The organism is Paenibacillus sp. J31P13 (assembly GCF_056269295.1).
In genome coordinates this window covers 1-115,343 of record NZ_JBWDNR010000003.1, presented here as the reverse complement: position 1 = coordinate 115,343, position 115,343 = coordinate 1, and the positions used below count along the sequence as shown (strand labels likewise).

The window sequence follows — 115,343 nt, the reverse complement described above, 5'->3', positions numbered from 1 at the left end:
GACGTGATAAATATTCGACGATTGTTTCCCCTACTTCTTTCTTGAAAAGCTGGCATAAATAATTGGGACTCAGAAAAAACTTATCTGCCAAACCTTGAATGGAAATCTCCTGATTGAAATTGTTTTGGATATAGAGAACGATCTCCTTCAATTTCTTATGAGATATCCCTGATAAATGGGGTTCGATTTCCTCAGAAAAGGATTCCAGTGTCAGCTCGATTAAATGATCAATCATAGCGTTAACGTGGCCGTAATGAGAATTAAGCTGCTCATATCCCTCAAAAAAACGACTATTTGTTTTTGACCGCTCAAGCGTAAATAGATAAAGCACTGATGTATATATCAAATAAGCATCCTTCATTGAAAAGGTTTCATCTTGAAATAGGGATCTTGTCGATTCTAAGATTGCAACGAATTGAGCTCGATTTTTATGATGCAGTGCATTAGAAATTTCCTTCAATTTCTCATCAATAGGAGAGCTGCCTGAAAGAGAAGCGTGGTACACACCCGGTTTCCCGGTGGTAAATAGGCCATATGCAGCTTGGGATGCTGCCTCAAGTGAAGCCTCTAAATGGGATAAATCTGTTATCGGAAAGCCGATACCTGTACTCATTTCATTATTTTTATTATCCCGCTTCAAGCCTCGCAGAAAATGGTCCTTCGAATGTGAGAGGACGAGGTAGCCATTTCGGCGACGACTCATAGGAAAACTCAAATGCTTCAGGTCTTGTCCAACAGGGTACAGCTCTTTTCCTTGCACAACTATAGGTGTGATCGTCGTTCCTTCATTTATGAGCATGTCGTTTTGTCCCAAGAGTCGATTCAAATAATCAACATCACCAGAACAGATTGCCTCGTAAAGCTCGAACGAATAGGATTCGACGGCTGTTTTCTTTTTAGATTCCAAAAAGGCAGAGAGACGCTTTAGCATCCCATGAATTTCATCAATTTCAAACGGCTTTAAACAATAACCAAACGTCCCGTAGTTTAATGCTTTCTGTGCATAAGCAAATTCCGCATGACCGCTAAGTACGACGAACAAGGTATCAGGTGAAACGGCTTTTCCCCTCTGGATAAGCTCTAGACCATTAAGGATCGGCATCTTAATATCTGTAAAGACGATATCTGGATGAAGCTGCTCAATAAGCTGAAGCGCATCTTGACCGTTTTCGGCGTCTCCAATCACTTCGAACCCGTACTCCTGCCAATCTACACCCACCTTGATTCCCTCAACAATCCATTTCTCATCATCAACCACAATTGTTTTGTACATGCCGTTCCCCTCCCTCCGTTTAAAATCGTTTTACTCTCTATTTCTAATCGTACCGAGCCAGAACCGTAATGAGTATGGACGATTCTATGATCAATATGTCTAAAATTAGGACACTCATATATTGTAAGCATTTTCATAAGGAAATCCACATTGTAGAAATAGATCCTCTATACTCGTGATTCATCTTGCTCTTTATAATTTACCATATCGACATATTAGGTCCTACATTTTTTAAACCTATATTATAAAGAGAGGCGGCGAATCCGATTGGCCAATATACTTGCTAACCCATCTCCCAAGAAGAGATTATGGAAAACACTGTTGGAGTATAAATACTTTTACCTCATGGTTCTTCCCATCGTAGTCTGGTATGTGCTTTTCAGCTATGGACCTATGTATGGAACCATACTGGCCTTCAAAACATTTGACTATAGCGGAGGTATCCTAGGCAGTCCTTGGGTAGGGCTGGACAATTTTAAAATATTATTCACCGATCTGGAGTTCCGAAGCGCGTTTTACAATACCATTATAATTAGTTTGGTAAAGCTAGTTATTCATTTTCCAATGCCAATTATTCTAGCAATCGTTTTATATGAATTTTCACGAAATAAAGCGAGACGTTTCTTCCAAACCATTCTAACCTTCCCTCATTTCATTTCATGGGTCGTGCTCGCAGGCATTATTACCAACATCTTAAGCAGGGACGGCGTATTTAATCAAATTATCGCTCTATTTGGCGGTAACCCCGTATCTCCTCTGCAAGAAGAAAGCTTATTCCGACCTGTATTATACATTAGCCACATTTGGAGAGAAGTAGGTTGGGATTCTATTATTTATCTTGCTGCGCTAGCGGGAATTAATCCAGAAGTATCCGAAGCAGCTGAAATAGATGGCGCAAACCGATTTCAAAAGCTCCTTAATGTTGCTTGGCCAGGCATTAAGAGTACGGTAGCAATTCTATTAATACTGCATGTAGGTCAACTGCTTAGCGCTGGCGCAAGCTTTGAACAAATCTTTAATTTATACAGCTCACCCGTATACTCTGTTGCAGACACCATTGATACCTATATCTATCGAACCTCCTTTTTAGTTGGCGGAGACTTTGGATATACGACAGCGGTTGGCATAGTCAAATCGGTCATTAGCTTGGTACTGCTTACCCTTGCCAATACAATTGTGAAAAAATCAGGAGAGCAAGGATTATACTAACGACTGCAAAGGAGAAACAGATATGGAAGCTGTACGAATAAAAAAGCGAAAAAAATGGAGCGCGTTTGACATTAGTGCCTTTGTCATCTTAGCAATCATATCCATCATAACCTTCTTTCCTTTTTATAATGTGTTACTCATCTCATTTGCTAGATTTGATGTAATCAGTGAGAGCAACTTTTACATCCTGCCTCTTTCTTTCGATTTATCAGCTTATAAACTCATTTTATACGATATGAAGTTTTGGACTTCCTTTACAAACTCTATAATCGTAACCGTCGTTGGCGTCATATTCAGCATGGTCATTTCTGTTGCAGGAGCTTATGCTCTCTCCAAAAAGGGGATGCCTGGAAGAAACCTCATGTTGACACTCATTCTGTTCACTATGTTTTTTAACGGTGGATTGATCCCGTTCTATTTAATTGTAAAGGATCTTCATCTCGTCAATAACCTTCTCGTCATGATTATACCGGCAGGAATTAATACCTTTTATCTGATTATTATGAAAAACTATTTCCATACTGTTCCGGAAAGTCTTGAAGAATCGGCGAAGCTCGATGGTGCAAACGACCTCTATATTTTATGGAAAATTATTTTGCCGATCTCTGCTCCTTTCATTGCGACATTCGGTCTCTTCTATGCAGTCGAAAGATGGAATGAATGGTGGTATGCACTCATCTTTATCAGCGATTCCTCCAAGGCTCCCTTGCAAATTTACTTGCGGGAAACCTTAATTACATCAAACTCGTTATTGGGCTTGATGGCTCAAACGATGGCTGAACAAGAAAAGACGGCAAAGGTATATACGCCTGCCCTACAAATGGCCGCAATCGTCATTACCTGTATCCCGATCATCTCTATTTATCCATTCCTGCAAAAGCACTTTAACAAAGGTATTCTTGTAGGCTCCATTAAAGGATAAGAAATTTTTTATATAAAATTTTTATTCCTAACGCATTTATTTTAAGATATAAAATGGGAGGGTTTAAAGAAGATGCTGAAAAAATTAACGACCATCGCAGTAAGCTTGACCTTGTTTGCAAGCTTATTAGTTGCATGCAGTGGAAACACTGGGAGCAGTAACCAAGCAACACCGGAACCGCTGAAAGACCAAGGTTCAACACAAACGGATTCCGACAATCCATACAAGGATCCAATGGAAATATCCGTTGCCTTTTGGGATGCTGATGCTGAAATAGCCAATATTGCAAAAGATCCTATTGTTCAAGATCTATTGAAGAAATTTAATATTACATTTAAGCCGGTTAACACGACATGGGATGACTATGGACAGAAGATTCAAACGTGGGCTGCATCCGATCAGCTTCCTGACATCTTTGCCATTGATGCAGTTGGAACCCAATATCAAAGAAAATGGATTAAACAAGGTGTTGTAAGCGCATTACCCGATCTAAGCAAATATCCGAACCTTGCTTCCTATTTTGATGCTCCAGATATTAAAGGATTGGCGGTAGACGGCAAACAGTATACCGTTCCAAGAAGACAGTTCCCTACCGTGGATTGGAGTGCATTAGACAGAGTTGTCCTTTACAGATGGGATCTCGCTCAAGAAGCAGGAATCACGAAAGAGCCTGAAACGTGGGATGAGTTCGAAGCTATGCTAGAAGCTATTGCTAAGAAAAACCCTTCTATTACCGGTTTAACGACAAGCCAAGTTAAAATGCTTGGCGGACTGTTCTGGCTGTACGGCAACCCGCTTGCGACTAGCGATGGAAGTGGCGGCGATTTCAAATGGATTAAAGAAGACGGTAAATTCGTTCCTGCAGCTTTCTCCAAGAAAGCACTGCCTGCTCTTCAAAATATGAGAGAGATGTTTGATAAAAAACTCATTGATCCCGACATTGCGCTTACAAAGCCTGATGTAGCTTACGATAAATTTGCTTCTGGTAAAGCAGCTGCATTACTTGCAGGCGGCGGTTTTATAAATTACAATCAACAAATTTACGAAAAAAGATGGAAGACTGCTAACCCAGATAAAGATATTACAGAAAGCATTAAAGTTTTGAAGCCACTGAGTGGACCAGACGGCGAGCGTTCTCACGCTATCTTTAAAACGTATTGGTCAGAAAGCTATTTCAGCGGCAAAATTGATCCTAAGAAATTAGACAGAATTATGGCTCTATATGATTATGTCCTTTCCCCTGAAGGTAAAGACCTATTGATCTATGGCATTAAAGATGTAGATTATAAGGTTGAAGGCGATAAAAAGATCATGATCGAAAAAGGCTCACTCAACGAGAAGTACCCTGCAAGATCGTTTATTAGGAACCTTGTCGCTTATGAAACATCTGATAATTACGACATGAATAACCCTACGATTTCTAACGAGAGTATTAGGCAGGAAGCTGTTGATTATGTAGATTGGTTATTGCAGAATACAAAAGTACCTGATTATGATATCCGTCTGACATACATGTCTACTCCAACAAAAGACAAATTCAGCGTTCTGGATCATGATGATCTTCTTAAAGTCATGCTTTCCAAAGATCCAGTTGAAAAGGTCTGGGGAGATATCGTGAAGGGCTATCAATCTAAAGGTCTCGACAAGATGATTGAAGAAGTGAATGCTACAGCAAAAGAGCAAGGAATTGAGTAATTAAAAACGATTATTAAACAGCTTCCAGACCGTATTTGCTATCCGTCTGGAAGTTGTTTTTTAATAAAGATGCAATTAAGAAAGGGATGATTAGCTGATGAAATCAAGTAAATGGTTATTCGTATTGGCTTTCTTATTTTCTTGTGTCGTTTTTACTCATACCGCTCACGCTAATAGTCAAACGTATTATGTCGATGCGACATCCGGCAATGATTCCAATGACGGACTTGCCCCTCAGACCGCTTGGAAATCATTAACGAAAGTGAACGCTGTTATTTTTGAGCCCGGCGATCATATTTTGCTGAAAGCAGGAGAACGTTGGATAGGCTCGCTCAAACCAAAGGGGTCTGGGTCATTCGGCAACCCTATCGTATTGGATAAGTACGGTGCAGGCTCTAAGCCGCTCATTGAGGGTCAAGGCGCAAGGAATGTAATTGAGCTCTATAATCAAGAACATTGGAGTATCGGCAACCTTGAAATTACAAATAAAACGGCAGTACAAGGCACACAGGTTAGAAGCGGCATTGAAGTGATAGGTGAAGATTATCTAGCAGGTTCAACAACTGATATTAACAACGTATCCATCCTTCACAATATTCATCTCCATGATTTATACATTCACGATATTAATGGACTTCATAACAAGTCCACTAACGGCAGTGCGGGAATCAATGTCGTTGTAAAGGTAAAAAAGGATGGCTCACCTAATCGAGCTACTAAATTCGATCAGGTCCTTATTGAAAACAACAAAATCGAAAATGTTAGACGAACAGGCATTATGGTTAATTCAGAGTGGTACAATCGCCCTCAACAAGGAGGGGTAGTGAATCTCAATCTCCCTTGGACACCTGCAACCAATGTGGTCATTCGCGGCAATGAGGTTCTTCATGTGAGCGGTGACGGTATCGTACCCCATGTGACAACAGGCGCGCTTGTAGAACATAACCGAGTACATGGATATAATGAGGCTGCAATGGATTATAACGCTGGCATGTGGACGTATAATGGCGACTATACGTTATATCAATACAATGAAGTTTCAGGCGGCAAGACCACTTTAGACGGAATGGCCTTCGATTTTGACAACGGAACAAAAGGGATTATTTTTCAATACAATTACAGTCATGATAATGAAGGTGGAACCGTTCTGGTTTGTCAGAATGAAACCAATGGCTCTGTAACGGACGGGATTTTCCGATATAACATTAGTCAAAACGATCAATATCAAATGATTACGGTTTGCAGCGGCAGCAATTACAGCAATATGCAGTTTTATAATAATGTGTTCTATGTCGGTCCTGGAATTAACAATAAGATGCTCGTGAACCAAGGCGGCAATGGACAGGCTAGCTTTACGAATAATATTTTCTATCATCTTGGAACAGGCGCTTATACAAAAAAAGCGAGCTGGACCTATGACAGCAATATATTTTACGGCAATAACATACCCACTACGACTATTATTCCGGATAATCACATGAATACAACGAATCCTATGTTTGTTAATCCAGGCAATGCAACGGGTATTAATAATCTAGCTGGATATCAATTGCAGAATAGTTCTCCAGCGCTAAACAGCGGTGCTATTATTGCAAACAATGGCGGGATTGATTTCTGGGGGAATCCGCTCTATTATCAAGCACCGGATAGAGGAGCCTATGAGCACCAGTCCAGCTCAAGCAATCCAACCAATGTTGCACTAGGGAAAACATTTACCTCCGGCAGCTTTATTAATAACGCAGCACGCTTGACTGACGGGCTAGCAAGCAACAAGGAGCAATACGCCGGTTTAGATCAGGGATTACAATGGATAAACGTTGATCTAGGCGCAAGCTATAGCGTAAGCCGTATTAAAATGTGGCGGTATTTCGATGGACGACTGTACAAGGATGTTATCGTGCAGCTTTCGAATACTGCAGATTTCTCAAGCGGCGTGACTACCGTATTCAATAATGACGCTAACAATAGCGCAGGACAGGGAACGGGTGCAGACGCTGAATATGCTGAAATCTCAGCTGGCAAGGAAATTTCATTTACACCTGTTCAAGCGCGATACGTACGTTTTTGGTCTAATGGCAGCAGCGTAAATGTATGGAATCACTACGTAGAAGCAGAGGTATACGGCATAAGCTTGCCATAAATGGCACTTATCTGTATAGGCATCTGCCATTCATTAATTCATAAAAAGGATGGTCCAGCACATGAGAATTTTATACCTTGATTTAGACTCCCTCCGTCCCGATCATTTAGGATGTTACGGTTATCATCGGAATACATCTCCGAATATTGACCAGATTGCTAAAGACGGCTTAACCTTCACCAATTATTATTGCTCTGATGCGCCTTGCCTGCCCTCACGGTCCGCTCTTATGTCAGGGCGATTCGGTATTCATAACGGCATTGTCGGACATGGAGGTACGGCTGCAGATATGCGGCGAGAAGGAAAAAATCGTGGTTTTAATGACCGATTAGTATATGAAAGCCTTCCCGGCATGCTGCGTCAAGCTGCTATGAAGACAGCTTCAATTAGTACTTTTTCGGAGAGACATTCGGCATGGACCTTTAATGCAGGCTTCAACGAGGTGTTTAATATTGGCGCCAAAGGGGGAGAGTCTGCGGAGCAGGTTCTGCCCGTAGCTTTAAAGTGGTTAGAGGATAATGCTGGGAATGACAATTGGTTTTTACATTTGAATTTCTGGGATCCCCATACCCCCTACAGAATACCAGACCAATACGGAAACCCGTTCCAGTGCGAGCCTATGCCTGAATGGTTGAATGAAGAGGTATTTGCGCTTCATAAGCAGAAAAAAGGGCAGCATAGTATCGATCATATGAATGCTCTTGCTAAATCTCATTATTTTAGACATGCAAGACATGGCAAACCGATTGAGCAATTCAATGATCTTAGAGAAATCATAGACAATTATGATAGCGCCATTCGTTATATGGATGAGCATGTCGGTCAAGTTATACGCACCTTGGAGAGCTTAGGGGTATTGGAAGATACGGCAATTATGATTAGCGCGGATCATGGCGAGAGCATGGGTGAGCTTGGTATTTACTCTGAGCACGGAACAGCTGATCAAGCTACATGCCGTATTCCGATGATTATTCGCTGGCCTGAGGGAGTAAAGGGTGCCGTCGATGACGGCTTGCATTATCATCTTGATTTGGCGCCTACACTGGCAAATCTTCTTGGCGTTAAAGATGCTCCTTCATGGGATGGCAAGAGCTATGCGGATAGTATTCGAAATGGCTCCAATACGGGCAGAGAGTTCCTCGTTCTCTCTCAATGTGCACATGTTTGCCAGAGAAGCGTGCGATTCCAAGACTGGCTATATATTCGTACTTACCATGATGGTCACCACGGTTTCCCTCGGGAAATGCTGTTCGATTTAAAAAATGATCCTTATGAGCAGCATGATCTAGCAAGGGAGAGACGTGATATTTGTAAAGAAGCCGTGTATTTGCTTAACGAGTGGCATGATGAAATGATGCTGACGATGGATGCGGATACAGATCCTCTATGGACGGTTATGCGTGAAGGCGGCCCTCTTCATGCGAGAGAATTTTTGGAATAACAGCTGTTAGGTCTGCCCTAGCAGACATGTCCGTATGAGTAAAAGCCGACTCCGTAGGAGTCGGCTTTTTCTATTGATGTGCATTGCAGCAGTACTGCAACATTAATCCGTTCATGAAGTATATCAAGGTATTTTCTCTTATTGACTCAGCATGGGAAACAACTGCTTCAGCTCCGAATCGCTCGGCCTTCTGCCATAATCCGCAATCTCGAATGGCTCTGCATACTTTGTCATTACTGACTTCCCTTCTTCGTATAGTCGATCCAGCGCTGGAAGCATCTCCGATGATACCTCAATAAAGCTGCTCCAATATTGCAAAATATAGTCCTTCCTTGCCTCCCATGTCTGTGGAACCTGATCTAGCAGATTACGCTGCCAAGGCGCAAACTCATAGAATTGGGAAGCATGTGCATCACAACCAAGCAGCTTTTTCTCCATAACTGAACCGATATCGATGACCAGATCGGGGGAGTAAGCACTCCGTTTTCCGTAGTCCGGCATAAGCAGGAAAAGAGGGGATTGCTCTAAATATGGCGCATCTGGCACAGAATTCGGTACTTTCGCTATAAAATCAGCAGCATCTCTCACAATTCTTCCGGCATTGCGATTATCTACATGCCCTGCACCGTCAGGATGGAAGGTAATGACGATATCAGCCTTCCAATTGCGAATTTGGCGGATAACCTCTTCTCTCACTTCAAAGGTATTTGTCAGGCGGCCGTCTGATATATTCAATATGCTATAGTCAAGAACACCTAATCGTCTAGCAGCCTCATAAGCCTCCTGCGTTCTTCTGTCCACGAGCTCTTGCCCGCTAATCGAGTAGTGTCCGCAATCTCCATTGGTCAAAGAAACGAATTTCACTCGATGTCCCATTTCTGCGAATAAAGCAGAGGTTCCTCCAGCATAAATTTCCGCTTCATCCGGATGTGCAGCAATGACAATTATATTTTTTTGTTTTTGTGTAGACATCTTTTCTCTCTCCTCCTGTATGGTAACCCAAAACCATTATCCCTTCACTGCACCTGCAGTCAGCCCTTTAATAACCGTTTCTTGTGAGAACATATACAAAACAAGCAGTGGTACAATTGAAATCGTGATGGCTGCCATCATAGCTCCATAATCTGTACCATACGCATTCGACACGAGCGACAAGAGGACAGATATAGGCTGCATCTCTCTTATTGGTAAGTAGACGAGTGGTAACAAAAGCTCGTTGTATGACCAAAGAAAGACCATAATAGACACCGTCGCAAAAATAGGGAAGCAAAGCGGCAGCGTTATTTTATAATATATTTTCCAGATTGTTGCCCCATCCATGACCGCCGCTTCCTCTAGCTCTCCAGGCAAAGAAGCCATGAAGCCCGTTATCATCAGAATAGCAAAGCTCAAATTGCCTGCTACTTGCGGGAGAATAACGGATAAATAGGTTCCATTCAAACCCAGCTTCTCGATGATAACGAAATTCGGAATAATAACGGCGAACTGCGGCAGCAGCATACAAATAACAAATATAGACGTGAAATATCCTTTAAATGAAAACTGAAATCTCGCTAGTACAAAAGAAGCCAACCCGCCAAAAAGGGAAACACCCAGTACAACGGATCCCGAAATAATCATACTATTTATAAAGCCTTTAACGACATTTATGTTGCCGTATTCATTCAGCTTCAGAAAGTTAAAAAAAGAATAGCTTTGTGGAAGCGCGAATGATTGCGTTAAAATTTCTTCGGACGTTTTGAAGCTATTGAGCAGCACCCATAATAGCGGGACGATTGTTGTGCATGCCCATAAAATCAGGAGTGCATATACGCCGAACTTGACCGCACCCGGCTTTACTAGTCTGTTAACCATCTAAAATATCACCTTCTCAATTGGGCTGTTTATTGTCTATCATCAGTAGCTGACAGCCTCTTTTTTAACTAATTTATTTAACACAACTGTTATGACGATACCGAGTATCATCATCGCAATGACGATTGTGCTGGCGTAGCCTGCATTTTGCCCATTGAATGCCTTCGTGTACATGTAAGTACTAAGCAGCTCACTGGAATTCAATGGACCACCCTTGGTCACGATATATACGACATCAAATACCTTCAATGCTCCAGCTGTGGCGAGCGTAAGACAAGAAGCAATAACATCTCGCAATAACGGAAGGGTAATATAGATGGATTTTCTAATTCCTGTAATACCGTCCAGCATAGCTGATTCATAAATATCCTCTGGAATCTTCGACATCCCAGTTAGGAATATAACAAAATAAAATCCAACATACTGCCATAGAATCGGTATGAGCACCAAATAAATAGCGCTATTCTCCGTCAGCCATATTTGCTCAGACAGACCGAGTCCTCTCATAATCGCATTCATGAGTCCATAGTCGTAGTTGTAAATGAGCGAGAACATGAGACCAATAGCCGTACCTGAGATAACAATCGGAAAGAAAAAGACCGTTCTAAAAAACTTAAATCCTCGTTTGATGCTATCGGTTAGCAGCGCAAGGACCAAACCTCCCCCTGCCTGCAGGAATACGGCACCGATCACCAATATAAACGTGTTTTTCAGCGCTATCCAAACAACGGGGTCATGAATGAGCTGGTTGTAATTGCCGAAGCCTATGAACTTCTTCGTGTTTGAGAAGTTATACCATTCGGTAAAGCTATAATAAACGGATTGTATGAGTGGATATAAAAGAAAGGTGAATAATAACAGCATCGTTGGCGCCAGGAAAAGCACAATGTATCTCTTGTCCCTGAATATCACAACTGAACGCCTCCTCTTCATGAGCAATAGCTTGGATTACATTCTGTCATTTGCCCGGGACCCGGCAATCCGATATCCCGGGGCTCGTTGAAAGAACTACTTGTTTCTGTTGTTTAATTTTGTGGCTTCATCTAGAATTTCCTCGGCTGTTTTTCTTCCTGCTGACACATAAGCAATACCTTTTAAGAACTCGGTATACGATTCCCTAGATACGTAAGAATCGATTGGCATAACGAAATCCTTTGCCTCACTCACCATCTTGTTACCATCAATCAGAAGCTGCGCGGTGCTGCTGGATTGTTGTGTATCAACTGCATAAGTTCCGCCTATTGCTGCAAATTTGCCAGCCGTTTCAGGAGATGTCATGAATTTCACAAAAGCTAGAGCTGCATCATATTTGGCTTGATCGGTATTTTTCTTCATATACCAACCAGAACCAAATCCAGATACAATCATATTCTCGCCCTTACCACCCGGTACGAGCGGGAATGGTGTAATTTGAAAAGCAGGATTTGTACTCAGACCAGCCGCTGTCCATGAACCGTTAAACATCATTCCCGCTTTTCCGCTTGCGAATAAAGATTGTGCTTTTTCATCATCCAGCGTAAGTGCATCTTTAGGGAACGCCTTCTTATCATTCAACTCTTTGAAGATCGTAAGAGCTGGCGCCCATGATGGATCATAAGCCTTTTGTTGTCCCTCTGGCCCAACCTGTGAAAGAACCAATGCTTCTTGCAGATAAGGAGTTGTGAGCGATGTAGCAAATGGTACAATATTATTAGCTGCAAACGTATCAATCGCTTTTATAAAAGCATCATAGGTTGTTGGAGCTTCGAGCTGATACTGGTCGAATAGCTCTTTATTCCAGAACAATCCTTCATAGAAACCGATATATGGAAGAGAATAGAGTTTGCCTTCATACTTCACCTTCTCCGTGATTCCGCTATTGAATTGTTTCGCCCATTCTGGATCTTTAGCAAATTCATCTTCCCAGGAAACGATTTCTTTCGATTCGGTTAGAATAGCGGTCTCGCTGCCATTGAAATAAAACATCACATCGGCTAGATTGCCAGTTGCTGCATCCGCTTTCACTTTCGTACGCAATGCCTCTTGATTGACCGGCGTTGACTCATCCGTAATTTTGATGCCCTTGTTTTCCTCTTGGAACTGTTTAATCGCTTCCGTCCAAGCTGGAACCCATGGATCAGATCCAGCGAATGATGTCGCTACCCGAAGCGTTATCTCTTTTGTTTTACTCTCGGATGCTCCATTCTCTTCTTGTTTGGTTCCCCCGCATGCTGCCATCAGTGCTGCAAATACTACGAAGATAAGTACTAATGCTGTTGCCTTGCTTGCCACCTTTTTCTTCATTACTCAACTCTCCTTTTAAAATGAATTCATATATTGAAACTTGAACGCGTGCATTTAAAACGTCCAAGGAACAATCTTATTTTATTACTTAATTAACTTAATTAATTAATTAAAGGGATGAGAGGCTTTAAGCCTCCTGCTCCTCCAGCAGCTCGCTGAACATCGTTTCTAATCCAATTGCAATCCCGCCAATCAAAACAGCTTTTGTCTTGAGCGCGGTATCCACGATAGCCGTATTTCCTAGCCCTAATCGCTTAACTTCATCCCGTATTGTATCGGTGTAAGCCGAACCGAGGGTGACGAACCCGCCTCCCAATATAACGGTATCCAAATCAAGTAAAAATAGCATGTTTGCTATAAAGGCAGCCATAATCTTTGCACAGCGCTTCACATGCTTAACGCTAAGGGCATCACCTTCTATAGTCGCCTTTATAATGTCATTAAAATCGACTTTAACAATGTCACCATTCACAGCTTTAAGCAGACTGCTCTCGCTCCCAGCCTCCAGCTCGGCTCTAACCGATCTGACTAAAGCTTCTATTGTTACAAAATCCCGCAACCGAGAGCTTCCAAATAACCCATCCGGTCGTTCCGTATTCTCTTCCTCTGCGTTCACGATGTAACTCTCTATTTCACCTGCAAGATGAAATTTCCCTGGATACAACGATCCTCCAAGCACGATACCAAGACCTACACCCACGTCAGCGCTTACAAACACAGCATTTTCATGCCCCTGTGCAGCTCCAAATTTCATCTCACCTAGAACAGCAGAATTGATATCCTTTTGCACAAGTACTCGAACACCGAATTTATTTTGAAGCGGTTCTCTGAAATTCACAGTACCGAGTCTCTCCAGATACGATCCGCACTTTACGATACCTAAATCATTATCCACTTGACCCGGTATAGAGATAGATATAGCAAGCAATTGATTGACTAATACACCGCTCTTAACAAGAAGTTCATCAATCTTGCTTATTATTAGCTCCATTAATTGGTTGATATCATATTGTTCAATATCGAATTTCACTTCTTGAATAATGATTGGATTTAGATTTGAAATGCCCACCGTAATACAAGGATTGCTTAGATCAACGGAGATGATATAGCCAAAATGGTCATTCAACCGCAAACGGCTTGCTTTTCTTCCCACGCCTGAGGAGCCATCCTCTGTTTCCCTTAGAATGCCTAACTTGACCAATTGATCTGCGTTCGTGCATACGCTAGGTACACTCAGCTTCAACAGCTTCGAAAGCTCACTTCTTGTAGCGCTTTCATCTCTTCTAATCGCATCTATGATTAAATTTTGATTCATGATTCTTACATGTTTCTGCTTTGCTGATACTTTGGACAAACGACAACCTCTCTTCTTAAATCAATTAAATAATAAACTTAATTAAATAATATGATTTGCCATTATGATTGTCAATAACTATTATCTACATATTCACAACCACGATGGCGAGCAAGCCAATGCCTATTCCAATGACGCCGCCACGAGACATTCTCTCTTTAAACAAAACAGCGGAGAGGATCGTTAAAAGCACAATCATACTGCCATTGACGAGCGGAAACAAATGAAGACCTGACATTCGTCCTGACAAATACGTTATTATCGCATTTCCAATACCGGTTGATCCTGCTATGGCTACAATGTACAGTGTCAAAATACGAAGCTGTCGCACCGCAGGAATTGGCTTGCTTTGTCTTTGGAATCCCCCAGTGAAAAGAATACCGCTAAGCGAAAATAAGAACGACGAGCCAAATCCTACACTCATAAAGGGAATCAGCTCATGCCCCTCAAGTAACGTCTGCTGCCACTTCATGATGATTGGCAAGGTACCATTTAAAATAAAGGCAAGAAGACAATAAACTAACCATTTCATTCCTGCTGTTCCTTGCCCTTTGCTTCCATACACATTGATGAAATAGAAGGATATGATAAAAAGAGAAATACCCATAAATTTCATGACGGTCATCGGGTCATTCCAAAGTATAACACTTGCAACAACAGGCAGAAGCAGGCTTGCTGAGAAATAAAAAGCAGAGTACGATAACGGTCCCGTATTCATAGCGCGGGAATAGAACAAAACGGTAAGTACGAAAACAAGCCCATAAAACACGCCAAGCACAAGCGTAGCGGTATGGATGCCAGTTGAATCTGACATGAGCCATGATACAAAAAAGCCAATAGCCATTATTGCCGTATAAGCCGAACTCCGTTTAAAAAAGGAGGATAATCCCTCATTTTTATTCGTGCCTCTCATTTGTTTCAAAGCTAGCGTCTGAATAATAAACATCAGAACAGCGCAAAAGGCCAACAATATATTCAATAGAGCCCATCCTTTTCTATCTACAATGACTAAAACAAACAATTCCAATTCGAATAAGCTTCTAAGAACGGAAAGAGATCTGCCCCTCCCGCTCTATATGCTTCATTACTGCCGGAATCAAAAAGCCAAAACTATTGCGTGAAAAAATTAGGCAAATATTTTTTATTGGCTTCCAGCATTTCTTCCAGCAGTTTCTTGGCAACCTCAATACTATGAACAAGCGGATGGTGAACTAAGGCTTGCAAGGCAATTCCTCTATCTCCTGTTACTGCTGCTTCAATCGTCAGTTCTTCATACGTTTTAACAGCATGGAGCAGACCCTTCACTTGCGATGGAATAATCTGCGGCGGCAATGGAATGGGACCTTGAGCCGTAACGACACAGTTCACCTCTATGCTTGCATCCTCTGGAAGGAAGTCGAAAATACCGCCATTTCGAACATTTAATGCTTGAATATCCCGTTTGTCCGTATACAGAGAATGAATCAAATTAACCGCTGCTTCGGAATAGTACGCCCCACCGCGCTGCTCCAGCTGCTTAGGTTTCTCTGTCAGATTTACGTCTTTGTACAACTTAAACAATTCTTCCTCGACACGGCTAACTACATCTGCGCGTGTACCGTTTTTCTCCATAGAATCCTTCATTTCTGCCAGCATCTTATCTTCCATGTAGAAGTAACGAAGGTAATAGGTTGGAATGGCGCCCAATGAGGTCAGAAAATCTGCATCCCAATCGAATGCCGTTACATTAGTCGCTGAATAATCTTTACCCTCATTAATCATTTTTTGCAGCTTATCGTCGCCATTCACATAAGCAGCGGTAACCCAGTGCAAGTGATTAATCCCTACGAATTCCGGCAGAACCTCGCGTTCGCTAACACCATACTGTTTAGCGACATACTTTTGGAAGTTAATCGGTGAATTGCACAGGCCTACGGTTTTGACTTTACTGTATTTCTGAACTGCTTCTGTTACGATTCCGGCTGGATTCGTGAAATTGAGCATCCATGCGTTAGGCGCAAGCTCTTCAATATCTTTGCAGATGTCCAGAATGACCGGGATGGTACGCAAAGCCTTCATCATACCGCCTGGGCCTGTCGTTTCCTGACCAATTACGCCGTGAGAAATTGGAATATGTTCATCTCGGCGTCTTGCTTCAAGCAAGCCGACACGTATCTGCGTCGTAATAAAGTCCGCACCCGCAATAGCATCACGTCGGTTGAGGGTCAGATGAACATCGATAGCCAAACCTGATTTTTTGACCATTCTTTTGGCCAATTCACCAACAATCTCCAGCTTATGGCGGCCTTCTTCAATATCAACTAGCCACAGCTCCCGAATGGGCATTTCATCATACTTATTAATAAAACCCTCAACAATCTCAGGAGTGTATGAGGAACCGCCTCCAATAACCGCTATTTTCAATCCTTTTTTCTGCTCCGTCATGGTTTGGACCTCCTTAATTTTTGAATTAATAAAACATATACATCATTAATCTATATCTGAAGTTTTGTGATTAGTTAAAACGAATTCTTCTCAAGGCTGCATCAGTATGGGCATTAATTATTAATCCACTGTTGTCCATAGCGCTCATGACGGCGCCTATTACAGGATCTATCGTCAGCTTGGTAACACGAGCATTAGACGCTACCGCTGCCACGCCTTCTTTTATGGCATTAACCATATGAGGTGAGCTTCCTTTGGCTAAAACGCTGCCCGTCAAGACGACATCGAAGCTATCCCGCTCCATGCCAAGTCGCTTAATAAGCGCATTAACGGCGTTCGCGTGCTCAAGCCCTGCCTCCACAAGAATACGAATCGCTACGGCATCTCCTTGCTCCGCTGCTGTAAACATCATTTTAGAAAGTGTGATTGGCGGGCGCTTATTGGTATCCAACATATCGTCATACATTTCTTGCATGGAGCTATAGCCAAGCTCCTGTGGAACAAGCTCAGTCAACAGGCTTGGAAGCTCGCGGCCTTCCCAGCTGCGAATAGCACTGCGGAAAGCATGAATGGACAGACAAGTCCCTGATCCTTGACCATCACCGTATTGATAGCCAAATCCGCCGTATTGAAGCTCTTCCCCTTGTGAATTACGAGCAGCACTATTGAACCCGGTACCGCTAATAATAACGGCCCCATAGGACTGATTCGTGCCTGCGCGCATGCCGATCATCGTATCACACGCAATCGCATGCCTATCATAGCCAAGAGATGCAATCATCGGCCGAAGGATTTTGAAATCAGGCTCCCGATCTGCACCTGCCAGTCCAAAATAGGCAAATGTCACCTCATCCTTCGTAACGCCACCCTCCTGCAGTGCTTGCGAGCAAGCATTGTCGATGCTGATTTTTGCTTTATCAGACGCCGTTTGATGGTTGCCGTTTCCTCCGTATCCTCTACCGAGCACACGCCCTGTCTCATCTGTAAGCAAAGCATGTGTTTTGCTCCCCCCGGCATCAATTCCAAGAAAAATGATGTGGTTCACACTCCTATTCAAATCGAAAAGTAAATGACAAACGTATGATCTCAAATCCGCTTAACCTTACTTCTATTGTAAAATAAAAAAAATCGTTCTTCTTATGATAAAGAACGATTTTATAATACTATCTTACTGTTTATTTAATTCGTAAATCAGATGGCATTTTACCGATGTGCTGCTTAAATAACCGATTAAAGTTGGATAAATTGCGAAAACCGCATTCAGAGGATACATCAATAATTTTCTTGTCGGTTGATTCCAGCAGGTTAACGGCATGAGATAGTCGAAGTTGGATTAAATAGTCCATGGGGGAGGTTCCAACCGTTTGGACAAACAATGCGCTAAATCGAGATGGACTAAGATGGGCTGCCGCTGCCAGCTCCCGCAGCGTCCACGGATAGCTGATATTTTCCTCGATCTGATGAAGAACATTCCTTATTTTATCCATGCCTCTAGAGTAAATGGAGCCACTGTCACTATTTTTAGAAAAATAACGATTAACAAAAGCAAGCAGCTGAATTAAATGCGCTCTTACAACAGCTTCAAAATGAAACTCTTTCGCTATAAATTCAGCCTCCATCGCCTTGATCGTAGTCGTTAAACGAGCCAACATCGGATGATTTCGATCGAGCACATTATCAAATCGAGAACCCATTTCTCGAAAAGGAACGAGCAGCCCTGTATCATAACGCTGTTCAATCGCTAAATAAGAAGGATCAAACATGATGATCAGCATAACAAGACCCGTATCTTCCATTTCAAAAGCACGGTGGAGATCATTGGAGTTAATCAGAATGATATCTCCCTCCTGAAAGGAATACCGATTGCCGTTAATTAAATAATGCCCGCTTCCCTTGTATATATAGTTTATTTCAAGAGCGGTATGCCAGTGCAGTCTTTGAAAGGATTGACTGACACCCTCCGTTTGAGAAATTAGAATGGGAAACATTTGAGGAAGTTTAATATAGTCCCGGCTTATAGTATTATTCAAATTCGATGGCGAGCTCATACATTAATTCCTCCTATGTTTCCCCTGTTTTTCTCTCAATGATTTGACTCGTATACGATCTAATAAAACAAAGGTTCTGCAATCACACCTTGCTATTCACTTGCTACGGGCTCAGCAAATAAATGCTGATATCTTTCATAATCGGATTTTTTGCACTCCATCGAAAGCTTTGTTCCATTTGGCTCATAAGAGGTAGCCTGAACATGCGCATTGGCATTGAAATAAGCAACTAAACGGCCTTCTTCAAAGGGAATAATAACTTCGCACTGTATATAGCCCTGAAAGATCCGATTCTTAACAAGTGTAATCAGCTCATCTATCCCCGCACCTTGCTTAACGGAAAGATATACGTTCTCTCCATTTACCAGCGGATACTGCTTCTCGGTTAAATCGGTCTTATTGTACGCATAGACCATCGGAATATGATCCGCTCCTAGCTCCTTAAGCGTCGTATTCGTCACTTCGATGAGCCGCTCATACTCATCATTAGAGTAATCAACGACCTGTATCAACAGATCGGCCTCGGTAACCTCTTCAAGCGTTGAACGGAATGCCTTGACCAAATAATGCGGAAGCTGGCTGACGAATCCGACTGTATCGGTGAGCAGAAAGGACTTATTATCCGGCAGCTCAATACTGCGTACAGAAGTCTCCAGCGTAGCGAAAAGCATATCTTTTGCCAACACCTGCTTATTCAGATCAGGCATATACCGACTCAAAATCGCGTTCATTAGACTGGATTTACCCGCATTTGTGTAGCCCACTAGACAGACAACGGGCACACCCGTCTTCTGGCGCTGCTTGCGCTGCACTTGACGCTGTGCAACGAGCTTCTCCAGCTCATTCTGCAAGGCGGAGATTCTATCCTCAATGCGACGGCGATCCAGCTCCAGCTTGGTTTCACCCGTCCCTTTGTTCTTCATGCCGGAGCCACCGCCTTGACGACCGAGCGATTCACGCAGTCCAACAAGCCGCGGGAGCATATATTGCAGCTGTGCTACTTCTACCTGCAGCTGCGCCTCTCGCGTACGGGCACGTTCTCCAAAAATATCTAAAATGAGAATGGTTCGATCAATAACTTTCTTCTGCAACGCGCCTTCCAGATTACGAATTTGCGAGGGAGAGAGCTCATCATTGAAAATAACGGTGGACGCATCAAGTTCTTCTACAATCGCCGACAGCTCCTCGACCTTGCCGCTGCCCAGATAATTGGAGCCATTAACTCTTGCTGCCTTCTGCGTCAGTTCCCCGACTACCTCAATGTGGCATGCATCTGCAAGATTTCGCAGCTCCTCCATGGAGTAAGCAAAATCAGGCCGATTCTGTAAATTAACGCCGACGATAACGGCTTTGTTATTTGGTTGTTCCATATAAAATTTCCTCCTTATGAAAAACGATCTATTGAAAGACAAAAAAACACACTGGCGCTCTGGCCTGTGTGTTCGATATACGAATAGAGGAGGTTGGATCTTGCCTTAAGGGTAGCCGAAGCTTACCCATACAAGGCAAGGGGTCAATTCCGTCAGCATCAAGAAAGAGACTCACCGTGATGGAGAGTAACCCTTATATGCTTACGAACGTTTTATTCCTTAAAGGCAACATGAGACTTACATCCGATTCATCTCTTGTTAAAGTAAATTGCTTAGGGGTTACCTTTAAGACAGACCTATCCTGAGTCCTCTGCACACAGGCAGAGTATTGGCGCTATTCAATTAGCCGCGCAAAGTTCTAACTCGGATAAAGTCTATCACACGTAACCCTCCGTTCCATTTTAAGTAAGCCCATTCTAACATACGGTTAAGCAAAAATCCACAACCTCAAGAAGGTTGTGGATTTAAATGTATGACTGTTAATTGATGACAGGATATCGATATTCTAAGCTGTGTTCACGTTCCATCAATAGAATTAGCCTAAATCAGGCTGTTCCAAAAAGGTTACAGCATGATCAGAAGTACCATGCAATTCAAAGATGACAATTTCATTATCGCCCTGCTTCAATAAAGGCGCAGGTACATACAATCTTTTCTGCGGCCCAATATTCCAATAGCGTCCCAGGTTGAAACCGTTGATAAACACAACGCCTTTAGTCCACCCTTCCAAGCTGATGAATGTATCACATGGCTCATCTACAACTAGTGTCCCTTTGAAGAAGCTTGGCTCCGATTGTTCAGACAGCCCCTCAAATGCAAGACCGGATAAATCCTTTAACGGCAACGTATAGGTCGTCCAATCTGACAGGAACTGTCGTCCATACCGAACACCCTCAGTAATCCCTTTGCGGTCTTTCATATAAGGTCCATAATTAACACGGCCTAAATTCTCAACTAGTAGAGTTACTTCTACTCCCTCAGCGGGAACTTCAAACTCTATTTTGGCATCTCCATCCACACGATCAAGGATACCCACTAGTTTCCCATCAAGGAATACCTGTGCACGATCATGCAGCTCTTGAATGAATAACTCATCTTTCGGGCGAGGTCCGCTAATAAAGGTACGATAATGAATATATCCGTAATCCTGACCCAATTTCTCCATCGTTTCCGGATATGCCGTATAAATGGGTGTCGAAATACGCTCCAAATTTGCCGTCAAGACAGCCTGTTCGGTCATCGCGACCCGTCCATAAGCCTTCTTCGCGATAGGCGCTGGCAATTGGCAGGGTTCTAAATCCACATATTTTGAAATGACTTCACGCACAGCATAATATTTATCCGTTGGTTCACCGGATTCATTCAGCAGAGCATCATAATCATAGCTTGTAACCGTCGGCTCATAGCTGTCCTTCGTATGACCATTCGCTCCGTTATAGAAGCCAAAGTTAGTTCCACCATGGAACATGTAGAAATTAACAGACCCGTTCAGGCTAAGGATATCATCCAATACGTTAGCGACATCCGCAGCAGGCCGAGTATGATGCTCTTCACGCCAGTGATCGAACCAGCCGTTCCAATATTCCATACACATGAATGGCGCATCCGGTTGGTATTCTTTCAGCTTATCAAATGCTTCCCTTGCTCGGGAGCCAAAGTTCACTGTTGCTAATAGACCATCAATCATACCACCCTGGAGCATCGCATCCTCAGGCCCGTCAGAAGTAAACAACAGCACGTCCATCCCGCGAGCGATCATGCTTTCTTTCTGATGAGTCAAATACCGTTTGTCATTGCTATAGCTTCCATATTCATTCTCGACCTGCATCGCAATAATAGGTCCGCCATTGGTGCACAAGAGCGGCTTCAATTTCGGAAGCAGCACATCATAGTAAGCATCAACATGATCCAGAAACGGCTTATGATAGCAGCGAAGTCGCATATCCGAATCTTCCAGCAGCCAAGAAGGCAGTCCGCCAAATTCCCATTCTGCACAAATATAAGGCGCAGGACGAACAATGACATGCAGTCCCAATTCACCAGCAAGCTCAATAAATTTAACGAGATCCGCCATGCCCTCAAAATGAAATTGACCCTTCTTCGGCTCATGAATATTCCACGCCACATACGTTTCAACGGTGTTGAATCCGCAAGCTTTTAATTTTAGAAGACGATCTTGCCAATACTCAGGTACGGTTCGAAAATAATGAATAGCTCCTGAAAGAAGTCTTATGGGCTGATCATTATAATAGAAGGAAGATCCTGAATAATTAAATGTAGCCATTTGTTCTCCACCTCGTCAAAAATTCGAAATCCTATGCGAAATAGCCCGCTAAAGCATTATTAATCCGCTCTCTTGTCGCTAACAACCATTCTCCACTGCCGCTGCCTTTTGGATAAACGGAGAACGTCAATGGCTCTGTTAATCCCTCTTCCAATAGCTTAACTGTCTCATCTTTGCCAATCTTCTGCTCAAGCAGCTCTAATGCGCGTATATCTTGCATCGCCTCATAGAGCACTTCCAATCGAATGGATTCAATTGGACCCTCTTCACCCGGATATACCAAGTAGGAATCTCCTGAAGGAAATCCAAGTTTAGCATCCGTTGAACGATATGGATCCAGCTTTTGATCAATGGAATACTGGGAATACCAGAAGTTAAAGCCCCAATGCAGAAACCCTTTTAATCCATACTTATACAACTGTAATCCAATAACCCGATTTCTGGCAGACGGCATGTTAAAAAAGCGGTTTGATACTTCTTGATGCTGCGCGCAGCAATAATAGGTCCACAAATCTGGCACACCGCGCTCCAAGAATGGATCGATATGATTGTTGCCCGGAATCGGTCTTTGTACCAGACCCCGCTCATACATATCCAAATCAGACAGCGCATCCATAATCGGATAATGGGATAAATGCTTGCGTACGATCTCACTTGCAGCTTGATAGGTTTCCAATTGATGAGGTTCCGGTTCATCTGAAATATGGAACCAGCTTTGGTCATCCAATTTATTCTCTTTCAGGTACCGGTCAAGACTAGGCAGGAATTGATCCAAGAAGCTGCGATAGGCCTCAGAGGATGCATCTGTCTCCCATCCGAATAGTTTTTTCTCTTCTCCATTAACCGTTCCAATAATTTTCGGAGCACACTTTGCTCCCCATTGCGTAAATAAGTGAGAGAACTCAAAATACTTGACGTCCAGTTTCTGACACATTTTTACCCAACGCGTAAGCTTATCGAAGCCAAACGTGTACGTATCTCCTTCAACAGCTACTTGAACCAGTTGAACAGTAGGACGTTCTCCTCCAACGAGAGTATCCAGAGGCGGTGTAAACAACGGCGTTAATACCATGTTCATGCCATGCTTCACCATCGACTCTACATAGCGTTCCAGAAGTGTCCAATGCGCTTCACTAAAGACTTCAACACCGTACTGCGTTGCAATACAATCGACATGGAACCATTCTGTATGAATTAATTGTTGTGGAGGCAATGCAGCAGGGATAACCGTCAACTCGAATGCATCGGATACCGCTAATACCTCTCCTTCAGATGATTGGAATGACACTTGAATGGAATGAAGCCCTGCTGGTACAGATTCATCCAGCTCAATGCTTACCCATATGGAACGCCATTGCTGGGGAACCGTAGTTATGGCTTGCTGATCTATCTCGTATAAGGGATCGGGATATAGTCCAGGCGTCGTACGCAAGACGTCTGCATCAGGGTTTTTGAAACAAGGCATCTCTGAAGGAACCAGACCCACAGACCGAATAGAAATGCGGTCAGCAAGGGATGAATTAACTTGTAGTTCTATATTTTTCAAAAGAGAATCTGACGTATATGCGATCTGAAAGGAATAGGTTTCGCCCAAAAGTGCGGATGCGCTTTTGAAGGGCTGTTCAGTAAGCGCCTCATCTGCAAATACTTTTGTCAAAGAGCTTAGTAACACCGTTTCAAATTGGACTGGATCATTCATTACTCTTCCACCTCATTATCGTAGAATGCTTTGTGCAAATTCTTTCAGATTGACACTGTTTCCATCCATTCTTGATTGCTCTGCCGCAAATGCCATTAAATGACTTTGAATCGATTGATTTGCAGAAGTAAGTCCTTGAACCTTACCATCTTCTCTTACTAGCTTTAAGAAATCCTTGAGCAGACCCATATCACCGCCGCCATGACCAACGTGACCTCCCATATCTTCAAAGGAGATTCGCTCAACCTTGCCGCTGCCGAAATGAATCACTTCAATTTCATTCTTCTCCATGGCACCGCGAATTTCACCTTTAGTTCCCATGAGCTTGATTGTACGACTGACATCTCTAGTAAATGCGCTCATCGTGAATGCTACTGTCACGGAATTCGCGAACTCCATATTTACAACCTGATGATCAACAACGTCGTTGTCACAATGATAGACGCATCTGCCGTAAGGGCCTTCCTCTAGCGCTTTATAACGCGCACTATAACTCAAATCATTACTAATTGCCGAAGTAGGCCAATTCGTATCCTCTGTTAAATAGTGCTTAGGCGCATAGTAGAGACAATCATCTGCCACTGGACACCCATCCAAGCAACGCAGCGGAGCCCCCGCCGGCGCTTGATCGGATGTAAAGTGGGAAAGTGATCCGAATGAAGATACACGAACACATTCCGAGCCTGCCAACCAGAGCAGAATATCCAAATCATGACAAGACTTTGCTAGAATCATCGGGCTGGAGTCCTCTTTCCGGCTCCAATTTCCTCTCACAAAGCTATGTGCTTGATGCCAAAATCCTACATTTTCATTATGCGTGATTGACATCAATTTGCCAATTGTTTCATTATCTAGCAACCCTTTTATGGTAGAAAAGAAATTCGTATAGCGAAGAACATGACAAATCGAGAATACACGATTTAATTGAGCCGCTTTCTCTCCCATAAGCAAACACTCTTTGGCATCCGGAGACATTGGTTTCTCAAGAAGCACATGATAGCCCGCCTCAAGTGCTTTCATTGTCGGGTCAAAATGCTGCTTATCTTGTGTACAGATAAGTACAGCATCTGCGAGTTTTGGCATTGCGAAAAAGTCATCCCAGTTCTCAAAACACCTATCATCTGGAATGCTATGTCTAGCTTGGAAGCTCTCCCTGCGTTCAACAACCGGTTCAGCAACGGCTACAACTTGCAGCTCATTAGGATGCTGAAGAGCATACTCCAAATAGTTGACTCCCCGTAATCCCGCTCCAATTATTGCAACAGTAACTTTTTTCATGAATGATCTCTCCTCGTTGGTGGTTGTCTCTCTATTCTTTAACGCTTCCTACTGTCATCCCTTTAACGAAATACTTTTGCAAGAACGGATATACGAGCATAATAGGCAACGCGCCCATAAAAATTTGTGCATTTCGGAGTGTCTTCTCACTCAGGTTTTCCATCACTTTCAGCTGCTCAATGGACATGGAAGACATTTGAGCATTAATCGACATAATTAATGTAGATAGATAGGTTTGCAGTGGATATTTCTCTGGTGAATTCAAGTATAGAATACCGTCAAACCAGGAATTCCAATGACCAACAATGGTGAACAAGCCGATCGTTGCGATCGATGGAAGCGATACAGGCAAATAAATTTGCCAAAGTACTCTCCAGTGTCCCGCACCATCAATCGTAGCCGCCTCATCCAATTCTCTTGGAATGGATCGGAAAAAGTTCAACATGAGCACCATATTCCATACATTCAATGCACCTGGCAAAACGAGTGCCCAAATCGAATCGATGATGCCTGTATTTTTTACAATGATATAAGTTGGAATTAGTCCGCCGCCGAAAAACATCGTAACCGCAAAGAACCATACATACGGGGTTCTAAATTTGAATTGATTATTCGATTTGGCGAGTGGAAAAGCCGTAATAAATACAAGCAGCATATTTACAGCCGTTCCAAGCACGACCCGTTGTACTGACATCCATAATGAACGGAAGAATTCAACCTTCTCGCCCAAGTATTGATAAGCATCCAGATTGAATCCAACAGGCCAAAGCTTTACTTCACCCGCCATCGCCGCTGTATTCGAACTCAGTGAAATAGAGAGTAAATGAATAAACGGGATAATACCGAGCAACGTGATAGAAGCTAACAACAACGTATTGAACACGACAAAAAGCTTTCTGCTGATTGATTGTTTGTGTATCACAGTATTACCTCCGTCCTAGAATATTCTGTAATTGTTATATTTGAAAGCCGCATAGTAGGTCATAGAAACCAATCCTAATGAAATGACAGATTTAAAGAGTCCGATTGCCGCCGCAGGTCCGAATTGTTGACTGAACATCCCCAAGCGATAAACGAATGTATCAATAATATCTGCTCCTTCATATACGGTCGGGTTATACATAATTAGAATTTGCTCGAAACCAGCATTAAGAATACCGCCTAGGCTCAATACGCCTAGCAAAATGAGAATTGGGGCAATACCCGGAAGGGTAATGTGCATAACCTGCTTCCATCTTCCTGCTCCGTCTACCTCTGCTGCTTCATAAAGCGTTGCATTGATTCCTACAATGGCTGCAAGCATGACAATCATGTTGTAGCCCATGCCCTTCCATACATCTGATCCGATGATAATGCCTCTAAACCAGTCATTGTCTAACATAAACATAATAGGTTGAAGTCCAACTTCGGATAATATGCCATTAATAGGCCCATTTAACGAAAATAATTCAATAATGACGCCTCCAAGCACGGTCCATGATAGGAAGAACGGCAAGAAGATTGCGGATTGAATGAAGCCTGAGAACCATTTTCTTGTAACCTCGTTTAGTAATAGTGCAAGAACGAGAGGAACAACAAGAAACAGAACCATTTTGAAAATCGCGATAATGATCGTATTCCAAAGTACTTGAGTGAAATCGGGCAAAGCAAATACATAACGGAAATTATCAAAGCCAACAAATTCTGATTTAAAAAATCCAGATAATGGTTCAAACTGTTGAAACGCCATGACAAGACCAGCCATAGGACCGTATGCATAGATCAATGTAGCGATAACACCTGGCAATAGCATCAAATGAAGTATATATTCCTTTTTCAGCGTTCTCATAGATGACCCTCCTAACCAGCCGTGAATTTTAAAGCGGGAGGCTTTGTCGACTACTCGACTCATCTCTCCCGCCTTTTTATTTTTATAATTTAATTTTTGGGTTGTTCACTATACCATGCATTGACTTCTTTCGTAATATCGTCGCCGCCAAGTGATTTCCAGCTTGCAACGAACTTGTCGAACTCATCAATGGATGCGCCCATGATGATTTTTGTGAAGGATTCCTGCATAAGCTTATCGAGCTGAGCACCCTTCTCTACTTGCGTTTTTGTAGGAAGGCCATAGAATTCATTGTTTACAAATGCTCCGCTATCTTTAATCTTACGAGTCGTTCCCCAGCCGCCATCTTTTGCTGCACGGCTGTAATATTGACCCCAGTTTACACCTTTGGAAGCATCTTTCGTGTTTCCTGCAAGGTAATCCGTACCCGCTTTAAACACATCCGCGACGTTTTTGAAGTTCTCGTCATCCAGTGTAATTTCAGTTTGCTTCGCATCCATCGCTTTGTTTACTTCTGTATAGATCGTTTCAATTTGAGCAGGGTTGTAGATACGCGGGTTAAACCAGTTATATACATAACCCTTCTCTGCTTTGTTTTGCTCCAAATATTGCTTATTACCCATTTCAATGTAGAAGTTGATCATTTTAATTGCAGCTTCTGGGTTTTTCGCTTTTTTGTTTACAGCGAATACTTTTCCAGCACGAATTTTCGGAACGAGTGATTTTGCTGGACCGTCAAGTCCTGGAATTTGAATAGCAATCCACTCAGCCTTCGGATCATTATCAATATTCAAATTAAGCGGCCAGTTCGGGTACCACCATTCGCCGTATGAAATACCAACTTTGCCAGAAGTAAGATCTTCTACTGCTTTATTCTCATCTTTCAGAGCAAACTCTTTGTTTATAATGCCATTTTGGTACCATGATTGCAGCTTTCCAAGCGCTGTCTTCACTTCAGGTTGGATGAGACCTGGTTTTAATTTGTCATCTCCATCTTTGAGCCAAGCGGTCTGAGCATCACCAATGGATGGATATGCACCGAATCCGTTAAACAAGCCTCTTACATCAAATCCCCAGAAAAATAAAGTCTTTTGCAAAGAAATACCGTAGGTATCGTCTTTTTTATTTTGATCGGGATCATTTTTCACAAACGCTTCTGCGACCTTTTCTAATTCATCGATCGTCGTCGGCGCTTGTAGATTTAGATTATTAAGCCAGTCCTTCCGAATCCAAAGCAATTGAGTGGATAGGAATGGATCTTCAAAGGCTGGAATCGCTAGCTGTTTGCCGTCTGCGTTGTATGTCTTCATTGCAAAGCCGCCATCAGATTCCATGTATTTCTTAAGTGCTGGCGATGCATATTGCTCATAAGCTTCTGTCAAATCAGCCAGCATATCTTGTTTCTTGAGCTTCTCGAAGTTTTTCGGATCCAGCTCTAAAATATCAGGCAGGTCACCCGATGCCATTGCCAGTGAGAATTTTTGCTCAAATTGGCTGGACGGTACGGTCCATTTATACTTCACTTCGATGTTCATCATCTCTTTGAGATCTTTGAAGTAAGCATTTTGATCAGGTGTAATTCCTTTAGGTGTTCTTGAATCTTCCGGTGGATTAAATCCAAGCACTTCTGTAACAGTAACCGGTTCAGGGTACTTACCGAATGGATCTGGTGGAGTGGTGGCTTCTGCCTGATTGTTCTCAGTTGACGGTTTAGAAGTTGGTGTATCAGCCTTGTCATTTCCTTGACTGGAGCATGCTGTAATTGCTGAAAGTGACAGTGATAACAATAAAATCATTTTCATTGTTCTGTAATTTTTCATATGAAACACTTTCCCCCTTTAATGATGTTAATAGCCCTGATCCCTGTTTTAATTATATTTCGGAAGGGAAAGCGGTTTCAATTTCACTTTTTTTACATCACTTTTGATTCCTTTACTTATTGTGAATTTCGATACTCTTGTGGTGAAAGTCCGGTCATTTTTCTGAAAAAGGTCGTGAAATAGGAAGGCGAATCGAAGCCTGCCTTGATTGCGATTTCATTTAACTTCAAAGATGTATTCATCATTAGATCAATGGCAACTGACATTTTGGTGGATTGAATATACTCCAAGAGATTATGTCCCGTGATCTGTTTGTAATAGCGAGACAAATAGGATGGATTAAAATGCACCTCATCCGCAATCGCCGTTAGGGACACATTACTAGATAGATGCTTATGCACATATTGATGGATTTGTTCAATTAGCAATTGCTTAAACTCCTCTTGCTTCAGCTCTCCACTCATATCAGAATCATTGCAAGTTGATTTCTCAAGATCAACAATAACCATTTTTTGACCGAATGCAGCCCTTTTCTGAATCATGGCAAGAACCGATTCCACTAACGTATGAACCGTATCCCATTTCCCCATCAAATTCCCAGATATTCCGAATGAAACGGAAGCGTCCAGCAATTCGACACATTCATTTTGTACAAGCTCAAGAATACCTTTCATATAGGAGGCTATACCCTGCCAATTCAAGCCCGTATCCCCTTGTTCCTCTCTAAATCGTTCCAGCAAATTTTCATCCGGTTGTAGAAGCCACACAAGCACACTGCCATTATATACAGCCTTCTCCCCTACTATGGAGGCTGGCAGATGATTATCAAAAATATGTTGTACCGAATCCAGCACTTTTAAGTTCTGAACATCCAGCCGATCTACTTGCCCTACAAGGAAGAAAGAAGGACGATCAACTGCAATGCCAAAATCCACTTCCGAATAGATGACCTGTGACAATAGAGAAGCTAACGATTCTCCGCCCAACATAGCTTCCATTAATTCTTTTTTCAGATAGGGTTGCATGATTTGAATCTGTTTTTGCGCCTTTTCCAGCTGTACCCTTTGGCGTTTCTCTTCTTCCAGTTTACGTATGGCCTCTTTAACCGCTTGGAAAATCGGTTCAATTCCTTCTGTCTTCAGGATGTAATTTTCCACGTTTTTTCTTAACGCTTCATATACATAATCGAATTCACTATATCCCGTAAGAAATATCACTCGGCAAGAAGGCCAGTAATATACCATTTCATCAACCAATTGCAGACCATTCTTCTGAGGCATACGAATATCGCTAATCAGAATGTCCAGCTTCGTTTTCTTTGCTATTTCAAGCGCTTCGCTCGAGGAATATGCTTTGCATATGTCCAGCTCCAAATCTTTGTTTCCTTGAAAAAGATGGACAAGACCATTCACAATAACCGGCTCATCATCTACGATTAATAATCTGTACATTATTATGCCCCCTTGTTTTCGAGATGGATAATAAGGTCCACTTTCAAACCTCCGTAATGACTTCGGGACACGAATAAACCGCTGCCAGCTCCATAAATTAATTTAAGTCGATTGCTAACGTTAATTAGTCCCGTTTTTTCAACTTGCATGATTTTCGACATAAGCTGCTCCTGTAAGTGTTCAATTCGCTCATCCGTTAATAATTGGCCATTGTCTTCTACGGTAATGCGTACGGTACCATCCTGATAGTTAGCTCCAATATACACAATCCCGTTCATTGTACCGTCTTCAAAGGCATGATCAAATACGTTCTCCACGATTGGCTGAATGATGAGTCTTGGTACGTAAACCGTATGCAATTGATCCGAAACATCCGTGTACTCATACGAAATACGATTAGAAAAGCGGATACATTGAATCTCGCAATAATCGAGTGCATGCTGAAACTCTTTGTTTAAGAGCACTTCATCAGAACCGCTTCTAGTGATGTATTGATAATAGCTTCCTAGCTTTTGAGAAAGCTCCGCAGCACTATCGGAATCGCCAACCTTACACATCATATAAATATTAAAGAAGCTATTATAGAGAAAATGCGGATTGATTTGAGACTGCAATTGCTTTAGTTCTGAATGCTGCAGAGCCATTTTTTGTTCATAATTCTCCTCTATGGAAACCTTCAATCTATGCGCCATGCGATTGAAGCTATGAAATAAATAATGAAATTCATCCTTTGTCTTCGACTCAATGATCAAGTCCAGATTGTCTGTTTCAATCATTCGAAAGGCCTTGCCCAAGTTGGATAATGGACGATGGATCATGACGTTAACAGAAAAAGAATATAACAATAATATGATGATGGTAATGCTGAACAAGAGGTAATATAACGTATAAAATTGACTCAATGAATTGGTAATTTCATTCTGATTCACATACATAATTAAGGATAGATTTAAAGAGCTTACAAAATTATTTATAACAAAATAACGGATACCGTTCACTTTCTCCATCTTAGACATATTCTCAGCTTGATCATTTGGCTCTTGAACCAAATGCTGCTCTACTATCATTGCTTTATCGTCTTGAGTCGTGGAAAATGCGCTTCCTAGCGTTTCATTCCCAAGCAATACCTCAGACTCTTGATATAAGGTCGTGATTTGATGCAGCTCTTCCAACAGCTTTTCCTTGGAAATCTCTATATATGACCAGATGCCGTCGTTATTTGCCGTCTCAATAAAGAATATTCGATCTCCAACTCTATAAAATGAAGGTTTGACTACCGTTTCCAATAGTGAAGATATAAGTTCATATTCTTTATTTGGCGTATCCGTAACGCCATCCGATATCGATATTGTTTTACCTTCTGACGCTACATAAACCCCTGCGTTAATGACATATTCGCTAGAATTCATTAGAAAGCTCAATCGATCTCTAACTTGTTCTATGAGTTTAACCTCATCATATATACCGAGGCTTCCTCCCCTAAAGCTAAGCTTTTGCAGATCTTCACCGTTAATAAATCCTAATTGCTGACTTCGAATGAAATACATTTCCTTATCCAATTGCTTAGCGTAAAAAGAAGCCCCCGCCTCCGCTGAATTCAGCATCGTACTTTTTGAGAAAGACATGCCTTTGTAATTGACCCATATGTTCATCAAAATAAGAGGAACAAGAAATACGATAAATACGATGACAATTTTCTGATAGACGAACCATTTCGCTTTTCCGGCAGCCTTTAATTTCATACGATACTTCCTCCTGCATGATTGTCTCTGTATACGTTATTGAGGCATCTTATATTGCTATCATACCGTAATCCGCGATAGTGATTTTCGAACAGTAGATTCCATTCCTATCTTTAGTATCTAATAGCATGCGTGCGCTTACAATCATTAATTATTTGGGAGGACTGGACAGCAATAGAAATATAGGCTCACGTTGGAATATGGTCTGCTTAATGTGTATAGGAAGCGTGCGAAGGTATTAGATGCATTGGACGAATTTGGATGAGCTCTGCATGAAAGCGGAGCTCATCCCCGTTAGCAAAGTGCCATTAAACTTAGTGAGAGAAGAGATTATCAGGCAATTTCGCATCCCAATTAGAGGGAGCAGTAAGTCCTAGCGCGTGAATGACGACAGCTGCTGTGTCAGTAATGATGAAGTTTCCTTGCAGTGATGCATTTGGCTTAATTCCTGGTCCGGCACAACCCCAGAAGATCGTTTTGTCAGAGGGATGATCACTTCCGTGCTGCTGAGGATGCGCCCCTCCTCCACCGTGATCGGAAACGACTATAATTAAGCTGTCCTCCATAATCCCCGCTTCTTCAATAGCTTGTATGATTATTCCCGTGTTCCTATCCGTGTCCTCGATAGATTGATACTGCTCAGTTGTATTGAATCCGTATTGATGCCCGCCGGCATCAGGTAGATCTAACCCAATAAACATAAGCTTCAAATCAGGGTTTTCTCGGATATATGCAGCTGCGGCTTGCGAGAGTTCACGGTCATTCATGGATTCCTTATGGACGCCGATTGAGGATTCAATTATGCCGTAATTAATGGGATTCCAGACACTGAATGCCGCTAGTTTCGCAGCAGGGATGCCGTCCCGAACGATTCGAAATATGGAGGGATACGGAGAGTCCTCCGGGTAGATTTCATTGCTGGCTTTATCATTATTCAGACCATGCTTATGGGGCTCTACACCATGCAGGAGCGCTCCCCAGCATTCCGCGCTTATTGTCGGAGATACCGTTTGCGCTTCAAATCCAAACGTTCCCCTCGCAATTAATTTATCTAAATTCGGCGTGTTTGCTGATTTTACGAAATTACCTGCACCATCCCAACCAATGATAAATACTCTCGAAATATTTTTCATTCTATATTCTCCTTTTATAAATGAATAATCGGTCTTCTAAATTTCCAATTTCATTTCTTCCATTTCAATATAATTATCGAGATTAACAAAGTCAACACATTTACAACTAATCACAACAAATTACAATATAATTGAAAATTCCTCACCAACAAGATAGAAATAATCATTTCGATTCCAAACCGTTAATGACCCATTCCTTATTGTTTAGGGCTCTGACATGTGGTTGCGAGGAATAACAAACTAAATTACAATACATGATTAATGCGTACAATAAAGCAAATCAGGCGAATGGTGTAATTAGGAACGGGGGGAATAGAAAATTGTCTATTAGATTCAGGCTGCTGCTTTCATTCACATCCGTAGTTGTTGTCTCCGTCATTCTGTTCGTTCTGACAGCGTATCTGCTGTCTGTAGCCGTAACAGGCGATTTTCGCAGTATTAAAAGCTTCTACAATATTCACTATTCCCTTCATCCCCTCTCAGAGGAGGAAGAAAATTTATTTATCGATATGAAATATTTGGCCAAGCATGACCCTGAACGATTAAAGGATCAGCTTCTGCTGGAAGATTATGATTTTCAGTTAAAGATGGTGCAAGCCGGACTCGTCGTCCGTGAAAATAATAAAATTATCTATGCCGCACCGACTTTAAATGGCCTAGACCTCTCATCGAGCTTGCCGCCATATGATATGGGTAATAATTCTATTCGTAATACTATGAATGCAGGAAGCCGATTCTTCTCCTATGCAAAATTCGATTTCTACTTCTCGCCTGAAACCGGTGAAAAGGGAAGTGTCTTTGTCATTCGAGAGAGAAGTCCTTTCGCCGAGCTGGTCCGAACATTGCTTCCTATTTTAATATTGATATTTGTCGCCATTTTATTATTAACCGGATTCTTGCTATATCGTTATGTGACTCGTAAAATCATTTACCCGCTTGATAAGCTCAGACAATCCGCAGAACATATTAAAGATGGCGATCTAACGTTTCAACTTCAAGCAACATCTCGTGATGAGGTCGGACAGCTTGTTCAAACCTTTGATCAGATGCGTCAGCAATTATACGATTCTATACAGCTCCAGCTCCATTATGAAGAGAACCGCAAGCAGCTGCTGTCAAATATTTCGCATGATTTAAGAACACCCATTACGACGATTAAAGGCTATGCAGAGGGCATTCGGGACGGTGTGACCAATACACAGGAGAAGCTGAACAAGTATGTAGGGGCTATACATACGAGAGCGACAGATATGGAGAGGCTCGTGGATGAACTGCTGTTCTATTCCAAGCTTGATTTAAACAAGGAACCCTTTTCCTTCGAACAGGTGGAACTTAGTCCATTCCTTCACCGCATCGTGGAAGAGCTTGCGATTGATTTCGATAACCATGTCGTCGAAGTGAAATGGGATGAGGAGCATTTGATGCCGCTATTCGTTCTGGCTGATCGCGAGAAGCTGAAGCGTGTAATGATGAATCTGCTCGATAACTGTCTCAAATATATGAATCAGAACCCTAAGCGATTAACCATTGGAATGATACAAAAAAACGATCATGCCATCATTAGAATTGAAGATAATGGTCCAGGCATTCATCAAGATTCCTTGCCGCATATCTTTGAACGATTTTACCGGGAGGAGCCTTCACGGAGTCAAGCAGCAGGAGGAAGCGGTCTTGGGCTGGCAATCGCCCAGCAGATTATCGAAGGGCATGGCGGAACGATCTGGGCGACTAGTGAACAGGGGCAAGGCACGAGCATCTTTTTTACATTGAAAATATTTGTGGATCGCAGGTGATCATAGATGAAAAAAATATTAATTATTGAAGATGATCCGTACATTGCGGAGCTGCAGAGAGATTATTTCATCTTGCATGATTACGAGGTGGAACTAAGCCATGATGGACAAGAGGGGCTCTCAAAAGCGCTAAGCGGAGACCATAACCTCATTATTCTTGATCTGCAGCTGCCAGGAATGGATGGGTTTGAGATCTGCAAACAAATTAGAGCGCAGCTCGATGTGCCTATTCTAATTGTTTCCGCCAAAAAGGAGGAAATCGATAAAATTCGGGGCTTCGGACTCGGTGCAGATGATTTCGTTACAAAGCCTTTTAGTCCAAATGAGCTGGTAGCGAGAGCGAAAGCGCATTTGGCGCGATATGAACGTTTTACTGGAGGCAAAAAGGTCGAAAAATCAGACACAATCAATATTAGAGAGCTTTCCATCAATAAGTCCTCTCATCGGGTATTCGTTCACGGCAAGGAAGTCATGCTCCCAACAAAAGAATTCGAGGTACTCGTATTCATGGCCGAGAACCCCAATCGGGTATTCAATAAAGATCAGCTTTTCGAAAGAATCTGGGGCTTAGAGTCAAATGGAGAGATCGCGACAGTGACCGTTCATATATCACGAATTCGAGAAAAGATCGAAGCTGATCCCTCAAACCCACAGTTTATAGAAACCGTGTGGGGTGCGGGTTATCGCTTCACGATCTAACCTTCATTAGAAACCTATGAAGAAAATTATTCTTTTGTTTATAAATTGTTTATACTTTATTGTCAGCCGATTTAGAGTGGTCGTTTAAGATGAATGTATGAACGAAATACCACTTTAATCGGGGAGGACAATGAATAATGAAAAAGATAAATCAGAAAGCAGCTATCGTAGCTCTGACAGCACTTATTGGCGGAGGCGCACTGCTCCCATTCCAAGCACAGGCGGCAGCATTGGCACCTGTAGCTAATATTCAACAATCAGCTGTTACGAATTTCAATCAACAGGCTGAACAAGCCATTCAACAATTAATAAGCCAAGGCGTTCTTAAAGGTTATGAAGATGGACAAATGAGAGCAGAGAAACATGTGACTAATGCAGAGCTTGTCAAAATGATCATTATCGCACTAGATTTGGATCAAAACAACGAGGCACAGCAGAACGAAGGTAAGAAGGACAAATGGTATACCTCATATGTGGATACAGCAGTAGCTAATGGTCTTATTGATGGTGCAGATAAATTCCAACCTAATAAACCGGCAACAAGCGCTGACGCTGCTTTCATAATTGCGAAAGCCTTGCAGCGCGATGTGAAATCTGTTCAATATTGGATGGAAGGTTTCAAAATCGGCAATGATAAAATAACTCGCGGTGAAACAGCACAGCTCCTCGTACTTTCCGAGAAAGCTATTCGTTCCGCATCAGCTGAGATCGTATCGATTAAAGCATTGAATAAAATCACTTTTGAAGTGACGTTCACTGCACCGCTTACTTTGGAAGATGAAACCACAGCGGCAGCAAATGCTAATTTTTCTTTCGACAATGACTTAAAGCTTGTGAATCAGCCGCGTCTGAAAACCGGAGCTATCGCTACCTATATCGTACCGGTTCAAACCATGACACCAGGAACGACCTATACAACGAACTATAAGGGCAAGAAAGCACATGCTGCAAAGGCAAGTGAAGAAATGATTCGTCTTCAAGATGTGCGTCAAGTTACTTCCGATACATTTGAAGTCGATTCGTTCCGCTCTGACGGCGTTGTCGATTACGGCTACCTCATTTCCGCTTATGCAGGCGGTCGTGGAGCAAACGCGATCGTACTCGATGAAAACAACAAGTATAATGGACAGCCCATGCAGGTGATTTCATCCCTTGCTACAAGACAAGCCATCTTAACACCGGAAGGCGGAGAGCCGATTACCGTTGGTTATGTAGGATTCACGCAATCTACGGATGGCAAGCAAGAGCCGAAGTTCCGTCTGCCAGCTGGTACATCCTTGCAGCCCGGCGTCAAATATACGGTAACCTCGAACTGGTTCGAGCTGGAGAATAATACATTCACCGCACAGACCATCGCACCACTTACTATCGCATCCGTATCGAAAGTCGATTCCGTTACACTTAACGTTACACTAACTGAAGATCCTACAGATGAATTGTTCGCTTACCGTTCTATTCAACTGAAAGGCTCCGACGGCACAACACTGACTGCTCAATATAAAGTACAGACACGTAAAGGCGCGGTTGGCGTATTCGAATTACAGAACAGCGGCAAGCTTGCAACGGGTGTTGATTACGAGATTACACCGATTGGAAGCTGGGCGGCTGCTAATCCAGTTACGCTAAGTGTGAAGTAAATAAAGCAGAATAAAATAAATAGAACGAACAAGAAGCTAGATTCTCCTTAATGAATCTGGCTTCTTTTTTTTTCGTGCTGAAGGTAGCTGCTCTACATTCGTTATAAGTGTCCACACAACTTGTGAATGATTGAAATATTATATTTCTACGATACCTTAATGATTAAATAAACAAATAAAACGCAAAAGAATGAGATTGGTTTTTCATCAAGTTATTTGCTTTATGCGTTACATTCATAATCAGACGGGAGGTATTCTTATGCTCTATACCGCGCTTGGCGATTCCATTACGTTTGGGGAAAATGCCTCTTCTTTCGCAAGAGCTTATCCCCAATTAGCTGTTTCCGCTTTAAACTCACGCTCCCGCAAGGTTGATGGGTACGTTTTGGCTCGACCTGGCTGGAGCAGCTATGATCTATTACAAGCAGTAACGTGGCAGGGCTCATCCGTTATTAGCAAGTCGGATGTTATTTCTGTATGGATTGGAGGAGTAGATTTAGCTAACGCTGCTCTGTCTTCACTCAGGAACCAGCAACCATTAGATGTAAAAGAAGTTTTAAACCACTATAGACGAAATTTGGGTGCCATTCTAGGTCATATCAAAAATGAAAGCAATGCCCGTATCATTTGCTGCACGCAATATAATCCATTTCCGAACAGCTCCCTTGCTATTGCTTCCATTAATCAATTAAATTATACGACGAATGATGTCGCCCAAAACTATAATGTCAAAACAGTCCCCGTTCACAAATGGTTCGAAGGAAAACAAGCGAATCTGATCTACGGGTATCGAAAAGGGAAAATTGAAGATGCGCTGAGCGGATCTTTCCCCATCCACCCTAATGATCGTGGGCATCAAGTTATTGCCAATGGATTAACCCCTTATCTTGTTCCTCGCAAGTATTCACGCACGCAGAACGCTAAGTTAAAAAAATAAAAAGCGCCACTGACCTGATTGGGTCGGTGGCGTTTTTTATACTTTTATATATTAACCCATTCAGTCAACCTTCCATTAACAAATTATCTTTATACGGACTGTAATGCTTCACATCAAGTATTAAATAGGTTGGATAACTTTCCCAAGAACCTTCATGACCCGTTTAAGCCCACCTTAAAAACCATCATTGATTTGTTGCACTTATTGTTGGATATTGCTGTGGTTTTGCTGATCGAGAACCCTTACTATAAGGTTATCGACCGGTCGAAAAATCCATAAAGGTGGGGATTGATATCATGATAAAGAGATATTATTCTAGGCTTGCCTTTGTCCTATCCGCTATTGTGCTGTTAAGCAGCGCAAGTATTCCGCAAACCCATTCGGTACACGCAGCGAATGGGCCCTTCGTTACCGAAGTCATCGTTAGAACCGTTGAAAATTTTAAAAATCATTCTGATGTGGTCAAATTCATGAAAAGCGCAGCCTTACGCCACGTCTCCGTCATCAATTTAAATGTTAAGGAGGACGAAGACGACACCGTACCTTCTGGTTATGTGTTTTATAACAGTGATATTGCGCCAATTGCCCAAGGTTATGCCCAGTTCGATGCACTTGCCGATGTAATCGAGGAAGCGCATGCGCGAAATATTCAAGTCAGAGCTTGGATCCCGCAATTTCACGATAAAGCAGCTTTCGATCAAAATGCTTCTTGGAGAATGATGGCGCTTAAAAACGGTCAGGTCGTGCCCTTTACGGGATCAAATGGAAATGAATATTTCGTAAACCCGATCCATCCGGATGTACAGGCGTACGAGCGCTCTATCATTAGAGAAATTGTGTCCAACTACGATATTGACGGGGTTGTATTGGATTGGCTTCGCTTCGACGACTACAACATGGATATGAGCAATTTTACAAGGCAGATTTATAACACCGCTTTTGGCTACGACCCTATTACGATCGATTTCACGACTGATAATATTCAGAGAAATCAGTGGAATGATTGGAGAACAACCCAAATCGCAAATTATGTGCGGGATGTTGAGAGTGATATTGAAAGCCTCGTTCCCGATCTATTTACAGGTGTATATATCCTGCCTCCCGAATTCGTAGAAGTAGGTCAAGATGTAGAGAAATTCAAGGACTACGTGGATTTCATATCACCTATGGCTTATTTCGCTGACTGGGATTTCGAACCCTCTTGGGTTTACAATAACACAGGAATTTTGGCCCAAACGAAGGCTAAAATCGGAACAAAAGAAATCATTCCCGGACTGGATGTCTGGTGGAACAATGCGGAATACCATGAAATCTACGCGGGAATTAGAAACCAGCAATCCGAAATTCAAAATCTATCCTTTTTCCTATATGGCAAATGGACAGATAATGACTTGAAAAAAATTGATAACCGCAGATCTTGGTGAATACATCTCGCGTACTGCAGCAGCAGTAGGTTGATCCTGCAGTACGCGAGGTTCATAGCAAATCTAATTCAGGAGGGCCGCCGTGAAGACAAGACGATTGTTTGTTCGTCAATGGGATTTACAATTGATGGTGGTCCCAGCACTTATCTTTATTTTCATCTTTAGTTACATTCCCATGTACGGCATTCTAATTGCTTTCAAGGAATATGACATCTTTCAAGGATTTTGGGATAGTCCGTGGGTCGGATTAGACAACTTCAAAGAGTTTCTATATGCAACGGAATTCAGTACTGTTATTCGCAACACGCTTGGCATCAGCTTCCTGAAGCTCGTCATCGGTTTTCCTGCTCCAATTGTATTGGCTTTATTGCTGAACGAGGTTAGAATCCCGCTCTTCAAAAGAGTGGTGCAGACGATCAGTTACTTGCCTCATTTTTTATCATGGGTCATTGTCTCTGGATTTGTAGTTACCATGCTGTCCGCTGATTACGGAAGCTTGAATATTGCATTAGAGAAGTTAAACCTGATCGATGAGCCTCTTAATTGGTTGACGATTCCTAACTACTTCTGGACCATCTTAATTGTAACCGGATTATGGAAAGGTGTTGGCTTTGCATCCATCGTTTATCTTGCCGCAATCTCTGGAGTAAATCCAGATTTGTATGAAGCCGCTTCCATCGATGGAGCTGGGCGATTTAAGAAAATCTTTTCGATTACCCTGCCATGTATTATGCCGGTTATCTCTATTTTCTTAATACTAGCAATCGGGGATCTTCTAAGCGCCGGGTTCGAGGATATTTTGCTGTTGCAATCGGATATTGTCCGGGATGTCTCTGATGTCCTAGATACGTACGTATACAGAGTAGGCATCCAAAACTCACTTTTCTCTTATGCTGCCGCAGTCGGATTGTTCAAAGCAATCATCAGCGTTGCCTTGCTGACAATCGCAAACTCCATTGCTCGAAAATCCGGCAATAGCCTATGGTAAAAAAAAATGATTTGGAGATCACTTCATGAAAATGTCGTATGGTGAGCGCATGTCGTCCAGTGTCATCTATTTCCTCTTGGCACTGTTAGTATTTGTTACCTTTTATCCGTTTTGGAATTCAGCAGTCATTTCCTTTAACACCGGCTCGGACACATCGCTAGGAGGGGTTACCTTCTGGCCAAGAGATTTCACGTTGGACAATTATCAGATTGTGCTTCAAGATAAGCGACTTAATCAGGCCTTCCTCATATCTGTATTGCGGACTGTAGCTGGAACGATTCTCTCCATTGTAATGACAGCTATATTTGCCTATGGAATGTCCAAGAAGGAGCTTGTTGGCCGTAAGTACTACATGATATTCTGCATTATTCCATTATACTTTGACGGGGGGTTAATCCCCTCCTACATGCTGGTCCGCTCACTGGGGTTAATGAACTCATTCTGGGTAATGGTTATTCCCGCTCTAATTAGTATTTGGAATATGATTGTATTTCGGACGTTCTTCCAACAACTTCCCGACAGTCTTGAAGAATCAGCTAAAATGGACGGATGCGGGTATTGGAAAACGCTATTTCGAATTGTTTTGCCCATCTCAGGGCCGGTCGTTGCCACATTAGCTTTATTCACGGCAGTAGCACATTGGAATGATTGGTTTACAGCGACTTTATATATTTCAAATGCCAAACTGCTGCCCATTCAGACGTTGCTTCAACAGATTCTTAGTTCCAATATCATGTCAGAGCAAATGATGCAAACAAGCTCAGCTGCTCAAGGCCATATGGCGGCAGCCCGTACGATTACGACCAAATCACTGACAATGGCCACGATGATGGTAGCTACGATTCCTATCATTCTCGTATACCCTTTTGTTCAGAAGTATTTTGTCAAAGGCGTAATGGTAGGCTCGTTGAAAGAATAACAAATAATGAATCGAGGGGATTATTGTTGAAGAACAGAAGCACTATCGTCAGTATGCTCGCCATTTCTTTAAGCTTAGCTATTTTCATTTCGGGATGTACGGGCAAAGAAAAAGAGAACAGCCCTCCCGTCAATGAAGCAAGCGAATTTGTGTTTGGTGAAACACCTGTGGAATTTTCCTTCTATGGAAACTATGACTGGTTCACTATGCAGCCTTGGGGAGAGGATCCAGCCTCAAAATGGATTAAGGAAAATAAAAAGGTGAATGTTACTGCTGTACCGGCTCAGGGAGCATCCGTTCAGAAATTTAATACGATGGTTGCCTCCAAGGACTTGCCAGATGTCATCTTTATGGATCGTGGTCCACTAGTTGAAAAGTTGCGCCAAGCTGGGCAGCTGGTCCCGCTTGACGATTATCTAGATAAATACCCCAATCTTAAGAAATACGCCGGTGAAGAAACACTGAATATGCTCCGATCCGAGGATGGAAAGCTATATCAATTTCCAAACTGGTATACGTCTACTCCGATGGGTAACGGCGGATATATGATCAATAAGAGCATACACAAGGAGCTAGGCTCTCCTAAGCTAGAAACGTTTGACGATCTGTACAGCTATTTGAAGCTAGTCAAAGAAAAGTTCCCCGACGTCATCCCCTTTGACATCGGCTACGGGACTCAGGGCATTAGTATCCTATACTCCGGATTTGGTGAGGATCACACTGCCGCTTATACTTCGTACGGATTTGTGCCTTCAGGAAATGAGCTGAAGTCTCTCTTCACGAACGAGGCATTCAAGGAAACGATTACGTTTGCCAGTAAGCTATTCAGAGAGAAGCTCATTACCCAAGATGCTCTTACGCAAACGAGAGATCAAGTTATTGAGAAGCTGTTTACAGGAAAAGTAGCGGTATATGCCTCCTACGATACGGCGGATTTGGGCAGTCAAGCAACAGTAGAACTAAAAAAGAAGGATCCTAATGCAGGATATGAAATGATTTGGCCACTGCACAAGGAGGGCGTGGATCCCAATAAGGTCTATCCCAATAATTACGATAGCATCGGCTGGAATGTCAACGTCATTACAACTGAAGCCAAAAATCCAGAGGGCATATTTGCTTACCTAGATTGGTTAACTGGGGAAGAAGGAGAACGCATCGTCTTCTGGGGACCTGAAGGATTGTATTGGGAGGGAACAGACAGCAACGGAGCTCCGATCTGGACGGAGAAATTCAAGACCGATGTAGAAGAGAGAACCAAATTCATGGCTGGTACGGATAGCTTTCAATGGGCAGGAAATACAAGCTTTATCGACGGATCCAAGGCAAGCAATAATATGAAGCTGCCAGAAGATCAGCGCGATTGGGCAGCGGAAGCACAGCTTACAATTGCATGGAAAACATCCTTTAACACAACACAATTCTCCAATTTAACACCTGAACCCGCTTCAGAAGAAGGCAAAGCTCTGCAGAAAGTGGCAGATATCGAAACGAGCGTTATTGCCAAAGGTCTATATGCAGGAAGTGATGCAGAGGTTGAAAAAATCATTAAGGATGGCGAGGATGCTGCCAACAAAGCAGGCTACGTTAAACTGCTGCAGTACGAAACAGCAAGATGGCAGGAAAATCTCAAGAAAATGAGCGGCAACTAAACCAATAGAAAAGAAAGAAAGAGTATACTAGAAATAGTATACTTTTTCGGCATGAAATAGAAATGGGAGGAATCAGGATGTACAACGTGCTGCTTGTGGATGATGAGGATTTAGACTTGGAGGCATTGCGAAGATTCATCCCATGGGATCAGCTCAACATGAAGGTTGTAAGTGCAATGAATAGCGCGATTTCCGCTGCAAAATATATCACTCAAGCAGAGCTGGATGTCCTGATTACCGATATACGCATGCCCCAGATGTCCGGGTTGGAACTGGCTAAGCTGGCACAAGAGAGAAACAAGAGTATACGAATCATCTTTATTAGCGGGTACGAGGATTTCACCTATGCCAAGCAGGCGTTAAGTCTGAATGCCTGTTCTTATATTTTGAAGCCAGTCAATGATGATGAAGTTTACGAAGCTTTAGTCAAGGTGAAGGAACTTCTGGACCAAGAGCAAAGCCAGAAGAAAACAGAGAAAGCCTATAATGAAATTGTTCAGTACTGGGGTAAAGATCGCATACCTCCATTGACCGATATCAAACAGGACCTTTTGGATTTAAATAAAAAACAGTACAAAAAAAATCAAAAATTGGCTCAGGAAATTATCACTTATATTCACACACATCTCCATGAAGTCATTACTTTACGAAACGCAGCCAACTCCTTTTCCTATACCCCAAATTACCTCGGTTTTATGTTCAGGGAGGAAACTGGCGTTACCTTCACAGATTATGTCATTCAAGCACGTCTATTAAAAGCGCAAGAGCTGCTAAGGGATAGCAATCTAAAAATATATGAAATTGCAGACAAAGTAGGTTACCGTAACCTTAACTATTTCAGTAAGCAATTTAAAGATAGCTTTGGGATATCTCCATTGGAATTTAGAAGACAACACTGATCGAGAGGCAGGCAAGCAGATGGAGGATCAACGGAAAAGATATATTCCCTTCGGCTATAAGCTATTGATATCCTATATCATTATTTGTCTTGTACCCATTATCGCTATTGGTTTATTTTCATATATAACATTTATGAACTCTATGAAGCAGCAAACACGCAGCAATATGATGGAAACGCTTCAGCAGATCGGTGATAATGTCGCCTTCAAGCTTGACGACATACGCCGCATATCTGATCTGTTATACAACGACAACACCCTTGCAAGTGATATTCAAAACTATAACACGAGTTGGGATAGCTACGAGAGCACGACTAAATATATCATTCCCAAATTCCAAAGCACAATTAATGCCACAGGACAAGATATTCAATTGACTGTTTATATGAACAATCCGGCATTTCCTGAAATCTACGGAACATCTGAGCTTAAGGCCGATCCTCTCGTTATGCAGAAGCGCTCTTTCGAAATGTACAATATTCACCGTATTGAAAATGAAGATTGGTACAAGCAGTTTCCTGAAGAACAATTCGGTACTACGATGTTATGGCAGCAAGTTGGAGACGATAATGAGCATGGGAATATATCCTTTCTACGAAGGCTGGTTGATTCAAGCGACCCGTTTACCCGCAGCCAAATTGGCTTTATCCGAATTACAACCAAGATCGCCAGTATTTTTCAAAGCTTAGATTATCGACAATTGGGAACAGGCACGTTAGTGTTTGCCATTGATGCTCAGGACAGAATTATGTACTCCTCAGAGGATACCTTAATTCATCGCAATTGGGCCGACTATACTTCAAATAATATGATGGTCATATCTCAAGACCTGCCAGGTATCAACATGAAACTAGCTGCGGTCATTCCTATTGAAATTTTGGAAAATGATGCGAAGCGACTCGCAAATTGGACTATACTCGTATGTCTAATCAGTATAGCCGTATGCGTAATTGCGAGTATTTTCATTTCCCGAGTGTTCTCGAAACGTATCAACAAGGTCGTTTACTTACTCCGCATGTTCCAAGAAGGCGAATTTGAGAAACGCATCCGATATAAGGGCGGCGATGAATTCACATACATTGCGTCAGCCCTAAATCAGTTGGGTGAAAATATGAATCGGCTGATTAAAGAAACATATCTAACCAAAATAGAAAAACAGGAGCTTGAGTTAGAATCACTGCAAGCGCAAATTAATCCTCATTTTCTATATAATACGCTCTCTTCTATTAGCAGATTAGCCAAGTTCGGCGAGCTGAAGAAGCTTCAATTGATGGTCATGGAATTGTCCAAGTTCTACAGATATTCGTTGAACAACGGAGAGACCCTCATTTCAGTAGCCAAGGAACTAGAGCAAGTGAAAGCCTATATTGAAATTCAAAAAATCAAATACACGGATCGGTTGATCGCTGAATTTGATGTCGACCCGTCCGTCCTGACCTACGACACGGTTAAGCTGATTTTACAGCCTTTCGTCGAGAATGTTATTGAACACGGTTGGAGCGGAGAAGGGGAAATTCATGTCACTATTCAGACTGCAATGGACGCGGGCCATATTGTGTTCCGCATAATAGATAATGGATCCGGTATAAGCGATGAAACAATTGCTCAAATTTTCACGCCGAACGACGGTGTTTATTTGGGTTATGGGATTCGTAACGTCGAACAGCGTATCAAACTATACTTTGGCAATGAGTATGGCGTCTCCATTAACAGCAAGATCGGTGGCGGCACCACGATTACAATAATAATCCCTCCAACCACTAGACAAAAAATAAATCCAAAGTGATTCATTATCTTTTATCTTTTTGAAAGTCTCCTCTGCATCAAGAAGAACGTATAACCTCACTATGTACATATAAAGCAAAAAGAGCACCTAACAGGGTGCTCTTTTTCATGATATTAATAGAGGTGAACCGTGGCTGTGCAAATCACCATTTGTCGATTGTGCTTGAGAGGCTGTTTCGGGATATCGCGTATCATAATACCCAAACTAGCGTTGATGTCACCATTTTGAAGCTGCCAAGACAAACGTCCCTGAATGTTTTATTACCCTATGCGTTGTTGAAAAATGGGTACCGGGGTCTACACTTGTGGCGTCTTACCAGAATATGATTGTTTAGATACGAACCCGAAGCGTACAGCATGCATAGAAAGGATGTAGTTCAATGACACGAAGTTTAAGCTCAACTAAATATTCCAAAAATTTGAAAAAGTATTCTGGTCACGCACACCGTTTTATTACAAGACTTGGCTGCAAGCAGGACGAACAACTGCACTTTACTTTAGTCTATGACGCTAAGCAAAAAATTCAGCGTTTCAGTACATCTTCTAATCTTCCAGCAATGACGCTGCATAAACCTCTAAGTCTTCTAGAAAAACTCACGCCCCAAGTCACGCTCTTCTCCAAGTATAACAAGCTTGTAAATGTATTCGCTCAGAATGAAAAAGGCTATGCCGTTTTTATGGAGATTAATTACCGTGAATCAAAGGGTAGTGATTTCAAAAAAATCAGAGCACAATTCATCGACGTTGACCTAAATAAAATATCAGTACATTTACAGACAAGAGAACAAGTCCAGCAGAGGCTTAAATTAATTCATTCCGACCCCTCTGAGCAGATTCTATCCGTTACAGTTAAAAGGAATAAACAAGGCCAATATCATCTTTTAGCTCAGCGCACAAAAAAGAGAGTAACAGCATTAAAGAAAGCGTTTATAAAAAAGTACAGGAAACGAATCAAGAATACGATGATTATCGAAACTAAAAACGGCTATCACATCTATTGGGTTCTTCAAGGCGGATCCATTAATAAATTCGTTCCTATTCAAAAGGCTTTAGCACAAAAATTCGATTCTGATCCAAAAATAACTAATCTATCAAGATCTATGCGTATTCCAGGCTTCTATCACATGAAAAATCCCGAAAGCCCGTTTATGGTTAGGGTTAAACAATGGGGTAGAAAAAAATCGTTCACACAAGAGGAAATCATTCGATCACTGGCATTAAAACCTATTTTCACAAAGAAAGTCAGAAAAAAGCAAGCCTAGTCTCCTTATAAATTCATACGTTGTGGTCACCATGTTTTAAATCAATCTTATCACGATAGATCGAACACCTAGAATAGTAATATCCCCGACTTCTTATGATCGGGGTTTTCCTTTGTTAAGACTAACCAAGGTTATGCAAAACCTCAATACGCTATAAAATAATCTTCCGTTTTATTTTCATATATTACCGATTTAAATTAATCGTCCATTAACAAATAGGCTTTATACTGACTGTAGTGCATTACACAATCTATTAAACAGAGAGGAACTACATGTCATGGGAATTCATACGTACTTTCAATCACTTAATGATCTCGAACGTATTATTCGTTGTCCAGGCAAATTTAAATTTGAAGAGCACAGCGTATCCGCTCATTCATGGAAGGTTGTACAGTATGCCAAAACATTGGCAGATATTGAGGAACGCAATGGCGTCACGATAGATTGGAAGAAGCTTTACGAGATCACGAGCAGCCATGATTATGGCGAAATCTTTATAGGAGATATCAAAACACCTGTTAAGCATTACTCACTCGAACTGCGCGGCATGCTGCAAAAGGTTGAGGAAGGTATGATTGCTCACTTTATCGAGACCAATATTCCAGAGGAGTTTAAGCCTATTTTTTTCAGACAATTGCGCGAGGGCAAAGACGACTCCGTGGAAGGTCTAATTCTTGAAATGGCTGATAAACTTGATCAAGTTTACGAGGCTCTTACTGAATTGCAAAGAGGCAACACCGAGAAGGAATTTGTCATTATGTATCGCGAGGCACTCATAAAAATCAAAAAAATAAAGCTTCATTGCGTAGATTATTTTTTAGAGCATATTTTACCCGATATGGTGAAGGAAAGCTCCAACTGCCCTGTCGATATCAAAAAGATTACAAAGGAAGCTTTAGAGCTTTAACTTCGACTTTAACCTTCAATCTCAGCCTCATTAACACAACTCATGCTTTTTTATGCAACTAGTCAACCCACGCTGAATTGCAACACTTCCTCCCTTACATTCACTTTTCAATAACCCCCTCCTTATTTTCCATTCATCTTTATCCTCCGTATATCCATTAATTTATTATGTTCAAGCTTCATCAAGCATATTCCTAAGGGTATCCATGTTACATATCAGTATCTTCTTCTGATCAATACGTATCAATTGCTCGTTTTGTAATTCAAGCAATGACTTGGTCACTGTTTCACGCGCCGTTCCCGTCATATCTGCCATATGCTGATGTGTTAGTTTCAAATCGATTAAAACACCTTCAGCAGTGGGTACTCCATGTTGTTCTGTTAGTCGTAACAACATACGAGCAATCCGTGTACGCACGTCGAGAATGGTCAAGCCCGTAATTAATTTATTGGCATCACGTAGACGATCCAAGGTTGTTTCCAATATGCAGATCAGTATTTCAGGCTTACTTTTTAATAAGGGAATGAAATCACGTTTTTTTAAAATACATACAGTGGATTTCTCGATTGTTCTAGCAGAAGCAGAGCGTACTCTTTCATTTTGCAACAAGGCCATCTCTCCAAAGAAGTCACCTTCTCTAAAAATAGAAAGAATCACATCTCTGGAATTGTTATCTTGATAAATTTGAATAACGCCAGATATAACTAGATAGAGAGCATCCCCTTCCTCACCTTCAAGGAAGATTGATTCTCCTTTTATATAAATACGCTTACTGCATAAATTAGAAATTTCAGCCAAATGTTCATCGTCAAGATTTTCGAAGAGTGGGAAATCTCGTAATAATTGTGGGCTTATCTTCATAGCTGCCTCCAGTATTAATAGTATTTCAACCATTTCAACATTGATCGGATCGCCATTGCAAACTAAAAAGGTGAGAGATTAAAAAAAAATTTAATCATTAAATCTAATTTAAATTATAACACTAATAAAATAAGATACATGAAGAGTACTGAAAAATTAATAGATGAACATGCCAGAGATAAACAAAAACACCGACCTCTAGCTGTCGGAGTTTACACGGTGAAGGCGAGGCGATTTGAAGTCTCGTCCTCCATTTCTCAAATTATTCTAGTATGTATTAGGATATTCCCAGAAACCACTTCGATTGTACAGCACTTGGGTGATTAGATTCATATTGAGCCGCTGCTTCATAATGCTCATAGGCTTTTTCGTGCATACTCAAGCGGTCATAACAAATATATATATAAAGGATTTTAACAGCATATTTTTTGCATCCTTAATATGGCCTACCTCATAATAACAATCGGCTAAACGTCCACATGCTAAAATCTGATCCTCAATCCATCCATCTTCACATTCCAGAAAAAGCTCATACTTCAATATAGCTTGTTCCCATCGCTTATGATCATACAATTCATTTCCGTAATAAAATAAATCTAGAGACGTAAATGGCTCTCCTTGCTGCTCTCTCCTATCATACATTTGAAGTTTTCACATCGTATGAACATGCTCACGCTTATGCGTTACCGCTGCAGAAGAAATCAATCTATTCCCAGATACCTCTAAATATTCATGCTCTCCACCATGCCAATTAAAATGCAGTGAACGTTTCACAATTCGATTCAGGATACTTCTACTTTGTACTTGTCCTTGTTCATTGAACGAGTGAAGATAGGGCATTGAAATATAATCAATATCAGGAGTAATCTCCCTTAAAGTTTCTTTGAGACGCTGCTGATCTACTGCTTGGATTACATCGTCCGCATCAAGCCACATCACATAATCCTTTGTAGCGAAACTAAAAGCATGGTTTCTTGCCTTAGCAAAATTATCCACCCGTTCAAAATCATAGATTCTATCCGTAAACTGCGCTGCGATTTGTTTCGTTCTATCCGATGAACCTGTATCAACAATAATAATCTCATCTACTAAATCATGGACGGTCGACAAACAGCGTGCGAGCGTGTTTTCATCATTTTTCACAATCATACATAAGCTAATACTTACTCTAAAATCAGTATCATCATGCTCTTGTTCCATGGGCATTGTTAATTTTTCTGTAAACGGAGTCGTATTAATCACCATACAATCTTGTAAAATGGCCGACTCGTAACCCGACTCCGATAAATGTAGGCTATAAGCAGAAAAAGATTTCTCTAATGCATGACATTCACTTGTAAAATTAGTAGTTTCCATAAAAATCTTCTTACTCACACAAATCATCGCACGATCCATCGCATTTGTGCTTACACTGTCGCTACTACGAGTTGTTAAACGGATTTCTCTCGCATACCCATTTAGCGCATTTAAGGGATTAGATTCATTTGCATCAACAGGTACATCAAGCTCAGTATTCAAGATCGGTGACAACATGGCTAGTCCATGATTCAGATGAAAAGCTGAGATGAAATCCTCATCCCAGTGTGTTGTCACAGCAATATAGTCATACATAAAGACGATCAAATCGCCCTCAGTCATAGCCGCGGCTCTCTTAAATCCCTCCATTACAGTTAAGGAACTCGACCAGTTAAGAACTTGACTTTAGCTATATCTTGATAGGCATCCCATGCATATTCATCAAGTAATTCATTAATAACGATAAGCTCATAAGCTAGCCGGGTATGTAACTGTATACTGTTCATACAATATAGAGTTCTTTCCATATGCTCAGCATATAGTATGATCGAAATCGTCATCTGCTACCTCCATCGTACAAACATTCTATTTCCATATAAGAAAACCATTACTATTATTTAAAACATAACTACAACGCACTGAAATATTAATTTTATATACGTATTCTAATATGTTTCTCTATAAAATAATGTAACTGTGGTTACAATATGAAAAACTATTATCCAGAGTTTATTGCCTTTATCTAGCGGCGGGGTTGCAATCCCCAGCGAATAACCTATAAAATATTATTAATAACGTACAAGCTTTATTAACGTATTTAATCTATAAGCTAAAGAGAGCGGGAATAACAGTATGGGACGCAAATGGAATAATATCAAAGAGAAGAAAGCTTCAAAAGACGGACAAACAAGCCGCATCTATGCCCGGTTCGGTCGCGAGATCTATGTAGCAGCTAAATCCGGCGAGCCGGATCCAGAATCAAACCGCGCATTGAAAGTTGTACTTGAGCGTGCAAAAACGTACAATGTGCCAAAAGCGATTATTGACCGTGCGGTTGAGAAAGCAAAGGGCGGCGCGGAAGAGAACTACGACGAGCTTCGTTATGAAGGCTTCGGTCCTAACGGTGCGATGGTTATCGTTGATGCGTTGACTAATAATGTGAACCGTACCGCTTCCGAGGTACGCTCCGCATTTACGAAGAACGGCGGCAGCTTGGGAGTAAGCGGGTCTGTAGCTTATATGTTCGATGCAACAGCAGTTATCGGTATGAGCGGCAAGACAGCAGATGAGGTATTTGAGACTTTGGTAGAAGCAGAAGTGGATGTTCGCGACGTACTAGAGGAGGAAGACTCTGTTATCGTATACGCCGATCCAGAGCAATTCCATGCGGTGCAGGAAGCGCTCAAAAACGCTGGCATAACGGAATTCACCGTTGCTGAGCTGACAATGCTCGCACAAAACGACTTAACGCTGCCGGCTGACGCGCAGGCGCAATTCGAGAAAATGCTCGACGTTATCGAGAATCTCGAGGACGTGCAGCAAGTGTACCATAACGTTGAGCTCGAAGAGTAGTATCCAATCCTTATTAATAAAGAGATGGAGCCCATGGCTTCATCTCTTTATTAATAGGGTATTTGTTAGGAGCAACAATGGATATCATATTCCTATTTCCCTCATTTTCACCGTTACTTTCTCGACCCTGCCATCCATATCTGTCCCGTCAAACCTTGGAAGCTTCAGTTCGCTCACGATTGTTCCATCGCGCATAAACATAATACGCTCCGTCTGCGCCGCAACCTTGGCATCGTGAGTAACAAGCATAACCGCAGTACCTTCCGCGTTGATTTCGGAAAATATGTCCATAATCTCCTGCGCAGATTTTGAATTGAGCGAACCCGTCGGCTCGTCGCCGAAGATGATTTTCGGGCTGTTAATAAGCGCTCGGCATATTCCCGCACGCTGAAGCTGACCTCCTGAAACCTGAGTAATGTCGCGCTTTTCTAGCTCCAGAATGCCTACCCTTTTCATAAGCTCTCTTGCCTTCTCCGAAATTTTTGCAGTATTTTTTCTGTTGTCGCGCATTGACGGAAGAATGATGTTGTCGAGTATATTCAGGTTTTTCAGCATAGTTGGCTGTTGGAATACAAATCCCATTTTTATTCTGCGTATATCTGAAAGCTCATTCTCCCCGACCGCCGATAAATCCTTGCCGTCAAAAACGACCTTCCCGTCATTAACACCATCCGTTCCGCTTAGAGCAAACATCAGCGTTGATTTTCCCGAGCCCGAAGGTCCCATAACCGCAACGAACTCGCCCTCGTTTATGTAGGCGGACACTCCGTCAAGAATATTGCGCTTTTCATCGCCCTCGCCGAAAGATTTCACAATATGATCACCGATAATAATCTTCTTCATATGCCTACTCCTTTATATTTTCAGAAATTTTTATTTGTCCCGCGCCCGATGTGCTAATCATTGTTGCGATAAGTACCGAGCATATCATCATTAGCGGACTAAACAGATAAGCCGAAAGTGGATTGACCGCAAACTTAAACGTCGACGCTCCAAAGGAAGAAATCACCGCACCCGCAAGCATCTCTCCGAGAGTGTTAGCCAGAAGCGTGCCGAGAACAATTCCGACAATCAGAACGAATACCGAACGCGAAACATACTGCGCCTTAATATCCGAGTTTGTAAAACCAATCGCTTTCATGACGGCAATGGAATATCTGTCCTTTGCGATAAGCATTCTCATAAACAACAGGATAACCAGCACCGTTATAATGAGCGCAACGGCAATTGCGGCACTGGAGGCCTTTCGGACGGAGTCTATTACGGAGCCGAATGTCTGTGTAACAAATTCATCAATGTCTGAAATCTTTGCAAAAACAAACCTGTCCGCATATTCCGAAGTTCTTTCGTCGACGAGAGTTTTATCCGAAATTTCCGCACAAATAATGCTCCACATAATATCTGCCGAATTGTCGGTAAAAACAGACTTTGCGGTTTTGCCGCCGTTGGTAATGTCCGAATAAATTCCGCTGATCGTGAGATTTTTCTCTTTCCCCTCAATCACTAGCGTAATGACATCGCCGACCTTTTTGCTCAGCTCATCGGCGTTCAAAGTCGAAAGTGCAATTTCGTTTTCAGCGGAGGGTGCTCTGCCCTTGGAATATTCTATAGGGAATATCGAATGATCGCCGAGTTCAACTTTTATATTTCCCTCCGATCCGTCTTCCGTTTTTACTTTGAATGTTTTTGTTGTAAGGACAGCATACTTTGAAATGGTACTGTCGCTGTTCAACATTTTTATAATTTCAGCCGTTTTTTCAGAGATATTGTCGGTCTGCTGAATATCAATGCGCATATCGTAGCTTCCAATACCCATATAATGAATAAAGCTTTTTGAGGAAATCGTGTTGTACAGGTTCTGAGGAACAATAATGATAAATGCCGAAATCACCAGCACTACAAGCATTGTGGCGTAAAGTCTTTTCCTTGCGAGAACATCTTTGATACCAAGAAAAATATTCATGTGAAGCAGCCTGTTTCCGCTCAGATTAAAGCGCTTTGCGCCCGCGTTTTTTTCCTGTGTAGTGCCAAAACGTATGGCTTCCGCAGCGGATATTTTCCGAAAGCGTCTCAGCACTCCACTTACATAGGCAATAATGGCAAGGAATACAAACAGTATGCCGATTATCCCGAAAAGCAAGGCAAAAGAAGAATTTTCGCTTTCACCCATATAAAGCCGTATATTTTCAAGAAGCATGCCTTTGAACATAATCGAAAGTGCAAAACCGAGAATACTGCCTACTGCCGCAATCGCTGCGTATTTCGCAAGATATATCTTTTTTATGTCGGAAACACGCAGCCCTATTGCCTTCATAACGCCAATTTCGCGGTAGTCGTCCTCGATTTTCGCAAGGAGCGTAAATCGTATGCACATAAATGCAATTGCAACGACAAGTGCGCTTACAAGAAGTATAACCGCAATCATCATCCCGTCTGAAAGTGCGTTCATCGTTTTGAATAGTCGATATGTAACCGTTGGTCCGTTCGCTTCAAGTCCTGCGGAGGCATAATCAGCCTCAAATGAGCCGAGCGCAGACAAATCCTTTAACCTGAACTCAATCAGATACTCCGTACTTCCAAGGCTTTTTATTTCCGTGTAATCATTTTCACTGACAAGAAATCTCTTTGAGGCGGAGAGCGTGGAATTCATCTGCGAATCTCGGAGAAATCCCTCAACGGTAAATTCCTTTCCGCTTATTACGGCCTTATCACCGACCTTTGTTGTTTTGTCCCTCATGTAGCTTATTGGAACATATAGCTCACCATCGGCTACGTTTATGATGTTTCCGTCAAGATCAAGAAGATAATCGAATTTTTCGCTCTGTATGCTGAAGCCATTATCCTGAACACTATTTGAAAGCGAACGATCGCTCAAAATAATCTGTGCACCGTCCATGTTGAGAAATTCAATCACCTGAAAGTCATCAACATTTTTATTTTTATCTGCAAAAGATGTAAGCCGCGCAATATCAATTTCACCCGAATGCATCTGCATAAAATGCGGCGTTTTAGCTTGTTTCATAAGCGTATCTAGCCCGCCCGAAAGATTGACGATGAGTATAGCCGCGAGCGAAACAAGCATAGCTGAGACAGCGACAAATATCATTGTTGTCAGCGTAATTGCCTTGCTCTTTAAAATGTCATTACGGATTAATCTGTTATACATAAGTCACCTCTGTTTTCAAAACTTTTAACTGACTTTAAGTTGTACAGAATTACTAAGTAACACCTATCAAAATCCCAGCGATAGCCCGCTTCCTATCACTGAAGTAAGCTATCACGACCACAGAAGAAGAAACTCTCCGAAGGATTTTCCCGAATTATTCAGTGCTTCCCCCATTTCCGTTGCCAAACATCTGCATAACGACGGACATTAGGCTTCCGCTTTCGGCTCCAAGCAGCCTTTCTACGTTAAAAACAAACGCCTGCATGCGTGAGGTGCGCTCCTCGTTCGTCATTTCAACCATATCATCATCAAAAACGGTATTCATATATGTCACAACCATTTCCATGCATTCATACGGGAACGGCGTGCTGAACACTCCTTGCTCAATGCCCTCGCGGATTATTACCGTCAGTATCGGAGGAACGCCGTTGATGATGACCTTTTGTATTTTTTGATGCATAAGCGCGTTCTGCGGCTTATGAATGTGATCCATAATTTCCTTGCTGCTTCCGTCACTTATGTTCAGAGCCATTACAACGCCAATAATACGCTCATTTAAGGGAATATTCTTGTCTACACCAATTTTCTGCGCCGCACCTAAGAGACGGACACTATACCGCTCAATCAGCGCGTCCATAATATCCTGTTTAGACTTGAAGTGATAATACAGCGTTCCTCGCGCAATTCCGACCTTTTCGAGAATATCATTTGTACTCGTGCCGTCAAAACCTTTCTGACCAAAAAGCTGATCCGCCGCGTCAAGTATTTCGTTCCTGCGTTCCTCGGCTTCTTTTACAACTCTCATTTTAATGCCTCCTCCATAACAGACCGACTGCCTGTCAGTTAAATAGTAACATACTACTTTGTGATGTCAATGGGATTCTAAATTATGTCAAAAAAAGACACATAAAACACATCAATAATATAACGCTTTCACCCCGAAGTACGCTATTAAAACGTATCTGTTCTATTAACATATCACCTCAGCGTGCAATCGTGGCTCCAAATCAAATCAACTTGCTGCATTTTAAAATATTAGATTCGCCCATTCCCTTATCTCCGCTCCTACATACAATATTTTAGCCCTTCAAATAAGGAGTGACAAGATCATGTCAATTTTCCCGCCTTTTGGCCCCCCAGGATTTCCTGGGCCACCGGGACCTCCAGGACAGCCGGGACAGCCGATGGCACCCAGCTCACCTCCACCGGGATTTATCCCTCAACAACCTGCGGTCTCGCCCTTTGCTGTTGACCCGGGAGCAATTTCCCGTTGTATGTTTAGGAATACGTACATTTGGCTCGTGAATGGAAATCAATTCTGGTTTTTCCCGGTCTTCTTAGGACGCACATCGGTTGCGGGGTTTCAGTGGAACGGAAGATTTTGGATGTACACTGGGCTGAGCTTGCAGTCTATCCAATCATTCACATGTGTTTAACCGAAAACTAGAAAAAGCTCCGTCCCATTAGGGATGGAGCTTTTTCTAGTTTGTGAAAAAAGCAAAACAGCCTACTAGCTTTAGTATGCATACGGCACAGTATTCGAGTAATGTACAAGGACGTCCCCTAGAATTGAGTTATAATCTCTTTGCGTAATTATTCAACTGCTCCGACATCCGATGAACCTCTTCAATAAAATCCGTAACCTGTCTTGACGACGTTGCCTGCTGCTCAACGATTGCCGTCATATGTTCAATAGATACACGCATTTCGCTTATCGCCTCTTCGAATGTTTTCAATGTTTGCTGAATCGCGTTCGTGGAGGTAAGTGTTTCAGTGGATAGTTTCCGTATCTCGCTCGCTACAATGCCGAATCCTCTTCCTCGATCCCCTGCATGAGCTGCTTCAATTGCTGCATTAATGCCTAAGAAATTAGTTTGGTCCGCTACTCTTTTAACAATCGATACAACTTTGTCTGTTTCGTTTACCTGTATTACAGTCTGATGGGCTAGCATAAGCAACTGTTGGGCATTCTCCGTCAGTATAACCGAACCTTCCGCCACTTGTGAGAGCTGATTGTTAGCTTGTGTTAGTGAAACCGAAATTTGATCGGCAATGGCTATTAATTCACTTTGTTTGCGAAGCTGAATGGCTATGCCGCCGATCACATTGCCATCGGAGCCGTGGAGCGGTGTAGCAGTCCCCGTAAATTCAAAACCATAAAATGCAGCAGGCACCTCCGACTTTAGCGCTACATTATCCCGAATCGCCTGTGTTAACGGCTCCTCGTGGTGCAACAGCTGACCGACTCGTATCTGCAAATCAATATTTTCTCCTGGCCAATAAGCAATAAATTTCTCTGTATCACAAATAGCAATCGATAATTCAGCAGGAACTGCCGCCTTTAGGATTGGAATCATAGCAACTACAGTTTCTAAGGATTCAATTCTGTTCATCTTGGATTCTCCTCAATACGTCACTATGTAATAAAACTTAATTTAATCATTTTTATCAAAAATTTTATTTTACCATAATTGGTGTATTTCAGGGATATATATTCTGATATAATAAATTTCTTTTGCCAAATCATCTGAAAGAACTATATATATTTATGGGCAAAATATAACAAAAAAACCATCCTCACACGGATGGATTTGATGATGGTGGAGGCGAGAGGCTTCGAAACCCTAGATCGCAAATAATTTAGTTATTCTATTTTAGTCAAATTAAATCTAGGCGATCCCCAGTCCTTTGGGAATTCCTTTTCAATAGTCTGTAATAACAGCGAAGATAAATTAAAGTTACTTTTAACATCTACTAAGAAAGATTCGGACCAGATAGCTATTATAATCACTTCACTGGAATTAATAATTGATTTCCAAATCTTAACGAGGAGATCATGAATACTAGCAAAAGTTAACTCTGAATATGTAATTGGCTTCAATCTTCTTCCCAAAAGACTCTTCACTGAGGTTAATGTTTCAACATCTATTCTATGTTTATTAGATACTCTAGAGATAGCGTTGATAGGATTAACAATCACATCAGGATCAACTTCTGGACTCTAAGTAAGTCCATGCCTCATCCGGAAGAAATTCACCATCAACATTGAGTTATCCTCCTTATAGAAATTCTTTTGGACTAAAAAACAAAAACCCGACCTCACGAGGTCGGGTTTTTCATGGTATTGGTGGAGGCGAGGGGATTTGAACCCCTGTCCAATTAACATTGGTTTTCATTAGTGCGTTTTTTCTTTTCTTAATTAGCCTTATTCTATGGGGGCTGGAGAGCTTTTATTTATTATTTAAAGTTAGGTTGTATTATCTAATATCAACAGGTTTTAGTCCTTTGGGCGATAATCCGGCTATGCATATTCGAGGGGAGTTTTATATTTACATCATACTCCTTTCACCGGATCCTCTTCATATAAGAAAAGCCCAGACTCCTTAAAGTCTGGGTTTTCATAGTTAATACGATTAAAAATATATTTTTTATTTGATCCACTAAATCAAACCAAACTCTTTTCTGCCTCATTTTCGGTCTGTTCAGCATCTATACTTACTAGCATTCTCAATACCGCTTCGCCAATGCTCTTAGCGAGAAGCGGAGGAACCGCATTTCCAATCTGTCTGTATTGAGCGTTTCGTTTGCCACTAAAAACATAGCTAGGTGGAAATGATTGAATCATTGCCGCTTCATAAGGTGTAAATGTCCTCGGTTGTTCGGGGTGAACAAATTTCAATCCATCTTTTTGCATATGCGACAAGATAGTGTTAGATGGCCTATTCCACGAATGTTTAACGTAAGTATCTACATGTTTAGTTCTATTATATGGATATAAATCATCTAAAAACTCATCATAAACAGGAGAGTCATTTTTAATAAACTGAGCTGAACTTGTCCCTTGTTGCATATGACTGAAGATTATAACATCTCGAAAATTATGAATTCTTGAAGTATGGTACGTTTTATAATTTTCATTATACAGGCTAACGAACGCTTTAAGCTTGATGTTATACTCTTTGATAAACTCTTTTAATTCTAGTTCCCTTTGGAATTCATTTCTCATAAGCTTATTGCCGTTTACATTCACATGACTGACTAGTTCGGAAAACTCTTCACTCTGTATCTCAACATTACCTTTATAGATCTGCTTAAGACCGTTAATCGTATCTATAAATTTACCAAAGCTTTTTTCAAAATTATTCAAGATATTTTTAAATTTGAGAAGGTCTGTTTTTGTACTCATTTCAGGCAACACAACTGGTAATTTACCAATCGCCTCTTTTATGGTTACGTGATTCCCTTCGGTAGTTTTCACGGGCAATATATTGTGCCTACCATGCAAATTCCCAATAATAATTACACGTTTCCGCTGTTGTGGCACACCAAAATCCGCGGCATTAAGCACTTGATATCGCTCAGCAATTCTATCCTCAAGGTATGTATTATACCCCAAAGACTCTAATTCATCACAAATTACCTCGATAGCAACCTGTTGTTTTTTATTCAGTTCGTCTTCAATCTCTTTAGAAATTATACCTTCAACATTTTCAAACACCACAAACCTTGGTCCTATTGCCTCGACCAGTTCAAAGAAGTGTTTGTATAACGTATTTCTAGGATCATTTTTTAGTGCCTCTCGCATTTCGGCTTTTCCAGATCGTGACGGACCTGCTAGAGAAAATGTTTGACATGGTGGTCCACCAATTATTACATCAACAACGTTTTTACATTCTGAAATAATTTTTTGTTTTACTGCCGGATCGGTAATATCACCTTTTATAACCTTATCTTCCCCTAAATGAATCGCGAGTGTATTGCATGCTTCCTCATCGATCTCAACTGCTTTTACGATTTCGAATCCATGGTTACTCAAATTTGCCATCTGAAAACCAGTAGAAAACCCACCACCACCAGCAAATAGGTCCAGTACTTTATATTTAGACATAGAAAATCGCACCTTCATTTATAATCATTCAAAATCATTATACCATCGTTTTAGAACAAAGGTTCGACATTTTATGAACACGACTAACTGTATTGTGACGTTACTGAAAAAGCACTCCATCCAACTTGGGATAAAGTGCAAACAATCAAACATAATTGCCCGACCTCTAGCAGCATAAAATCATCACATTAATATGGTAAAATAGTTTCATCTTCAATATTTGTACAATACCTATAAAGCTAACTCATGTCCTAAAAAATTAAGAGGGGTGTTATAATGACTATTAATTTTTTTGAACAACAAGAGACTATTGCAAAAAATATAATCATATTCATGCGGTCAGAAGGTTACTCGAAACTGTCTCTATCGAAACTAACAAGCCTTTCAACATCAGACATTGAACAGATTATAAAGGCAGATGGATTAAACCAAGAAATATACAATAGTCATATCAATAAAATTAATGATTTTTTTGATTTTCCGGCTGATTATTTTTTGGAGTCACAAGTAGCTACTGCATCACCACATGCCGATATAAAAACTTGTTCAACGAATGGTGATGACGCTGAGAGAACTGCAGAAGTTCAAATGTTATTTGATGGACTAAATAATATCTTGGAAATCTACTCTATGTATTTAAAATAGCCTTGAATCTCTTACGATTAGCGATCAATTTTACTAATGAATCATATATTCTCATTTTCTATCCCGTAAAACCTTCCAACGTAATCCTGTCATTTATGACCAACAGACGCAAGCTCTGTTTGTCAGATGGCACTATCCCACTCGACATTTTCACCGCAATATTGATTAATTTTTCTTCTTCGGGGGTCATCAATCTGTTTTGTTGAGCAAATTGCTTTAGGCTGCTCCAATAATTTGGTCCTAGATTCAATATTTTCACCTGAGCATCTATACCATTATCAACCTTCTGTTGAACTTTTGAGTGTTTTTCTATTTTCTTAACCTCGGATGTACTAACTAAAGCCTCTTCAAAACCGTTGACAATTTCTATTTCAATCTTTTTAACCTTTTCCCAACATTCAATTTTCTTACACCATTCCTGAACTATTTGAATTCCAAGTTCCGGAGATGTGATAATCTCATAAACAGCTTTTGATATGATCGTCAGTTGTTGAAGTACAATATCAGTAATAATTTGACGGTTCCAAATCACCTTAAGGTCTAACGACATACCATTGTATTTACTAGCAATTATATGGGACAGCAACGCAATGCTGTATGTTACGATATTTGGACGAAAGTTGTTTTGATACCATGGCTGTTCTGATATGAGGGATTCAGTTCTCTTAAAGAGGATAGCTAAGGCAACCGAATTTTTAAAATAGTCTTCGTTATACTCTAAATCTGAATCTGTCCATTGCTTTGATATCCAAGTAGCATAATGCCTGAAATTCTTTTGTGGACCTAGGCTCACTAAATGTGGAAATCCTCTCCATGAAAAATGGAATTTTCCCAAATCCGTTTTAGAGATTTGTTGATGGCGAGGATTTTGAAGCAAAAAGTTTCTCTTCTCAGCCGGAGTCATTTTTGATTGTTCATTGAGGTATTGACCTCGTGCTCTTTCATAAAACCAATGAGTCTCATATTGTACCCCACCAACCCTAGGTGCCCATAACCTTCTTGATAGACTCTCAATTCTGATGTGATAAGGATGATTAGCAAAGAAGTCCGCATCTTTTATGCCGTTCTGGCTGTTAGCATAGCGTGCAATTAGTGGTATCACTGTATCTGCAGTCTCAGAACTTACAACCGATAACTTCATTTGCACATAAACATTAGACAAGTCTGCCTTGTCTTTAATTTTTGTCATAAGAAGCGATGCGGTTGTTTGACCACCATTCACGATCTGTAGATTAGTTGCTGAAGTCAGTTGCAAACCAGTCTCAGTTTTTTCAAATACAGCATCCGTTGCTGTAGCAGAAATACCATTATTATAAGCAAAAAACATTTCCGGCTCATTTATTATTGTATTTCTTATGCCTTGGTTCACTTTCACTTTTGTACTTAGAAACGATCTTACGTTTCCTTCAAGTAACCTGCTTCCAAAACGATCATAAATCTGAGCTAGCACGTCCCCAGGGATCATGCATAGATAGGCTTTATATTCGCCTTCCTTCCCCCCCGCTTGGAGAGAGTACACTTCTTTCCCTTCGTATTGCATAAAGTCTATATGTAAGGGATCTTTTCCTGTCATTGATTCATGTACACGGTAGAACCTAGATATATCCCAAACACTATACTCTACTTTTTTCCCGAATATCTCATCTTCAGTTAAGTCTTTAACCCTGCTGCTCAACACATAATCAGTGATCAGATACAGCTTGAGACATCGAATTTCGTCTCTTCTTTTATATAGCTCATACGCTAAACCGAAGCCTGGAGAGCTTTCATCCACTGTGGGATGTAAACTTCCATTTAAGGATTCTTCTACGAATGTTCTAAGCCGATCAAACAATTTACTTATTTCTGTCTGCGTAAGTGTTGCAAGTTCATCTTTACCATGGTAACTGGAAATAAATAGTCTAACGGATCCATCAACATCATCAAAAGAATATCCGTGAACTTGCAGTTTTCGTTTTTTTCGTCCAGTCCCTTCATAGTAACAGGATTCAAAATCATCAAGTTCTTCGGCTTCCATGAGTTTTTTCGCTGATACACTGACAAAGGCTGACTCCTCAAAGTCTCTCTCCGACACTGACAATGATTTTACTGTTTCAATAAAATCTTTTAGGTACTCAATAAGTTCCATTAGTTTCCCTCCGAGTTGCTACAGTTCGTAGGACGTTAATGCAGACAAACTGATGTCATATTTCACATTTACAATTCCGGCATTGAGATCTTCGCGTCTAATAATAGGAAAATCATCAATTACTTTAAACCGTCGCGTTTGTCTTGCAATAAAATAATATTGGCGATATTCTTCCAGGAGGAAAAATCCAAAACCCTCGAGTATTGAATCAAATAGTTCCAATGCTTGCACATCAAATATTCTCTGTCTTATTCGGTTCGCGAGATCAATAGGATTAAATGATCCTGGTTCATTTTCACTCGTTTTTTCAAGATAAATCACAACGAGTTCACCACTATATAAAGGTAAATCTAATTGCTCAACAGATGATATTGTTATACTCTGAGCTCCTCGCCGAACTGTCTTAACTTCATACCAACAATCATAGAACCTGAAATCCTGGTCAGCTCCGGAAGGACCAAGCCAAGAACCAAGACTCACACTTGCTCCATATGCTGTTATTAGTTCATCGAGAAACAACAGTTCCCCTACTAAACCACGTAAACTCTGTTCATCTAAAACCTCAGAAAAACCTTTTTCTAATAGCTTTTTCCACCGTAAGTAACGATTATAAATAAAGGAAGCCCCTGTCGAAGTGTCTTGACACTCCCTACTAGACTGAATAATGTCATCACAAAGTTGTGAGAATAATTTCTTCAATTCCTCATTCACCAATTTGAAAATGATCGACCAGTTACCGTCGATTCGTTTTGATTTTATCACCTTTATAGATTGACCTTGTGGGAATACCGGTGGTTCAAAATCTGAGAGCATTATTAATAACCTTTCCCCTGTAATCTCACGCCCAAGGTATAAATCCAATATATGAGTATCATCAACCCTTTGATAAATCGGCTCTCCCTCCGGTCGAAGCCCCTCCCAAATCTCGTCGATTGTCTTCATATTATTCTTCTAACTCCTCATCTTCATCGTCATCCATTTCATCCTCAAACATGTTATTCCACTCTACCAAATTGGCTTTATAAATAACTTTTTTCTCCATATCAGAATCATCAAATTTAGGGAAACTAAGCCCTAAGGCAGTTAAAGGTATCTCCTTAACTGCGTCATCAGTTATTGCTGGTTCACCATTCTCCAGAAATGCATCAAGAATGTGAAGCAATAAAAGAGGACGTTCCCTTACTTCTCTGTATTTTTTATCAGATGGATTTTTGTTTATACTTTTATGGTAATCAATTATAGGTCTAACAACACTGATGGGAATCCCCTCTCTCTCTACCCCACGCGAACCAACACGTGAACTCGAGCCCGATACCAAAATATACTTTCCTCTGCCCCGTAAATCAACAGTTCTCTTCTGAGCCTTATACTTTACTCCCGCAATATCAGCAATATTTTCCACTCCGCCATTTGGTATTACCACATCCCAAGTAGACAGCATCGTTTCGCTAGTCCTCTCAAGGAACGATGCAATATTTTCACCTTGGAAGTTCAGGTTCAAAGGATGAATATTAAACTCACGTAGCAGATTTATAATAAGTGCCTTTGGTACCCTTCTCCAAATATTGTTGCCGCTATATTCCGAATTTTCTGACGGAATATTTTCTTCTTCCAAAGCAGAAATTAGACGCTTCACTGCTAAAGCATTTACTTTGATTCTTGATGAATCCGTGTACAGCCGTGTTGTTTCTGGGCCTTGCTCACTTAGGGAAATTAATCTTTCAATTGTTTTCGCTGTACGCATTTTATTTTTAGCCGTGACGATAAGGTTTCTCAGAGAAACAATAACGGAATCGGGATGAGCTCTTACCTTTAGTCCAAATTCTCTTGGCGTCATACCCTCCATTTTTTTAATTTCTTCTCGTAATTCTTTTGAGGCAGTCGAAATATGTCTATACCAGAGAATAGCTTCCGGAGCCATCCAAACCCTACAAAGGTCCTCATAATCTTCCCTGTATCCAAACCATCTTCCCATCTGCATAAGAGTATCGTACATTTGCGAGTTTCGATAAAAGTAACTGACACAAAGCCCCTCCAAAGTCAAACCACGAGAAAGACTATTCCCCCCCACAGCAATAACCCTTAAACCGTTTTCTTTATGGAGCTTATAGTCCAGAATAGCTTTGCCTTTCTTGCGTTTCTGGTTAACTGTCATAACAACTATTGGAAGAGCACCCTTTAACAAGGCTAGTCTGACATCTTCCCATGTTGAATTGGTTTCCGAATATTCTTTTTCCCAAGTGCCATGTAGGATCGAAATTGTGTCGTTCTCATGTGCTTCATTGGTAGGAAGTTGACTATAATGGCGAATATCTCTTTGAATTTCGCTGAGCCTAGCATCCAGATTTTTTGCAACCTCTTCTTGTACATCGGTGAAGCGACTTACGTTAACCAACATAGACCGATGGGTGGGACCTTCATTTCGTAAGTCTCGAATTGTGTTTGCTAGTATAAAAGAATATAAAGCATCTTCAAGACTTTCTGACAAACCCTCCACTTCTAAAGAGGACTTGTGGGGTGTAGGTATCCAATCTTCCGCGTCGGTAATTTTCCGTAAACAGTAAGATGCACTGCCATCTTCTCCAAATATAGCCTCCGCCCCAATATAATTAGTTGGTGGATCTAAAGAGTAAATGAAGTCGTGGGGAAATAGGTCGTCCTTTTCCATGCTATCGTCAGTTTCCGGATCTATAAAAATGTTGGCAAACGGTGTAGCGGTAAATCCCACATATGTCGAGCGAGTGAATAGCTTGAGTATTGACCGAATACCCTTGTTAATTGCAGTAGGTTCTTGACCATTTGCCTTAGTATTTACTGAAGCATTGTCAGCTTCATCATCGATAAGTAATAACGGCGTATCAATTAAACCATTTGCACCCGCGTTATGAGATCTTAACCAAATTTCCAAGTTTTCAAGAATTTTTTTATTCTTTTTTACAACTACCAAAGTTGGTTCTCGATGTGCTTCTACTTTGTATCCAAGTTGGTTTACTAAGTCACTTTTAAAATCGTTTTTTACAGATGTGAATACACCAGGATAACGATTCCCATCGATTAAACCAGTTCCTATAAATTTATTATGTTTTTGTTGAGATAATAAACCTGAACTATCCACTCCTACAAAACCCGCATCTAATCTTTCTTGGGTTTGCTTTCGTAAGTTTTCGAGAGTTCCAGTCAATAAAATGATTAACTTATAACCTGCATCGGCCCCTTTACAGCAAAGGGCAGTATAAGTCGATGTCTTACCTGACTGAACATCTCCCATTACTAGCCCTCGTCGACTCCATTTCCCTTCCTTTTTCGGATTTTCCATATAATCCATAATTTTATCTGTTACTCGATCTAACGTTCTCGTTACACCAGGATTCCAGCCCTCTTTTATTAGATATCTGCCATATCTATCCCAATAGTATGGATTAATATCAGGTTTCTTTCCGTAGTACCAAGAATTATGCTCCTCAGCAACAACAGCGGATCCAATATCCATTTTAATTGGTCGACGTGAATGTATTTTCTTTATAGCATATTCAAAGTCCTCGTCACTCACAGGATAGGCGAACCTTAGTTTCTCTGCTAAGTCTTTAATCTCCTCTTCTGTTGGTATTGAGGCTTCGTAGGTTATTAAAACTGCGTTGACGATGTTTTTTGCATTTTCAGTAGACACTCATTAATTCCTCCCGAATTCGATTTGTTACCACCGGATGATTGCAAAATGGATCTATTGTGTGTAACTGATCAATAATATTTTGCCTACCGCCTTCAATCAATCCACCGGATTTTACAAGTAATTCTGCTAACGATTTCAAATAGTCATAAACATCTTCTTGGTCCGGCTGCACTCTTTCATCCGATGCCATGTCAGAATATAAAGAATCCATTGGATAATTCTCCTCTATAGATCTCAGCAACAATTCAAACACAGCCCTTTCTTCCATGCCAAAACCGTTGAGCAATGAAACTACTAGTGGGTGTTTTCTATTAACCTGATACCATACTCCATCCCTTCCTTTGTAACGATCCCACAACCGGACATAACTTGCATTATTGATTTTCCGTCCACGAAACGTATACACTCTCTTACTACCTTCCGATATCCTATTGACAATACGCTTTAAATTTTGACGAACTGAATCTGGTGGGGTCGCCATAGACTTTTTTATATCTAATGTCCATAAGTGATCCATAGAATTGGGTATGTCAATTCTGACCCTTGCCAACTTGCTCAACTCGCCTTGCTTTGTCAGCCGGAACCATGTTCCCCATGATATTAATCTTTTATTTCGGTAGATATAAAATCCTTGATTTCTCCGTAATCCTTCTTCTCCTCCAGCTAGGCTGATCTCGTCACCAGACAGCTTACTGATATGCGGTAAAATATAGGGCTTTATTTTAACCAAATGACCCTCAATAGATATGATCTCATCCGGCATTGACTCGGTTGCGGGATGGGAAAGCAGAAATGGATCATACGGTTTAAGTGGGTTGCCATTGATTTGAACCCTCATTTTCCTCATACTATGGTCACCAGAAATGTAGCGATGGAATACTTGTGACAGATGTTCCCTAGCTAGGTCCATCTTTTCACCAAGTGCGGTCTCAATAGAAGCCGCTCCATTCAATATACGATCAAGATCTTGCCAAATTACCAAAGTTCCTTTTTCTTGTTTTTGAAGTTGATCAACAAGTGGTAAGTCTTTTATTTCATCGTCCTCATACTCTAATAATACCCAATCTTCTTCATCAATAATGACATCCAAATCCCATGATCTAGCCGATAGAGTACCACTATTAAGACTTACCACAATTAAACGCCGACATTGTGATAAGGAAGCCGTTTTCAATCCTAAGCCAAACCGTCCCAAATCATCGGCTTCACGAATATCATTTGGATTCTTACTTCCGTGACGCATTGCCTCAGTAAGTTCTTCAGGATTCATTCCAGTCCCATCATCAAGTATTGCTACAAATGGTTGCCCGTAAGGACTAAACCTGATACTTATGTTTAAAGCACCTGCTGTAATACTGTTGTCTATTAAATCAGCTATGGCTGATTCAAGGGAATACCCTATAGAACGAATAGAGTGAAAAAGTGACGGTGCGTTGGGTGGGTGTGTTTTTCTCTTCATTGTGACCTCCGGTAAATGCCGTGCATCTTGATTAATTAATTTCGAATATAGTAATAATATACCATAGTTATTGTGGAATTTAGTTGAAATATATACAAAAAAGGCATCTTAAGACACAAGACAGATTTGATAGTTTTATGGCTTCTCAAAACATAAAGTAAAAGTTATATAAACTGAAAACACCTCATATTCGCTGATTAAAAATAAACTTATGCTTAAACACAATAAAGACAGACCCTTTTGCAACTGGGTCTGTCTTTATTGTGTTTTACCACTTACAAATCTCTTATAGTTTCCTACAAAGCATACTATTCTCTAGTTATACAAAAATACTTTATACTCGCCGTCATCAATCTTTTCAATTTTAAAATCACACTTTAAAGAATGAAACAAGATTTCTAGTTGAACTACAACGTCTTGTGCATACACTTCAGTTGTATCCTTTTTAATCAGTGCTTCTTGGTTTTCCTCAAGAAATTTTTTTAATACTTCTTTAATCTCCCATAATCATTGCAATATCAGCTCCTTGACAGAATTATTCAACATTAATTATATCTTCACATTTCTTGTACAATGGATGACTATTTTTATATATCAATCCAACATTTTTCTAAGTCATTTCCAATAAAAAAAAAAGTCCATTTTTCACTCGGACTTTAAATGTTCATAGTAGGATTTTATACCACACGCAATTTCAAAGCTCTATACAGGGTAGCTCTCTTTAGACCCGTCATGTCTTCGATATCAGATATTGAATGCTGCTTAGCATCATAGAGTTTTATTGCTCGTTCAACCTTTTTACCATCCGTCTTAGGTCGCCCACCCTTTCTACCTCTTGCTCTAGCAGCTTCTAATCCTGCTTTAGTTCGTTCCACTATCATTTCTCGCTCTAACTCTGCTATAACACCAATCATTTGAAACATAGCTCGTCCGGTTGAAGTTTTTGTATCTAATCCATCACATATACTCACCAACTCAACGCCCAATTCCGTCAATTGCTCATAAACTTCGATTAATTTCTTAGTTGAACGTGCTAACCTATCTAATTTATAAACAACGAATACATCACCAGCCCTTAACGAATCTAAAGCACGCTGTAACTCTTTACGATCATCCTTAGCCCCACTCGCCTTCTCTGTATAAGTTCGCTCACAACCTGCTTTATTTAAAGCATCCGTCTGTATATCAAGTGACTGTTCAACTGTAGATACCCTTGCATAACCAATCATCATTTCGAAATCCCCCCTCTTTCATTTATTATCCTTATTGTATGCACAAAACGCACATTAATAAAACGTAGATAATGTTACGACTTTTGAAACGAATTATTCTCTATTTAAAGCGAATAAACGACTTATTTGAGGATCTAAAAAATGAAACAAATACGAAGGTTTTTGAAAAATGACATATGCCCTTAAATAAATAGAAGGGCTAGAAAAAAACTCATATTTTTTGGAATATCGTTTATATAAGGAGGGAATTATAGATTCATTGAGGTGATTCATATGTTGAGAAAAATAGCTGATGTAAGCATCAGCGATCTAAAAATCATAATAGGTAACAATATACCTGAAAATGCAAAGCCTAGGATGCTCCCACTAATCCATTACTATAGGGATTATAAAATTTGCCAAAATTGCTTTCACGCATCTCACAACGGGAACTTATGTGCTTGCTACGGAAAAAAATATTGGGAACTACTAGTTATTCGCATTTCTGCATTAGTTAGTACATATACGCACCAGCGGGAATATACACATCCTAGTATGAAAAATCCATTAACAAATCATCTATTGCAAATTGATTCGGTCGAAAAGGAAATGCACAATTTAAACTGTTTTCCTGTTTCTGGTAAGGAAATTGTGGAAATTCATCATTCCCCAACAACCTCGGGGCAGGAAAGAGTTTTTGATATGACTATTAATATTTTCATTAAAATAACCTTCTTTTGGAAAAAACAAATTCCATTGATATTTATCAACATTCATGAATTTGTGAGGATTGATCATATTGAAAATGGAACTATAGATGATTCGGAAATCCAGAAAATCGCTGAATTTATCTGTGATTTTTCGAAGAAAGTTAATGTTTACAATTCATTACGAAATGATGCAGCTAAAAAAAAATACTACATTAACAATTTTCTGATTTTACCCCGGCTGATTCGATTAGAACCACAATGTGTGAAAGTTTATGATGAAATTAACAAGCAAGAATGTTTAAGACTAATTGAACACGCTAATGCTAATAAATTATCTGATTATTTTAATCAATTATTAGAGAAACAATCCGATATCCTATAAATACATAAGATAAAGTTCTATCACCCTAGCTTTTTCAATATAATACAAGCCGATTCTTTCTCCAAAATGTCTCTCCGCCAACAAGTTCATATACTTTTTTTCCAGAAAAGCATACATTCCTAATAACTTAAGAGATTTCGAAATGAATTCCTTTGGTGAGTGGTTTCATACGACACGGAATAACGACTCAGTTTCAAATCTCCCAATAGTTCTTTCTCGTAAATTCTATTTAAACACCTCCTTTTTTATTTTGCTAGATAGATACGGGTAACGTCATCTCTCTCATGTCCTAAAAGCTTTGAAACCTCTTCTCTAGCTTTCATATTACTTAGTCCTTGGTGTTTAAGTGTCTCGTAACTTGCTTGTGCGTACGCGTGTCGCAAGCCGTGAAACGTGATATTAACTTTATCTCGCTCTTGATCCTTAAACTCATCTCGGTTTCTATTTATCCAGTTTTGTATTTGCTTTATAACCAAATGCGTCTTTTCTTCACGCTCTACAAAAAGTTTCTGACCACGATCTACTTCCTTAATGCAGTCTGTTAATAAGCGTCTACTTTCACTAGAGAGTGGCAAATCACGAATCTTCCCCCCTTTGCCTTTAATCGTCAAGATATTTGTTTGTAGAGCCTTCTCTGCTTGGCTACGGTCGATTTTAAGTGTTTCATGGATGCGTAAGCCCTCATTCATAGCCAGTATCGCTATAGAGGCAATTCTGTCGTTTCCACGTTCAATGGCAAGTGTACGAAAGCGTTCATATTCATCATTTGACCATGCTCTTGCAATACCTCCAAATGTTCTCTTTTCGAGATCAAAAGTAGAATTAGGGCTAATCCTATGCTTTGGTTGATCCACCTTATCGTGGGTGAACCGAATAATAGAAAGACGATCTTTGATCGTAGATGGTGAAAGATCACTTGTCTGCATGAATTTAATATATGCTAGTACGTGTTTATCCCCAATGTTCTTAAAAGCTTGTAGCTTAAATTCTTTAGATAAAAATTTGCAGAAAAGCTTACTTTCCGCTTCATATTTACTTCTCGTATGGTAGCTTCCTTGACGATTGTGTTTATAAATCTTATCAATTTGACTTTCCAGATTTTCATAGATTTTTTGCTCTTTGTCCGTGAGATTATAATTTCGTTTCATTTGATTCCTCCTCTCATTGGATTTGGACGGATTGCGGCCATAATATCACCGGAGATACTTGATCTTCCACTAATCTTCTCGCTTTTAGCTGTCCAAAGCCATGACTTCGGCGAGTTCGTACAGTCTGTCTCTGTATCTTATTTACTCGCAAAAAAATTGCTCATATAAGATAACAGAGACAGACTTGCTCGATATGTAATTGTCACTGTGCTTAGCTTATTGCATGTTCAGTAATTTACTGCCTCACACCTGCTTCGCAGGTGTACAGCTTCGCTGTACGGAGACAAACCTCATACCCTATCGGGTGTTGCTTCGCAACTGAGATTTCGCAGGGACATTTGAACGCTTCCCTCATAATAGCGTGTTTTTTTCGTTGTTCTCATTTAGTGCAAATCTCTTTCTATGAAAAATTGCCAAGTGTCGTACTTCATCGCCGCAACCAGCTTGGGTTTTCATTTCCTATTGTGTTTCTTTTCTATCTTTATACAAACTAATAAATGACATGTTTAATGCCTCCTTTTTTATTTATCCTTGCATCATACTCTATACAACTTTCATTTATAACGACCTAGTGATTATGTAAAAAGGATTTCTTCTAGTCCTATCTGACTTGCTTAGATTTAAAATTATTCCCATATTACGAATTTAAAAAGACCGCAATTTATTGGGCGGTCTTCAATATCGATTTAGTCATTGCTTAAATCCGAAATGGATTTAAAATCTCCTTACGTCCTCCCAAAATAACTGTGTCGCATTTTGAGATTAAAATTGGATTTATCATCAACTGTTCCAATCTTTTTAAATTTTGTCGAACTGTATATTCACTATATTTTGGCTTTAACTTATGACCTGTCGTTCTCTTTTTCAATGATTCAATCCCATTAATTCCATATTGCGAAATGTTCTTTAAAAACTCTTTTAAATTGGTTTTCTCTCGTTCTTTCATGTTGCAGTTTTTAATTATTCTTGAAGCTTCACTTCCGGTAAAAAAATCTCCTTTACGGAATATTGGAGGTATATTTTGTTCCATGTATTTATGCCAAAAATCCATACTAAAATAATTATCTAATACTTTTTTTAAACCATATTGCCTTTTCATGTAATTCAAATGGCGGTTTAAAATTCGAACCTCAAGTCGCAAAACATCTTTTTCGTATGACATAATTTCTTCAAGTTTGTCCTCTCGCTCTGTCTCTTTATCATAAATGATCAGAGTTATTGATTTGGAATTGTAATACACAGTGGTATCGAAATCGGTATTTTTAACCTTAAAGCCGTATCTTTCAATGGATTTCTTAAATAAATCAATCAATACTAATCTTTCAGCTTTATCTGGAATAACGACATCAAAACGATAGTCAATCCGACATAGACTAAATTCCTTATCGTTCTGTTCGAATACAAAAAACAGATAATCGTTCAACTTCCGTCGAATGGCATGGATGTCATTCTCACGGATGACACCCCGATTAAATAACTTCACTACATCAATCGTTGTAAATAACCACCACGAACTGAATTTTTTTATTATGTCTGTATCGAATATCCCTTCGTAATGGGAGTCTATTTTTACGGATGTGAATGCCATGTCCTCTTTGAATCTCCTTTTCAGATTACTAACATCATTATCCGATAATTGTATAAATAACTTTGCTGTATGAATCATTTCCTACACTCCTCTAATGTCATTTTTAAAATCCGAAATTACCCAATGTTTATAAGGGACGGAAGGCTTCTTTGTTACTATTTTTTTCACTAATCCAAACATAATTTTTTGTCCCCTAATCAGTCTTCACGACGTAACCATATCGTAGTAATACCTTACGTTTCTTATTACTCGGCTATAGTTTAATGATGTTCAACAAAAAGGACAGTTCCATATAACAAGGAACTGTCCTTCTAGATACTATAGGGAAATTCGAGACATATTAGCTATGCATTATAGAGTAACTTAAAGCTCGACAGGTATAGAACCGTTTTTCGCCCAAAAATACTATCTTTTATTTTATGATTATTGCACAAAGAAAAGATATTAACAGAAGGAGGATTTCATAATGGAAAAAGGAAACATTCTACTAACAATTGATGAAGCTAGAATTATTCTTAGAGTGGGTCGGAATGTTATGTATGATCTGGTCAAGAGCGGTATCCCTCATATTAAGATTGATAAACAGATCAGAATACCCAATGAGGAATTAACTGCATGGGTAAAAAAACAGACTATTACCTCATAAAAATTTAGTACCATAACTCACAAGTATGGATTTCTGAATCGGCTAGTCCCTCTACAGTCCCTAGTCACAGTGTATTAATAATCTAGTGCACTTATTGTTGATATCTCTACCATTGAGGTTAAGAGCAATAAATAATTGGCTTTCTAAAATTATAAGTTATCAGTGTTCCGTGTAGAATATAAGACTTATTAAAGAACCAGGTGTTGTACTTTATAGCAAATTATCAATGGGAGGGTCACTTATGGCCGGAAATATTAAAAAAGTTGGAAACTCGTTTAGAGTTTGCTTGGAATATGAACGAGATGCAAATAACAAAAGAGTAAGAAAATACAAGCAAGTACAAACGCGTACTGAAGCTAAAAAATTGTTGAATGATCATGAATACAAACAGGAAAGAAACCTTTTAATAACTCCCAGGGATTATACATTATCTAAATTTTTGGATTACTGGACAGATACCTATGTCAGAATGAAATGCCAAGCAACAACCGCATATGGATACAAGAACATTATCAACAATCATCTAAAACCCTATTTAGGAGATTTTGAGTTACAAAAGTTACAACCAAATCAAATTCAAGAATATTACTTACACCTGATTGACGAGAAAGGTTTGTCGCCTAATACCGTAATTAAACATCACACTCTCCTAAAGACAGTGTTGAAGTATGCTGTTAAGCAACAAATTATACTCAGAAATGTCGCTGATGCAGCGGAAGCACCCGTCAAGGTAGAATTCAAGATTCAGCCATATACTAAGGATCAATTGAAAGAGTTACTTGAAAATCTTACCGGTTCTACAATTGAAGTACCAGTATATTTAGCCGTCTACTTAGGATTAAGAAGGTCAGAAATCATGGGGTTAAAGTGGAAAAATATCGACTTTGAGAACCGATTGATTTATATTTCAGAGGTAAGAACTAGTGCCGGAAAAATTGAGGTAGTCAAAAGACCAAAAACGGATAAAAGTGAGCGAACTTTATTCATAGTAGATGAATTATTAACTGTCTTGCAGAAACAAAAAGAGAAAAACGAAACTTATAAAAAAACACTTGGTCGGACATACAAAAATACCGATTACGTGTATACACATGTTGATGGAAATACGTATCGGGTAAATACGATTACGGAGCAGTTTAAAAAGTTCCTCGACAGAAAGGGGTTACTAAGAACCAGACTCCATGGTCTGAGGCACTCTTTTGCAAGCATTTTATATGAAGCTGGTATTGACCTTAAAGCAATATCTGAATCGCTTGGCCATTCAGATATTGGCACAACCAATAAATTATATACACATACTTTTGACAAAACACATGAAAAAACGGTCAATGCATTAAGTATTGTATTGAACAAAAGTGAGTAAATAATCTCCAGCTCAATTTAACTGAGCAGGAGATTTTTTTGTTTCAATACTCCCGTATTCGCACCCAACACCACTTCGATTACATTGGAAGAGATACTATCGTTGTAGCCCTAGTAGCTTCAAAAATCTTGAGAAAATATAGATAAAGTGCCTAATGGCTACATTTGGGCTATATTTTTAAGACAAAACAAAACCCCGACCTAACACGGTCGGGGTTTTCATGGTGGAGGCGAGGGGATTTGAACCCCTGTCCGAAGATCACGCCACACAGGCTTCTACGGGTGTAGTCACAGTTTTGATGTCACCTATCCGGACGCCCCGTAACCGGCTTCTGAATAGGTCAGCCTGATTGTCTTCTTCAGCTCACCGCAGGCGGAGATGAGACAGCGTATTCCACTACTGGTTAGCCCCTATCCTAGTCACATGGACGATGCTAGGTAGAAGCACGCTAACAGTTTCTTAGGCTGCTAAAGCGTAGTTTGTTTGTTGTTTGCCGTTTAATAGGCTTTAGCGTTGATGAAGCAGACGACTCCCTGCTACCCGCAACCCGCGCTCGTCCAATCCCCGTCGAATCCATAAACGCCCCCATAAGGCATAAAGCGTTAGCTGTAAAAGCTACTAACCTTTAGCACGAATGAAGCCTAGGATTAAGGAGCAGCAATGATCAGATTCAAAGATCTGACAAAGCGTTCCGATTGTTTAGCACGATTGCTTAATTCTTTGTAGCTTATTGCTCGTTACTACTTACTTAGTATAACACGAACCACTCTGGAATGCTCATAGTTGTTACTGGGAGCATTGGATGCTTGCATCCATGGAAAACATCGGGTTAGTTCGATACCTTCTGTTTCTCACGCAGAGCACGCTGGATATCACGCTGAGCATCGCGCTTAGCTGCAGTATCACGCTTGTCGTATTGTTTTTTACCTTTACCAAGTCCAATAAGGAGTTTGGCAAATCCATTGCGGATATAGATCTTCAATGGAACGATGGAGTAGCCTTCCTGCTTAGATTGACCAAGCAGCTTATGTATTTGAGCCTTATGCATCAACAGCTTACGAGCACGCGTCGGGTCAGCAGGATTATGCATATTCCCTTGATCAAACGGACTGATATGCATATTATGTATAAAAAGCTCACCGTTGCGAATCGTCGCAAAAGCATCACTAATGTTCGCTCTTCCGTTTCGCAGCGACTTAATTTCTGTACCCATCAGCACCATGCCAGCTTCGAACGTTTCCTCAATGAAATAGTCATGGGAAGCCTTCTTGTTCTGAGCGAGCTGCTTGCCGTCACTTTTCTTGCCCATGCTAGTCACCTCGATAATATTACTTTTTTTCTTTCGTACACTGGAGTTTATTGTAACAACTTTAACACCGGAAATCAAGGAGACTGCTGGATGTACAATACGCCCCACATTATTAATGAATCAAAAAAACCGCCCTTAACCCGAAGGTTAAGAGCGGTTTATCAACGTTCTTAAGCTATTAAAGCTTAACTACGTTTTCAGCTTGCGGTCCGCGGTTGCCTTGAACAACGTTAAATTCTACGCGTTGTCCTTCTTCAAGAGTTTTGAAGCCTTCGCCAGTGATTGCGGAGAAATGTACGAATACATCGTTGCCGCCTTCAACTTCGATAAAGCCGAAACCTTTTTCTGCGTTAAACCATTTAACTGTACCTTGTTGCATGTGTAAAAACCTCCAAAAAAATAATATTAATATGCGCCTGGTTTGTCTTTAAACAAAAAATTCACACATTGAAAAGGGTTTCATACTATAATGACACCTTTTTCAATATGCGAATTCAGGTTCATATTTGCGATTGATTTGAGTTTACTATACCCAGAATTAAAAAGCAAGTAACAAGCTAAATATATTTTCCCAATTTGTCCAGTTCACGGCGGTTTCTGAAAACTTTATTTTCAGAAACCGCCCACTGGTTAATTATTTGCGATTCTTGCGTACGAACGCAGCCGTAGAGTTGCCTCCGCCACTGTTTTTCTTCTTGCGCTTCGGCTTACCTTGACCGCCGCCGCTGCCGTCCGGGCTCGGCGTTCCACCCGAACGCTCACCCGTGAACACGCCGCTCTGCGACGTATTCTTCCGCTTCGCGCCGCCACTGCCATCGCTCCGCCGCTTCCCGGCTTCACGACCATCACGGCCAGCCCCTCCGCCTCCGCGGATCGGCAGGCCCCACATATCCTTGCGCGGCTTGCTTCCGCCGCCTTGCACCTGCTCACTGCCTTGGCCCGGCGCCATATCCGCCTCTTGCCGCGGCCCACGCTCTGCCGGCGCGTTCCCGCGACCGTCATTCACGCCAGCCCCAGCTCCGCCGCTTCCGCCGGCGAAGCCGCCACGACCGCGCCGCTTGCTTCCGCTGCGCGCGCCATCTGGTGCATCCACGCGCCACGGATTGCCCTGGCCCTGCGCACCCGCACTCGCTCCGCCTGCGCCTTTGCCTCCGCGACCTTTACCACCAGCATTTGCTCCGCCTCTGCTTTGCTCGCCGCCTGCTCCTCCGCGTCCGCGTCCATTACCGCCGGCACTTGCTCCGCCTTTGCTTCGCTCGCCGCCTGCTCCTCCGCGTCCACGTTCCTGACCGCCAGCACTTGCTCCGCCTTTGCCACGGTCGCCGCCAGCACCTCCGCGACCGCGTCCTTCACCGCGACCGCCATAGCTGCCACGGTTTCTGCCGCCGCGGCCACCGCTAAATCCACCCTCATCAAAGCTGCCGCGCGGCTTCATATCGACCATCTCAAAGTCGATCGTATGCTCGGTCATACTGACCTTTGCAATCCGAACTTTAACTTCATCGCCAATGCGATAAACCTTCGAGGTGCGCTCACCTACCAAGATCATATGCTGCTCATGGAAGTTATAATAATCATCCGACATATCACTCAGACGGATTAATCCCTCTACGGAATTATCCAGTTCGATGAACATACCGAAGCTCGTTACGGAGCTAATAATACCTTCGAACTCTTCGCCGACCTTATCTAACATGAACTCACATTTTTTCAACTGATCCGTATCACGCTCTGCATCAACCGCTATACGCTCGCGCTCAGATGAATGCTGAGCAATCTCCGGCATGCGTGCTGTGAGCGCCTCGTGACGGGCTTCAGTCAACTGACCGCCGCCCTCCAGCACTTCACGAATGACACGGTGGATGACCAAATCGGGATAACGCCGAATCGGTGACGTGAAGTGTGAATAGAACTCTGCCGCAAGGCCGAAGTGACCTAAGCTTTCCGCATCGTATTTCGCTTGTTTCATAGAACGAAGCATAACCGTAGAAATAACGGTCGCTTCCTTCGTACCGCGAATATCCTCGAGCAACGTTTGCAAAGCGCGCGGGTGAACAGAGTTAGCCGTCCCCTTCACCGTATAACCAAAGTTAGCAGCAAACTGAATGAAATTCAGCAATTTTTCTTGATTAGGGTCCTCATGAATCCGGTAAAGGAAAGGCACGCGCAGCCAGTGGAAATGCTCCGCAACCGTCTCATTGGCAACCAGCATGAATTCTTCAATAATTTGTTCCGCAACGGAACGTTCCCGTTTCACGATATCAATCGCTTTACCATTCTCATCGACAATAACCTTGGATTCTTGGAAATCGAAATCGATAGCACCGCGCTTCATCCGTTTCGACCGTAGACCCATAGCCAGCTTTTCCATCAAATCAAACATATCAAGAAGACCGGCATACCGCTCTTTAAGTTCCGTCTGAGGCTCCTCTTCCGATGCAGTAAGAAGCTTTTTAACGTTAGAATAAGTCATACGTTCTGTCGTACGAATCACACTCGTAAAAATATCATGACGAACTCGCTTCAATGTTGCCGCATCAAATTCCATCTCACAGGAGAGCGTCAAACGATCCACTTGCGGATTTAGAGAACAAATACCGTTCGACAAACGATGTGGAAGCATCGGAATAACACGGTCAACTAAATACACACTACAGCCTCGGCTATAAGCTTCCTGATCCAGCTGGGAATTCTCCTTCACGTAATAGCCTACATCTGCAATATGCACACCAAGCAAGTAATTTCCGTTCTCCAGACGCTTCACATGAACAGCATCATCCAAATCCTTAGCATCCTCGCCATCAATGGTCACAATAACCTCATTGCGCAGATCACGACGGCCCTGCTCGACAATTTCCTCATCCGTTATGGAATCAGGAGCTGCTTCAGCTTCAGCCATTACCTCATCCGGGAAGCCTTCTGGCAGCTGGTGCTTACGAATAATCGACAAAATATCGACGCCGGGATCATTTTTATGTCCTAATATTTCGACAATTTCCCCTTCAGCCGCAGAACGCCCTTCTGGATAGGAGACGATTTTGACAACGACTTTTTGGCCTGACACCGCGCCCTCATAGCCGCCTTTAGGTATAAAAATATCCCGATTGATTCGTTTATCATCCGGCATCACGAAAGCATAGGACTCATGGTCTTCAAATGTTCCTACAATCTGCGTTACTGCGCGCTCCACGATTCGGACGATCTCGCCCTCCATCCGGCCGCCATGCTCACTTCGTGATGTAACTCGAACAAGAATGACATCGCCATTCATCGCACTCTTCAGATCATTCGCATGCAAATAGACATCCCCGTGGGTCTTATCATCCGGTATAAGGAATCCAAAGCCCTTCGCATGGGATTGCAGCTTGCCCCGCAGCAAATTCATTCGTTCCGGCACACCATAGTGATCATTAGGCGTACGAATGATTTTACCTTCATCTTCAAGCTTATTCAGAAGCTTCAGGAATTCCTTGAATTCTGCAGCATCTACGATTCCGAAGTGCTTCTCCAGCTCTTGGTAAGTCATTGGCTTATATGCCGTTTCTCTCATAAAATCAAGCAGTTCCTGCTCGTAATTGATCATTTTTGTTTTTTCTCCTCATACATCCGCTGCAATGCTCTATCTTCGATGCAACAGATTGATAGATTACCATATACCATGTAGTATACACGAAATGTACGCCATACATCCGCGTTTATCCCGAAAATACAAAAAAAGCGAGGAATATCCTCGCTCTCTGCGTTTGTATTCATTATTGTTGTACGAAGTAAGAAACAACCAAAGCCAAAACGAAAAAGCCAACAGCAAGAAGAACCGTTAAACGCTGTAAGAACAAATCCAAACCGCGCGCTTTCTGTTTGCCGAACAGGTGCTCAGCGCCGCCCGAGATTGCTCCAGACAAGCCTGCACTTTTTCCTTTTTGCAACAATACAACAGCAATAAGGCCGACAGAGAAAATAACGAGCAAGATCTTCAAAAAGATTTCCATTTATTCCACCTCCAGCATAGGAGCTCCGTAAAAAACACGTAGTATGAGTGTATCATAGCTAGGCATATTTTACAATAGGACAACCACTATGACCAAATTATGACAGAAATTTATATCCTTTGAAATGTGGAGAAGGAATAACTACAAAAAAGGTGTGCCCCTAAAGCGGGGCACACCTTTCTTCATAAGCCGCTAATGCGTCTTATTTGAAGTTTTTCAAGTTGTAGAATGCTGATTTGCCTGCGTATTGAGCAGTTGAACCAAGTTGGTCCTCAATGCGAAGCAATTGGTTGTATTTTGCAACGCGGTCCGTACGTGACGGTGCGCCTGTTTTGATTTGACCAGCGTTTGTAGCTACAGCGATGTCAGCAATTGTGCTGTCTTCGCTCTCGCCTGAACGGTGAGAGATAACTGCTGTGTAACCAGCGCGTTTTGCCATTTCAATCGCATCAAAAGTTTCAGTAAGTGAACCGATTTGGTTAACTTTAACCAAGATGGAGTTACCTACGCCTTTGTCGATTCCGTCAGACAAACGCTCAGTGTTCGTTACGAACAGATCATCACCAACGAGTTGAACTTTGTTGCCAAGTTTTTCAGTAAGCAATTTCCAGCCATCCCAGTCATCTTCGGAGCAGCCGTCTTCAATTGTAAGGATTGGATATTTATCAGCCCATGATGCAAGAAGATCAACGAACTCAGCAGGTGTGAATGATTTGCCTTCGCCTGCAAGCACGTATTTACCGTCTTTGAAGAACTCAGTGGAAGCAACGTCCATACCGAGGAATACGTCAACGCCTGGCTTGTAGCCTGCGCGCTCGATAGCGGAGATGATTGTTGTGATTGCTTCTTCATTTGAACCAAGGTTAGGTGCGAAGCCGCCTTCGTCGCCTACAGCTGTGTTAAGGCCTTTATCATGCAATACAGCTTTCAAGTTGTGGAAAATCTCTGCGCCGATACGAAGAGCTTCTTTGAAGCTTTCAGCACCAACTGGAAGAACCATGAACTCTTGAACGTCGATATTGTTGTCAGCGTGCTCGCCGCCGTTGATGATGTTCATCATTGGAACTGGAAGTACTTTAGCGTTGAATCCGCCTAGATATGTGTAAAGAGGTACATCAAGCGCGTCAGCAGCTGCGCGAGCTACTGCCATAGATACTGCAAGGATTGCGTTAGCGCCTAGTTTAGCTTTGTTAGGCGTACCGTCAAGCTCGATCATTTTACGGTCAATAGCTACTTGATCAAGAGCGTCAAAGCCGATGATTTCAGGAGCGATTTCAGTGTTAACATTTTCTACAGCTTTCAAAACGCCTTTACCAAGGTAACGGGATTTGTCGCCGTCACGAAGCTCAACAGCCTCGTATGCGCCTGTGGAAGCGCCGGATGGAACGATTGCACGGCCTTTGCCGCCTGACTCTAGTGTTACTTCTACTTCTACTGTTGGGTTTCCGCGGGAATCAAGCACTTCGCGTGCATATACATCAACGATAATTGACATGTTGGAAAACACTCCTCTATAAGTTTGATTTTATTTTTGAATTAACGAGATGCCTGTCATTTCTTTTGGCTTGGATAGCTCAACCAAATCAAGGACAGTTGGTGCGATATCGGCAAGGATGCCGCCCTCGCGAAGGGTTTCGCCTTTTTTTGTTACGATAAGCGGAACAGGATTCGTTGTATGTGCCGTAAACGGACGGCCATTCTCATCGAACACCATATCAGCGTTACCATGGTCAGCAGTAATGATACATACGCCGCCTTTGGCAAGGACAGCTTCTACGACTTGACCTAGACACTCATCCGTTGCTTCTACTGCCTTGATTGTTGGTTCCAGCATGCCGGAGTGACCTACCATATCAGGGTTTGCGAAGTTCAGAATAATGACATCATGCTTGTCAGATTCGATCTCGCGTACAGTTGAAGCAGCTAGTTCATATGCGCTCATTTCCGGCTTCAGATCGTACGTTGCGACCTTAGGGGAATTAATAAGCACACGAGTTTCGCCTGGAAGCTCATGATCACGGCCGCCGCTAAAGAAAAATGTCACATGCGGATATTTTTCAGTTTCAGCAGTACGCAATTGTGTCTTGTTGTTTTGAACGAGCACTTCGCCAAGCGTATTATCAAGGTTCTTTGGTGAATACGCAACGAATCCGCCCACGGTTTCACTGAATAACGTCAAGCAGACGAAATACAGATTAACCGGATGATTTTCACCGCGATCAAAACCGCGGAAATCTTCATTCGTAAACACTTGAGACAATTGAATCGCTCTGTCTGGACGGAAGTTGAAGAAAATAACCGCATCCTCAGATTCTACAAGTCCTACAGGTTTATTGGATTCATCAACGATAACCGTTGGCATAACGAATTCATCATAAACCGAATTCTCATAGGATTCAACTACCGCTTGAATAGGATTTACGTATTTAGGACCATCGCCATAAACCATGGCGCGATAGGATTTCTCTGTACGCTCCCAACGCTTGTCGCGGTCCATCGCATAGTATCGGCCTTGCACCGTTGCAATGCGGCCAACGCCTACCTCTTCGATTTTCGCTTGCAAACGCTCCAGGTAGCCTTTTGCGCTGTCCGGAGACACATCGCGTCCATCAAGGAAGGCGTGGATATAAACTTCCTCAAGCTCTTCCTTCTTCGCTAGCTCAAGGAGAGCGAACAAGTGCTCAATGTGGCTGTGAACGCCGCCATCTGAGAGCAAGCCATATAGATGAAGCTTTTTGCTGTTTGTTTTTACATGGCGAACGGCGCCAAGTATCGTTTCATTATCGTAAAATTCGCCATCACGAATGGATTTGCTGATTCTTGTCAAATCCTGATAAACGATACGACCAGCGCCGATGTTCAAATGACCCACTTCGGAGTTTCCCATTTGACCTTCCGGCAAACCAACCGCTTCACCGCATGCAGTCAAAGTCGTATGCGGGTAAGTTGCCCAGTAACGGTCATAGTTGGGTTTGTTAGCTTGAGCAACCGCATTGCCCGTTACATCATCACGCAAACCAAAGCCGTCAAGAATAATTAAAGCTACAGGTTTTGGAGCAGCCATTTACTTGGCCCCCTCGACAAGTGCGATATAGGAAGCAGGCTCTAAGCTCGCTCCGCCTACAAGCGCGCCATCGATGTCTTTTTGACCCATATATTCTGCCACATTGTTAGGTTTAACGCTGCCGCCGTATTGAATGCGAACCGCATCAGCAGTTGCTTGATCATAAAGACCAGCTACTACGCCGCGAATGTATCCAATAACGTCCTGTGCATCCTCAGAAGTGGATGATTTACCTGTTCCGATAGCCCAGATTGGCTCATAAGCGATAACGATTTGAGCTGCTTGATCAGCAGATACGCCTTGGAAAGCTGCTTCAGTTTGTACTTTACAAACTTCTTTCGTTTGTCCAGCTTCACGTTCTTCCAGCTTCTCGCCTACGCAGACGATTGGCAGCAAGCCGTTTTTGAATGAAGCATGAACTTTTTTGTTCACGATCTCATCGGATTCTGCAAAATAAGCGCGACGCTCGGAATGACCGATGATCACATATTTCACGCCAAGATCTTTCAGCATAACTCCGCTGATTTCACCTGTGAATGCGCCATTGTCTTCAAAGTGCACGTTTTGCGCGCCGATCGCGATCGATGTGCCTTTTGCAGCTTCAACAAGTGCTGGAAGTGTTGTGTAAGGTGCGCAGATTACGCTCTCAACACCAGCAACCTCAGCCTTGCCTTTAATTTCGGAGAAAAAAGATACGGCTTCAGATACTGTTTTGAACATTTTCCAGTTACCTGCAATAATTGGTGTTCTTGTGCTCATTTGTATTCCTCCTTTTATTTATTTATCGTTAAGTGCTACAACGCCAGGAAGAACTTTACCTTCCATAAACTCTAGGGAAGCGCCGCCGCCTGTCGAGATGAAGTCCATTTTATCAGCCAAACCGAATTTCTCAGCTGCTGCTGCAGAATCGCCGCCGCCGATTACAGTGTAACCGTTCGTTTCTGCGCATGCGCGAGCAACCTCTTGTGTACCGTGTGAGAAAGGCTCGATTTCGAATACGCCCATCGGTCCATTCCATACAACAAGCTTGGAGTTTTTGATAATGTCGGCATAGATTGCACGCGTTTTAGGTCCGATGTCAATGCCTTCCCAATCAGCAGGAATGCTGTCAACATCAACGATTTGCGTATTTGCATTTGCACTGAAATCATCTGTTACAACGATATCAACTGGAATGACAAAGTTTTTGCCTAGTTTTTTTGCTTTTTCCATGAACTCAAGAGCTAGATCAAGCTTGCTGTTATCAACAAGTGATTTGCCGATTTCATGGCCTTGTGCTTTGAAGAACGTATAAGACAAGCCGCCGCCGATAATAACGTTATCTGCGATTTCAAGCATTTTGTCGATAACTGCGATTTTGTCTTTTACTTTTGAACCGCCTACGATAGCCGTGAAAGGACGCTCTGGGTTATTCAATGCTTTGCCTAGTACTTCAAGCTCTCTCTCCATCAACAAGCCAGATACAGCTGGAAGGATGTGTGCGATGCCTTCAGTAGATGCGTGAGCGCGGTGAGCAGCGCCAAATGCATCATTTACGAACAAATCAGCAAGCTTAGCAAGAGATTTTGCGAATTCTGGATCGTTTTTCTCTTCGCCTTCGTAGAAACGTACGTTTTCAAGCAACAAAACGTCACCGTTTTTCATAGCTGCAATTTGTGCTTCAACTTCTTCACCAATGACATCATTCGCTTTAACGACTTGTCTAGCAAGAAGCTCGGAAAGACGCTCTGCAGAAGCATTGTGACGAAGCTCTTCTACAACTTGACCATTGGGGCGACCCAAGTGACTTGCAAGAATAACCTTTGCTCCTTTTTCGATCAGGAAGTTAATAGTAGGAAGCGTCTCGCGAATCCGTTTGTCGTCTGTAATTTTACCATTTTCAAGAGGAACGTTAAAATCCACACGTACAAATACCCGTTTGCCAGCTAGTTCTGCTACATCACGTACACTTTTCTTATTCATAAATGAAACCTCCCGGAAGTTTGTTATGGAAAGGTATAAAAGTAGAGCCATTAAACATAACAGGCTGAAGCCTTATGTAGGCAAAAGCTCGTTCAACACCTATAAAAAGAAGCATATAAAGAAAGAGCTCTCTCAAAAAAAGAAGGGCGTTCCTTCCAAAGAAGAAACGCCCTCATGGTTCAGGCCCCTAAGGAGCCGCGAACCATGGACCTATACTCCTTTTTAATAGGAGCTCAGGCACGTCCGCCTTCTTGTCTTACAGACCTTTGCTAGCGATGTAAGCAGCAAGATCAACTACGCGGTTTGAGTAGCCCCACTCGTTGTCGTACCAAGAAATAACTTTAACCATGTTGCCTTCAACAACCATAGTCGAAAGACCATCGATTGTAGAAGAAGCAGGGTCACTATTGTAGTCGCTTGAAACAAGCGGCAATTCATTGTAGTTCAAGATGCCTTTAAGAGGACCGTTAGCAGCTTCTTTCAATGCTGCGTTAACTTCTTCTACAGTAACGTTAACTTTAAGCTCAGCAACAAGGTCAGTAACAGATACGTTAGGAGTAGGAACACGCATAGCCATACCGTTCAATTTACCTTTAAGCTCAGGAAGAACAAGAGCAACCGCTTTTGCAGCGCCAGTTGAAGAAGGAATGATGTTCTCAGCAGCTGCGCGAGCACGACGCAAGTCTTTGTGAGGAACGTCAAGAACGGATTGGTCATTTGTGTATGAGTGAATAGTTGTCATCATACCTTTAACAATTCCGAATTTGTCGTTCAATACTTTTGCGAAAGGTGCTAGGCAGTTCGTTGTGCAAGAAGCGTTGGAAATAATGGTATGTGCCGCAGCGTCGTATTTATCTTCGTTAACGCCGATTACTACAGTGATATCTTCGTTCGTTGCTGGAGCGGAGATGATAACTTTTTTAGCGCCGCCTTGCAAGTGAAGCTCAGCTTTTTCTTTCGCTGTGAAAATACCTGTTGATTCAACTACGATTTCAACGCCAACGGATCCCCAAGGAAGATCTGCAGGGTTGCGCTCTGCGAATACTTTGATTTCGCGGCCATTAACGATAAGCGCGCCTTCTTTAGCTTCAACAGTAGCATCAAGCTGACCGTGAGTCGTGTCGTATTTTAGAAGATGTGCAAGAGTAGCAGTATCTGTCAAATCATTGACAGCCACGATTTCTACCTCTGGATTACCAAGTGCTGCGCGGAATACGTTACGGCCGATGCGACCAAAACCATTAATACCAACTTTAACCATTTTAAATTCCTCCTAAGCGTTTTTAAAAGAATGTATATATTTCAAGATGTTTTGCGGCCAACACCGAAGCGCTTTTGCAAAGCATCATGATTCCAAAATAAGTTGAACCTATTTCTTACTGTTTCTCTTGCTCAATTAACGCTACGATTTCATGTGCGGCTGCTTCGTCCGTAACAAGGACGTCATTGTGTCCAAAGCGCATAATCGCGGCTATAGCTTCACCTTTGCTCTTGCCTCCGGCTACTGCTATAACAACTTCAGTCTTCACAATATCCTCAAGCCGTAACCCCACCGTCTGCATTTTGTGCACGACTTCGCCTCTCCGGTCAAAATAAAACCCGAATGCTTCCGCTAATGCACCTTCCGCTTCCATCGCATCAATAACCTCGCGGTCTAGCCGTCTGCGTCTAGCCATGACCATAGCATCCCCGATTCCGTGTACCACGATGCGAGCACTTCGTATGACATTCACAATTTCCTTGATGTTAGGCTCCTGCATAATAGAAGCAAAGGCTTCCTCGCCTAAATGATCGGGTACATGTAAGAGTCGATACTGTGCACCTGTACGCTTTGCCATCATGGAAGCAATCGTGTTGGCTTGATAATCCAAGCTTTCACCAAGACCGCCTCTTGCTGGCACGAACCAGTTCGTCTTTAATGCTGATGTGCTGACCAGTTGGTTTGAAACCTGTGCGATTGTCGTTCCACCTGTTACGGCTACGACATCATTTGGCTTCATGACACGATTCAAGACCTGACTTCCCGCACGGCCAAGCTCACGCTTCGTCTGTGAAGATATCTCAGAGTCACCGGCGACAATAATAACTTGGGTTAGTCCGTAATGGCTGCGAATCGTTTCTTCGAGCTCGGATAATCCGAACATCGTTTTATAGAAAGGTTCCAGCTGTTCCAATAAAAGCTTACCTGAATCGCTAATTCGCATGCCGCCCGAATGAATCTCAAGCAAATCCTGCGTCTTCAGAAAATCGGTCTCTGCACGAAGCGTACGCTCCGTCATTGATAATGTGGCCGCCAACGTTCGACGTCCGATCATATCCGATAGCATCACCTGATGCAAAATCGAATACCGTTTCTTCATTACGTCGAGCAGATCCGGTACAAGCTGCTGCTGCAGTTCAATGATCTGACGCATTTCTCATCCTTCACTCCATCGGGTTCAGCGTATTCGGTTCGCAATGGCTGGACTAAATACGTCCCGCTGTATCATTTCAAGTCCCACCTTTATTTTATCGGATATTGCGGATAGTAGCAATAGCCGTTTTCATTATGCAAGCGGTTACCTCCACATTTTTAACATTTTTAATTTTCGAACTCCTCTTGCTTTCGGATAGCGAATAACATATAATCATTTTTGCTACTGTTTTTCATGCGCCCGTGGTCCAATGGATATGACGCAGCCCTCCGAAGGCTGAGATCTAGGTTCGATTCCTTGCGGGCGCGCCATTCATTTTCCTACACAACAACAACAACAACTATAATGATACAAGCCAACCGTTCCTATTCGTAGGAACGGTTTTTTAATTAATAATTTGGTTTAATATAGAAGAGAACTCTCTTTCGATGAGTTTCTTTGCAAAGAAACACGATTAAATTATCCCTATTTCACTACAGAAAAAGTCGATTTATCCCGAATGATACGGACATTTCCCGTTTAGGAATGAGTTGTCTGACTATCTTTGACTTTTCAGTTTTCATCCGTTATTATGAGATTACGATTTAACCATTCATTGTTTTTCAGGAGGGGGCTTACGTTGGATATGAATTTCGTACCTATGGTAATTGAGCAAAGCAATCGCGGTGAGCGTGCATACGACATCTACTCTCGTTTATTGAAGGATCGTATTATATTTCTTGGTTCAGGCGTAAATGACGTGGTGGCTAACTCCATCATAGCTCAAATGTTATTCCTGGCAGCGGATGATCCTGAGAAGGACATTTCACTCTATATTAATAGCCCGGGCGGATCTATAACTGCGGGTATGGCTATCTATGATACGATGCAATACATTAAACCTGATGTGTCAACGATCTGTGTCGGCATGGCAGCTTCTATGGGTGCTTTCCTGCTAACTGCAGGTGCAATCGGCAAGCGTTATGCCCTGCCGAACAGCGAAGTTATGATCCATCAGCCGCTAGGCGGAGCAGAAGGTCAAGCAAGCGACATCGCCATTCGCGCAAAACGTATTCTTAACATGCGCGACAAGCTGAATGCTATTCTTGCAGAGCGCAGCGGACAACCGCTTGAGCGTATCGAGAAGGATACCGATCGTGATTACTTCATGAGTGCAGCGGAAGCGAAAGAATATGGTCTTGTCGATAAAGTTATCGAGAAGCTTGCTTAATTTCAAAGTAAAACAAAAAAAGAAGCAGGTCGAGGAACTCCTCAGCCTGCTTCTTTTTTTGTCTGCATTCTTTTGCTCGTATGTTTACTAGCTATGCCCTTTATTTCTTAGTGAATAAATAAAAAAAGAGAGCTGCTCTTCCAAGTTCATGATGAACCCGAAGACCTCTCCTTCCTCATTTAAACCCTGTCTTACTGATTTTCCAACTCTTCTTTGCTGACCAGAGCAACTAAAGCGTTTACAGCCTGTTCTGCGTCCGAACCCTCAGCGCTAATAGAAACTTCAGTACCTGAACTGATTGCCAAGCTCATAATTCCCATAATCGATTTGGCATTCACTTTCTTGTCATCTTTCTCTACAAATACTTCGGAGGAAAATTTGTTTGCTTCTTGTACGAATAGTGCTGCAGGTCTTGCATGAAGTCCCGTCTTAAGACGAACGACAACCGGAAGCCTTGTCATGGAAACCATACCCCCTATATTTTACTAAATCATTAGCATGCGGCACCTAGCATAAACGGCTGTTGCCGTCATTTGGCTGCATAAGCACGTTTAGCATTGAAAGATGAGTCTATATAAGCCTTTTATAAGCTCATCTCTTTAAATGAAGTCAGTTTGGAACTATTATAACATTATACCAGCCTATGCACTAGGATAAAAGCTCACACCCCGCGGATTTTTTCCGCAAGCTCGTCAATTTTACGCAATCGGTGATTTACGCCCGATTTACTGACCTTGCCCTTAAGCATTTCCCCGACTTCAGTCAGGTTCATATCCGGATGAAGCATTCTAATTTCTGCTACTTCCCTCAGCTTATCAGGTAAGCTCTCTAGACCAACCTCTCTTTGCAGCAGCTTGATGTTCTCAATTTGACGAACGGCCGCTCCAATGGTCTTATTCAGGTTAGCTGTCTCGCAATTTACGATTCGGTTAACGGAGTTACGCATATCGCGCATGATCCGAACATCCTCAAACTTAAATAATGCCTGATGTGCACCCACAATATTCAAGAGCTCGATTATTTTCTCGCCCTCTTTGATGTAGAAGATAAACCCCTTTTTCCGTTCAATGCATCTAGCGTTTAGATCAAACTTATTGGCAAGGTCCACTAATGCTTCGCAATGCTCTTCATACATCGAAGCGATTTCCAAATGATAGGAAGAGCCTTCAGGATTATTGACTGAGCCTCCTGCCAAGAAAGCACCGCGCAAATAGGAACGCTTACAACAAGACTTGCGAATAATCTCCTTGTCGATGCCAAGATTAAACATAAATCCTTCAGATACAATTTTGAGCTGGCTCAACATTTCCTGAACCCCGGCTGGGATTCGGACAATATATACATTATTTTTTTTCAGTCTCATCTTCTTGCGTACAAGAAGCTCGACATGTACTTCAAAATGTTTTTTGAGCAGGGAATAAATTCTTCTAGCTATGGCTGCATTTTCCGTTGAGATGTCCAAAACGACCTTGCGGCTGGATACGCTAACCGAACCATTCATTCGTATGAGTGCGGACAATTCTGCAATCTCGCAGCAGCTGTCTGCTTCAATTAATGTTAGTTCCTTTTTCGTTTGCGCCGCAAATGACATCGTGTATCACCTCTTTCGTAACATCCAGTTCTCTACAAGTTTATATATATGATGACTTAGACGTTCTGCATCATGACGTAAGAAAGTACGGAATAAGACCAAATGATCAGCTATAACCTCATAGCCTTTTTCCGTTACCGCATCCAAATCGAGATGGACCGCTTTCGCGCCCCGTTCCGCATATTTGCTCTCAATTTGAGGTGGAATTTCACCATCATTAACAATGACATAGTCGAATAAATGATGGCCGATATGAGCATGAATGGCGTCTAAATGATCCCCGACCGAATAGTTATCTGTCTCGCCCGGCTGCGTCATCACATTGCATACAAAAAGTTTTACCGCATCGGATTCTACAATCGCATTCGCAAGCTTCGGAACCAATAAGTTTGGAATAATACTTGTATATAAACTGCCCGGTCCGATCAAAATTGCATCAGCTTGCTCCAGTGCTTCAACCGCTTCCTGCAAAGGCTCTACATCATGGGGCTCTAAAAATACTCTTTTAATCTTTTTGCCTGCTTTCGGGATCGTCGATTCCCCTGTGACAATTGTACCATCAGTCATCTCAGCCTTCAAAATGATTGCCTGACCTGCAGCCGGAAGCACACGGCCGCGTACTGCAAGCACACGGCTCAGCTCCCGAATGCCTGTTACAAAGTCTCCAGAGATATCGGTCATTGCAGCCAGCATAAGATTGCCCAAGCTATGCCCAGCAAGCCCAGGAACCGTTTTAAAGCGATATTGCAGCACTTCAGTAAGCAGCGGCTCTGCATCTGCGAGTGCCATTAATACGTTGCGGATGTCTCCTGGCGGTGGAATTTGCAGCTCATTGCGAAGAATGCCTGAACTTCCACCATCATCAGCAACCGTTACTATAGCCGTAATATCAAGAGGCTTCTCCTTTAGACCGCGCAGCATGACAGATAGTCCTGTGCCACCGCCGATAACGACGATCTTAGGGCGTCTCAATATTTTGTGTCGACTGTACATTCACTCACCTCGTCAATGCTTGTCACGCTCGGCATCGCGATGGCTGACACGCACACGTTCCGTATCACTGCTTCCGAGAATGCGGCCTAAATATTCGGCAATGGCGACGGAGCGATGCTTCCCTCCTGTACATCCTATGCCAATAACAACCTGACTTTTACCTTCTTTATGATAAAGAGGAATAAGAAATTGAAGCATATCAAGCAGCTTAGTTAGGAACTGCTGGGTTTCAGGCCATTTCATGACATAATCATACACATCAGGATTTTGTCCAGTATTAGGACGAAGATGGTCTATATAATGTGGATTAGGCAAAAATCGAACATCATAAATGAGGTCAGCATCAATCGGTATACCGTATTTGAAGCCAAATGAAGTAACATTTACAGATAAACTGTTTTGCTCTTGATTAGTAAAATGTGCAATAATACGTTCCTTCAACTTAGCCGGCTTCAATGTACTCGTATCGATGACCTGAGATGCCCAACCTTTTAAATCCTCTAACAATCGTCGCTCATTGCGAATACCTTCAAGAGGCATACCCTCCGGTGCAAGCGGATGACGGCGACGGCTTTCCTTGTAGCGCTGAACCAATACTTCATCGGTAGCATCCAAGAAAAGAATCTCGTAGCTAATTGTAAATTGATCTTTTATATAAGCCAATGATTCCGATAGAGCCGTGAAAAATTCTCTGCCTCGCAAATCAATAACTAGAGCTACTTTTCCTATCTTACCGTTTGATTGCTCAATAAGCTCTGCGAACTTCGGAATAAGAACAGGCGGTAAATTATCTACGCAGAAGAAACCGAGATCTTCTAGACTTTGGACAGCAATTGTCTTGCCCGCTCCAGACATCCCGGTAATAATGACAAGCTTCGCTACTGTTGCTGCCGTTTCCATGGTTAAACCTCCTAAAGACTTTGCAGCTGCAAAATCACTTCGTAAGCATGAACCTTAAACTTTGCTAATGCAAAGTCTCTTCGTAAGCGTAAACCTTAAACTTTGCTAATGCAAAGTCACCTCATAAGCATAAACCTAGACTTTTCGAATGACTTTGCAATGACAAGTATCTGCATTAGCCTCTTAGAATTAGACCTGCCGCACCAACAACGCCAGCGTTGTTTCCAAGTGTTGCAGCTACGATTTTAACATCTTCCTTCGCTTGATCCTGTGTATACTTCTCGAATACATCACGGATTTGATCGAATAGGAAGTCTCCTGCTTTGGATACGCCGCCGCCGATAATGAAATATTGCGGATTAAGTACGATAGCCATCATAGCCATAGATTTACCAAGATAATAAGCTGCACGATTAACGATGCGAGTTGCTACTTCATCTCCAGCTTTCGCTGCATCAAGCACGTCCTTAGCCATAATGTCTTCTACTTGTGAGAGTGAAGTACGATCTCCGCGTTCAACAGCATCCTTTGCCATGCGAATAATGCCTGTTGCAGAGGATACGGTTTCCAAGCAGCCCATTTTTCCGCAGCCGCATTGAATAGCTTCTAAATCAGGTACAATCGCCATATGGCCTAGCTCGCCTGCCATACCTTGAAAACCCTCAACAATTTTATCATTTATAATAATGCCGCCGCCCACGCCTGTACCAAGCGTATAGCAAACACAGTGTGCAATTCCTCTTCCTGCTCCGCCCCAAGCTTCTCCCAGCGCGGCAACATTTGCGTCATTGTTAACTTTGACAGTTTTCTTCAACTCTTGTTCCAAGTAATCTTTCAAATGCACGTTCTCGATTTTAAGATTCGGCGCAAATTTAACAATACCGTTAGGAATGTCTAGAAACCCAGCAATACCAACGCCGACTCCCTCTACTTGCTCCCAATTAAACTCTGAGTCTGTTACAATTTGTTGTGAATAGCTTGCAATATTTTGAAGGATTGTTTCCGTTCCCTTGCTAGCCTCTGTTGGCCCTTCATACGTATGAAGCAATTGCCCATCCGCATTGCAAATGCCCACCTTAATTGCAGTTCCTCCGACATCGACTCCAACGTAAATCTTCTCAGACATCACTAGTCCACCTCATCAGTATGTTAATCTTCTCTGTACACTATAAGCTTTCCTTAACCTTGCGGTCAAGATAGCGGAATAGTGGGAAATCCAGCATTATCAGCTAATGAAAAAGCTATACCATCAAGCATATCGCTCTGCAGGTATAGCCTCTTCTGTGTCGATATGATCGGTCTCAACAATTATTAGAGTGATTGACTCCAATCATGAATGATGCTCCCTTCTAGAAATCTTTCGCAATCAAGCGCAGCCATACAACCGCTGCCCGCTGCTGTAATCGCTTGACGATATTTATTATCTTGAACATCGCCGCAAGCGAATACGCCTGGAATATTCGTTTCAGATGTGCCCGGTTTTACTGTAATATAGCCGTGCTCATCCGTATCGATTTGACCGTCTAGAAACTTCGTATTCGGTGTATGACCGATCGCGATGAAAATACCGTCTGTCTCAATAACATCTTCTTGGCCCGTTTCATTGTCACGAACCTTCAGGCCTGTTACGCCCATACCCGTTGCAACAACCTCAATCGGTGTACGGTTAAGACTCCAGCTAATTTTTTCGTTCTCGCGTGCGCGGTCTTGCATAATTTTTGAAGCGCGAAGCTCATCACGACGGTTGACCAATTCAACATTGCTCGCAAAGCGAGTAAGGAAGTTTGCTTCCTCCATTGCGGAGTCGCCGCCGCCAACAACGATAATTTTTTTGTTGCGGAAGAAAAACCCGTCACATGTTGCGCAAGTGCTGACACCGCGTCCAACATTTTCTTTTTCTCCAGGAATTCCAAGATATCTCGCCGATGCGCCAGTGGAGATGATGATGCTTTCTCCAACTACTTCACCATGTCCTTCGACTTGAAGCTTGAAAGGACGCTCTGACATATCTACTTTGTTAACCCAGCCTGTGATGAATTTTGCGCCGAAGCGCTCCGCTTGCTTACGCATATTTTCCATAAGCTCTGGACCCATGATTCCTTCTGGGAAGCCAGGGAAATTCTCAACTTCTGTCGTAGTAGTCAGTTGGCCGCCTGGCTCTGGACCTTCAATAATAAGAGGACTCATGTTTGCGCGAGCCAGATAGATAGCTGCAGTAAGCCCAGCAGGGCCAGTACCGATAATAATGGATTTATACATAACATTCACCTCATAAGTAGTTATTCGTCCTGCAGCTCTTGCATTGAAAACACCGAGCTTATCGACTTCATTTTTTCTTTAATGCCACATACCTCGTCTATCCTCTTGACGTTTTTACTAACGGTTGCAATGGATGTGCCGTATCGTACGGAAACCTCGTGATACGATATCGCTCTCCGGTGCATCTTAGCAGTCAAATATTCTAACGCAGCCGCCCAGCCCTCGGGCTTCGTCAGCTTCGGAACATCCGGGTACAGACGTGATAGAAACTCTACCCAAAGCGTCATCAAATCATGTTGTTGTACTAAATCATAATGTTTGCTCATTTCACTAAGCGCAGCTTCTACGACAGCCTGCCATTTATCTTCCCATACAGGAAGTCTGGAAGGAACGCGATTCGGTTCAATAACCGTTTCTTTGCCTTCCAAAACAGCACTCAGCGGCTCTTGCACACCTATCGTTCTTAGAACAAAGATGGCAATACGCTTCAAGTAATCATCCTCATCCCGCTCAAGCAGGAATGTTCGAAGGACGTCCTTCACCTCGTTGTCGGCTATCATGCCTAATGCCTGAATAACCTGCAGCTTCGTGTTCTGATCACCATGGCGCAGCGCCCAGAAAAAGGATGAGCGAACAAGCGGATCCCGCTTTAAATGATCAGGTATACCATCCGATGATTTTTCCCAAAGCTTAAACTGCTCCTCAAACGGAAGATGGTAGTGATAACTGATGGAGGCTGTTTGTTCCCCGCTCCGTACAAGCTCAAGCTGCTCCATATAATAACGGGGAATCCCCGAGAGCGGATCAAGCTTAATGGTTTGCTTCCACAGACGCTCTGCCTCCTGCAATCGGCCTATGTTACATGCAGCCACCGCAGCGTAATGATATAAGCAAGGGTCTTGGTAAAGCTCCGAATCCTTCAGCAATCGGATAAAGTGCTTGTAAGCAGCTCCATGCTCTCCTAAGATGCCCATTGTAGTCGCTAGTTTAAACACATGCTCTTGATGGAAAGGTACCGTCTTAATGAGAAGCTCAACTAGCGGTTTCAGACTTTCCTTATCATTCGCGTGCTGATAGAAGATAGCAAGATTGCAAAGCGCATGCAAATTGCCGCCTTCGAGCTCCAACACTTGATGAATAGTCTCCATCGCCCTATCAAACATTCCCATATAATAGTAGGCAAGAGCTAAATTATTGCGCGCAGCCAAAAAGTCAGGCTGACCCTCAATGATTTGCTCCAGGATACGGACCGCCTCCGTGAACTTTCCTTCCTCAAGCAGCATACGGGCCTGATCATGCTCGACCATGCCTTCACGTGATTTAATATTCGTTAGACGAGTTGGACGCTCAAGTTCAAAATGGAGCAGATCCATCATCTCTTCTGCTTCATCAAGGAACTGTCCTTCCGCATCCTCTTCTAGATATTTAATAAGCGCAACTTCAGCTGCTTCATACTGTTCCATGTTTGCGAAATTATTCGCCATATAGAAATGACATTCCGTCATCATTGGATCGAGTTCAGTGACAATCCATCCTAAAATTCGATTCGATTCCTCATAATTGCCCAATTCAGAGAAAATGCCAGCCATATTGCAATGGTTTACCGGATTTTCCGGCTCGTATTCCACGGCGCGACGAAAATATTTAAGTGCCTTGTCATAATGGAACCGATCCAGTGATTGAACCGCACGTTCGAAAAAAAACGTAGCGTCCCATTGAATCGGTATGACTTTCGTCTGTTGATCTACGGCAACACGTTTCTTCCCTTTCATCCGCAAGGCACCTCCCGTTACTTCCGATTTTCTACGATTATACCATAGCAAGGCTTATCCTAACACGAAAGAATATGTGGGAAAATCGCGGACGGTACATTCACCGCCCGCGATTTTCGCAGTATTTCTATTCTTTTCGTATACCAAGCATCTGCTATTGATGCTTAAACACCATTATTTTTGAACAAGGTGCTAATGGAGCCGCCCTCCAAAATAATGCGGGTTGCTTCAGCAAGAAGTGGTGCAACCGATAAAATCTTAAAGCGATCCGGAATGGATTCCGGCAAGCTGATGGAATCGGTAACAATAACTTCTTTAATATACGGGTGGTCCAAACGCTCAATAGCCGAACCGGAGAATAGCGGGTGAGTTGCGCATACATATACATCCTCTGCACCGCGTTCTTTTAAGCTTTCCACAACGTTAACGATTGTTGATCCCGTATCAATCAAATCCTCGATAATAATCGCGGTTTGACCTTTCACATCGCCAATTACGTGAGTAATGACTGATTCATTATGTGCAGGACGTTTTTTAATCATAATCGCAAATGATGTGTCCAAGTAGTTAGCCAGCTTCTCAGCAGTAGAAGCACGACCTGCATCCGGCGATACAACGACCGGATTTTTAATGTTTTTCGATTTGAGGTAATCACTGATTAGATCAAGCGCCGTCATATGATCGACCGGAATGTTGAAGAATCCTTGAATTGCCGGAGCATGCAGATCAATTGTAATGACGCGGTTCGCTCCCACAGTTGTGAGCACATCCGCCAGCATTTTAGCTGAAATCGGCTCCCTTGGTGCTGCTTTGCGTTCCTGACGAGCATAACCGTAATAAGGCATGATAATGTTTACCGTTCGAGCAGAAGCACGCTTCGCCGCATCAATCATAACAAGCAATTCGACAAAATGCTCATTAATAGGATGAGAGAAAGATTGCACAAGAAAAACGTCGCAATTCCGAATAGTTTCTTCGTAATGCACATAAATCTCGCCACTTTTGAAACGGGACATCTTGATCGCACCTAGCGTCAGACCAAGCTCCGCACTAATTTTCTGAGCCAATACCGGATTAGACGAACCCGAAAAAATACGCACCTTGTCGCTTAACATGATACCCTCCTGAGCGTTAAAACCAATTAATTTTATTTAACAAGTACTCGTCCTTGTCAGATCATTCGACAAAGCTTGTTGATATTTATATTATACATTGATTTTACAATAATTCAAAAATCAATTAACAGTAATTTTCGACAATTGAATGTCGCCAGCTGCGTATAGCCCACTTCTTTGAGCAATGAACGTGCTTGATCTAAGTATTGCCCTAGTCTTTCAGGCTGATGAGCATCCGATCCGATCGTTAGCGGAATGCCTAGCTTGTGCGCATATTCCAGCATTCGGCGGCTCGGAAACATCTCTGCTGCAGGCGTTCGAAGACCAGAAGCATTAAGCTCGATTGCCATACCGTGCTTTTTAACTGCCTCCAGCGCTGCATTTTCCAAATGAGTAACATCCCCATCCGGCTTAAATCCAAAACGCTTAATGACATCAATATGGCCAATATAATCATAAAACCCTGTCGCAGCAGCTTTGCCGATCGCATCGTAGTACTGCTCATATACCTTCATGCGATCACGGCCTTCCCAGCCATGCGTTTGTCTAAAGTCAGTAATATCCCACTCCCCAAGAAAGTGAACTGACCCAATGACATAATCCCAAGGATAAGCCTTGACGATTTCTTCGATTTGCCGCTCGCAGCCCTCGATATAATCACCTTCAAGACCAACACGAATATCAATTTGACCCTTGTATTTTTCCTTAAGGGCAAGGCATTCCTCCACGTAACGCGGGAGCTCATCCATTGGCATGGCCATTTCTGGATAGTAAGCAGCCGGTTCAACATGAAGAAGAGGCATATGATCAGAGAGACCGATTTGATCGAGACCGATCTCAATTCCCTTCTGCACATATTCCTCTAGCTCTCCAACAGCATGACCGCAACGGACATGATGAGTATGGTAATCAATAAACATCTGCATACCGGCCTTTCTTGAGATTCATGAATGACTATCTCATTTTATTTGTAGTAGGCTTGCCATGACGGCTGTCAATCTCTCTGATAACATCATCCAATGGAAGCTCGCGTTCACGAAGCAGTACCATAAGGTGGAAAATCAGATCGCCAGCTTCGCTGCGCAGCTCATCATTATCCTTATTTTTTGCCGCAATAATAACCTCGGACGCTTCTTCACCAATCTTTTTCAAAATTTTATCTACGCCTTTTCCGAACAAATAGCTCGTATAAGAACCTTCAGGACGCTCTGCATAACGCTCAGCGATGATTCCCTCAAGCTGACCCAGCGCTGCAAAACGGTCTGATGAAGCTTGAGCCTCTTCTCCTGCATCCCCTGCACTTCCGTTAACTTCAACCGAATTGAAGAAACAGCTATAGCGTCCAGTGTGACAAGCCGGACCCTTCTGTACAACTTTAACTAGAAGCGTATCACCATCGCAATCATAAGCCAAGGATACAATTCTCTGCGTGTGTCCGCTTGTTGCGCCTTTATTCCAAAGCTCGTTGCGTGAACGGCTCCAGTACCACGTTACACCGGACTCGATTGAGAGCTGAAGCGACTCCTTACTCATATATGCAAGCATGAGCACCTCTTTGCTCTGTGCATCCTGCACAACAGCAGGCACTAGGCCTGCACTGTCCCATTTAATTTTAGAAAGAAGCTCGCTGTGAATGTTTTCTGTCATCGTACTTCTACTCCCTTCTGTCTTAAATCTTCTTTCACTTCACGAATTGTCATTTCTTTATAGTGAAAAATAGTAGCCGCCAGTGCTGCATCTGCATGTGCATGCTGGAACACGTCATTGAAATGCTCCACACGCCCCGCTCCGCCAGAGGCAATGACAGGAATGCCGAGTGAATCCGATACAGCCTGCGTCAGCTTGAGATCGAAGCCATCCTTCGTCCCGTCAGCATCCATGCTCGTAAGCAAAATTTCCCCTGCGCCAAGACGTTCCACCTCACGCGCCCACTCTAACGCTTTTATACCTGTCGTTTGCCGGCCGCCATGGGTATAGACTTCCCATTCTCCCCACTCTGCATTGAACTTCGCGTCAATCGCGACCACAATACACTGCGAGCCGAATTTACGGGAGCCTTCTTGTACAAGCAAGGGGTTTTTAACAGCAGCGGTATTGATTCCAATCTTGTCCGCACCTGCTCGCAGCAGCCTCTTCATATCATCGACATGAGAAATGCCGCCGCCTACCGTAAATGGAATCGTAATCTCGCCAGCTGTCCGCTTCACGACCTCAATCATCGTAGCCCGACCCTCAACAGAAGCCGAAATGTCCAAAAAGACGAGCTCGTCGGCTCCCTCCTTGTCATAGGTTGCCGCAAGCTCGACTGGATCGCCCGCATCGCGCAGGTTTACGAAGTTAACGCCCTTCACAACACGGCCATCTTTTACGTCCAAACACGGAATGATTCGTTTTGCCAGCATATTGCCCACTCCTTTTTGCCCGTTTAGCCGAGCTCGTTCATTATCAATTTTTATTAGTGCTTTATGAAGGCTCATTAGCAGCTTGTCGCTATAAAAGAAATGATAAATTCGAAAACGGCTGCTAATGAGAAGGTTTGTAGTTTTAAGAATAGATACTAGCCTATACCGTCCCAGCAAGATTAATAAATGCTTGGTAAGGTAATGTTCAGCTTTTTTATATTATTGCAGCTCCTAAGCCACGTTCTAGGAAATGAGTTAGCTCCTGCAAGACTACTTACTGGCTGTCAGTGCTAGAAAATTGCCAAGCAGCGACATACCTAGCTCGCCGCTTTTCTCTGGATGGAACTGCATGCCGAATACATTGTCTCGGCCTACAATTGCTGTCACCTGTTGGTGATAGTCTGTGGTAGCCAACAAGTCGGATGTAAGCTCAGGCTTAACATGATACGAATGCACGAAGTACACATGACCCTCTGTTAATCCCTTAAATAAAGGCGATTGTTCTTGGAGGAAGGACAGCTTATTCCATCCCATGTGAGGTACCTTATAGCTGCCTTGAAAACGAGATGCTTTGCCTGGAAGCAAATTCAGCCCTTCATTTATGCCATGCTCCTCGCTTTCGCTGAAGAGCAGCTGCATCCCCAAACAGATGCCAAGCAGCGGCTTGCCTGATGCTGCATACTCCTTCGCTACACTGTCCATACCTGTATCACGCAGAGTCTGCATCGCATCCCCAAATGCGCCTACACCTGGAAGGATTGCACCATCTGCTGCAAGGATCGTCTCAGGATCATCTGTAAGGATGTATTCATAGCCAAGGCGTTCAACCGCCTTGCTCACACTATGCAGATTGCCCATGCCGTAATCGATAATCGCGATCATCTTACAGCACTCCTTTCGTTGAAGGCACTCCTTGTACACGAGGATCAATGCTTGTTGCTTCATCAAGGGCACGCCCAAGCGCTTTAAATACGGCTTCAATCATGTGATGTGTATTTTGGCCGTAATGTACAATGACATGCAATGTAATACGTGCTTCAAGCGCAAGCTTCCACAAAAACTCATGAACAAGCTCCGTCGAGAAGCTGCCCACTTGTGATGAAGGGTACTCAGCGCGGTATTCAAAATGCGGACGGTTGCTGACATCAATAATAACTTGTGCCAATGCCTCATCCATAGGTACGAAAACACTTGCGTATCGTTTAATGCCGCGTTTGTCGCCAAGCGCCTCGCGAAGTGTCTGACCAATACAAATTCCGATATCCTCAACCGTATGGTGATCATCAATATCTATATCTCCACGGGCTTCTAGTTCAAGATTAAATTGTCCGTGCTTAATGAACAAATCAAGCATATGGTTCAGAAATGGCACATCCGTGTCAATTTTCGTCTCACCTGTTCCGTCTACCGCAAATGTAAGTTTAATATCCGTTTCATTCGTCTTACGAGCAACCGATGCTTCGCGTACCTTCGTTTCAGCCATGTTCATTCCTGCTTTCTGAATAAGTTATCTGCCACATTTTATAATGATATCTATTTAATTGCGTTCTTTATCTAGACGAACCTCAATGGCACGAGCGTGCCCTTCAAGTCCCTCATGCCGCGCCAGTGTCATGATTTTCTCGCCATTGGCTAGCAAGGCTTCCTTGCTATAGTAAATCAAGCTCGATTTCTTCAAGAAATCATCGACATTTACAGGCGAGGAGAAACGTGCCGTTCCGTTTGTCGGAATTATGTGATTCGGCCCTGCAAAATAATCCCCAACAGGCTCGGAGCTATAAGGTCCGAGGAATATTGCTCCCGCATTCTGAATGTAACCAAGCAGGCGCATAGGGTCGACCGTAAGCACCTCTAGGTGTTCAGGCGCCAGCTGGTTAACAACATCAATACCTGCTTCAAGGGAATCAACAAGCAATACAGCACCGTAACTATCAATAGATTTACGTGCAATTTCCTCACGAGGAAGCGTTGATAACTGGCGCTCAACCTCCGCTACAACAGCTTCACCCAGTTGCTGGGATGGCGTAATGAGAATCGCCGAAGACATCTCATCATGCTCAGCCTGTGATAGCAAATCTGCCGCTACATATACAGGATCAGCGGAGTCATCAGCAAGCACGACGATCTCACTCGGCCCCGCGATGCTGTCGATATCAACTGCACCAAATACAGCGCGCTTCGCCAGCGCCACATAAATATTACCCGGTCCGCAAATTTTATCGACCGGATCAATAGATGCTGTGCCGTACGCAAGCGCGGCAATGGCTTGAGCGCCCCCGACCCGGTACATCTCCTTAACGCCTGCTTCTGCGGCAGCTACGAGAATATACGGGTCGATACCCGCTTTGCCGCCTGTTGCTGGCGGCGTCACCATAACAATCTCCGGCACACCGGCTACCTGTGCCGGAATGACATTCATCAGCACGGACGACGGATAAGCCGCCTTGCCTCCGGGCACATATACGCCGACCCGCTTCAGCGGTCGCATAATTTGCCCGAGCATCGTTCCGTCCTGCTGCAGATCCATCCACGAGGTCCGCATCTGCTTCTCGTGGAATACTCTAATATTTACGGCTGCTTCGCGAATCGCCTCTAGAAAAGCGGCATCGACTACATCATACGCTGCCTCAATCTCCTGCTGTGTCACGCGAAGCGACGCCGCATCCAGCTTAACCCGATCATGCTGCTCTGTGTAACGCAGCAATGCTGCATCACCCTCGGTCTTTACGTCTGCGACGATCCTCAAGACCGACTCATTTTGCTCTGGTGATCCATATTCCACCTCGCGCTTCAAACCAAACTGCTCCGCACGCATCATACGCATATTATCCGCTCCTTCCGTCAATTCGCCATACTCATTTATTATCGTAACACTTGTTTTCTCCTAATCCCGATTAGCCAGTGTCCCCTGCAAACGATCACATAAGCTCTGAATCGCATCATTTTTCATCCGATAGCTGACTCGATTAGCAATCAATCGGCTTGTTATGCCGAAGATAGATTCCATCTCAACGAGCCCATTCTCGCGCAACGTTTGGCCTGTTTCCACCATATCAACGATTCGATCAGCCAGCCCGATCATAGGTGCAAGCTCAATGGAACCGTTCAATTTAATGACTTCCACCTGTTGACCAAGCTCACGGAAATACGCCGAAGCAACGTTCGGATATTTAGTAGCAACGCGCGGATTAATGGTTGGCTTCCAATCTGCCATACCGATTACAGACATCCGGCATTTCGCGATACCAAGATCAAGAAGCTCATAGACGTCCTTATTTTCTTCCAGCAACACATCTTTGCCGACAATTCCGATATCCGCAACGCCGTATTCTACGTACGTCGGCACATCAACCGGTTTCGCCATAATAAACTCCATGCCTACCTCTGGCAGCTCAATGATTAGCTTGCGCGTATCATCAAAATCACTTGGAATCGGCAGTCCCGCTTCACGGAACAGCTTCGATGCCTGCTTATAAATGCGACCCTTTGGCATCGCCACTTTCAAAATATCTCTGCTTGCTCCGCTCATGTGGCGCTGCCTCCTTTAATCCCATTTCCGATATACGATTCCAGGGCTGAATATTGGACACCTTTATGTGTAAAAGGCTTCTCGCTGGCTGAATGCAGCGCAGCTTCCAGCTTCAGTTGATCGACACGTTCCGTAACAACACTTGCACCTTGTGCACGCAGTTCCTGCGCTCTCACAAGCGCTTCTGCGCGTCCCGCTGCTTCATACATAATAAGTGTTCGTTCCGCAGCATTGTCCTCTAGATCGCCAAGCAGCTCAAGCACACGCGTTGTCTTCATTGCGAAGCCTGTAGCAGGTGCCGGTCTTCCAAATTGCGACAGGAGATTGTCATAACGCCCCCCGCTTACAACCGGAAAACCAAGATCAGCTGCATAACCCTCAAACGTCATGCCTGTGTAATAAGAGAAATCACCAATCATTGTCAAATCGATAAGCACATGCTCACATACGCCATAAGCCTTGAGCACATCCCAAATTTCGCAAAGATGGCTAATCGATTCCCGGGCCGTAGCGTCAACGCTTAATTGCAGCGCCTGATCGCAAATCTCTTGACCGCCGCGCAAACGCAGAATGCCCTCCAACTCGCGCTGTACAGGCTCATCAAGCGCCAAGTCGCGAAGATGCTGGCGGTAACCGACAAAATCACGTCCCAGCAGATACCCCTTTAGCTGCTCTTGCGCTTCAATGCGACCTGGCAATGTCTCTTCCAATAGTCCGTTAAGGAAGCCCACATGCCCAATAGCAATCTTAAACCGCTCGACACCCGCAGCCTTTAGCGAAGCAATCGCCAGAGCTACTACCTCTGCATCCGCTTCTGCTGAAGAATCGCCTACCAGCTCCACACCTGTTTGGAAAAACTCAGCCTCACGGCCTGCTTCCTCCTCAATGGAACGGAATACATTGGAATGGTAGGAAAGACGCTGTGGGAAATCGGCTTGCTTCAGCAACGATGCCACCACGCGGGCAATTGGCGCCGTCATATCGGAGCGCAGCACAAGCGTTGTGCCTCGGTTGTTAAGCAGCTTGAATAACTTCTGATCGGATGTAGAGCTTGCTACCCCTACAGTATCGTAATATTCCATAGTTGGCGTAATAATTTGTTCATAGCCCCAGCCTTGCATGCAAGCAAGCACCTGACGTTCAATATGACGCAGCTTCGCGACTGCGCCTGGCAAGTAATCTTTAAGGCCAGTTGGCTTCTCAAATACTTTTGGTTTCGTCATTCTATCTCACCTTCGGTCGCTTTATTGCTTTAAAGTGCTACCATGGTACCATGCTAACAAATTAAAGAGTTTAGTCGTAATATTAGCATGAAAAGCAAGAATTCGTCAAGCCAGCAGAAGCCTTTTTGGCCTGCCAAATAAGAAAGCCTCAGCCCGAGTGAGCGCAGCTCATCCGGATGAGGCTTTCTCGATATTTAATTTAAAAATCTATTCGTGTATTCATCCTGACTACCAGACAAAACACTATTGCTTCGGACGATCTCTCGCATAGGATTGCCTCCTACGAATGCATAGGCAGGAACATCCTTATGGACTACAGAGCCGGCTGCCACTACAGCATGATCTCCTATCGTGACTCCTGGCAATATGGTTGTATTCGCTCCAATCATGACATGAGAGCCAATGACAACATTCCCAAGCCGATACTCCTTGATCAAATATTCATGTGTGAGAATGGTTGTGTTATATCCAATTATCGAATTATTGCCAACCGTGATCCGTTCAGGAAAGAAAACATCGACCATAACCATTAAGGCAAATGCCGTATGCTCCCCAACCTTCATGCCAAGCACGCGGCGATAGATCCAATTTTTGAGTGGAAGAAACGGACAGTACCGTGCCAGCTGTATAAAAATAAAATTGCGAACCGACTTCATTCGGCTCACGGTAGAATACACCTGCCATAATGCGTTCGGACCTTCCACCGGATATCGTTCAACTTTACGCAAGCGTCTCCCGCTCCAATCCTACAAATGAATAAAGATCCCGCATATCATGAATAACATGATGCGCGCCCACTTCCTTCAGCTTCTGCTCGCCCTTCAATGACCAAGCAACGCCTACTGCTATCGTACCAGCTGCAATCGCTGACTGAATATCAACAATACTGTCGCCAACCATCATCGTAGTAGCAGGATCTGCACCCAATAAATCAATTGCTTTCTTTACGGGCTCTGGATGCGGCTTTGCATTTACAACATCATCAATCGTAACGATTGCGTCAATGTAATCAAATAGACCAACATATTTTAAACCGCGCTCTGTCGTCAAACGCATCTTCGTCGTAACGACACCGATTTGAATGCCCTGACCGTGCAATCTCTCAATTACATCATTCACATGATCGAAAGCTTTAACATACTCGTCATGCAGCCTCAAATTCACTTCGCGATATGCCGCTACAAGGTCTGTAACATCCTCTCGTCCGGAGAACCGCCGCATTTGATTGGTAAGAGGCTCTCCCATGCTTGGAATAATATGCTCTCGTCCAAATCCTTCGGGTGTTACACCTTCCAGAGACTCAATAAACGAGCGAATAATTAGCTCATTGGTGTCTATAATGGTGCCATCCAAATCGAACAGCATCGTTTTGATCGTGCTCGTCATCACGAAACCTCCTAAATTACTCTGCCTTGTCAGCCTCATCTTTTTTTGATAGTACAGCAGAGCCTTTCACTTCCGTTGGTGCATTATCAATTCCGCCGTTTCTCTCCGGTTTGCTTGTAACGATCGGGTCCAGATAGTGCTCAGACGCTAAGCCAGTCTTACGTCTAACGACAATGAGAACAATTGCACCTAAGATAAGCAGCAATGCTAATACTTGTGAAATTCGAATGTTTCCATAAGCCGGATCTAAATAGCCTTGCTTGAATACAAGTTCCATAGGAGACCAAAGCCCATTAATGAAGGAAGCCAACCAACTTGGTCCTCTGAAGGCTAAGCTGTCCGTACGCAAAGCTTCAATGAAGAAGCGACCGATTGAATACCAGATAAAGTAGCTTGCCATAAGTTCGCCTGCACGAAGAAACTTTTGACGGCGAAGCACCATTAGGATAGCGATGCCCAGCAAACTCCAAAGCGATTCATATAGAAATGCCGGATGACGATAAGCGCCCTCTTGGATAGCCTGATCCACAATAAACATATGATCGACGATGAACTTTGGAATATGAAGGGTGTTCCTTAGAAAGTCTTCACTAACTGGTCCGCCATAAGCTTCCTGATTCATGAAGTTGCCCCAGCGTCCGATCATTTGACCAGCAAGTAAGCCAGGCACACAAATATCTACCATGCGCCAGAAGTTATAGCCTTTGTAACGGAAATAGAAGAAGCCGCAAATAAATGCTCCAATTATGGCACCGTATATGGCTATACCGCCATTCCATATTTTGAACACATCAATAAGGTTACCCTTGTAATCTTCCCACATAAACGCTACATAATAAATTCGCGCTCCAATTATGGCAGAAGGAACACCCAGAAGAAGCAAGTCCATGAATAAATCAGGCTTAATGCCGAACCGCTTTCCTTCCTGTATAGCCAGCATAAGACCAGCCAAAGCTCCCAATCCCAATATAATACCGTACCAATGTACCGATAATGATCCAATTGAAAAGGCAATTGGATTAATGGCTAAAGTCTGCATTATTAGATATCTCCTCTACAATCAATCGTAATCGTCCATATCGTCAGCTATAGTCTCTGTAAGCTTATTCGTAAATTGAAGTGCTGCATTATAACCCATCCGCTTCAATCGGAAGTTCATCGCTGCTACCTCGATAATAACCGCTAAGTTACGTCCGGGCCGTACGGGTACGGTTACAAGCGGTATATCTGTATCTATTATTCTCGTTGTTTCCTCATCTAGCCCAAGGCGATCATACTGCTTGTCCTGCTGCCAATTCTCCAGCTTAATAACAAGGCCTATACGCTTCTGAGTGCGCACAGCCCCCGCTCCGAACAAGGTCATTACATTAATAATACCAAGACCGCGAATTTCTAGAAGGTGACGAATGAGCTCAGGTGCACTGCCGTGCAGCTGTCCATCAGATGTCTGCCTAATCTCTACCGCATCATCGGCAACTAGTCGGTGTCCGCGTTTTACAAGCTCAAGAGCTGTTTCACTTTTACCTATCCCGCTTCCTCCTGTGATCAGCATACCCACACCATAGACATCCACGAGTACGCCATGAATCGTCGCGGTTGGAGCTAGCTTTTTCTCCAGAAAATCCGTTATCCGGCTCGACAGAATCGTCGTTGCCACATTGCTGCGCAAAACGGGAACCTGCTTCTCATTGGATTGATCAAGCAGCTCCTGCGGTGCTTCTAAGCCTCTAGTCAAAATAACACAAGGTGTATCGTCATTAAAGAGACGTACCATACGGTCCTTGCGTTCTTCGCTGTCCAGCATGTTCAGGAACGATATTTCCGTTCGTCCAAGCAGCTGTACCCGCTCACTTGGATGGTAATGGAAGTAACCGGCCATCTCAAGACCCGGTCGATACAAATCATCTACAGTAATGGCGCGCTTCATTCCATCCTCACCAGCCATAATTTCAAGCTGGAATTGTCGAACAAGTTCAGACACTTTCACTTTTTTCGGCATCGTAGGTCCTCCTTCATATGGCAACTGATTTATTCGAATATGTATGTTTATTTCCAATGTCTTCATCGTAAAGGAAAAAGGCGCTGAACGCAACGTTTCCTCCGTTGCCCAGCGCCTCTAATCATTTAATTCTTATGCTGATTGGCTCCTTGACGTAGCCTGGGAACTGCTCAATGTCAAAAGTAAGCGGCTGTTTATAGTCCGCTTTCGGAATACGATAAAAGTAGGAAACCTTATCTTCACTCGTACTCCAACTTATAGCTGTTCCACTCCTATCCAATATTGGATAACTGGTTCCCGATGCATCCTTGAATACGCCTTGATGCTTAAATAATGTGTAGCCTAATTGCATGTCGATCTCATCTAATTTCATTAATTCAAACGTCAGGTCATACCCGTCAGCTACCTCATCTTTTTTTACTAGCTGAAGCTTATTATCCGGCGACGATATCGTTTCTACTTTATCCGTATCGATCGTTAGGCTCAACTGGTTTTCCGACAAGAACATACCGTCCGCCTCAAACGTTAGTTTCTTCGGTTTTTCGAAGTAACTGCTCTTGAAATGACGGGTCAAGAGCGGATTTAAGTCTCCAAATCCCGTACTCGTCTCGTATCGTCTCCCCTTCTCATCGACCAAAGCCATATTTATAAAGTGATTTGCACGTTTATCATTGTTGGAATCCGCTTCGAACATTAAAGACACTTGAAGCGGTGTAATAATAGCCTTATTTATAGTGAACCGCTGACCGCTAACCACAAACGATTGGTTAAGCTCAATTTCCTCTCTCATACCCGCAAATTTGCTATGATCAATCAGAAAGTCAATTTCAAGCCACTGATCGCCCAACATGAGGCTAAATTGAATACCGTTAGGCATGGGTACGCCATCACTCATCAAAATATCTAAATAATCATGGATTGGAGCATCTGATTTATCCTTTTCATTTGTAGGGAAGTGCGACGAAGCAATTGCAGCCACTACTTCTCCCCCATCATCAGTCTTCAATTTATAGTTGAGAAAGCCTGTGTTACCATTTAAGCCTGGGCCCTCGGCGGTATATATAATAACAAGGCGCTGATCGTCTGCAATGATACCATCCACTGTAAGCTTGTAGCCGTTCTTCTCAACAGATTCATTAACAGGTTGAATAAAATCATTATTAATGGCTGACATAAGTGTCTTATCACCTTGAATCAATTCAACAAATCCGCTTAAACCCGGGATCTCCTTCATCATTTCCGCAAAGGCGGGAGATACACGAACGAACGCAGTAAGCATGAACATAATACAAACAGCGGATAGGCACATGCCTAGACTAATCCTCTTACGTTTTCTACGAACACTCCTCCGCTTGCCAAGCTCTATTCCTCTTACAATAGAACCATCCAGTGCTTCTTCTGTTACTTGCTCGATTTCTTGTTCCATAAGATCCTTATCCCTTAGCAGTGCTTGATTGTCCTGCTCCAGACCCTTCTTGTTTTCCGCGCTCATCCTGTATTCCCTCCTCCATGAATGTCGTGTCTGTTCTCATAAGCTTTAATGCCTTGTTGAGCCAAGTGCGAATGGTTCCATCTGGCTTCTCCAGTAGCTCTGCAATTTCTGTAATTGTCATATCCCGATAATATTTTAGCGTGATCACCATTCGCAGATTAGGTGGTAACGCCTGTACGCCAGCTGCAATATCTAATTTTTCCGCTGTATCGGTGTTTCCCATTACAATATGGTTACCTTGCAGCTGCACAAGCCCCTCCGCCGGCAGCTCCCTTGTCCTCTTCTTCCGAGCATCCATACAGACGCGTATTAAGATCCGCATGATCCATGTCGTAAAATACTTCGGTTCACGCAAAGTCCGCCGCTTCTCCCACACTCTGCACACTGTTTCTTGGATTGCTTCCAAGGCATCCGTCTCATTGCGCATATAGGAGTAGGCAATGCCGTACATTTGCCGCTTATCTATATCAATCCGCCGGATCAGTGCTTCTTCATCGCCTCTAATGGCAGCTGCTGCGCACATATCCTTATCCACCCGTTTATCTCCCTTCGGCAAGCCTGATATCTACCCATACTCATTTGATTTTTTCCTATTAGACGCGCCAACCCCCTAAACGGTTTTAGCTATATGCAAAAAAAAGAGAACCGTTGGAATGATCCAACGGTCCTCTTGTAAATGAAGCTATTTCCTAAGCTTCGTAAATGTTAAGTTCTGTTTCTTTGTCGAACAAATGTGCTTTGTTCATGTCAATTGCAAGCTTAACTGTTGTGCCATCACGTAGGCCAGAACGACCGTCAACGCGAGCGATAACCGTGTCAGTGCCGATACCGTTAAGGTATAGGTACATTTCGTGACCAAGGTTTTCAGCAACCTCAACATTTGCATTCACGATTGTTTGCGGTGAAGCTTCCAAGAATACTGGCTCTTCATGAAGATCTTCTGGACGAATGCCTAGAATTACTTCTTTACCGCCGTAACCTTTCGAACGAAGCGATGCCGCTTTGCCTTCAGGTACAACAACGTCAACGCCGCTTGCTTTGAAGCGAAGCGCTCCGCCTTGCTCAGTCAACGTACCAGAGATGAAGTTCATCGAAGGTGCGCCGATAAAGCCAGCTACGAAGATGTTAACAGGGTGGTTGTAAAGCTCTTCTGGGGAAGCCGTTTGTTGAATGAAACCATCTTTCATTACAACGATGCGATCGCCCATTGTCATTGCTTCGATTTGGTCATGCGTTACATAGATTGTAGTTGTTTCAAGACGTTTTGTAAGCTTGCTGATTTCAGCACGCATTTGTCCACGAAGTTTCGCGTCCAAGTTGGAAAGCGGCTCATCCATCAAGAATACTTGCGGCTCACGAACGATTGCGCGTCCTAGTGCAACCCGTTGACGTTGACCACCGGAAAGTGCTTTTGGTTTACGGTCAAGCAAATGCTCGATATCTAGAATTTTAGCAGCTTCACGAACACGTTTGTCGATGTCTGCTTTTTTGAATTTACGAAGTTTAAGGCCGAAAGCCATGTTTTGATAAACGTTCATATGCGGGTACAAAGCGTATGATTGGAATACCATCGCGATGTCGCGGTCTTTAGGAGCTACGTCATTTACAAGACGGTCGCCAATGAACAATTTACCTTCTGAAATTTCTTCTAGACCTGCAATCATACGAAGAGTTGTCGATTTACCGCAACCGGACGGTCCAACCAATACGAGAAACTCTTTGTCTTTAATATCTAAGTTAACGTCAGTAACCGATGCTTTGTCAGTTCCCGGATATTTTTTGTAAATGCCTTCTAAACGTACGCCTGCCATGATAATTTTCCCCCTAGAAAGAAATTTCGTTATGCATTTATCTTATCTTACATAGAGGCTTGTGACTATGCACATACTTTACAAAAAAACTAATTTCTTTTCGTAACTTTGTACAATAGTAATATGATTTTAACTAGCACTGCATCACGAAATTGTCTTACATCAAGTCCGGTTTCGTGCTTAAGCTTATCAAGACGATACAGTAAAGTATTCCGATGAATATATAATTTCTTTGCCGTTTCACTTACATTGCAGTCCAATGTAAAGAAGGTCTCCAGCGTGCTTAGCATCTCTGATTCCACAAATAAATCCGCGCGCTTTAATGATTGCTCCAAATATTTGGCCCGCTGCGTCTCAGGAATTGCATTTAACAAACGCTCCAGCTGCAGCATCCACGGCAAGTGTATATTAGTCCCTACATGAAATTTACGTCCGAGATTAATCGTTTCACGGAGCAAAACAGTCGTCTCGACCATCCCTTTAGCTGGTGAAGTCGGATGAGCAACTGCAAGATGGCATTCACCAATCCATTCACTGGCCAGCATCTCATGCAATCCTAAGGCGATAGATGCCAAACTGTCCTCAAGTGTTTCTTCCTCTTGCTCGATGAAGCTGTCGGAATCCTCATCTTTAAGCAAGGAAACCGAACCCCAAATCAGCCACTCCTGACTTTTTAGCGGAATCAATAAGACATCCTCAGATAGGAATGAACGAAGCAGCTTCTCTAGCTCTGTATACGTTCCTTGCTTAGTATTAGCTTGCTCCGTTACAAGCAAGAATGGAATCATCTCACTAAAGAGACGGCTTCCAACAGTCAAATGATCAGGCAAAGAATAAGCTGGCTCGTCCGACTCTAGTTGCTTGTCGATCCATTCACTTAGTTTAAGCGCAATTCGTTCTGACTCCGAAATAACAACTGTTGATTTCTCCGACCCATCACCGCGATCTAATTGAAGTGTCCAACTAATTAATTCTTTTTCTGACCTTGTCATTGAAGGTTTATCTATTTCCAACAATTCTAAGTTAGCGCTATCAATCATTGCAATAAACCAAATTACTCCGTCTCTTTCTGCTCGTTGACCAACTAATGGAGTCGTTTCTATCCCATCATGTAATCGCAATGCCTCTGATTCCTTTATTAAATCATTCCATTCCGCAATCGACTTCGTAACGATATGTATCGGACAATTCAAAATGTGCTGCAGCGGCTTCAACCAGTCTGTCTTGCTCATTTCTCTATCTCCATTCTCCACTAGCGCTAACGACAACAATGACATAGATGCATCAAAGCGATATTCAATCCATTTCGTTAGAACGCTTTTTTTCGTCATTGTACCATATCAGCCCAGCTAATTCAGCCTATATAAAGCAAAAGAATAATAGACAACAAAGCAAACAACGCCGCAACTAGATAAAGGAAGGACACTGTCTGTACTTGATTAAGACCCCATTTCATCAAAATATGATGCGTATGAAGCTTGTCTGCTTGATGCAAGCTTTGCCCGCTCAGCAGGCGGCGCAGCATGACATAGACCGTATCAAATATGGGTAGTCCAAGTGCTAATAGAGGTACAAGCAGCGTAATAAAAGTTGTTTTTTTGAACGCTCCTTCAACTGCTATCACGGATAAGGTGTAGCCAAGAAAGGTGGCGCCCGCGTCCCCCATAAATATTCGTGCAGGATAAAAGTTATGGATTAGAAATCCAAGCGAAGCCCCTGCTACGATGACGGCGAGTACCGCGGTATCCGACTGGCCTGTAACCAGCGCTCCTATAAATAAGGTTAGAGAGGAAAGACTGCATACTCCGGAGGCTAAGCCATCGACGCCGTCAATAAAGTTAATCATATTGATAAGCGCGAACACCCATATCATAGTCATAAGCAAAGAGAACCAATCTGGGAAAAAGATATATAAACCGCTGAATGGATTAACAATCCCCGCGATTTTAATATGGAAAAAATAAGGAATAGACGCTACTCCTAAGTAAATAATAACGCGAGGCCATACCGGAAATTCCTTACCTTTTGCTTTGGAGGCATCATCAATAAGCCCAATGCAAACAAGCAAAAAACCACCCAATGCAATTGTTTTTGTTAGCGGTGTAAAGCCAATAAACAGAAGCATGACAATAACACAGCTTGCGAATATAGCCGCTCCCCCCATAAGAGGAATCGGTTTATTATGTATTTTACGAGTCGTTGGCCGGTCAACAAATCCTAAGCGAAGCGCAAGCTTTCGAAGCGGCGGCACGCCAGCAACTACAATTACAAAGCTTATCAAAGCCGCTAACCCATAAATCATTGCAACTACCCCTTTTATTTTTCTGTATGTATACATTGTTCCCTTTTATCGCTAAAATACAAGAAAACATGCTAAGTTGTTTGCCCCCTTTCCCCATCTGTGATACGATTAATCGTATTTAGTTTATCGGAATACTATTGTTTGAAAAAAATAGACAACTATAGCGGAAAGTAGTGTGTTCTAATGTCCAATATCGTTATTATTTCAGGAAGTCCCAATGCTTCATCACGCCTAAACGGGATAACAAATTTTGTACAACAGCAGCTTGCTGAAAAGCATTTATCATCCCATCTCATTACTGTGGTTGATCTTCCGGCTGAAGATCTTATACATGCTCGTTTTGGCAGCCCTGCTATTATTGAAGCCAATCAAATCGTTGAGGCAGCCGACGCAGTCATTATTGCAAGTCCTGTTTATAAAGCCTCTTATACAGGTGTATTGAAAACCTTCTTGGATCTTCTTCCGCAAAAAGGACTCAACGGGAAAGTAATTGCGCCTTTATTTATCGGAGGAACAATCGCTCATCTTCTATCCATCGACTATGCCCTTAAGCCTGTTCTTGCTTCCATGGGTGCTAAGCTTTACGTAAGTGGTGTTTACGCAATAGACGCTCAAATTAGCCGTACGCAAGAACCTAACGAAGAGCCAGTATTCGAATTAGATGAGGAATTGAAGCTTCGTTTAAGTGAAACTGTTAATGAGCTTACTTATGAGCTTTCTATTCGAAATAAATAAAAGCATAAAAAAAGGTCTGCTATCATTAATGATGGCAGACCTTTTCCCTATTCAATATATATTTTATAACTCATCCAGCCTAAGAACAACATTGCTATAAACCTTTTAAGTCACCTTATTAGGCATAAAAATAAAAAAAACCTCAGATCATAGGATCTAAGATTACGATTGTGTTTTTAAAAAAAATGGTGAGTCATGTAGGATTCGAACCTACGACACCCTGATTAAAAGTCAGGTGCTCTACCAACTGAGCTAATGACTCATGGTGAGTAAAAACTGGTGGAGGATGATGGATTCGAACCACCGAACTCAGAGAGAGCAGATTTACAGTCTGCCGTGTTTAGCCACTTCACTAATCCTCCATATTACTTATTTTCCGTATAACGAAAAATAAAGTGGTGGCTCGGGACGGAATCGAACCGCCGACACGAGGATTTTCAGTCCTCTGCTCTACCGACTGAGCTACCGAGCCTAACTTTAAAGAAAAAAATGGCGGAGCTGACGGGATTCGAACCCGCGGTCTCCTGCGTGACAGGCAGGCATGTTGGGCCACTACACCACAGCTCCAAGTGGATCCGGTTATAAACCGAATAAGAAAATAATGGTGGAGGATGACGGGATCGAACCGCCGACCCTCTGCTTGTAAGGCAGATGCTCTCCCAGCTGAGCTAATCCTCCAGGGTAAATATGTAAAGAATGAATGGTAGCGGCGAAGGGGATCGAACCCCCGACCTCACGGGTATGAACCGTACGCTCTAGCCAGCTGAGCTACACCGCCACGCTTGTCCCTCGAAAATTTGTCGCTTGCATCGTTTCGAGGACCGTTGCAAGATCAGAACATTACGCCCTGAAAACTGGATATGAAAGATAGAGGCTGCTGAAGCCTTAAAGCTACTGTCTGCTGGATGTATGGGTCACAGCAAACCATTTTTAGGATAAGCCCTCGACCGATTAGTATTCGTCAGCTCCACACATTGCTGTGCTTCCACCCCGAACCTATCAACCT

At 42.4% G+C, this 115,343-nt stretch carries 95 protein-coding genes, 7 tRNA genes and 1 other RNA gene (1 of these 103 running past the window's edge); 26 read left to right on the top strand and 77 right to left on the bottom strand.

Going from position 1 to position 115,343, the window contains the following annotated elements:
- Window positions 1-1,273, bottom strand: partial view of a response regulator transcription factor gene (locus AC0YOD_RS11530; protein WP_475799445.1) — the 5' portion only. Its footprint begins 155 nt before the window's first position; the window shows 1,273 of its 1,428 coding nt (coding positions 1-1,273); the start codon lies at window positions 1,271-1,273; its stop codon lies beyond the left edge, outside the window.
- A gap of 267 nt (window positions 1,274-1,540) precedes the next feature.
- Here AC0YOD_RS11530 and AC0YOD_RS11525 point away from each other — a divergent pair, with 267 nt between their 5' ends.
- The 5 genes from AC0YOD_RS11525 (at window position 1,541) to AC0YOD_RS11505 (ending at window position 8,680) form a co-directional block, all read left to right on the top strand.
- The gene (locus tag AC0YOD_RS11525) at window positions 1,541-2,482 is read left to right on the top strand and encodes an ABC transporter permease (RefSeq protein WP_475799444.1); all 942 of its coding nucleotides are present in this window, start codon (window positions 1,541-1,543) and stop codon (window positions 2,480-2,482) included.
- 22 nt (window positions 2,483-2,504) lie between these two features.
- Window positions 2,505-3,404 (top strand): carbohydrate ABC transporter permease, encoded by a 900-nt coding sequence (locus AC0YOD_RS11520; protein WP_475799443.1) that lies wholly within the window; start codon window positions 2,505-2,507, stop codon window positions 3,402-3,404.
- Window positions 3,405-3,476: 72 nt separating this feature from the next.
- Complete coding sequence (locus AC0YOD_RS11515; RefSeq protein WP_475799442.1) at window positions 3,477-5,099, top strand: extracellular solute-binding protein; 1,623 nt, start codon at window positions 3,477-3,479, stop codon at window positions 5,097-5,099.
- 97 nt (window positions 5,100-5,196) lie between these two features.
- Window positions 5,197-7,239, top strand: coding sequence for a galactose-binding domain-containing protein (locus tag AC0YOD_RS11510; protein WP_475799441.1), 2,043 nt, complete (start codon window positions 5,197-5,199; stop codon window positions 7,237-7,239).
- A 61-nt stretch (window positions 7,240-7,300) separates the two neighbouring features.
- Window positions 7,301-8,680: a sulfatase family protein gene (locus AC0YOD_RS11505; protein ID WP_475799440.1), complete on the top strand. Its 1,380-nt coding sequence runs from the start codon at window positions 7,301-7,303 to the stop codon at window positions 8,678-8,680.
- Between the two features lie 138 nt (window positions 8,681-8,818).
- Here the strand turns inward: AC0YOD_RS11505 and AC0YOD_RS11500 are convergent, their stop codons facing one another.
- The 19 genes from AC0YOD_RS11500 to AC0YOD_RS11410 form a co-directional block, all read right to left on the bottom strand.
- Window positions 8,819-9,652 (bottom strand): PIG-L deacetylase family protein, encoded by an 834-nt coding sequence (locus AC0YOD_RS11500; RefSeq protein ID WP_475799439.1) that lies wholly within the window; start codon window positions 9,650-9,652, stop codon window positions 8,819-8,821.
- 36 nt (window positions 9,653-9,688) lie between these two features.
- Window positions 9,689-10,534: a carbohydrate ABC transporter permease gene (locus AC0YOD_RS11495; RefSeq protein ID WP_475799438.1), complete on the bottom strand. Its 846-nt coding sequence runs from the start codon at window positions 10,532-10,534 to the stop codon at window positions 9,689-9,691.
- A 42-nt stretch (window positions 10,535-10,576) separates the two neighbouring features.
- Window positions 10,577-11,446 carry a carbohydrate ABC transporter permease gene (locus tag AC0YOD_RS11490; RefSeq protein WP_475799437.1) on the bottom strand — a complete coding sequence of 290 codons (870 nt, stop codon included), beginning with the start codon at window positions 11,444-11,446 and terminating at the stop codon, window positions 10,577-10,579.
- 96 nt (window positions 11,447-11,542) lie between these two features.
- The gene (locus AC0YOD_RS11485; protein WP_475799436.1) at window positions 11,543-12,817 is read right to left on the bottom strand and encodes an ABC transporter substrate-binding protein; all 1,275 of its coding nucleotides are present in this window, start codon (window positions 12,815-12,817) and stop codon (window positions 11,543-11,545) included.
- 127 nt (window positions 12,818-12,944) lie between these two features.
- Complete coding sequence (locus AC0YOD_RS11480; RefSeq protein WP_475799435.1) at window positions 12,945-14,132, bottom strand: ROK family protein; 1,188 nt, start codon at window positions 14,130-14,132, stop codon at window positions 12,945-12,947.
- Window positions 14,133-14,256: 124 nt separating this feature from the next.
- Window positions 14,257-15,150, bottom strand: a complete 894-nt coding sequence (locus AC0YOD_RS11475) for a hypothetical protein (protein ID WP_475799434.1) — start codon at window positions 15,148-15,150, stop codon at window positions 14,257-14,259.
- Window positions 15,151-15,281: 131 nt separating this feature from the next.
- Window positions 15,282-16,595 (bottom strand): 6-phospho-beta-glucosidase, encoded by a 1,314-nt coding sequence (locus AC0YOD_RS11470; protein ID WP_475799433.1) that lies wholly within the window; start codon window positions 16,593-16,595, stop codon window positions 15,282-15,284.
- Window positions 16,596-16,665: 70 nt separating this feature from the next.
- Window positions 16,666-17,652: an N-acetylglucosamine kinase gene (locus AC0YOD_RS11465; protein WP_475799432.1), complete on the bottom strand. Its 987-nt coding sequence runs from the start codon at window positions 17,650-17,652 to the stop codon at window positions 16,666-16,668.
- Window positions 17,653-17,770: 118 nt separating this feature from the next.
- Window positions 17,771-18,643, bottom strand: a complete 873-nt coding sequence (locus AC0YOD_RS11460) for a helix-turn-helix domain-containing protein (protein ID WP_475799431.1) — start codon at window positions 18,641-18,643, stop codon at window positions 17,771-17,773.
- Between the two features lie 92 nt (window positions 18,644-18,735).
- Window positions 18,736-20,013: a GTPase HflX gene (hflX, locus tag AC0YOD_RS11455; protein ID WP_475799430.1), complete on the bottom strand. Its 1,278-nt coding sequence runs from the start codon at window positions 20,011-20,013 to the stop codon at window positions 18,736-18,738.
- Window positions 20,014-20,548: 535 nt separating this feature from the next.
- Complete coding sequence (locus AC0YOD_RS11450) at window positions 20,549-22,297, bottom strand: glycoside hydrolase family 35 protein (protein ID WP_475799429.1); 1,749 nt, start codon at window positions 22,295-22,297, stop codon at window positions 20,549-20,551.
- Window positions 22,298-22,328: 31 nt separating this feature from the next.
- Window positions 22,329-23,996: a DUF4091 domain-containing protein gene (locus AC0YOD_RS11445; protein ID WP_475799428.1), complete on the bottom strand. Its 1,668-nt coding sequence runs from the start codon at window positions 23,994-23,996 to the stop codon at window positions 22,329-22,331.
- Between the two features lie 15 nt (window positions 23,997-24,011).
- A complete protein-coding gene (locus AC0YOD_RS11440) occupies window positions 24,012-25,274 on the bottom strand; it encodes a Gfo/Idh/MocA family protein (RefSeq protein WP_475799427.1) in 1,263 nt (420 codons plus the stop codon).
- A 31-nt stretch (window positions 25,275-25,305) separates the two neighbouring features.
- Window positions 25,306-26,193: a carbohydrate ABC transporter permease gene (locus AC0YOD_RS11435; protein WP_475799972.1), complete on the bottom strand. Its 888-nt coding sequence runs from the start codon at window positions 26,191-26,193 to the stop codon at window positions 25,306-25,308.
- Between the two features lie 18 nt (window positions 26,194-26,211).
- A complete protein-coding gene (locus tag AC0YOD_RS11430; RefSeq protein ID WP_475799426.1) occupies window positions 26,212-27,102 on the bottom strand; it encodes an ABC transporter permease in 891 nt (296 codons plus the stop codon).
- An 89-nt stretch (window positions 27,103-27,191) separates the two neighbouring features.
- Entirely contained in the window at window positions 27,192-28,922 is a 1,731-nt protein-coding gene (locus AC0YOD_RS11425; RefSeq protein ID WP_475799425.1) for an extracellular solute-binding protein, read from the bottom strand.
- Between the two features lie 116 nt (window positions 28,923-29,038).
- Complete coding sequence (locus AC0YOD_RS11420) at window positions 29,039-30,373, bottom strand: helix-turn-helix domain-containing protein (RefSeq protein WP_475799424.1); 1,335 nt, start codon at window positions 30,371-30,373, stop codon at window positions 29,039-29,041.
- Window positions 30,374-30,375: 2 nt separating this feature from the next.
- Complete coding sequence (locus AC0YOD_RS11415; protein WP_475799423.1) at window positions 30,376-32,115, bottom strand: sensor histidine kinase; 1,740 nt, start codon at window positions 32,113-32,115, stop codon at window positions 30,376-30,378.
- 314 nt (window positions 32,116-32,429) lie between these two features.
- Window positions 32,430-33,248, bottom strand: coding sequence for an alkaline phosphatase family protein (locus AC0YOD_RS11410; protein WP_475799422.1), 819 nt, complete (start codon window positions 33,246-33,248; stop codon window positions 32,430-32,432).
- Between the two features lie 320 nt (window positions 33,249-33,568).
- Here AC0YOD_RS11410 and AC0YOD_RS11405 point away from each other — a divergent pair, with 320 nt between their 5' ends.
- The 12 genes from AC0YOD_RS11405 (at window position 33,569) to AC0YOD_RS11350 (ending at window position 48,147) form a co-directional block, all read left to right on the top strand.
- Window positions 33,569-35,041 (top strand): sensor histidine kinase, encoded by a 1,473-nt coding sequence (locus tag AC0YOD_RS11405; protein ID WP_475799421.1) that lies wholly within the window; start codon window positions 33,569-33,571, stop codon window positions 35,039-35,041.
- 6 nt (window positions 35,042-35,047) lie between these two features.
- A complete protein-coding gene (locus AC0YOD_RS11400; RefSeq protein ID WP_475799420.1) occupies window positions 35,048-35,740 on the top strand; it encodes a response regulator transcription factor in 693 nt (230 codons plus the stop codon).
- A gap of 137 nt (window positions 35,741-35,877) precedes the next feature.
- Entirely contained in the window at window positions 35,878-37,377 is a 1,500-nt protein-coding gene (locus AC0YOD_RS11395) for an S-layer homology domain-containing protein (RefSeq protein WP_475799419.1), read from the top strand.
- Window positions 37,378-37,600: 223 nt separating this feature from the next.
- Complete coding sequence (locus tag AC0YOD_RS11390; RefSeq protein WP_475799418.1) at window positions 37,601-38,314, top strand: SGNH/GDSL hydrolase family protein; 714 nt, start codon at window positions 37,601-37,603, stop codon at window positions 38,312-38,314.
- A gap of 296 nt (window positions 38,315-38,610) precedes the next feature.
- Window positions 38,611-39,738: a family 10 glycosylhydrolase gene (locus AC0YOD_RS11385; protein ID WP_475799417.1), complete on the top strand. Its 1,128-nt coding sequence runs from the start codon at window positions 38,611-38,613 to the stop codon at window positions 39,736-39,738.
- Window positions 39,739-39,865: 127 nt separating this feature from the next.
- The gene (locus AC0YOD_RS11380) at window positions 39,866-40,726 is read left to right on the top strand and encodes an ABC transporter permease (protein ID WP_475799971.1); all 861 of its coding nucleotides are present in this window, start codon (window positions 39,866-39,868) and stop codon (window positions 40,724-40,726) included.
- 25 nt (window positions 40,727-40,751) lie between these two features.
- Window positions 40,752-41,645 (top strand): carbohydrate ABC transporter permease, encoded by an 894-nt coding sequence (locus tag AC0YOD_RS11375; RefSeq protein ID WP_475799416.1) that lies wholly within the window; start codon window positions 40,752-40,754, stop codon window positions 41,643-41,645.
- A 53-nt stretch (window positions 41,646-41,698) separates the two neighbouring features.
- Window positions 41,699-43,294 carry an extracellular solute-binding protein gene (locus AC0YOD_RS11370; protein WP_475799970.1) on the top strand — a complete coding sequence of 532 codons (1,596 nt, stop codon included), beginning with the start codon at window positions 41,699-41,701 and terminating at the stop codon, window positions 43,292-43,294.
- Window positions 43,295-43,371: 77 nt separating this feature from the next.
- Window positions 43,372-44,193 carry a response regulator transcription factor gene (locus tag AC0YOD_RS11365; RefSeq protein WP_475799415.1) on the top strand — a complete coding sequence of 274 codons (822 nt, stop codon included), beginning with the start codon at window positions 43,372-43,374 and terminating at the stop codon, window positions 44,191-44,193.
- Window positions 44,194-44,212: 19 nt separating this feature from the next.
- Complete coding sequence (locus tag AC0YOD_RS11360) at window positions 44,213-45,979, top strand: sensor histidine kinase (RefSeq protein WP_475799414.1); 1,767 nt, start codon at window positions 44,213-44,215, stop codon at window positions 45,977-45,979.
- Between the two features lie 379 nt (window positions 45,980-46,358).
- Window positions 46,359-47,240: a DNA-primase RepB domain-containing protein gene (locus AC0YOD_RS11355; protein WP_475799413.1), complete on the top strand. Its 882-nt coding sequence runs from the start codon at window positions 46,359-46,361 to the stop codon at window positions 47,238-47,240.
- Between the two features lie 277 nt (window positions 47,241-47,517).
- Window positions 47,518-48,147 (top strand): YfbR-like 5'-deoxynucleotidase, encoded by a 630-nt coding sequence (locus tag AC0YOD_RS11350; protein ID WP_475799412.1) that lies wholly within the window; start codon window positions 47,518-47,520, stop codon window positions 48,145-48,147.
- A gap of 171 nt (window positions 48,148-48,318) precedes the next feature.
- On the opposite strand, the gene AC0YOD_RS11345 is transcribed toward AC0YOD_RS11350, so the two are convergent.
- The 3 genes from AC0YOD_RS11345 to AC0YOD_RS11335 all read right to left on the bottom strand — a co-directional run bounded on the left by AC0YOD_RS11345 (window position 48,319) and on the right by AC0YOD_RS11335 (window position 50,864).
- Window positions 48,319-49,008 (bottom strand): Crp/Fnr family transcriptional regulator, encoded by a 690-nt coding sequence (locus AC0YOD_RS11345; protein ID WP_475799411.1) that lies wholly within the window; start codon window positions 49,006-49,008, stop codon window positions 48,319-48,321.
- A gap of 651 nt (window positions 49,009-49,659) precedes the next feature.
- Window positions 49,660-50,646, bottom strand: coding sequence for a glycosyltransferase family 2 protein (locus tag AC0YOD_RS11340; RefSeq protein ID WP_475799410.1), 987 nt, complete (start codon window positions 50,644-50,646; stop codon window positions 49,660-49,662).
- Between the two features lie 32 nt (window positions 50,647-50,678).
- Window positions 50,679-50,864 carry a hypothetical protein gene (locus AC0YOD_RS11335; RefSeq protein ID WP_475799409.1) on the bottom strand — a complete coding sequence of 62 codons (186 nt, stop codon included), beginning with the start codon at window positions 50,862-50,864 and terminating at the stop codon, window positions 50,679-50,681.
- Window positions 50,865-51,156: 292 nt separating this feature from the next.
- On the opposite strand from AC0YOD_RS11335, the gene AC0YOD_RS11330 reads away from it, so the two are divergent.
- Window positions 51,157-51,876 carry a YebC/PmpR family DNA-binding transcriptional regulator gene (locus tag AC0YOD_RS11330; RefSeq protein ID WP_475799408.1) on the top strand — a complete coding sequence of 240 codons (720 nt, stop codon included), beginning with the start codon at window positions 51,157-51,159 and terminating at the stop codon, window positions 51,874-51,876.
- 84 nt (window positions 51,877-51,960) lie between these two features.
- Here AC0YOD_RS11330 and AC0YOD_RS11325 read toward each other — a convergent pair whose 3' ends face one another.
- The 3 genes from AC0YOD_RS11325 to AC0YOD_RS11315 form a co-directional block, all read right to left on the bottom strand.
- The gene (locus tag AC0YOD_RS11325) at window positions 51,961-52,719 is read right to left on the bottom strand and encodes an ABC transporter ATP-binding protein (protein WP_475799407.1); all 759 of its coding nucleotides are present in this window, start codon (window positions 52,717-52,719) and stop codon (window positions 51,961-51,963) included.
- Between the two features lie 4 nt (window positions 52,720-52,723).
- Window positions 52,724-55,042 carry an ABC transporter permease gene (locus AC0YOD_RS11320; protein ID WP_475799406.1) on the bottom strand — a complete coding sequence of 773 codons (2,319 nt, stop codon included), beginning with the start codon at window positions 55,040-55,042 and terminating at the stop codon, window positions 52,724-52,726.
- Between the two features lie 154 nt (window positions 55,043-55,196).
- On the bottom strand, window positions 55,197-55,847 hold the full coding sequence (locus AC0YOD_RS11315; RefSeq protein ID WP_475799405.1) for a TetR/AcrR family transcriptional regulator: 651 nt from the start codon (window positions 55,845-55,847) through the stop codon (window positions 55,197-55,199).
- A 304-nt stretch (window positions 55,848-56,151) separates the two neighbouring features.
- On the opposite strand from AC0YOD_RS11315, the gene AC0YOD_RS11310 reads away from it, so the two are divergent.
- Window positions 56,152-56,478: a collagen-like protein gene (locus AC0YOD_RS11310; RefSeq protein WP_475799404.1), complete on the top strand. Its 327-nt coding sequence runs from the start codon at window positions 56,152-56,154 to the stop codon at window positions 56,476-56,478.
- A gap of 138 nt (window positions 56,479-56,616) precedes the next feature.
- Here AC0YOD_RS11310 and AC0YOD_RS11305 read toward each other — a convergent pair whose 3' ends face one another.
- Both AC0YOD_RS11305 and AC0YOD_RS11300 read right to left on the bottom strand, forming a co-directional pair.
- Window positions 56,617-57,435 carry a methyl-accepting chemotaxis protein gene (locus AC0YOD_RS11305; protein ID WP_475799403.1) on the bottom strand — a complete coding sequence of 273 codons (819 nt, stop codon included), beginning with the start codon at window positions 57,433-57,435 and terminating at the stop codon, window positions 56,617-56,619.
- Window positions 57,436-58,487: 1,052 nt separating this feature from the next.
- Window positions 58,488-59,930, bottom strand: coding sequence for a DNA cytosine methyltransferase (locus AC0YOD_RS11300; protein ID WP_475799402.1), 1,443 nt, complete (start codon window positions 59,928-59,930; stop codon window positions 58,488-58,490).
- A gap of 276 nt (window positions 59,931-60,206) precedes the next feature.
- On the opposite strand from AC0YOD_RS11300, the gene AC0YOD_RS11295 reads away from it, so the two are divergent.
- Entirely contained in the window at window positions 60,207-60,575 is a 369-nt protein-coding gene (locus AC0YOD_RS11295; RefSeq protein WP_475799401.1) for a hypothetical protein, read from the top strand.
- A 58-nt stretch (window positions 60,576-60,633) separates the two neighbouring features.
- Here AC0YOD_RS11295 and AC0YOD_RS11290 read toward each other — a convergent pair whose 3' ends face one another.
- The 5 genes from AC0YOD_RS11290 to AC0YOD_RS11270 all read right to left on the bottom strand — a co-directional run bounded on the left by AC0YOD_RS11290 (window position 60,634) and on the right by AC0YOD_RS11270 (window position 69,064).
- A complete protein-coding gene (locus AC0YOD_RS11290) occupies window positions 60,634-62,703 on the bottom strand; it encodes an AIPR family protein (RefSeq protein ID WP_475799400.1) in 2,070 nt (689 codons plus the stop codon).
- An 18-nt stretch (window positions 62,704-62,721) separates the two neighbouring features.
- Window positions 62,722-63,645, bottom strand: coding sequence for a PD-(D/E)XK motif protein (locus tag AC0YOD_RS11285; RefSeq protein ID WP_475799399.1), 924 nt, complete (start codon window positions 63,643-63,645; stop codon window positions 62,722-62,724).
- A gap of 1 nt (window position 63,646) precedes the next feature.
- Window positions 63,647-66,370 (bottom strand): Z1 domain-containing protein, encoded by a 2,724-nt coding sequence (locus AC0YOD_RS11280; RefSeq protein WP_475799398.1) that lies wholly within the window; start codon window positions 66,368-66,370, stop codon window positions 63,647-63,649.
- Window positions 66,360-67,832, bottom strand: a complete 1,473-nt coding sequence (locus AC0YOD_RS11275) for an ATP-binding protein (RefSeq protein ID WP_475799397.1) — start codon at window positions 67,830-67,832, stop codon at window positions 66,360-66,362. Before AC0YOD_RS11275 ends, AC0YOD_RS11280 begins: the two co-directional genes overlap by 11 nt.
- Before the next feature lie 677 nt (window positions 67,833-68,509).
- Window positions 68,510-69,064: a recombinase family protein gene (locus AC0YOD_RS11270; protein ID WP_475799396.1), complete on the bottom strand. Its 555-nt coding sequence runs from the start codon at window positions 69,062-69,064 to the stop codon at window positions 68,510-68,512.
- A gap of 276 nt (window positions 69,065-69,340) precedes the next feature.
- Here AC0YOD_RS11270 and AC0YOD_RS11265 point away from each other — a divergent pair, with 276 nt between their 5' ends.
- A complete protein-coding gene (locus tag AC0YOD_RS11265) occupies window positions 69,341-70,135 on the top strand; it encodes a hypothetical protein (protein ID WP_475799395.1) in 795 nt (264 codons plus the stop codon).
- A gap of 245 nt (window positions 70,136-70,380) precedes the next feature.
- Here the strand turns inward: AC0YOD_RS11265 and AC0YOD_RS11260 are convergent, their stop codons facing one another.
- Window positions 70,381-71,283, bottom strand: a complete 903-nt coding sequence (locus AC0YOD_RS11260; RefSeq protein ID WP_475799394.1) for a tyrosine-type recombinase/integrase — start codon at window positions 71,281-71,283, stop codon at window positions 70,381-70,383.
- Window positions 71,284-71,980: 697 nt separating this feature from the next.
- Window positions 71,981-72,949, bottom strand: a complete 969-nt coding sequence (locus AC0YOD_RS11255; protein ID WP_475799393.1) for a phage/plasmid replication domain-containing protein — start codon at window positions 72,947-72,949, stop codon at window positions 71,981-71,983.
- A 388-nt stretch (window positions 72,950-73,337) separates the two neighbouring features.
- On the opposite strand from AC0YOD_RS11255, the gene AC0YOD_RS11250 reads away from it, so the two are divergent.
- Both AC0YOD_RS11250 and AC0YOD_RS11245 read left to right on the top strand, forming a co-directional pair.
- Entirely contained in the window at window positions 73,338-73,517 is a 180-nt protein-coding gene (locus AC0YOD_RS11250) for a helix-turn-helix domain-containing protein (protein WP_475799392.1), read from the top strand.
- Window positions 73,518-73,758: 241 nt separating this feature from the next.
- Window positions 73,759-74,880: a tyrosine-type recombinase/integrase gene (locus tag AC0YOD_RS11245; RefSeq protein WP_475799391.1), complete on the top strand. Its 1,122-nt coding sequence runs from the start codon at window positions 73,759-73,761 to the stop codon at window positions 74,878-74,880.
- Window positions 74,881-75,101: 221 nt separating this feature from the next.
- On the opposite strand, the gene ssrA is transcribed toward AC0YOD_RS11245, so the two are convergent.
- The 11 genes from ssrA to AC0YOD_RS11190 all read right to left on the bottom strand — a co-directional run bounded on the left by ssrA (window position 75,102) and on the right by AC0YOD_RS11190 (window position 87,618).
- Window positions 75,102-75,467: a transfer-messenger RNA gene (ssrA, locus tag AC0YOD_RS11240) on the bottom strand.
- 242 nt (window positions 75,468-75,709) lie between these two features.
- On the bottom strand, window positions 75,710-76,189 hold the full coding sequence (smpB, locus tag AC0YOD_RS11235) for an SsrA-binding protein SmpB (protein WP_475799390.1): 480 nt from the start codon (window positions 76,187-76,189) through the stop codon (window positions 75,710-75,712).
- 178 nt (window positions 76,190-76,367) lie between these two features.
- Window positions 76,368-76,568 (bottom strand): cold-shock protein, encoded by a 201-nt coding sequence (locus AC0YOD_RS11230; protein ID WP_028609190.1) that lies wholly within the window; start codon window positions 76,566-76,568, stop codon window positions 76,368-76,370.
- 255 nt (window positions 76,569-76,823) lie between these two features.
- Window positions 76,824-79,769 (bottom strand): ribonuclease R, encoded by a 2,946-nt coding sequence (rnr, locus tag AC0YOD_RS11225; RefSeq protein WP_475799969.1) that lies wholly within the window; start codon window positions 79,767-79,769, stop codon window positions 76,824-76,826.
- Window positions 79,770-79,941: 172 nt separating this feature from the next.
- Window positions 79,942-80,178 carry a preprotein translocase subunit SecG gene (gene secG / locus AC0YOD_RS11220; RefSeq protein WP_475799389.1) on the bottom strand — a complete coding sequence of 79 codons (237 nt, stop codon included), beginning with the start codon at window positions 80,176-80,178 and terminating at the stop codon, window positions 79,942-79,944.
- A gap of 202 nt (window positions 80,179-80,380) precedes the next feature.
- Window positions 80,381-81,673: a phosphopyruvate hydratase gene (gene eno / locus AC0YOD_RS11215; protein ID WP_475799388.1), complete on the bottom strand. Its 1,293-nt coding sequence runs from the start codon at window positions 81,671-81,673 to the stop codon at window positions 80,381-80,383.
- 30 nt (window positions 81,674-81,703) lie between these two features.
- A complete protein-coding gene (gene gpmI / locus AC0YOD_RS11210; protein ID WP_475799387.1) occupies window positions 81,704-83,242 on the bottom strand; it encodes a 2,3-bisphosphoglycerate-independent phosphoglycerate mutase in 1,539 nt (512 codons plus the stop codon).
- Window positions 83,243-84,001: a triose-phosphate isomerase gene (gene tpiA / locus AC0YOD_RS11205; protein WP_475799386.1), complete on the bottom strand. Its 759-nt coding sequence runs from the start codon at window positions 83,999-84,001 to the stop codon at window positions 83,243-83,245.
- 18 nt (window positions 84,002-84,019) lie between these two features.
- Entirely contained in the window at window positions 84,020-85,204 is a 1,185-nt protein-coding gene (locus AC0YOD_RS11200) for a phosphoglycerate kinase (RefSeq protein WP_475799385.1), read from the bottom strand.
- Between the two features lie 256 nt (window positions 85,205-85,460).
- Window positions 85,461-86,465, bottom strand: coding sequence for a type I glyceraldehyde-3-phosphate dehydrogenase (gene gap, locus AC0YOD_RS11195; protein WP_475799384.1), 1,005 nt, complete (start codon window positions 86,463-86,465; stop codon window positions 85,461-85,463).
- 115 nt (window positions 86,466-86,580) lie between these two features.
- On the bottom strand, window positions 86,581-87,618 hold the full coding sequence (locus tag AC0YOD_RS11190) for a sugar-binding transcriptional regulator (RefSeq protein ID WP_475799383.1): 1,038 nt from the start codon (window positions 87,616-87,618) through the stop codon (window positions 86,581-86,583).
- A 236-nt stretch (window positions 87,619-87,854) separates the two neighbouring features.
- On the opposite strand from AC0YOD_RS11190, the gene AC0YOD_RS11185 reads away from it, so the two are divergent.
- Both AC0YOD_RS11185 and clpP read left to right on the top strand, forming a co-directional pair.
- Window positions 87,855-87,929 (top strand) — tRNA-Arg (locus AC0YOD_RS11185).
- Window positions 87,930-88,243: 314 nt separating this feature from the next.
- The gene (clpP, locus tag AC0YOD_RS11180) at window positions 88,244-88,828 is read left to right on the top strand and encodes an ATP-dependent Clp endopeptidase proteolytic subunit ClpP (RefSeq protein ID WP_475799968.1); all 585 of its coding nucleotides are present in this window, start codon (window positions 88,244-88,246) and stop codon (window positions 88,826-88,828) included.
- Window positions 88,829-89,019: 191 nt separating this feature from the next.
- On the opposite strand, the gene AC0YOD_RS11175 is transcribed toward clpP, so the two are convergent.
- The 25 genes from AC0YOD_RS11175 to AC0YOD_RS11055 form a co-directional block, all read right to left on the bottom strand.
- The gene (locus tag AC0YOD_RS11175; RefSeq protein ID WP_028609180.1) at window positions 89,020-89,289 is read right to left on the bottom strand and encodes an HPr family phosphocarrier protein; all 270 of its coding nucleotides are present in this window, start codon (window positions 89,287-89,289) and stop codon (window positions 89,020-89,022) included.
- Between the two features lie 200 nt (window positions 89,290-89,489).
- Window positions 89,490-90,419 (bottom strand): DNA-binding protein WhiA, encoded by a 930-nt coding sequence (gene whiA / locus AC0YOD_RS11170; protein ID WP_475799382.1) that lies wholly within the window; start codon window positions 90,417-90,419, stop codon window positions 89,490-89,492.
- Window positions 90,420-90,425: 6 nt separating this feature from the next.
- Window positions 90,426-91,412: a gluconeogenesis factor YvcK family protein gene (locus AC0YOD_RS11165; protein ID WP_475799381.1), complete on the bottom strand. Its 987-nt coding sequence runs from the start codon at window positions 91,410-91,412 to the stop codon at window positions 90,426-90,428.
- A gap of 12 nt (window positions 91,413-91,424) precedes the next feature.
- Window positions 91,425-92,312, bottom strand: a complete 888-nt coding sequence (gene rapZ / locus AC0YOD_RS11160; protein WP_475799380.1) for an RNase adapter RapZ — start codon at window positions 92,310-92,312, stop codon at window positions 91,425-91,427.
- A 175-nt stretch (window positions 92,313-92,487) separates the two neighbouring features.
- Complete coding sequence (locus AC0YOD_RS11155; protein ID WP_475799379.1) at window positions 92,488-93,438, bottom strand: ROK family glucokinase; 951 nt, start codon at window positions 93,436-93,438, stop codon at window positions 92,488-92,490.
- Between the two features lie 185 nt (window positions 93,439-93,623).
- Complete coding sequence (trxB, locus tag AC0YOD_RS11150) at window positions 93,624-94,571, bottom strand: thioredoxin-disulfide reductase (protein ID WP_475799378.1); 948 nt, start codon at window positions 94,569-94,571, stop codon at window positions 93,624-93,626.
- 20 nt (window positions 94,572-94,591) lie between these two features.
- The gene (locus AC0YOD_RS11145; RefSeq protein ID WP_475799377.1) at window positions 94,592-96,343 is read right to left on the bottom strand and encodes a tetratricopeptide repeat protein; all 1,752 of its coding nucleotides are present in this window, start codon (window positions 96,341-96,343) and stop codon (window positions 94,592-94,594) included.
- A gap of 164 nt (window positions 96,344-96,507) precedes the next feature.
- Window positions 96,508-97,458, bottom strand: a complete 951-nt coding sequence (locus AC0YOD_RS11140; RefSeq protein ID WP_475799376.1) for a ribose-phosphate diphosphokinase — start codon at window positions 97,456-97,458, stop codon at window positions 96,508-96,510.
- Between the two features lie 113 nt (window positions 97,459-97,571).
- Window positions 97,572-98,378 (bottom strand): histidinol-phosphatase HisJ, encoded by an 807-nt coding sequence (gene hisJ, locus AC0YOD_RS11135; RefSeq protein ID WP_475799375.1) that lies wholly within the window; start codon window positions 98,376-98,378, stop codon window positions 97,572-97,574.
- Window positions 98,379-98,412: 34 nt separating this feature from the next.
- A complete protein-coding gene (gene hisIE / locus AC0YOD_RS11130) occupies window positions 98,413-99,105 on the bottom strand; it encodes a bifunctional phosphoribosyl-AMP cyclohydrolase/phosphoribosyl-ATP diphosphatase HisIE (protein ID WP_475799374.1) in 693 nt (230 codons plus the stop codon).
- Window positions 99,102-99,860, bottom strand: coding sequence for an imidazole glycerol phosphate synthase subunit HisF (gene hisF / locus AC0YOD_RS11125; RefSeq protein ID WP_475799373.1), 759 nt, complete (start codon window positions 99,858-99,860; stop codon window positions 99,102-99,104). Before hisF ends, hisIE begins: the two co-directional genes overlap by 4 nt.
- A 270-nt stretch (window positions 99,861-100,130) precedes the next feature.
- The gene (gene hisH, locus AC0YOD_RS11120) at window positions 100,131-100,742 is read right to left on the bottom strand and encodes an imidazole glycerol phosphate synthase subunit HisH (protein WP_475799372.1); all 612 of its coding nucleotides are present in this window, start codon (window positions 100,740-100,742) and stop codon (window positions 100,131-100,133) included.
- Between the two features lies 1 nt (window position 100,743).
- Window positions 100,744-101,343 carry an imidazoleglycerol-phosphate dehydratase HisB gene (hisB, locus tag AC0YOD_RS11115; RefSeq protein WP_475799371.1) on the bottom strand — a complete coding sequence of 200 codons (600 nt, stop codon included), beginning with the start codon at window positions 101,341-101,343 and terminating at the stop codon, window positions 100,744-100,746.
- A gap of 54 nt (window positions 101,344-101,397) precedes the next feature.
- Window positions 101,398-102,684 (bottom strand): histidinol dehydrogenase, encoded by a 1,287-nt coding sequence (gene hisD / locus AC0YOD_RS11110; protein ID WP_475799370.1) that lies wholly within the window; start codon window positions 102,682-102,684, stop codon window positions 101,398-101,400.
- Between the two features lie 60 nt (window positions 102,685-102,744).
- Entirely contained in the window at window positions 102,745-103,389 is a 645-nt protein-coding gene (hisG, locus tag AC0YOD_RS11105; RefSeq protein WP_475799369.1) for an ATP phosphoribosyltransferase, read from the bottom strand.
- A complete protein-coding gene (locus tag AC0YOD_RS11100; RefSeq protein ID WP_475799368.1) occupies window positions 103,386-104,612 on the bottom strand; it encodes an ATP phosphoribosyltransferase regulatory subunit in 1,227 nt (408 codons plus the stop codon). The genes hisG and AC0YOD_RS11100 overlap by 4 nt, the downstream gene beginning before the upstream one ends.
- Window positions 104,613-104,806: 194 nt before the next feature.
- Window positions 104,807-105,340: an acyltransferase gene (locus tag AC0YOD_RS11095; RefSeq protein ID WP_475799367.1), complete on the bottom strand. Its 534-nt coding sequence runs from the start codon at window positions 105,338-105,340 to the stop codon at window positions 104,807-104,809.
- Window positions 105,333-105,998, bottom strand: coding sequence for a pyrophosphatase PpaX (ppaX, locus tag AC0YOD_RS11090; protein ID WP_475799366.1), 666 nt, complete (start codon window positions 105,996-105,998; stop codon window positions 105,333-105,335). Before ppaX ends, AC0YOD_RS11095 begins: the two co-directional genes overlap by 8 nt.
- A gap of 16 nt (window positions 105,999-106,014) precedes the next feature.
- On the bottom strand, window positions 106,015-107,037 hold the full coding sequence (gene lgt / locus AC0YOD_RS11085) for a prolipoprotein diacylglyceryl transferase (RefSeq protein ID WP_475799365.1): 1,023 nt from the start codon (window positions 107,035-107,037) through the stop codon (window positions 106,015-106,017).
- Window positions 107,038-107,058: 21 nt separating this feature from the next.
- Complete coding sequence (gene hprK / locus AC0YOD_RS11080) at window positions 107,059-107,997, bottom strand: HPr(Ser) kinase/phosphatase (protein ID WP_475799364.1); 939 nt, start codon at window positions 107,995-107,997, stop codon at window positions 107,059-107,061.
- Between the two features lie 121 nt (window positions 107,998-108,118).
- A complete protein-coding gene (locus tag AC0YOD_RS11075) occupies window positions 108,119-109,489 on the bottom strand; it encodes a DUF4179 domain-containing protein (RefSeq protein WP_475799363.1) in 1,371 nt (456 codons plus the stop codon).
- Window positions 109,431-110,024 carry a sigma-70 family RNA polymerase sigma factor gene (locus AC0YOD_RS11070; RefSeq protein ID WP_475799362.1) on the bottom strand — a complete coding sequence of 198 codons (594 nt, stop codon included), beginning with the start codon at window positions 110,022-110,024 and terminating at the stop codon, window positions 109,431-109,433. Before AC0YOD_RS11070 ends, AC0YOD_RS11075 begins: the two co-directional genes overlap by 59 nt.
- Before the next feature lie 154 nt (window positions 110,025-110,178).
- Window positions 110,179-111,300: an ABC transporter ATP-binding protein gene (locus AC0YOD_RS11065; protein WP_475799361.1), complete on the bottom strand. Its 1,122-nt coding sequence runs from the start codon at window positions 111,298-111,300 to the stop codon at window positions 110,179-110,181.
- 89 nt (window positions 111,301-111,389) lie between these two features.
- Window positions 111,390-112,631: a PucR family transcriptional regulator gene (locus AC0YOD_RS11060; RefSeq protein ID WP_475799360.1), complete on the bottom strand. Its 1,242-nt coding sequence runs from the start codon at window positions 112,629-112,631 to the stop codon at window positions 111,390-111,392.
- Between the two features lie 23 nt (window positions 112,632-112,654).
- The gene (locus tag AC0YOD_RS11055) at window positions 112,655-113,602 is read right to left on the bottom strand and encodes an MraY family glycosyltransferase (RefSeq protein WP_475799359.1); all 948 of its coding nucleotides are present in this window, start codon (window positions 113,600-113,602) and stop codon (window positions 112,655-112,657) included.
- A gap of 183 nt (window positions 113,603-113,785) precedes the next feature.
- Here AC0YOD_RS11055 and ssuE point away from each other — a divergent pair, with 183 nt between their 5' ends.
- The gene (gene ssuE / locus AC0YOD_RS11050; RefSeq protein ID WP_475799358.1) at window positions 113,786-114,337 is read left to right on the top strand and encodes an NADPH-dependent FMN reductase; all 552 of its coding nucleotides are present in this window, start codon (window positions 113,786-113,788) and stop codon (window positions 114,335-114,337) included.
- Window positions 114,338-114,523: 186 nt separating this feature from the next.
- Here the strand turns inward: ssuE and AC0YOD_RS11045 are convergent.
- The 6 genes from AC0YOD_RS11045 to AC0YOD_RS11020 form a co-directional block, all read right to left on the bottom strand.
- Window positions 114,524-114,599, bottom strand: a tRNA-Lys gene (locus AC0YOD_RS11045).
- A 15-nt stretch (window positions 114,600-114,614) separates the two neighbouring features.
- Window positions 114,615-114,699: transfer RNA gene (locus tag AC0YOD_RS11040), tRNA-Tyr, on the bottom strand.
- A gap of 34 nt (window positions 114,700-114,733) precedes the next feature.
- Window positions 114,734-114,809, bottom strand: a tRNA-Phe gene (locus tag AC0YOD_RS11035).
- An 18-nt stretch (window positions 114,810-114,827) separates the two neighbouring features.
- A tRNA-Asp gene (locus AC0YOD_RS11030) sits at window positions 114,828-114,904 on the bottom strand.
- Between the two features lie 35 nt (window positions 114,905-114,939).
- A tRNA-Val gene (locus AC0YOD_RS11025) sits at window positions 114,940-115,015 on the bottom strand.
- Between the two features lie 23 nt (window positions 115,016-115,038).
- Window positions 115,039-115,115: transfer RNA gene (locus AC0YOD_RS11020), tRNA-Met, on the bottom strand.
- Window positions 115,116-115,343: the final 228 nt, after the last annotated feature.

Coding starts and splice junctions, on each gene's coding strand:
- AC0YOD_RS11520 (WP_475799443.1), top strand. CDS start 2,505: ATGGAAGCTGTACGAATAAAAAAGCGAAAAAAATGGAGCGCGTTTGAC.
- AC0YOD_RS11515 (WP_475799442.1), top strand. CDS start 3,477: ATGCTGAAAAAATTAACGACCATCGCAGTAAGCTTGACCTTGTTTGCA.
- AC0YOD_RS11510 (WP_475799441.1), top strand. CDS start 5,197: ATGAAATCAAGTAAATGGTTATTCGTATTGGCTTTCTTATTTTCTTGT.
- AC0YOD_RS11505 (WP_475799440.1), top strand. CDS start 7,301: ATGAGAATTTTATACCTTGATTTAGACTCCCTCCGTCCCGATCATTTA.
- AC0YOD_RS11500 (WP_475799439.1), bottom strand. CDS start 9,652: ATGTCTACACAAAAACAAAAAAATATAATTGTCATTGCTGCACATCCG.
- AC0YOD_RS11495 (WP_475799438.1), bottom strand. CDS start 10,534: ATGGTTAACAGACTAGTAAAGCCGGGTGCGGTCAAGTTCGGCGTATAT.
- AC0YOD_RS11485 (WP_475799436.1), bottom strand. CDS start 12,817: ATGAAGAAAAAGGTGGCAAGCAAGGCAACAGCATTAGTACTTATCTTC.
- AC0YOD_RS11480 (WP_475799435.1), bottom strand. CDS start 14,132: ATGAATCAAAATTTAATCATAGATGCGATTAGAAGAGATGAAAGCGCT.
- AC0YOD_RS11470 (WP_475799433.1), bottom strand. CDS start 16,595: ATGACGGAGCAGAAAAAAGGATTGAAAATAGCGGTTATTGGAGGCGGT.
- AC0YOD_RS11460 (WP_475799431.1), bottom strand. CDS start 18,643: ATGAGCTCGCCATCGAATTTGAATAATACTATAAGCCGGGACTATATT.
- hflX (WP_475799430.1), bottom strand. CDS start 20,013: ATGGAACAACCAAATAACAAAGCCGTTATCGTCGGCGTTAATTTACAG.
- AC0YOD_RS11450 (WP_475799429.1), bottom strand. CDS start 22,297: ATGGCTACATTTAATTATTCAGGATCTTCCTTCTATTATAATGATCAG.
- AC0YOD_RS11445 (WP_475799428.1), bottom strand. CDS start 23,996: ATGAATGATCCAGTCCAATTTGAAACGGTGTTACTAAGCTCTTTGACA.
- AC0YOD_RS11440 (WP_475799427.1), bottom strand. CDS start 25,274: ATGAAAAAAGTTACTGTTGCAATAATTGGAGCGGGATTACGGGGAGTC.
- AC0YOD_RS11430 (WP_475799426.1), bottom strand. CDS start 27,102: ATGAGAACGCTGAAAAAGGAATATATACTTCATTTGATGCTATTGCCA.
- AC0YOD_RS11425 (WP_475799425.1), bottom strand. CDS start 28,922: ATGAAAAATTACAGAACAATGAAAATGATTTTATTGTTATCACTGTCA.
- AC0YOD_RS11420 (WP_475799424.1), bottom strand. CDS start 30,373: ATGTACAGATTATTAATCGTAGATGATGAGCCGGTTATTGTGAATGGT.
- AC0YOD_RS11415 (WP_475799423.1), bottom strand. CDS start 32,115: ATGAAATTAAAGGCTGCCGGAAAAGCGAAATGGTTCGTCTATCAGAAA.
- AC0YOD_RS11410 (WP_475799422.1), bottom strand. CDS start 33,248: ATGAAAAATATTTCGAGAGTATTTATCATTGGTTGGGATGGTGCAGGT.
- AC0YOD_RS11400 (WP_475799420.1), top strand. CDS start 35,048: ATGAAAAAAATATTAATTATTGAAGATGATCCGTACATTGCGGAGCTG.
- AC0YOD_RS11395 (WP_475799419.1), top strand. CDS start 35,878: ATGAAAAAGATAAATCAGAAAGCAGCTATCGTAGCTCTGACAGCACTT.
- AC0YOD_RS11390 (WP_475799418.1), top strand. CDS start 37,601: ATGCGTTACATTCATAATCAGACGGGAGGTATTCTTATGCTCTATACC.
- AC0YOD_RS11385 (WP_475799417.1), top strand. CDS start 38,611: ATGATAAAGAGATATTATTCTAGGCTTGCCTTTGTCCTATCCGCTATT.
- AC0YOD_RS11380 (WP_475799971.1), top strand. CDS start 39,866: ATGGTGGTCCCAGCACTTATCTTTATTTTCATCTTTAGTTACATTCCC.
- AC0YOD_RS11375 (WP_475799416.1), top strand. CDS start 40,752: ATGAAAATGTCGTATGGTGAGCGCATGTCGTCCAGTGTCATCTATTTC.
- AC0YOD_RS11370 (WP_475799970.1), top strand. CDS start 41,699: ATGCTCGCCATTTCTTTAAGCTTAGCTATTTTCATTTCGGGATGTACG.
- AC0YOD_RS11365 (WP_475799415.1), top strand. CDS start 43,372: ATGTACAACGTGCTGCTTGTGGATGATGAGGATTTAGACTTGGAGGCA.
- AC0YOD_RS11360 (WP_475799414.1), top strand. CDS start 44,213: ATGGAGGATCAACGGAAAAGATATATTCCCTTCGGCTATAAGCTATTG.
- AC0YOD_RS11355 (WP_475799413.1), top strand. CDS start 46,359: ATGACACGAAGTTTAAGCTCAACTAAATATTCCAAAAATTTGAAAAAG.
- AC0YOD_RS11350 (WP_475799412.1), top strand. CDS start 47,518: ATGGGAATTCATACGTACTTTCAATCACTTAATGATCTCGAACGTATT.
- AC0YOD_RS11345 (WP_475799411.1), bottom strand. CDS start 49,008: ATGAAGATAAGCCCACAATTATTACGAGATTTCCCACTCTTCGAAAAT.
- AC0YOD_RS11340 (WP_475799410.1), bottom strand. CDS start 50,646: ATGACTGAGGGCGATTTGATCGTCTTTATGTATGACTATATTGCTGTG.
- AC0YOD_RS11335 (WP_475799409.1), bottom strand. CDS start 50,864: ATGACGATTTCGATCATACTATATGCTGAGCATATGGAAAGAACTCTA.
- AC0YOD_RS11330 (WP_475799408.1), top strand. CDS start 51,157: ATGGGACGCAAATGGAATAATATCAAAGAGAAGAAAGCTTCAAAAGAC.
- AC0YOD_RS11325 (WP_475799407.1), bottom strand. CDS start 52,719: ATGAAGAAGATTATTATCGGTGATCATATTGTGAAATCTTTCGGCGAG.
- AC0YOD_RS11320 (WP_475799406.1), bottom strand. CDS start 55,042: ATGTATAACAGATTAATCCGTAATGACATTTTAAAGAGCAAGGCAATT.
- AC0YOD_RS11315 (WP_475799405.1), bottom strand. CDS start 55,847: ATGAGAGTTGTAAAAGAAGCCGAGGAACGCAGGAACGAAATACTTGAC.
- AC0YOD_RS11310 (WP_475799404.1), top strand. CDS start 56,152: ATGTCAATTTTCCCGCCTTTTGGCCCCCCAGGATTTCCTGGGCCACCG.
- AC0YOD_RS11305 (WP_475799403.1), bottom strand. CDS start 57,435: ATGAACAGAATTGAATCCTTAGAAACTGTAGTTGCTATGATTCCAATC.
- AC0YOD_RS11300 (WP_475799402.1), bottom strand. CDS start 59,930: ATGTCTAAATATAAAGTACTGGACCTATTTGCTGGTGGTGGTGGGTTT.
- AC0YOD_RS11295 (WP_475799401.1), top strand. CDS start 60,207: ATGACTATTAATTTTTTTGAACAACAAGAGACTATTGCAAAAAATATA.
- AC0YOD_RS11290 (WP_475799400.1), bottom strand. CDS start 62,703: ATGGAACTTATTGAGTACCTAAAAGATTTTATTGAAACAGTAAAATCA.
- AC0YOD_RS11285 (WP_475799399.1), bottom strand. CDS start 63,645: ATGAAGACAATCGACGAGATTTGGGAGGGGCTTCGACCGGAGGGAGAG.
- AC0YOD_RS11275 (WP_475799397.1), bottom strand. CDS start 67,832: ATGAAGAGAAAAACACACCCACCCAACGCACCGTCACTTTTTCACTCT.
- AC0YOD_RS11270 (WP_475799396.1), bottom strand. CDS start 69,064: ATGATGATTGGTTATGCAAGGGTATCTACAGTTGAACAGTCACTTGAT.
- AC0YOD_RS11260 (WP_475799394.1), bottom strand. CDS start 71,283: ATGAAACGAAATTATAATCTCACGGACAAAGAGCAAAAAATCTATGAA.
- AC0YOD_RS11255 (WP_475799393.1), bottom strand. CDS start 72,949: ATGATTCATACAGCAAAGTTATTTATACAATTATCGGATAATGATGTT.
- AC0YOD_RS11250 (WP_475799392.1), top strand. CDS start 73,338: ATGGAAAAAGGAAACATTCTACTAACAATTGATGAAGCTAGAATTATT.
- AC0YOD_RS11245 (WP_475799391.1), top strand. CDS start 73,759: ATGGCCGGAAATATTAAAAAAGTTGGAAACTCGTTTAGAGTTTGCTTG.
- smpB (WP_475799390.1), bottom strand. CDS start 76,189: ATGGGCAAGAAAAGTGACGGCAAGCAGCTCGCTCAGAACAAGAAGGCT.
- AC0YOD_RS11230 (WP_028609190.1), bottom strand. CDS start 76,568: ATGCAACAAGGTACAGTTAAATGGTTTAACGCAGAAAAAGGTTTCGGC.
- secG (WP_475799389.1), bottom strand. CDS start 80,178: ATGGAAATCTTTTTGAAGATCTTGCTCGTTATTTTCTCTGTCGGCCTT.
- eno (WP_475799388.1), bottom strand. CDS start 81,673: ATGTCAATTATCGTTGATGTATATGCACGCGAAGTGCTTGATTCCCGC.
- gpmI (WP_475799387.1), bottom strand. CDS start 83,242: ATGGCTGCTCCAAAACCTGTAGCTTTAATTATTCTTGACGGCTTTGGT.
- tpiA (WP_475799386.1), bottom strand. CDS start 84,001: ATGAGCACAAGAACACCAATTATTGCAGGTAACTGGAAAATGTTCAAA.
- AC0YOD_RS11200 (WP_475799385.1), bottom strand. CDS start 85,204: ATGAATAAGAAAAGTGTACGTGATGTAGCAGAACTAGCTGGCAAACGG.
- gap (WP_475799384.1), bottom strand. CDS start 86,465: ATGGTTAAAGTTGGTATTAATGGTTTTGGTCGCATCGGCCGTAACGTA.
- AC0YOD_RS11190 (WP_475799383.1), bottom strand. CDS start 87,618: ATGCGTCAGATCATTGAACTGCAGCAGCAGCTTGTACCGGATCTGCTC.
- clpP (WP_475799968.1), top strand. CDS start 88,244: ATGAATTTCGTACCTATGGTAATTGAGCAAAGCAATCGCGGTGAGCGT.
- AC0YOD_RS11175 (WP_028609180.1), bottom strand. CDS start 89,289: ATGACAAGGCTTCCGGTTGTCGTTCGTCTTAAGACGGGACTTCATGCA.
- whiA (WP_475799382.1), bottom strand. CDS start 90,419: ATGTCATTTGCGGCGCAAACGAAAAAGGAACTAACATTAATTGAAGCA.
- AC0YOD_RS11165 (WP_475799381.1), bottom strand. CDS start 91,412: ATGTACAGTCGACACAAAATATTGAGACGCCCTAAGATCGTCGTTATC.
- rapZ (WP_475799380.1), bottom strand. CDS start 92,312: ATGGAAACGGCAGCAACAGTAGCGAAGCTTGTCATTATTACCGGGATG.
- AC0YOD_RS11155 (WP_475799379.1), bottom strand. CDS start 93,438: ATGTCTGAGAAGATTTACGTTGGAGTCGATGTCGGAGGAACTGCAATT.
- trxB (WP_475799378.1), bottom strand. CDS start 94,571: ATGTATAAATCCATTATTATCGGTACTGGCCCTGCTGGGCTTACTGCA.
- AC0YOD_RS11145 (WP_475799377.1), bottom strand. CDS start 96,343: ATGAAAGGGAAGAAACGTGTTGCCGTAGATCAACAGACGAAAGTCATA.
- AC0YOD_RS11140 (WP_475799376.1), bottom strand. CDS start 97,458: ATGTTAAGCGACAAGGTGCGTATTTTTTCGGGTTCGTCTAATCCGGTA.
- hisJ (WP_475799375.1), bottom strand. CDS start 98,378: ATGTTTATTGATTACCATACTCATCATGTCCGTTGCGGTCATGCTGTT.
- hisIE (WP_475799374.1), bottom strand. CDS start 99,105: ATGACAGAAAACATTCACAGCGAGCTTCTTTCTAAAATTAAATGGGAC.
- hisF (WP_475799373.1), bottom strand. CDS start 99,860: ATGCTGGCAAAACGAATCATTCCGTGTTTGGACGTAAAAGATGGCCGT.
- hisH (WP_475799372.1), bottom strand. CDS start 100,742: ATGATCGCGATTATCGATTACGGCATGGGCAATCTGCATAGTGTGAGC.
- hisB (WP_475799371.1), bottom strand. CDS start 101,343: ATGGCTGAAACGAAGGTACGCGAAGCATCGGTTGCTCGTAAGACGAAT.
- hisD (WP_475799370.1), bottom strand. CDS start 102,684: ATGCGTATGATGCGTGCGGAGCAGTTTGGTTTGAAGCGCGAGGTGGAA.
- hisG (WP_475799369.1), bottom strand. CDS start 103,389: ATGAGCGGAGCAAGCAGAGATATTTTGAAAGTGGCGATGCCAAAGGGT.
- AC0YOD_RS11100 (WP_475799368.1), bottom strand. CDS start 104,612: ATGACGAAACCAAAAGTATTTGAGAAGCCAACTGGCCTTAAAGATTAC.
- ppaX (WP_475799366.1), bottom strand. CDS start 105,998: ATGACGAGCACGATCAAAACGATGCTGTTCGATTTGGATGGCACCATT.
- lgt (WP_475799365.1), bottom strand. CDS start 107,037: ATGCAGACTTTAGCCATTAATCCAATTGCCTTTTCAATTGGATCATTA.
- hprK (WP_475799364.1), bottom strand. CDS start 107,997: ATGCCGAAAAAAGTGAAAGTGTCTGAACTTGTTCGACAATTCCAGCTT.
- AC0YOD_RS11075 (WP_475799363.1), bottom strand. CDS start 109,489: ATGAGCGCGGAAAACAAGAAGGGTCTGGAGCAGGACAATCAAGCACTG.
- AC0YOD_RS11065 (WP_475799361.1), bottom strand. CDS start 111,300: ATGGCAGGCGTACGTTTAGAAGGCATTTACAAAAAATATCCGGGAACT.
- AC0YOD_RS11060 (WP_475799360.1), bottom strand. CDS start 112,631: ATGACGAAAAAAAGCGTTCTAACGAAATGGATTGAATATCGCTTTGAT.
- AC0YOD_RS11055 (WP_475799359.1), bottom strand. CDS start 113,602: ATGATTTATGGGTTAGCGGCTTTGATAAGCTTTGTAATTGTAGTTGCT.
- ssuE (WP_475799358.1), top strand. CDS start 113,786: ATGTCCAATATCGTTATTATTTCAGGAAGTCCCAATGCTTCATCACGC.